The 115,343-nt window shown below is 68.8% G+C and carries 86 protein-coding genes, 1 pseudogene and 1 riboswitch (1 of these 88 running past the window's edge); of the genes and pseudogenes, 50 read left to right on the top strand and 37 right to left on the bottom strand.

The window, feature by feature from the left end; genetic code table 11:
* Both AC5Y5V_RS20490 and AC5Y5V_RS20485 read right to left on the bottom strand, forming a co-directional pair.
* Positions 1–591, bottom strand: partial view of a glycosyltransferase gene (locus AC5Y5V_RS20490; protein WP_499939160.1) — the 5' portion only. 648 nt of this gene lie to the left of the window's left edge; the window shows 591 of its 1,239 coding nt (coding positions 1–591); it begins with the start codon at positions 589–591; its stop codon lies beyond the left edge, outside the window.
* 60 nt (positions 592–651) lie between these two features.
* Positions 652–2,391, bottom strand: coding sequence for an AMP-binding protein (locus tag AC5Y5V_RS20485; protein ID WP_499939157.1), 1,740 nt, complete (start codon positions 2,389–2,391; stop codon positions 652–654).
* A 621-nt stretch (positions 2,392–3,012) separates the two neighbouring features.
* Here AC5Y5V_RS20485 and AC5Y5V_RS20480 point away from each other — a divergent pair.
* Positions 3,013–3,870, top strand: coding sequence for a glycosyltransferase family 2 protein (locus AC5Y5V_RS20480; protein ID WP_499939153.1), 858 nt, complete (start codon positions 3,013–3,015; stop codon positions 3,868–3,870).
* A 192-nt stretch (positions 3,871–4,062) separates the two neighbouring features.
* On the opposite strand, the gene AC5Y5V_RS20475 is transcribed toward AC5Y5V_RS20480, so the two are convergent.
* From AC5Y5V_RS20475 to pks2 (AC5Y5V_RS20450), 6 genes are all read right to left on the bottom strand, one after another.
* Entirely contained in the window at positions 4,063–5,415 is a 1,353-nt protein-coding gene (locus tag AC5Y5V_RS20475; RefSeq protein WP_499939149.1) for a WS/DGAT/MGAT family O-acyltransferase, read from the bottom strand.
* Between the two features lie 12 nt (positions 5,416–5,427).
* Positions 5,428–6,930 (bottom strand): condensation domain-containing protein, encoded by a 1,503-nt coding sequence (locus AC5Y5V_RS20470; protein ID WP_499939145.1) that lies wholly within the window; start codon positions 6,928–6,930, stop codon positions 5,428–5,430.
* Between the two features lie 130 nt (positions 6,931–7,060).
* The gene (locus AC5Y5V_RS20465; RefSeq protein ID WP_499939140.1) at positions 7,061–8,506 is read right to left on the bottom strand and encodes a condensation domain-containing protein; all 1,446 of its coding nucleotides are present in this window, start codon (positions 8,504–8,506) and stop codon (positions 7,061–7,063) included.
* Between the two features lie 63 nt (positions 8,507–8,569).
* Positions 8,570–14,941: a sulfolipid-1 biosynthesis phthioceranic/hydroxyphthioceranic acid synthase gene (gene pks2 / locus AC5Y5V_RS20460; protein ID WP_499939196.1), complete on the bottom strand. Its 6,372-nt coding sequence runs from the start codon at positions 14,939–14,941 to the stop codon at positions 8,570–8,572.
* A gap of 733 nt (positions 14,942–15,674) precedes the next feature.
* On the bottom strand, positions 15,675–17,126 hold the full coding sequence (locus AC5Y5V_RS20455) for a condensation domain-containing protein (RefSeq protein ID WP_499939136.1): 1,452 nt from the start codon (positions 17,124–17,126) through the stop codon (positions 15,675–15,677).
* A gap of 58 nt (positions 17,127–17,184) precedes the next feature.
* Positions 17,185–23,472, bottom strand: coding sequence for a sulfolipid-1 biosynthesis phthioceranic/hydroxyphthioceranic acid synthase (pks2, locus tag AC5Y5V_RS20450; RefSeq protein WP_499939133.1), 6,288 nt, complete (start codon positions 23,470–23,472; stop codon positions 17,185–17,187).
* A gap of 193 nt (positions 23,473–23,665) precedes the next feature.
* Here pks2 (AC5Y5V_RS20450) and AC5Y5V_RS20445 point away from each other — a divergent pair, with 193 nt between their 5' ends.
* The 6 genes from AC5Y5V_RS20445 (at position 23,666) to AC5Y5V_RS20420 (ending at position 33,208) form a co-directional block, all read left to right on the top strand.
* Complete coding sequence (locus tag AC5Y5V_RS20445; RefSeq protein ID WP_499939129.1) at positions 23,666–24,229, top strand: carboxymuconolactone decarboxylase family protein; 564 nt, start codon at positions 23,666–23,668, stop codon at positions 24,227–24,229.
* Positions 24,230–24,312: 83 nt separating this feature from the next.
* A complete protein-coding gene (locus AC5Y5V_RS20440; protein ID WP_499939127.1) occupies positions 24,313–25,440 on the top strand; it encodes an NAD(P)H-dependent flavin oxidoreductase in 1,128 nt (375 codons plus the stop codon).
* Positions 25,441–25,560: 120 nt separating this feature from the next.
* A riboswitch (M-box (ykoK) riboswitch) is annotated at positions 25,561–25,730 on the top strand.
* A 291-nt stretch (positions 25,731–26,021) separates the two neighbouring features.
* A complete protein-coding gene (locus AC5Y5V_RS20435) occupies positions 26,022–26,249 on the top strand; it encodes an Rv1535 family protein (protein ID WP_499939123.1) in 228 nt (75 codons plus the stop codon).
* Positions 26,250–26,561: 312 nt separating this feature from the next.
* Positions 26,562–29,693, top strand: coding sequence for an isoleucine--tRNA ligase (gene ileS / locus AC5Y5V_RS20430; protein WP_499939121.1), 3,132 nt, complete (start codon positions 26,562–26,564; stop codon positions 29,691–29,693).
* A gap of 558 nt (positions 29,694–30,251) precedes the next feature.
* The gene (locus tag AC5Y5V_RS20425) at positions 30,252–31,763 is read left to right on the top strand and encodes an RNA polymerase sigma factor (RefSeq protein WP_499939119.1); all 1,512 of its coding nucleotides are present in this window, start codon (positions 30,252–30,254) and stop codon (positions 31,761–31,763) included.
* Between the two features lie 62 nt (positions 31,764–31,825).
* A complete protein-coding gene (locus AC5Y5V_RS20420) occupies positions 31,826–33,208 on the top strand; it encodes a DNA polymerase IV (protein ID WP_499939194.1) in 1,383 nt (460 codons plus the stop codon).
* Here AC5Y5V_RS20420 and AC5Y5V_RS20415 read toward each other — a convergent pair.
* Positions 33,173–34,090, bottom strand: a complete 918-nt coding sequence (locus tag AC5Y5V_RS20415; RefSeq protein ID WP_499939192.1) for an asparaginase — start codon at positions 34,088–34,090, stop codon at positions 33,173–33,175. The two genes, AC5Y5V_RS20420 and AC5Y5V_RS20415, sit on opposite strands and share 36 nt — an antisense overlap.
* Before the next feature lie 75 nt (positions 34,091–34,165).
* On the opposite strand from AC5Y5V_RS20415, the gene lspA reads away from it, so the two are divergent.
* Positions 34,166–34,747: a signal peptidase II gene (gene lspA, locus AC5Y5V_RS20410; protein WP_499939117.1), complete on the top strand. Its 582-nt coding sequence runs from the start codon at positions 34,166–34,168 to the stop codon at positions 34,745–34,747.
* Positions 34,744–35,667 carry an RluA family pseudouridine synthase gene (locus tag AC5Y5V_RS20405; protein ID WP_499939115.1) on the top strand — a complete coding sequence of 308 codons (924 nt, stop codon included), beginning with the start codon at positions 34,744–34,746 and terminating at the stop codon, positions 35,665–35,667. The genes lspA and AC5Y5V_RS20405 overlap by 4 nt, the downstream gene beginning before the upstream one ends.
* A gap of 79 nt (positions 35,668–35,746) precedes the next feature.
* Here AC5Y5V_RS20405 and AC5Y5V_RS20400 read toward each other — a convergent pair whose 3' ends face one another.
* The 3 genes from AC5Y5V_RS20400 to AC5Y5V_RS20390 form a co-directional block, all read right to left on the bottom strand.
* Positions 35,747–36,514 (bottom strand): class I SAM-dependent methyltransferase, encoded by a 768-nt coding sequence (locus AC5Y5V_RS20400; RefSeq protein ID WP_499939113.1) that lies wholly within the window; start codon positions 36,512–36,514, stop codon positions 35,747–35,749.
* 38 nt (positions 36,515–36,552) lie between these two features.
* A complete protein-coding gene (locus AC5Y5V_RS20395; protein WP_499939111.1) occupies positions 36,553–37,413 on the bottom strand; it encodes an Ldh family oxidoreductase in 861 nt (286 codons plus the stop codon).
* A gap of 79 nt (positions 37,414–37,492) precedes the next feature.
* On the bottom strand, positions 37,493–37,897 hold the full coding sequence (locus AC5Y5V_RS20390) for a group I truncated hemoglobin (protein ID WP_499939107.1): 405 nt from the start codon (positions 37,895–37,897) through the stop codon (positions 37,493–37,495).
* Between the two features lie 211 nt (positions 37,898–38,108).
* On the opposite strand from AC5Y5V_RS20390, the gene AC5Y5V_RS20385 reads away from it, so the two are divergent.
* Positions 38,109–39,125, top strand: coding sequence for an SDR family NAD(P)-dependent oxidoreductase (locus AC5Y5V_RS20385; protein WP_499939104.1), 1,017 nt, complete (start codon positions 38,109–38,111; stop codon positions 39,123–39,125).
* Between the two features lie 4 nt (positions 39,126–39,129).
* On the top strand, positions 39,130–39,933 hold the full coding sequence (locus AC5Y5V_RS20380; RefSeq protein ID WP_499939102.1) for an SDR family NAD(P)-dependent oxidoreductase: 804 nt from the start codon (positions 39,130–39,132) through the stop codon (positions 39,931–39,933).
* 18 nt (positions 39,934–39,951) lie between these two features.
* Here AC5Y5V_RS20380 and AC5Y5V_RS20375 read toward each other — a convergent pair whose 3' ends face one another.
* From AC5Y5V_RS20375 to AC5Y5V_RS20365, 3 genes are read right to left on the bottom strand one after another with little or no spacing between them, the layout of a single operon-like run.
* Positions 39,952–41,658: a protein kinase domain-containing protein gene (locus AC5Y5V_RS20375; protein ID WP_499939097.1), complete on the bottom strand. Its 1,707-nt coding sequence runs from the start codon at positions 41,656–41,658 to the stop codon at positions 39,952–39,954.
* Complete coding sequence (locus AC5Y5V_RS20370) at positions 41,655–43,559, bottom strand: serine/threonine-protein kinase (protein ID WP_499939093.1); 1,905 nt, start codon at positions 43,557–43,559, stop codon at positions 41,655–41,657. Before AC5Y5V_RS20370 ends, AC5Y5V_RS20375 begins: the two co-directional genes overlap by 4 nt.
* A complete protein-coding gene (locus tag AC5Y5V_RS20365; RefSeq protein WP_499939089.1) occupies positions 43,556–45,409 on the bottom strand; it encodes a serine/threonine-protein kinase in 1,854 nt (617 codons plus the stop codon). The genes AC5Y5V_RS20370 and AC5Y5V_RS20365 overlap by 4 nt, the downstream gene beginning before the upstream one ends.
* Positions 45,410–45,492: 83 nt before the next feature.
* Here AC5Y5V_RS20365 and AC5Y5V_RS20360 point away from each other — a divergent pair, with 83 nt between their 5' ends.
* Positions 45,493–45,924: a type II toxin-antitoxin system Rv0910 family toxin gene (locus tag AC5Y5V_RS20360; RefSeq protein ID WP_499939085.1), complete on the top strand. Its 432-nt coding sequence runs from the start codon at positions 45,493–45,495 to the stop codon at positions 45,922–45,924.
* A gap of 79 nt (positions 45,925–46,003) precedes the next feature.
* A complete protein-coding gene (gene dnaE, locus AC5Y5V_RS20355; RefSeq protein ID WP_499939082.1) occupies positions 46,004–49,549 on the top strand; it encodes a DNA polymerase III subunit alpha in 3,546 nt (1,181 codons plus the stop codon).
* Positions 49,550–49,556: 7 nt separating this feature from the next.
* Here dnaE and AC5Y5V_RS20350 read toward each other — a convergent pair whose 3' ends face one another.
* A complete protein-coding gene (locus AC5Y5V_RS20350; RefSeq protein ID WP_499939078.1) occupies positions 49,557–49,997 on the bottom strand; it encodes a PPOX class F420-dependent oxidoreductase in 441 nt (146 codons plus the stop codon).
* Positions 49,998–50,050: 53 nt separating this feature from the next.
* On the opposite strand from AC5Y5V_RS20350, the gene AC5Y5V_RS20345 reads away from it, so the two are divergent.
* The 7 genes from AC5Y5V_RS20345 (at position 50,051) to ilvA (ending at position 59,566) form a co-directional block, all read left to right on the top strand.
* Positions 50,051–50,425: a MerR family transcriptional regulator gene (locus AC5Y5V_RS20345; protein ID WP_499939074.1), complete on the top strand. Its 375-nt coding sequence runs from the start codon at positions 50,051–50,053 to the stop codon at positions 50,423–50,425.
* Between the two features lie 142 nt (positions 50,426–50,567).
* Positions 50,568–53,729 carry an ATP-binding protein gene (locus AC5Y5V_RS20340; RefSeq protein WP_499939070.1) on the top strand — a complete coding sequence of 1,054 codons (3,162 nt, stop codon included), beginning with the start codon at positions 50,568–50,570 and terminating at the stop codon, positions 53,727–53,729.
* Between the two features lie 45 nt (positions 53,730–53,774).
* Positions 53,775–55,598: a fatty acid--CoA ligase FadD11 gene (gene fadD11, locus AC5Y5V_RS20335; protein ID WP_499939066.1), complete on the top strand. Its 1,824-nt coding sequence runs from the start codon at positions 53,775–53,777 to the stop codon at positions 55,596–55,598.
* Positions 55,595–57,454: a lysophospholipid acyltransferase gene (locus AC5Y5V_RS20330; protein WP_499939063.1), complete on the top strand. Its 1,860-nt coding sequence runs from the start codon at positions 55,595–55,597 to the stop codon at positions 57,452–57,454. The genes fadD11 and AC5Y5V_RS20330 overlap by 4 nt, the downstream gene beginning before the upstream one ends.
* A gap of 90 nt (positions 57,455–57,544) precedes the next feature.
* Entirely contained in the window at positions 57,545–57,778 is a 234-nt protein-coding gene (locus AC5Y5V_RS20325; protein ID WP_499939059.1) for a hypothetical protein, read from the top strand.
* Between the two features lie 24 nt (positions 57,779–57,802).
* Positions 57,803–58,240: a nitroreductase family deazaflavin-dependent oxidoreductase gene (locus tag AC5Y5V_RS20320; RefSeq protein WP_499939055.1), complete on the top strand. Its 438-nt coding sequence runs from the start codon at positions 57,803–57,805 to the stop codon at positions 58,238–58,240.
* A gap of 33 nt (positions 58,241–58,273) precedes the next feature.
* Positions 58,274–59,566, top strand: a complete 1,293-nt coding sequence (gene ilvA, locus AC5Y5V_RS20315; RefSeq protein WP_499939050.1) for a threonine ammonia-lyase — start codon at positions 58,274–58,276, stop codon at positions 59,564–59,566.
* Positions 59,567–59,654: 88 nt separating this feature from the next.
* Here ilvA and AC5Y5V_RS20310 read toward each other — a convergent pair whose 3' ends face one another.
* Entirely contained in the window at positions 59,655–60,299 is a 645-nt protein-coding gene (locus AC5Y5V_RS20310) for a pyridoxamine 5'-phosphate oxidase family protein (protein WP_499939047.1), read from the bottom strand.
* Between the two features lie 40 nt (positions 60,300–60,339).
* On the opposite strand from AC5Y5V_RS20310, the gene AC5Y5V_RS20305 reads away from it, so the two are divergent.
* A complete protein-coding gene (locus AC5Y5V_RS20305; protein WP_499939045.1) occupies positions 60,340–61,665 on the top strand; it encodes an aminotransferase class I/II-fold pyridoxal phosphate-dependent enzyme in 1,326 nt (441 codons plus the stop codon).
* Positions 61,666–61,747: 82 nt separating this feature from the next.
* Complete coding sequence (locus AC5Y5V_RS20300) at positions 61,748–62,800, top strand: DUF6670 family protein (protein ID WP_499939042.1); 1,053 nt, start codon at positions 61,748–61,750, stop codon at positions 62,798–62,800.
* Here AC5Y5V_RS20300 and AC5Y5V_RS20295 read toward each other — a convergent pair.
* The 7 genes from AC5Y5V_RS20295 to AC5Y5V_RS20265 all read right to left on the bottom strand — a co-directional run bounded on the left by AC5Y5V_RS20295 (position 62,770) and on the right by AC5Y5V_RS20265 (position 73,326).
* Positions 62,770–63,237, bottom strand: a complete 468-nt coding sequence (locus AC5Y5V_RS20295; protein WP_499939039.1) for a hypothetical protein — start codon at positions 63,235–63,237, stop codon at positions 62,770–62,772. The two genes, AC5Y5V_RS20300 and AC5Y5V_RS20295, sit on opposite strands and share 31 nt — an antisense overlap.
* Before the next feature lie 56 nt (positions 63,238–63,293).
* Positions 63,294–65,024: a malto-oligosyltrehalose trehalohydrolase gene (gene treZ, locus AC5Y5V_RS20290; RefSeq protein ID WP_499939037.1), complete on the bottom strand. Its 1,731-nt coding sequence runs from the start codon at positions 65,022–65,024 to the stop codon at positions 63,294–63,296.
* On the bottom strand, positions 65,017–67,317 hold the full coding sequence (gene treY, locus AC5Y5V_RS20285) for a malto-oligosyltrehalose synthase (protein ID WP_499939034.1): 2,301 nt from the start codon (positions 67,315–67,317) through the stop codon (positions 65,017–65,019). The genes treZ and treY overlap by 8 nt, the downstream gene beginning before the upstream one ends.
* Before the next feature lie 3 nt (positions 67,318–67,320).
* Positions 67,321–69,510 (bottom strand): glycogen debranching protein GlgX, encoded by a 2,190-nt coding sequence (glgX, locus tag AC5Y5V_RS20280; protein ID WP_499939032.1) that lies wholly within the window; start codon positions 69,508–69,510, stop codon positions 67,321–67,323.
* A 41-nt stretch (positions 69,511–69,551) separates the two neighbouring features.
* A complete protein-coding gene (gene sucT / locus AC5Y5V_RS20275; protein WP_499939029.1) occupies positions 69,552–71,717 on the bottom strand; it encodes an acetyltransferase SucT in 2,166 nt (721 codons plus the stop codon).
* A 108-nt stretch (positions 71,718–71,825) separates the two neighbouring features.
* Positions 71,826–72,590: an NlpC/P60 family peptidoglycan-binding protein RipD gene (gene ripD, locus AC5Y5V_RS20270; protein WP_499939026.1), complete on the bottom strand. Its 765-nt coding sequence runs from the start codon at positions 72,588–72,590 to the stop codon at positions 71,826–71,828.
* Between the two features lie 289 nt (positions 72,591–72,879).
* Positions 72,880–73,326: a hypothetical protein gene (locus tag AC5Y5V_RS20265; RefSeq protein ID WP_499939022.1), complete on the bottom strand. Its 447-nt coding sequence runs from the start codon at positions 73,324–73,326 to the stop codon at positions 72,880–72,882.
* A 254-nt stretch (positions 73,327–73,580) separates the two neighbouring features.
* On the opposite strand from AC5Y5V_RS20265, the gene AC5Y5V_RS20260 reads away from it, so the two are divergent.
* The 4 genes from AC5Y5V_RS20260 to AC5Y5V_RS20245 are packed head-to-tail and all read left to right on the top strand — an operon-like array spanning position 73,581 to position 77,208.
* On the top strand, positions 73,581–74,885 hold the full coding sequence (locus tag AC5Y5V_RS20260; RefSeq protein ID WP_499939020.1) for an adenosylmethionine--8-amino-7-oxononanoate transaminase: 1,305 nt from the start codon (positions 73,581–73,583) through the stop codon (positions 74,883–74,885).
* Between the two features lie 6 nt (positions 74,886–74,891).
* On the top strand, positions 74,892–76,025 hold the full coding sequence (locus tag AC5Y5V_RS20255; RefSeq protein WP_499939017.1) for an 8-amino-7-oxononanoate synthase: 1,134 nt from the start codon (positions 74,892–74,894) through the stop codon (positions 76,023–76,025).
* Complete coding sequence (gene bioD, locus AC5Y5V_RS20250; protein WP_499939015.1) at positions 76,022–76,696, top strand: dethiobiotin synthase; 675 nt, start codon at positions 76,022–76,024, stop codon at positions 76,694–76,696. The genes AC5Y5V_RS20255 and bioD overlap by 4 nt, the downstream gene beginning before the upstream one ends.
* Positions 76,696–77,208 (top strand): 2'-5' RNA ligase family protein, encoded by a 513-nt coding sequence (locus tag AC5Y5V_RS20245; protein ID WP_499939013.1) that lies wholly within the window; start codon positions 76,696–76,698, stop codon positions 77,206–77,208. The genes bioD and AC5Y5V_RS20245 overlap by 1 nt, the downstream gene beginning before the upstream one ends.
* A 253-nt stretch (positions 77,209–77,461) precedes the next feature.
* Here the strand turns inward: AC5Y5V_RS20245 and AC5Y5V_RS20240 are convergent, their stop codons facing one another.
* From AC5Y5V_RS20240 to AC5Y5V_RS20215, 6 genes are all read right to left on the bottom strand, one after another.
* Positions 77,462–78,847 carry a mechanosensitive ion channel domain-containing protein gene (locus AC5Y5V_RS20240; RefSeq protein WP_499939011.1) on the bottom strand — a complete coding sequence of 462 codons (1,386 nt, stop codon included), beginning with the start codon at positions 78,845–78,847 and terminating at the stop codon, positions 77,462–77,464.
* On the bottom strand, positions 78,844–80,997 hold the full coding sequence (locus tag AC5Y5V_RS20235) for an adenylate/guanylate cyclase domain-containing protein (RefSeq protein WP_499939190.1): 2,154 nt from the start codon (positions 80,995–80,997) through the stop codon (positions 78,844–78,846). The genes AC5Y5V_RS20240 and AC5Y5V_RS20235 overlap by 4 nt, the downstream gene beginning before the upstream one ends.
* Before the next feature lie 70 nt (positions 80,998–81,067).
* Positions 81,068–82,438, bottom strand: a complete 1,371-nt coding sequence (locus AC5Y5V_RS20230; RefSeq protein WP_499939009.1) for a hypothetical protein — start codon at positions 82,436–82,438, stop codon at positions 81,068–81,070.
* A complete protein-coding gene (locus tag AC5Y5V_RS20225; protein WP_499939007.1) occupies positions 82,435–82,794 on the bottom strand; it encodes a hypothetical protein in 360 nt (119 codons plus the stop codon). Before AC5Y5V_RS20225 ends, AC5Y5V_RS20230 begins: the two co-directional genes overlap by 4 nt.
* Positions 82,794–84,620 carry a hypothetical protein gene (locus tag AC5Y5V_RS20220; RefSeq protein WP_499939005.1) on the bottom strand — a complete coding sequence of 609 codons (1,827 nt, stop codon included), beginning with the start codon at positions 84,618–84,620 and terminating at the stop codon, positions 82,794–82,796. The genes AC5Y5V_RS20225 and AC5Y5V_RS20220 overlap by 1 nt, the downstream gene beginning before the upstream one ends.
* Before the next feature lie 93 nt (positions 84,621–84,713).
* Positions 84,714–84,881: a hypothetical protein gene (locus AC5Y5V_RS20215; protein ID WP_499939003.1), complete on the bottom strand. Its 168-nt coding sequence runs from the start codon at positions 84,879–84,881 to the stop codon at positions 84,714–84,716.
* 179 nt (positions 84,882–85,060) lie between these two features.
* Here AC5Y5V_RS20215 and bioB point away from each other — a divergent pair, with 179 nt between their 5' ends.
* The 3 genes from bioB to AC5Y5V_RS20200 all read left to right on the top strand — a co-directional run bounded on the left by bioB (position 85,061) and on the right by AC5Y5V_RS20200 (position 87,063).
* Positions 85,061–86,110 carry a biotin synthase BioB gene (gene bioB, locus AC5Y5V_RS20210; RefSeq protein ID WP_499939001.1) on the top strand — a complete coding sequence of 350 codons (1,050 nt, stop codon included), beginning with the start codon at positions 85,061–85,063 and terminating at the stop codon, positions 86,108–86,110.
* Positions 86,111–86,125: 15 nt separating this feature from the next.
* The gene (bsaP, locus tag AC5Y5V_RS20205) at positions 86,126–86,353 is read left to right on the top strand and encodes a biotin synthase auxiliary protein BsaP (protein WP_499938999.1); all 228 of its coding nucleotides are present in this window, start codon (positions 86,126–86,128) and stop codon (positions 86,351–86,353) included.
* A 110-nt stretch (positions 86,354–86,463) separates the two neighbouring features.
* Positions 86,464–87,063: a DUF2567 domain-containing protein gene (locus AC5Y5V_RS20200; RefSeq protein ID WP_499939188.1), complete on the top strand. Its 600-nt coding sequence runs from the start codon at positions 86,464–86,466 to the stop codon at positions 87,061–87,063.
* On the opposite strand, the gene AC5Y5V_RS20195 is transcribed toward AC5Y5V_RS20200, so the two are convergent.
* Together AC5Y5V_RS20195 and AC5Y5V_RS20190 are read right to left on the bottom strand one after the other, a co-directional pair.
* Positions 87,058–88,398, bottom strand: coding sequence for a lipase family protein (locus AC5Y5V_RS20195; protein WP_499938997.1), 1,341 nt, complete (start codon positions 88,396–88,398; stop codon positions 87,058–87,060). The two genes, AC5Y5V_RS20200 and AC5Y5V_RS20195, sit on opposite strands and share 6 nt — an antisense overlap.
* Positions 88,399–88,719: 321 nt before the next feature.
* Positions 88,720–89,424 carry an NUDIX hydrolase gene (locus tag AC5Y5V_RS20190; RefSeq protein WP_499938994.1) on the bottom strand — a complete coding sequence of 235 codons (705 nt, stop codon included), beginning with the start codon at positions 89,422–89,424 and terminating at the stop codon, positions 88,720–88,722.
* A gap of 48 nt (positions 89,425–89,472) precedes the next feature.
* Between AC5Y5V_RS20190 and nadA the strand changes: the two genes are divergently transcribed.
* Genes nadA through nadC form a run of 3 tightly spaced genes read left to right on the top strand, consistent with a single transcriptional unit; the run spans position 89,473 to position 92,944 of the window.
* The gene (gene nadA, locus AC5Y5V_RS20185; RefSeq protein ID WP_499938990.1) at positions 89,473–90,522 is read left to right on the top strand and encodes a quinolinate synthase NadA; all 1,050 of its coding nucleotides are present in this window, start codon (positions 89,473–89,475) and stop codon (positions 90,520–90,522) included.
* Positions 90,522–92,087, top strand: coding sequence for an L-aspartate oxidase (locus AC5Y5V_RS20180; protein WP_499939186.1), 1,566 nt, complete (start codon positions 90,522–90,524; stop codon positions 92,085–92,087). The genes nadA and AC5Y5V_RS20180 overlap by 1 nt, the downstream gene beginning before the upstream one ends.
* Positions 92,087–92,944 carry a carboxylating nicotinate-nucleotide diphosphorylase gene (gene nadC, locus AC5Y5V_RS20175; RefSeq protein ID WP_499938987.1) on the top strand — a complete coding sequence of 286 codons (858 nt, stop codon included), beginning with the start codon at positions 92,087–92,089 and terminating at the stop codon, positions 92,942–92,944. The genes AC5Y5V_RS20180 and nadC overlap by 1 nt, the downstream gene beginning before the upstream one ends.
* 118 nt (positions 92,945–93,062) lie before the next feature.
* Here the strand turns inward: nadC and AC5Y5V_RS20170 are convergent, their stop codons facing one another.
* Positions 93,063–93,644, bottom strand: coding sequence for a TetR/AcrR family transcriptional regulator (locus tag AC5Y5V_RS20170; RefSeq protein ID WP_499938985.1), 582 nt, complete (start codon positions 93,642–93,644; stop codon positions 93,063–93,065).
* A 40-nt stretch (positions 93,645–93,684) separates the two neighbouring features.
* On the opposite strand from AC5Y5V_RS20170, the gene AC5Y5V_RS20165 reads away from it, so the two are divergent.
* Complete coding sequence (locus AC5Y5V_RS20165) at positions 93,685–94,713, top strand: alcohol dehydrogenase catalytic domain-containing protein (protein ID WP_499938981.1); 1,029 nt, start codon at positions 93,685–93,687, stop codon at positions 94,711–94,713.
* Positions 94,714–94,721: 8 nt separating this feature from the next.
* On the opposite strand, the gene AC5Y5V_RS20160 is transcribed toward AC5Y5V_RS20165, so the two are convergent.
* Positions 94,722–96,074, bottom strand: a complete 1,353-nt coding sequence (locus tag AC5Y5V_RS20160; RefSeq protein WP_499938978.1) for a DUF7373 family lipoprotein — start codon at positions 96,072–96,074, stop codon at positions 94,722–94,724.
* Positions 96,075–96,361: 287 nt separating this feature from the next.
* Positions 96,362–96,775, bottom strand: a complete 414-nt coding sequence (locus AC5Y5V_RS20155; RefSeq protein WP_499938975.1) for a nitroreductase family deazaflavin-dependent oxidoreductase — start codon at positions 96,773–96,775, stop codon at positions 96,362–96,364.
* Between the two features lie 89 nt (positions 96,776–96,864).
* Between AC5Y5V_RS20155 and hisD the strand changes: the two genes are divergently transcribed.
* The 10 genes and pseudogenes from hisD (at position 96,865) to AC5Y5V_RS20105 (ending at position 105,345) form a co-directional block, all read left to right on the top strand.
* Positions 96,865–98,181: a histidinol dehydrogenase gene (hisD, locus tag AC5Y5V_RS20150; RefSeq protein WP_499939184.1), complete on the top strand. Its 1,317-nt coding sequence runs from the start codon at positions 96,865–96,867 to the stop codon at positions 98,179–98,181.
* Positions 98,178–99,290, top strand: a pseudogene (locus AC5Y5V_RS20145) (histidinol-phosphate transaminase); the annotation flags it as partial. The gene hisD and the pseudogene AC5Y5V_RS20145, both read left to right, overlap by 4 nt.
* Before the next feature lie 212 nt (positions 99,291–99,502).
* A complete protein-coding gene (hisB, locus tag AC5Y5V_RS20140) occupies positions 99,503–100,129 on the top strand; it encodes an imidazoleglycerol-phosphate dehydratase HisB (protein WP_499939181.1) in 627 nt (208 codons plus the stop codon).
* On the top strand, positions 100,126–100,746 hold the full coding sequence (hisH, locus tag AC5Y5V_RS20135) for an imidazole glycerol phosphate synthase subunit HisH (RefSeq protein WP_499938971.1): 621 nt from the start codon (positions 100,126–100,128) through the stop codon (positions 100,744–100,746). The genes hisB and hisH overlap by 4 nt, the downstream gene beginning before the upstream one ends.
* A gap of 4 nt (positions 100,747–100,750) precedes the next feature.
* Entirely contained in the window at positions 100,751–101,485 is a 735-nt protein-coding gene (priA, locus tag AC5Y5V_RS20130; protein ID WP_499938969.1) for a bifunctional 1-(5-phosphoribosyl)-5-((5-phosphoribosylamino)methylideneamino)imidazole-4-carboxamide isomerase/phosphoribosylanthranilate isomerase PriA, read from the top strand.
* 6 nt (positions 101,486–101,491) lie between these two features.
* Complete coding sequence (locus tag AC5Y5V_RS20125) at positions 101,492–102,292, top strand: inositol monophosphatase family protein (protein WP_499938968.1); 801 nt, start codon at positions 101,492–101,494, stop codon at positions 102,290–102,292.
* On the top strand, positions 102,292–103,077 hold the full coding sequence (gene hisF / locus AC5Y5V_RS20120; protein ID WP_499938963.1) for an imidazole glycerol phosphate synthase subunit HisF: 786 nt from the start codon (positions 102,292–102,294) through the stop codon (positions 103,075–103,077). Before AC5Y5V_RS20125 ends, hisF begins: the two co-directional genes overlap by 1 nt.
* Positions 103,074–103,430, top strand: a complete 357-nt coding sequence (gene hisI / locus AC5Y5V_RS20115; RefSeq protein ID WP_499938959.1) for a phosphoribosyl-AMP cyclohydrolase — start codon at positions 103,074–103,076, stop codon at positions 103,428–103,430. The genes hisF and hisI overlap by 4 nt, the downstream gene beginning before the upstream one ends.
* Before the next feature lie 236 nt (positions 103,431–103,666).
* On the top strand, positions 103,667–103,978 hold the full coding sequence (locus AC5Y5V_RS20110) for a hypothetical protein (RefSeq protein ID WP_499938955.1): 312 nt from the start codon (positions 103,667–103,669) through the stop codon (positions 103,976–103,978).
* Positions 103,979–104,199: 221 nt separating this feature from the next.
* Positions 104,200–105,345: a PPE family protein gene (locus tag AC5Y5V_RS20105; protein WP_499938949.1), complete on the top strand. Its 1,146-nt coding sequence runs from the start codon at positions 104,200–104,202 to the stop codon at positions 105,343–105,345.
* A 9-nt stretch (positions 105,346–105,354) separates the two neighbouring features.
* On the opposite strand, the gene AC5Y5V_RS20100 is transcribed toward AC5Y5V_RS20105, so the two are convergent.
* Positions 105,355–106,860 carry a serine/threonine-protein kinase gene (locus AC5Y5V_RS20100; protein WP_499938946.1) on the bottom strand — a complete coding sequence of 502 codons (1,506 nt, stop codon included), beginning with the start codon at positions 106,858–106,860 and terminating at the stop codon, positions 105,355–105,357.
* A gap of 111 nt (positions 106,861–106,971) precedes the next feature.
* Between AC5Y5V_RS20100 and AC5Y5V_RS20095 the strand changes: the two genes are divergently transcribed.
* Positions 106,972–108,063, top strand: coding sequence for a calcium:cation antiporter (locus AC5Y5V_RS20095; RefSeq protein ID WP_499938944.1), 1,092 nt, complete (start codon positions 106,972–106,974; stop codon positions 108,061–108,063).
* Between the two features lie 21 nt (positions 108,064–108,084).
* On the opposite strand, the gene AC5Y5V_RS20090 is transcribed toward AC5Y5V_RS20095, so the two are convergent.
* Positions 108,085–108,540: a peroxiredoxin gene (locus AC5Y5V_RS20090; protein ID WP_499938942.1), complete on the bottom strand. Its 456-nt coding sequence runs from the start codon at positions 108,538–108,540 to the stop codon at positions 108,085–108,087.
* A 62-nt stretch (positions 108,541–108,602) separates the two neighbouring features.
* Here AC5Y5V_RS20090 and AC5Y5V_RS20085 point away from each other — a divergent pair, with 62 nt between their 5' ends.
* The 6 genes from AC5Y5V_RS20085 to AC5Y5V_RS20060 all read left to right on the top strand — a co-directional run.
* Positions 108,603–110,147: an anthranilate synthase component I gene (locus AC5Y5V_RS20085; RefSeq protein WP_499938940.1), complete on the top strand. Its 1,545-nt coding sequence runs from the start codon at positions 108,603–108,605 to the stop codon at positions 110,145–110,147.
* Complete coding sequence (locus AC5Y5V_RS20080; protein ID WP_499938937.1) at positions 110,140–110,802, top strand: TIGR02234 family membrane protein; 663 nt, start codon at positions 110,140–110,142, stop codon at positions 110,800–110,802. Before AC5Y5V_RS20085 ends, AC5Y5V_RS20080 begins: the two co-directional genes overlap by 8 nt.
* Before the next feature lie 98 nt (positions 110,803–110,900).
* Positions 110,901–111,719 (top strand): indole-3-glycerol phosphate synthase TrpC, encoded by an 819-nt coding sequence (gene trpC / locus AC5Y5V_RS20075; RefSeq protein ID WP_499938934.1) that lies wholly within the window; start codon positions 110,901–110,903, stop codon positions 111,717–111,719.
* 33 nt (positions 111,720–111,752) lie between these two features.
* On the top strand, positions 111,753–113,024 hold the full coding sequence (gene trpB, locus AC5Y5V_RS20070; RefSeq protein ID WP_499938931.1) for a tryptophan synthase subunit beta: 1,272 nt from the start codon (positions 111,753–111,755) through the stop codon (positions 113,022–113,024).
* Complete coding sequence (gene trpA, locus AC5Y5V_RS20065) at positions 113,021–113,821, top strand: tryptophan synthase subunit alpha (protein WP_499938927.1); 801 nt, start codon at positions 113,021–113,023, stop codon at positions 113,819–113,821. Before trpB ends, trpA begins: the two co-directional genes overlap by 4 nt.
* Positions 113,818–115,343, top strand: a 1,526-nt coding sequence (locus AC5Y5V_RS20060) for a prolipoprotein diacylglyceryl transferase (protein WP_499938924.1), incomplete at its 3' end; no start/stop codon positions are given. The genes trpA and AC5Y5V_RS20060, both read left to right, overlap by 4 nt.

Raw genomic sequence — 115,343 nt, 5'->3', positions numbered from 1 at the left:
GATCTCGAGTGCCTCGCGTTCGAGGGTGCGTCGGCTCGACGATGTCGCTTTCGACAAGCCCAGTTCACGGCGTTGCGTGTCCGCGGCCACCTTCGTGACGCGTTCGTACACCCGCCAAGACACCGCCGTCAGGGAAAGGAGTATTTGCGATGGCGGGATCGGAATGGCCTGGGCCCGTAGCGGGGTGGGATATAGCGCCGCCAATGCAATGTTGTGATATTCCGCGACGTTGGCGGCGAGCTGCTGGTGCGCCGCGCCAGTCAGGATGAGATCGGCCCCGTCCGCCAGCGATGTGAGGGTCCTGCTCATCTCCGCCCAGCCGCGGATCATGAACTCTCTGCCTTCGCGAACCGACTTGACCGGATTGTTGCGATAGAAGTTCCAGAGGTTGCGGACGGGAGCCTCGTCCAGCTGCTTGCGTGAGTCCGGTCCGTAGGGAACCGCCGCAAGCCCGGCGGACTCGACAAAGCCAACGAGGTTGGGGGGAGCCGCGATATGTACGTCGTGCCCTCGGCGCTGCAACTCCAAACCGACTGCGGCGCAGGGCTCGACATCACCGCGGGTGCCAAAAACTGCCAACGCGAATTTCATCGGCTCAACAACCTCTCACTTCCCCTGGGCCGGCCAAGTCCGGGGCAGGCCGGTGGAACGCTAAGCGTCTAAGCGGGTGAACTGATTGTCTCGGTACAGCCGTACGCATTCCGCTCGTCTGACCTTGCCGCTCGTGGTGATGGGAATCGAACCGGGCGTCACCAGTACGAGATCTCCAACGCTCAGGCCGTGCGAACTCGAAATCGCCGACGTGACCTCGCGCTTCACCGTGCCGAGCCGGTCGCCGGCATCCTCGTCGGAGTCGCCGCGCTTCTTGAGCTCGATGATGGTGACCAGCTTTTCGGCGCCGCTGTCCGGAACCGCGATCGCCACGCACCGGCCCCGGGTGACCTCCTGGATCGTCGCTTCGATGTCGTCGGGAGAATGGTTGCGCCCGTACACGATCAGCAGATCTTTGATGCGGCCAATGATGAACAGCTCACCGTCGGAGAAGAAGCCCAGGTCACCAGTTCTCAGCCACGGGCCATCCGGCGTGCCCGGCGAAGGATCGAGAAGTGTTGCGCCGAAGGTGCGCTCACTATCCTCGGGTTTGCGCCAGTACCCTGTCGCGACATTGCGCCCGTGCAACCAAATCTCGCCGACGGTCCCCGCCGAGCACTCGGTTGCGGTCTCGGTGTCCACGACGCGTATGGTCGGGGACACCGGGGCGCCGTAGCTGACCAGTGGTGTGCCGTCCTCGCCTGCGCAGCGCCTCGCATGGCCGGCTGACAATTTGTCGGTTTCGAAATAGGCGACTTCCGGTGGGGCGCCGCCTTCGCGGGTCGCGGCGTACACCGTCGCTTCCGCCAATCCATATGCGGGCCGTAGCGACTTGGCCGGAAGATTAAAGCGGGCGAAGCGGTCGGAGAACCGCTGCAGTGTGGCGGGTTGGACCCGCTCACTACCGCTGAGGATGTTGACCACGCCCCCGAGGTCAAGCCCGGCCAGGTCCTCGTCCGATGTTTTGCGAATCGTCAGATCGAAAGCGAAGTTCGGTCCTGCTGATATCGCACGACTATTGCCCGCCATCAGCTGCACCCACCGGGCTGGTCGCTGCAGGAACGCCGCCGGGCTGGTCAGCACGGCGCGCACTCCCGCCAGGACCGGAAAGGCGATTCCGACTACCAGGCCCATGTCGTGGTAGAAGGGCAGCCACGACACGATGGTCGAGTCCGGCGGCACCACTTTGCCGGAATGGGAGAAGAAGTCGGACACCAACTGCTCGAAGTTGGCCAGCAGATTTTGATGCGTGATCATGACTCCGGCCGGGATTCGGGTTGACCCCGACGTGTACTGCAGATATGCGATGTCCGACAAATTATCGCGCCGACTACCCCCGCCCGTGCGGGAGTCCAGGTCCAACAGATCGACCTCGATGATCGTCGGTGCCGTTTCGCCCGCCCGCGGCTGTGCGTGTGCGCGAACATTGTCGACCACAGCGGACGTCGTGAGAATGACCGTGGGCGCCGCGTCGCGCATCACCGAACTCACGCGCTCGTCGCTGACCCCGCCCATCGGAACCGAAAGCGGGACCGCGATGAGTCCAGCCTGTATAGCGCCGAGAAAGGAAACGATGTAGTCGAGCCCCTGCGGCTCCAAGATGACCACGCGGTCACCGGTCGAGCCGGAAAACCGGAGTTGTCGGGCAAGGTTGAGGGTTCGCCGATACAGCTGCGACCACGTCAGGCTTTCCGGAATGCCGTCCCAATCGTCTTCGAAATCAACATAAGTGAACGCGATGTCGTTGGGCTGCAAACTGGCTCGCTCTCGCAGCACAGCAGGGATCGAAAACGTCACCATGGATCTACAGAATACCTTCGGTCGGGGCCGTTCACTCGATGGAGCAGCGGCTTCTTCGGAAAGAGGGCATACCGTAGCTTTTCATAAATCGTCCTCGCGCACGGCGAAACGGCCACCCGGCTTTGAGTCGTTTCGGGGCTCGCGGCGCACGCCCAGGATGCCGAGATGCGCTGCCGGGTAAGCCAGCTGGCTGATATTGCGGCGGCCCCGCGTACGTTGGACCAGGCCACGCGCGATTTCATGGGAACTCGGCGTTCCTGGTCGTATTTGCTGCTCACATCCGCCTCAGTAGCGGCCGGCAGCGACATCTCGCACCCCCGAGGCCGCCTGCCTCGGCGCACCGAACCGGGGCGGGGCTGCTACCCGGCTGTAGCCTAATCCCGCTCGGTGCTGAGGTTTTCGCAGGTGAGCGCCTCGGCGTCGGGACATATGCGAATGCACGTCTGGGCAAGCCGGATTTCTGCGATCGATATCGGCGTACCCCAGCGGAAACCGACGGGAACCGGTAGCGTCGCAGTCAATTCGCGTTCGTGGCTGCGTCCGGGCGGGCGGGTCTGCCGTTCATGTCTTGCCCACCGCTGTTGCGCAGACTCCCGACTACTGCAACGGACAATCGGCATCATGGCTAGAGAACAACCGGTGGTCGCAGCCATCCCCAACTTCAATATGGCCGATAGCCTTCGGAGGCTCATCCCGCAAGTATTGGCGCAGCGCTACGACCGCGTGTTCGTGCTCGACGACGCCTCCACGGACCACACCGCCGACGTGGTCCGCGAATTCGGAGACGACGTGCAGTTGGTGCGCAGTCAGGAAAACAGAGGTGCGGGCGCTAACCGCAATCAGATCATCCCTCATGTCGACGACGCAGCGCTGCTGCACTTCATCGATGCCGACATGGATTTGGAGACAAGCGAGATCCCTTCGGTGGCGCGAGAACTCTTTGCGCGTTACTCCGCGGGGGGAGTCGGTGTGATTGGCGGGTTGGTGAACCGTGCAGACGGTACCCAAGAGCCAATCAACTACGGGGCGGTCTACTCCGTCCTGGGGATTTTGTCCGGATGCCCTGCGTTGTTGGTCGATCGTTATCGGGATCGACCGCGACTCGCCGGCGCTCTACAACGACTGGCACCACCGATCTCCCGGGAATGCCCTATGTTGCTGACTCCGCCCGCCCCGGCGCCCACGTACTGGGTTCACGAAGGAAACATGCTGGTTCATGCCAGAGTATTTCGGTCGGTCGGTGGCTACGATCCCGCGTTGCGGGCGCACGAAATACAGGATTTGGCAATCCGTCTGGCGAAGATCGGCGTAAAGCGGCAGTTCGATCCGAGCATCAGTGTGATTCACCACCACGTCGACGTCAGGGGCAAGAACCGTCGCAAGTGGGAAAAGAGTGCGATCGTCTATCTGCTACGCAAGCACGGAGTTGGCCGGTTCCTGACCGAGCTCCCTCGGGAGCGCGAACAGGTATTGGCCTGACGGTGGTGCGGCGCAATGCTTCCGGCAGCGGTGGCATCGGAGCTAGTACGTACCAACCACTTCGACACGCAACGGCACCCGGCCGTGCGGGCTGCCCCCTTGAGTGTCTGGGTTATGGACAGTATTCGTCCGGGCGTACGCATCCCCCACACTCGGCGCGCCGGGGGAGTGGGCTGCGGCAACGGAACACGACTATGGATGCGTCGGTTCGCGGGATGGCCAGCCGATGGTCGCGGGCAGCGAGAACTCGTCCAGTGTCTGCGCGAGGATGAGCCGCAGCTGGTCGTTCGAGGTGAGTCGGCCCGGCTGATAGGCGATGACCGAGATGATGATCTTCTGGTTTACCCGCACCGAGAGCAACGCCAGTATTCCGCCCGCGCGGTGGGCCGTCGCCCTGGTCATGCCCGGGTAAAGCGACTGCGCGGTCTGGTAATCGGCGTCTGTGCCATCGGGCTGGTTGGCGATCGAGGGGACCGTGCCGATGTTGGATACCCCGACAGTGGCCGTCGCGCCGGCGACCACGTTCAGCCAGCGCCTGATGAGCCGCTTAGGCAACAGGGGAACGAGCGGCAGTAGTGCCCACCGCTCGTCGGGTACCTCGTGACGACGGCTGAGTCCCTGCTTGATTGCGGCGCGGATCTCGCGCAGGTCCGTCGCCGCGGATGCCGGATCGACCGTAACGTCAACGTTCGCAACTGCGTTGGAGCGCAGGTCCTCGTCGGTGCGCTCGCTCACTGGTATCGACAACGTGACCAAGCCGTCAGCGTTTACCCGTCCCACGCGCTGGCCCATCCGCGCCCCCACTCCGGCGAGCAGCGCGGTGTTCGTTCCCCCCAGCGAATTGACTCGCGAGTCCCATTCGTCCGCATCGATAAACACTGTCGCCCTTGGGATCGTGATGCGTTCGTCCGCTCCCACCAGCGGCGGCGCCGAGCGTGGGGCGGCGGGCCCGACTTCCGCGCGGTTCTTCCGAAGGAACCGTGCTGCGAGCACTACGGCGCGGCCGATCTGCGGGACGTCGCGCGCCGTCTGGCGGGCGTCCTCACGCACCGCCTGCCATCGCCGGCGTGAGGCGGCAGCGGGCCAGTCGGTCGGGGTGTCGTTGCCGCACGCCGCGTCCACTATTGCCAGGGCGCCGCCCATTCCGTCGGCCAGGCAATGGGAGACGATCAGGCTGACGCCCGCACCGCCGTCGGTAAACGGCAGCACCGCAAGGTGCCACCCGGGTCCGTGCTCGGCATCTATCGGGGTGTCGGCCTGTTCGCCGAGCCAGGCGTCGAATTCCTCACGCGGCCTGGGCGTCCCGACGATTTCGAGTTCGGACTGATCTCTAGGGGAGACCCAGCGATGACGGCCAAAGGGCAGAGGCGAGCATTCGATGCGCCGGGCCAACCGTCCACGCTGAAGATGGCGATGAAATTTCCGCACACCGTCGAGGTCGATTTCCTTGTCGTACAACCAAACACACTGGAAAAGGGCGGTGGCACCGGTTGCCCGCTCGAAGCCGAACACGATCTGATCGACTGGATCAAGGATATTGTCCAATTTTCTTAATTCCTAGTCCTTGAGAAGTGCTCGGGGTGTCCGTGTCGTGCCGAATTGGGACTCCCCGCCGCTGCATTCGACCCGGCCGGTCAGGCCGAACTCTGCCAGCGTGTTCTCGGCCAACTCCCGCAGGTGGGACTTGGTGTTCGGTCCGCCGGACTGGTAGCCGACGACGGAAATCGACATCTTGCCGCAGATGCGTCCGCCCGTGACTCCGAGTAGGCCGGATTTCTGCTCCAGCGACTGACGCGTGTTGCGTCGGTCCATCCCTCGCAGCATCACGAAGTCGGCGTCGGTGCCGTCAGCCCGGCTGATCTCCGCGGGCAGGTCACCGAGATTCGAACAGGACACGGGAAGGTCTGCGCCGGTGCGGTATACCGCCTCGGTCAATCCCTTCACCGCCCGCTGGGGTATGAACGGCGCCAGCGGCAACAGTTGAAACGCCTCCTCCGGTACCTCACGAGCCAACTTCAGGCCCTGGCGCAGCGCCACCCGGATGCCGGACAAATCCGTGGCCGCCTGCGTCGGGTCGACGCTGACATTCGCAAAACTTACGGCGTTCGCGCGAGTATCGTCCGGGGTCCGTTCGCTGAGCGGGATCATCAGGGTGACGGCGCCGTCCTGCGCGCGGCGCCGTCCCATGCACTCGCCCAGTCTGGCGGCGATCCCGGCCATCAGCGAGTAGCTGTTTCCACCTAGGGCATTCGCGCGCGAATCCCACTGGTCGAGATCGATGCTGATCGTGACATTCGGCAATGCGACGAAGCTGTCGCCTCCGTTTTCGAGGCTAGGGGTGGGTTGGGATGCCCTCGCCTGCGCCAGATCATGCCGGCGCCGAAACGCCAGCTTTACCGCCGCGGCCAACGCCCGGGCCGTCTCCGGTGCGCCGCGCAGCGTATCGCGTGCATCGGAAGCCATTGCGCGCCAACGCGGACGCGAACCCGCGGTTGGGTAGCGAAGATCGCGCACGTTGCCTTGCACGGCCTCGATAATCGCCAGCATCCCCCCGAGCCCGTCCGTCAAGGCGTGCGGAACCACCAGACTGACGGCAGTCGAACCGTCCGTGAGCGGAAGTACTCCTAGATGGAAGCCGGGTCCCCGTTCCGGATCGATGGGCAGTCGGGTGCGCTCATCCGCCCAGTCGCCGAGCTCGGTGAACGGACGAGGATCTTCGGCGATGTCGATGTCCGACAGCGGAGGCCCGGCCGTGATCCACCGATGGCGGCCGAACGGCAGCGGCGAACGCTCGATCAGCCGTCCCAGCAAGCCGTAGTGCAGATTGCGATAGAAACGCCTTAGTCCCTCGAGGTCGATTGGGCGCTCATAAATCCACACGGCCTGCGTGACCACTTCTTGATCGGTGGCAAGCCACGCGAGAAACATGAACTGATCGATGAACGCGAGCCGGTTGTCCATGCGATCGGCATCGGTTGATGCCGACTTGACTAGCCGCAGACGGGTATGTTCCCGCAGCGCACTGGGAATGGAAGACGAAATCGCTTTGACGCTACCCATTGCACGCAGACCTACGTCATTTCGGAAGCCGGCAGACGGCAACCGGCCTACCAAGTGACTCAGCCATGGTCTTTACCTCTTCTTACACATCTTGAAATCGGCGACACGCACCAAATCTGGGGCCGACCGATCACGCCGGTTTCAGGTCAAGTTGGCCGATGCTGGCAAACGGCATCGGCGCGAAGCTGCCCTCGGCGATGCGAACATAGGCCGATTTCATCGCATCCATGTACCGCACAATGGATTCCCGCGCGACGGGATTGTTCGGGAACGCAACGGTCACGGTGGTGCCGCGCTCGGTGCGATTCACCCACATGCCGATTTGATCCGCGGCCCTGTCATCGGTGTAGAGCCTGCCATTCATCTCCTCGTACTGAGCGACGATGGCGGGAGAGAGCGGCGGCACGCCGGTATCGATGTAGGAAATCATCGGAACGCCTCGCTTGGCTTCTTGGAGCCCAAGCTCGGGAGGCGCCATCTCCAATACGCACTCGAAAGGCACATTGGCCAGATCTGCGCCCGAGTCGAAAGATTCCTGTGCGGCGCACACAATTTCGCCGAATGACGCCGCGACGGGGACTGTAATCGGAACCAGACCGGTAAACCAGCCCGTCGTTGCGAAATCGGCTGGGCTGCGACGTGTCGTGATCGGAGTGACGACGTAATAGGTGTCTGCACCGGTCAACTCACGCTCCGCGATGGCGGCGCAGGCGAAGACGCCACCACTGAAACGGGCGCCCGCCTCGACACACGCGGATTCGAACTGCTCCGTCTGCTTGTCATCCAAAAGGCGCACGGTAAGCATGTCACCGGTTGCGGCCACGGTGGGCGTGCCAAGTGGCAGGGGGAAGCGCGGAAGTGAGCCGCCGTTGTTCTTGGCGAACTTGATCCACGCCTGCACTTCCGGTGATTCCAAGGTCAGCTCGGACGTCAATTGGCGCTGCCGAATGCAGTAGTCGTCATAGCTGCCAGCATCCGGCAGCTGGATCGGCGCAGCTCCTCCTACCAGTCTCTGGTACATCATGTGGATCTCCACCAAGACCAGACCCAGCAGCACAGCGTCGGTGTGGACATGGTCGTCGGTGATGAAAACCGTGAAGTGGTCCGGGCGTTGAATGATCCCGAAACGGAAGCAATCCCAGCGCAGCGGGTCCGGCGTGGCCAACGCGAAGTCTCGCCAACCCGGGCCCGTGATCTCGCCGTGCTTGGTCGGAACTAGCCGAATGTCCTTGGGGTTGCTGATCGTCCGCCGAACGATGTTCTCTGGGTCCCTGCAGTCGAACCAGCTGTGATACGCGTCGTGCCGACGGAGATAGGTGTTGATGACGTGCGTCATGGCGCGAATATCACACCGGCCTGCGATGTCCCACGCCAAAATGAACAGCCGCGCCATCTCACTGCCTCGGGCCGCGTAGTCGGTGTAGCCGCGAAGGTGTTGAGCCTGCTGGTAACTGGCCGGCACGGTGCTGACGGGGGCTTCCCGGATTTTTCGGAGCACCTCGGGCGGTGCGTTCCACGTGACGAGCTGCCCGGGTTGGGGAAGTCCCCAATCGTGAATTCCGTTGATCGGAATCATGCGTTGCTGCCTCCCCTCGACCAATGATGTTGATCTTGCTCGGTTGGTTGATTAGCTACTTGATCACGCATGTGCGGCGGCCTCTGGTGCTGTCAGTTTCTCGCACAGGAGTCCGGCCAAACCCTGAATCGTGGTGATGTCATTCGAGGTCAAACGAATCCCTGTTTCCGCCTTGATGTGGGTGCGCAGTTCGAGGTTGCCGAGCGAGTCAAGGCCGTACTCGGAAAGCGGGCGGTCCGGGTCGATTGTGCGGCGCAGGGTCATCCTTACCTGGTCAGAGATCATTTGACGCAATCGGGTAGGCCACTCTTCGGCCGGCAGTGTCGCCAGCTCGTCACGCAGTTTGCCTGCGTCGGAGGAGTTTTGGTTAATCGAAGGGAACAGTTCCGCGAATCGGCTGCGCTGTGCGAACGCGGTCGCCCACGGCGTGCCCGTCATCTGCGCGTAGCCGGAGTATCCGCGATCGTGGCGCAGCAATGCCTCCCACGCGCGGGCGCCCTCGTCGGCGGTGATGGCGGTGCTGCGCCAGTGGTCGGCGACGCTGCTGCCACTGGTCCCTTCGGCGCCGGCCTCGTTGGCCTCGGCCAGGACCGCGGCGGCGGCGCCCACCTCGGCCCACAACGCCCACCCGATCGATGTGGCCGGCAGACCCTGCGCTCGGCGCCAGTGCGCGAACGCATCCAGCCAGCTGTTCGCCGCGGCGTATGGGCCCTGCCCGGCTGAACCGACCAGTGCGACCGCCGACGAGAACAGGCAGAACCAATCCAGCGGCTGCGCGGTCGTCGCCGCGTGCAAGTTCCACGCGCCGTGGACTTTTGCGTTCCAGTTGCGGTCGATCAGCTCGTCGCTGATGTTGGGCAGGGTGGCGTTTTCGAACACCGCGGCGGCGTGCAGCACGCCGCGCAACGGCAGCCCGGTCGCGGTCGCCACCGAAACCAAACCCTCCGCGGAACCGGCGTCGGCGATATCGGCACATTCCACGACGATGTCGCTACCCATGGCGCGGATGAGTTCGATCGTCTCCATCGCCTTGGCGTCGGGCGCAGACCGCGAGGTCAGGATGATGCGCCCACACCCGGCCGCGGCCATCTTCTCGGCGAAGAACAGGCCGAGGCCGCCCAGCCCGCCGGTGACGATGTAGGAGCCATCGGGCCGGAACACCTGCGCCTGCTCGGGCGGCACCACGACGCTGCTGCTCCCGACGCGGGGCATGTCCAGCACCAGCTTGCCGGTGTGCTCTGCCGCAGCCATCACACGGATGGCGGACGCCGCATCGCGCAGTGGGTAACGGGTGGTTTCCGGGGCCGGCAATTCACCCGTCGCGACGCGCTCGTAGACCGTGCGCAGCAGGGCGCTGACCCGGCGCGGGCTGCTTTCGGCAAGCAGTGCCAGGTCGACGTAGTGGAAGGTGAGGTTGCGGCGGAACGGGAACAGCTCGAGCCGGGTGTTCGCGTAGACGTCGCGCTTGCCGATCTCGACGAATCGACCGCCGACGGCCAGCAGTTCCAAGCCGGCCCGCTGCGCGGCTCCGCTGAGCGAGTTGAGCACGATGTCGACGCCGTATCCGTCGGTGTCGTGACGAATCTGCTCGGCGAAATCGGTACTGCGCGAATCGTATACGTGGGCGATGCCCATGTCGCGCAACAACTGCCGACGCTGCTCGCTGCCGGCGGTGGCGAAGATTTCGGCACCCGCGGCGCGGGCGATCGCGATCGCCGCTTGGCCCACGCCGCCGGTGGCGGAGTGGATCAGCACCCGGTCGTCGGCGCCGATCCTCGCCTGGTCGTGCAGCGCGTACCAGGCCGTGGCGTGAGCGGTGGTCACCGCGGCCGCCACCTCATCGGTGAGGCCGGGCGGAAGCGTGACCGCGGCACGAGCGTCACAGGTGACGTATGTGGCCCAGCAACCGCTCTCGGCCAGTCCGGCGACATGGTCGCCCACCCGGTGGCTGTCGACATCGGGTCCGACCGCGGTGACCACGCCGGCGAAATCCCGCCCGAGTTGCGGCGTAACCCCGGCCTCGGTGGGGTACCGGTCGGAGGCGATCAGTACATCGGCGAAGTTGATGCCGGACGCGGTCACCGCGACCTCGATCTGTCCCGGGCCCGGCGGAACGCGGTCGATCGCCGTCAGCTCGATCGTCTCCGGATCACCGGGCGTGCGAATCTGCAGGCGCATACCTTCATCCGCATGGGCGACGACGGTGGCACGCCGCTCCTCGGGGCGCAGGGGAGCCGGGCTGAGGCGCGCCGTGTACCACTGCCCGTGCCGCCAAGCCGTCTCGTCCTCTTCCGACCCGCCGAGCAGCTGCTGTGCCAGCAGTTCGGCATCCGGATCCGCGTCCATGTCGATCTGGCTGGCCCGTAGCTGCGGGTACTCGGCGCCGATCACTCGCACCAGGCCGCGAATCCCGGCCTGCTCGAGGTTTGCCACGTCGCCGGTCAAAACCGTTTGGGCATTTCGCGTTACGACGTAGAGCGCCGGCGCTTCGCCCTGTACTTCGGCGACCTTGCGGGCGATGCGCACCAGGTGCTGGACGTAGTTGCCGCCGCGGTGCGCGCACTGTTCGTCCGGGTTGCCGTTCTTGGGCCCGGTCAGGATGACCACGCCGCGGATGGTGTTGGAGCCCAGGTGCGAGGCGAGTATCTCGGCGTTGGCCTGGTGATCGGACTGCTTCGGCCAGGTCATGCTCGTGCACTCCGCTCCCGCGGATTTCAGCGCATCGGTCAGGCTTGTCGCCACCAGGTCGGCGGTCGTGGATGTGCTTATCAGCAGCCACGATCCGGTACCGACCCGCTCGATTTCGGGCAGCGTGCGCTCCTGCCACTCGATGGTCAGCAGGCGTTCGCTCAGCCTGCGATCGGCCTCGCTGTGCGCGTTGGCCGCGGTCCCCATCTGCAGGCCCTGCACGGCCAGCAGCACGGTCCCGTTCTCGTCCAGGACGTCGAGGTCGGCTTCCAGACCGGCGGCCTCGACGTTCGTGATCCGGGTGAAGCAGTAGCGGGCGTTGCGGCTGGAACCGTAAACCCGGAGCCTGCCGACGCCGAGCGGCATCAGCAGGCCGGGGGTCGTCTGTCCATGGTCGTCGGCGTAAGCGGCCGCGACCGACTGGAAACACACATCCAGCAGGGCGGGGTGGATCTCGTAGCCCTTCTGCTGTGAGCGGAGCGCAACGGGCAGCGCGATCTCGGCCAGCAGAGTGTCGAAATTACCCTCGGCCCGGTGCGCGGCGGCCAGCCCTTCGAAGGACGGACCGTACTGGAAGCCCTTGCTGCCGAACCACTTCCGCAGTTTGGAGCCCTCCAGTTGGCTGGGGTGAGCCGCCAGCAGGGCCAGCACGTCGTGTGCGGCCGGGGTGTCGTCGTCCTCGTGCGCCGACAACGCCGACAAGACCGCCGTGGCGAACTCGTCGCGGTAACCGTCGGTGTAGGTCTCCACCGCGAAAGTGGCGGTGCCGGGCGTCTTCACCGAGGCGACGGCGCCCACCGAGTTCTCTTCGTCGAGCAACAGCATCTGCTCGAAGCGGACGTCGCGGACCTCCGAGGCCTCACCGAAGACCGTCTGTGCCGCGCTCAACGCCATGTCACACCAGACCGCCGCCGGAAGCACGGCCGCACCGTGAATCTCGTGCTCGGCCAGCCAAGGCTGCGCCGCGGTGCCGACCTCGCCCTGCCAGACGTGGCGCTGCGGCTCCTCCTGCAACAGCACGTGCGCGCCCATCAAGGGATGCACCGCAACCGTGCACTCGCCGCGCGCCCGCGAATCGTGACCGGCCGGCGTCAACAGAAGGGGACGGTTGCTCCAGGTCGGTAGCGGAGCATCGACCAGTCGGCCCTGGGGATGGATCTTCGAGAAGTCGATCGCGGCACCGGCGCTGTAGAGATCTGTCAGGAAATCGAGCAGCCCGTGCGGCAGCTCCTGTTCGCGGCGCATGGCGGCGAGAGCGGCCAGCGGCATGCCGAGGCTGCGCGCCGTCTGCTCGACGGCATGGGTGAGCAGCGGGTGCGGGGCCAACTCCCCGAATACGCGGTAACCGTCTTCCAGCGCGGCCTGCACGGATGCGGCGAACCGCACCGTGTGCCGGAGATTGTCGGCCCAGTACCAGGCGTCGCACTCGGCTTCGTCGCGCGGGTCGAACATGGTCGACGAGTAGAAGGGAACTTCCGGTGTCCTGGGGTCGAGGTCGGCCAGCACGTCGGTGAGTTCGTCCAGGATCGAGTCGACTTGCGGCGAGTGCGATGCGACGTCGACAGCGACCTCGCGGGCCAGCACGTCCCGCCGCTCCCATTCGGCGACCAGCGAACGCACCGTCTCGGTAGCGCCACCGATCACCGTGGACTCCGGCGATGCCACCACGGCCACCACGGCGTCCTCGATGCCACGGGCCATCAGTTCCGAGAGCACCTGCTGGGCAGGCAGTTCCACCGAGGCCATGGCGCCCGACCCGGAGATGGTCAGCATCAGCTTGGAGCGGCGGCAGATCACCTTCACGCCGTCGTCGAGCGACAACGCGCCCGCGACGACCGCCGCCGCGGCCTCGCCCATCGAGTGGCCGATCACCGCGCCCGGCGCGACGCCGTAGGACCTCATCGTGGCGGCCAGCGCGACCTGCATGCTGAACAGCGCCGGCTGGATCCGGTCGATGCCGGTCACGGTCTCGGGTGCCGAGAGGACCTCGGTGACCGAGAAGCCGGACTCACGGGCGATCAGCGGCTCAAGTTCCGCGATGGTCGCGGCGAAGGCCGGTTCGGTCGCGAGCAGCTGGGCACCCATCGACGCCCACTGTGAACCCTGCCCGGAGAACACCCAGACCGGTCCGCGGTCGTCCTGCCCGACCGCAGCCGGATACGGGAAGTCGCCGTCGGCGACCTCGCGCAGCGCCCCGGCCAGCCGCTCGACGCTGTCGGCGATGACCGCGGTGCGCACCGATCGGTGCTCACGTCGGCGGCTGAGCGTGTAGGCCAGATCCGTTGCCGTCAGGTCCGACGCGTGCGCGTCGACCCAGTCGGCGATGCGTGCCGCGGTGTGCCGCAACCCATCCGGGGAGGTAGCCGACACCGGGACCAGCAACGCGTCGCCGCCAGCTTCGGGTCGCGTGTCCTGCGGCGCAACCGTTTCCGGCGCCTGCTCGAGGATCGCGTGCACGTTGGTTCCGGAAAACCCGTACGACGACACCGCTGCCCTGCGGGGCGCTTCGTCGGCGGTGGCCGGCCACGGCGTGATCTCCTGCGGAACAAACAGATTGGTCTTGATGTCGGCGAACTCGTCGGGCAGGGCGGTGAAGTGCAGGTTGCGCGGAACCACGCCGTGTTGCAGCGCGAGAACCGCCTTCATCAGGCCCAGCGCGCCGGCGGCCGACTGCGTGTGCCCGAAGTTGGTCTTCACCGAGGCCAGCGCGCACGGTCCGTCGATGCCGTACACCTGTGCGAGGCTGGCGTACTCGATGGGGTCGCCGACGGGGGTGCCGGGCCCGTGCGCCTCGACCATCCCGATGGTGCTGGCGTCGACGTCCGCGACCGCGAGCGCGGTCCGATACGCCTCGACCTGTGCGGGCCCGGACGGCGTCACGATGTTCACCGTGCGGCCGTCCTGGTTGGCGGCCGTGCCGCGGATCACCGCCAGGATCCGGTCGCCGTCGGCCACTGCGTCCGGCAGCCGCTTGAGCAGCACCACCACGCAGCCCTCGCCGGCCACGAACCCGTCGGCGTTGACGTCGAACGCGTGGCAGCGGCCGGTGGGGGACAGCATTCCGATCGCGGAACCCGAAGCGGCCTTGCGGGGTTCGAACATCACCGAAGCGCCGCCGGCCAGCGCCACGTCGCTTTCGCCGTCGTGCAGGCTGCGGCAAGCCAGGTGGATCGCGGACAAACCGGACGAGCACGCGGTATCCACCGTCATCGCGGGCCCGTGCAGCCCCAGCGCGTAGGCGATGCGCCCGGAGCCCATGGCGAAGCTGTTGCCCATGTACCCGTACGGCCCCTCCAGGGCGTGGGCGTCGGCGTGCACGAACTGGTAGTCGTCGTGCATCAGCCCCACGAACACGCCGGTCCGCAGGGCGGCGAGCCTGTCGCGGGTGAGCCCGCCGTGCTCCATGGCCTCCCACGAGGTTTCCAGCAGCAGACGGTGCTGCGGGTCCATCGCGGTCGCTTCTTTTTCGTTGATGCCGAAGAACTCGGGGTCGAAGTCGGCGACGTCGTTCAGGAACGCGCCCCACTTGCACACGGAACGACCGGGCACGCCCGGCTCCGGGTCGTAGTAGTCGTCGAGATCCCAGCGGTCGGCGGGAACCTCGGTGACGAAGTCGTCGCCGCGCAGCAGGGCAGCCCAAAGCAGCTCTGGGGAATCAATGGATCCCGGCAGCCGGCAGGCCATCCCGATGACAGCAACCGGTGTGACTTGCGTCTCATTCACCGTCTCTACCCTCTTCTTACTAATGTCAAGTTCTTATCACTGCGCCGAGCGCTTATTCAGAGGTTCGATGGAATCGCCAAAAATTCGTTACACGCGCGGAACAAAGCGCGCGCTGATAGACACAGACATCCCACAGACCCCCCACCTGGAGCCGACCGTCACGACGTGGCTGCACAGCACTTTAGCGGCTTACCTCGACATATGTGCAAGAATCGGGCCAACGTACCAAAAATTAGCTGTCGCTGCGGGGTTGCGGTCTGGCTCCAGCCCTGCCCCGCGGGCCGTCGCGAGGCGGTGCGGTCAGCCGGCCAGCGTCGGCATCCAAGAACCGGTGCCGACGCGGTGGGCACAGCCGACGGTAAAAGAGCACTTCATGGGACTTTATGGACCGATCGTAGCGACGCGCCGAGGCCGCGGGTGCCCGGTATGCCGAGCCAGGTGTAGTTCTGCGATAAGCCTCCCAGCCGCGGGCGCGGCGGCCTGTCGGTCGTGAAAGAAGTTTGCTGGCAGCCGGTATCCGGCATCCCGATGTCGCTGGGATGCGGGGGTGAGCCATGACGGCCGTGGATCGCGCCCGCGGCCGAACAAGTGGCGTAAACGGCGCAGAGGCGATAAGAAGAATTGTCAAAAAACCGGCGAAAGGTACGTAAAATATGCGAAATACCTCATGTTCGCTTGTGGCGGTTATCTTACGACAATGTTTCACTTGAAACCGCGGAATCAATAAATAAGCCGTGGCGATTTTGTGTGAATTCCTTCAGGACCGTTGACTGGTGAGGCGGCCGCTGCAGGTCGCGAGCATTCTGTCGTCGCGGCCCTCGGCGACGCGCAGGTAGACGGACTTCATCGTCGCCAGGTAGCGCACCACCGAGTCGTAGGCGATGGGATTGTTCGGGAAGGACGCCGTCACGGTCGTCTCTTCGTGGAACTTATTGACCCACATGCATACCCGGGCGGCTACCTTGCCGTCGGTGAAGACCCTGGTATTGGCCCGGCCCAGCTGGGACGCGACGACGGCGGACAGCGGCGGCACGCCCGCGTCGAGAAACGACAGCATGGGAAATCCGTTGCGCGGTGGGGGCCTCTTCAGCCAGGGCGCCAACTCCAGCACCCGCTCGAACGGGACCCGGGCGAGATCGGTGCTGGAATCGAATGCGTCCTGCGCGCAGCGCGCGGTGTCCCCGAACGAGGCGCCGACGGGAACCACGAGCGGAATGTGTCCGATGAACCAGCCGCTGGTCACGAATTCCGCTGGCGTGCTGCGGGTGCCGCTGGGCGTCACCGAGTAGTAGGTGTGGGCGCCGGTGAGTTCGTACTCGGTCAGGGCGGCGCACGCGAATACCCCGCCGCTGAACCGGGCGCCGGCGCGTGTGCACTCACCTTCGAATCGTGCGGTCTGTTCGGCATCCATCAGTCGCAGCGACAGCACGTCACCGGCACCGGGCAGCGACGTGTCACCCAGCGGCAACGGGAAGGACGGCAGAGCGCCGCCGTTGCTCTCGAAGAACTCGACCCAGCGGCGCACGGGCGGCGACTGCAGGGTCAGCGCCGAGTTGTAGGCGCGCTCCCGCCGGCAGTAGTCGTCGTAGCTGCCGACGGCCGGCAGCCGCAGCGGTTCGCCGTCCATCAGTGCGTTATACATCGCCCGGAGCTCCAAGAATATGATCCCGAGAAACGTTGCATCGAAATGCAGGTGGTCAATGCTGACGCAGAATGTGAAGTGGTCGTCGCGCTGAATAATCGCGAACCTGAAGCAGTCCCAATCCAATGGACTGGGCGTGTCCAAAATGTAATCCTGCCATTGCCTCGTCGTCATCTTGCCGTGCTCTACCGGTATGAACTCGATATCGGCGGGATTGTCGATGGTGTGCCGGACAATCCGCTGGTCATCGATGAATTCAAACCAGCTGCGGTAGGTGTCGTGCCGGCGGAGATGTGAATTGATGACGTACGTCATGGTCCGGATATCGCACTGACCGGCGATGTCCACGGCCGTCACCAGCAAACGTGACATCTGCTGGCCCCTGGCGGTTTGCTCGCGCAAGGCGCGCAGGTGGCGTGTCTGAATATAGCTGGGCGGCACCGCACTTACCGGCGCGCACCGGGCTTTCTCGAGTGAGCGCGGCGATGCGTGCCACTGCCAGACCGAACCAGCAGAGGGAGCCCAGTTAACGACGGTCTCCAGACCCAGATTGCCCAGGACAACCAACGTGACTCCTTTGGTTCGGCGTCTCGGGCTTAGAGTATTGGATGTGAGCTACTTGTCCTCATGTCGTGACCGGATCGTTTTCTATTAGTGCCAGCTTTCGACACAATTGGTCTGCGAAATCCCGCACTGTTGTGATGTCGGTGGAGCTCGACCGAATGCCGGTTTCGGTTTCGACGCGGGTGCGCAGCTCGAGATTTCCGAGCGAATCGAGGCCGTATTCGGAAAGCGGTCGATCCGGGTCGACACTGCGTCGCAAAATGAGGCCGACCTGCTCGGAAATCAGGCGGCGCAGCCGGCCGGGCCATTCTTCGGCGGGGAGTTCGGCGAGTTCGGCACGGAATCTGCCGCTGTCGGACCGGTCGGTGCGGGCGGCGCGGAATGCCTCGGCGAAGCGGCTGCGCCGCGCCAGCGACGTCAGCCAGGGCGTTCCGGCGGTCGGGACGTAGCCGCTGTAGGCGCGGTCGTGCCGCAACAGCGCCTCGAACGCGTAACCGCCCTCCTCGGGGGTGATCATCGCGGTGTCGCCGTCCGCCGCGAGGTGCGCGCCGCGGCCGATGTCGGCCCAGGCGCCCCAGGCGATCGCGGTGGCCGGCAGCCCCTGGGCCCGTCGCCAGTGGGTGAACGCGTCCAGCCAGCTGTTGGCCGCGGCGTAGGCGCCTTGGCCCGGCGAGCCCAGCAAGGCGGCCGCCGAGGAGAACGAGCAGAACCAGTCCAGGTCCGCCCCGGCTTGCTGCACGGCCTGGTGCAGATGCCACGCGCCGTGAACCTTTGGCGCCCAGTCGCGCTCGATCAGGTCGCCGGTGATGTTGGTCAGCGTGGCATCCTCGACGACCGCCGCGGCGTGCAGCACGCCGCGCAGCGGCAGCCCGGTCGCGGTGGCCGTCGCCACCAACCGCCGCGCGGTGTCGGGTCGCGCGATGTCGCCACATTCCACCACGACGTCGGATCCGGTGGCGCGGACGAGTTCGATTGTCTCCAGCACCTTCTGGCTGGGCGCCGACCGGGACGAGAGCACGATGCGCCCGGCGCCGGCGGCGGCCATGTTCTCGGCCAGGAACAGCCCGAGGCCGCCGAGGCCGCCGGTGATCAGGTAGGAGCCGTCGCGACGGAACACCCGCGCCTGCTCGGGCGGCACCACCACGCTGCGGCATCCGCTGCGCGGAAGGTCGAGGACCAGCTTTCCGGTGTGTTCGGCGCCGCTCATCATCCGGATCGCGGTGGCCGCCTCGGCGAGCGGGAAGCGGGTCATCTCGGGCACCGGCAGGGCGGCCTCCGCGGTCAGCCGGTACACGCTGGTCAACAGCTCGCGGATGTATGCGGGATGGCTCACCGCCATCAGCCCCAGGTCGACGGCGTAGAACGCCAGGTTGCGCCGGAACGGGAACAGGCGCAGCCGGGAGTCGCCGTAGATGTCGCGCTTGCCGATCTCGACGAAGCGACCGCCGAAGGACAGCAGCGCGATGCCCGCGCGCTGTGCCGCGCCGGCCAGCGAGTTGAGCACGATGTCGACGCCGTATCCGTCGGTGTCGCGGCGGATCTGCTCGGCGAACCCGACGCTGCGTGAGTCGTAGACGTGCGTGATTCCCATGTCGCGCAGGAGTTCTCGGCGCTGGGGGCTGCCGGCGGTGGCGTAGATCTCGGCGCCCGCGGCGCGTGCGATCGCGACGGCGGCCTGCCCCACCCCGCCGGTCGCGGAGTGGATCAGCACCTTGTCGCCGGCCTTGATGCGGGCCAACTCCTGCAGGCCGTACCAGGCGGTGGCGTGTGCGGTGGTCACCGCGGCGGCCTGGGCCTCGGTCAGGGCGGGCGGGATCGCAGCGGCCAGGCGGGCGTCGCAGGTGACGAACGAGCTCCAGCAGCCGCTGGGGGAGATGCCGCCGACCCGGTCACCGACATGGTGATCAGCGACGCCGGGCCCGACGGCGGTCACCACGCCGGCGAAGTCGGTGCCGAGCTGCGGCACCAGCCCGTCGAACGCGGGATAGCGGCCGAACGCCACGAGGACGTCGGCGAAGTTGATGCTCGACGCGCCGATGGCAACCTCGATCTGTCCGGGTCCCGGCGGCACCCGGTCGACGCTGGCCAGCTCCATGGTCTGCAGGTCGCCGGGCGTGCGGATGCGCAGCCGGACCCCGTCACGCTCGTGGTCCACGTCGGTCGTGTGCCGCTCCTCGGGGCGCAACGGGGCCGGGCACAGCCGTGCGACGTACCACTCGCCGTCGCGCCAGGCCGTCTCGTCTTCCTCGGCGCCGCAGAGCAATTGGTCGGCCAGCCAGCCGGCGTCGGTGCTCTCGTCGACGTCGATGTGGGTGGCGCGCAGGTGCGGGTGCTCCGCGCCGATCACCCGCAGCAGGCCCCGCAGGCCGCCGTGTTCGAGGTTGACGCCATTGACGCAATCCTGGCGCAGCACCGGCTGTGCGTCCCTGGTGACCAGGTAGAGCCGCGTGTCGCCGGAGGCCCCCGGCAGCTCGCGGGCGACCCTGACGAACTGCCGCACGTGCTCGCTGTCGGGCAGGTTCGCGCCGCGGGACAACGGCGCCAGGACGACCACGCCGGTGTAGCCGCCCGAATCCAGCTGCTCGCGCAGCTGCTCCGCGTCCCCGCGCCCCGGCCAGCACACCGTCACGCATTGCGCTCCGCGTCGCCCGAGCGCGTCGCGCAGTTCGGCAGCCACGGCGTGCGCGTCCCCGGAAAGGCCGACCAGTAGCCAGTTTCGGCCATCGATGCCGGGGTCGCCGGCCTCGCCGGCGTCGACGGCGCGGTCGGGTAAAGACCGCCGCTGCCACTCGATGGTCAGCAGGCGGTCGCCGAGCAGGCGATCGCGGTCGGCGGTCTCGGAGACGCCCGTGCCCATCAGCAGGCCGCGGACGACCAGTACCACGTTCCCGTGTTCGTCCATCAGGTCGATGTCGGCCTCGACGTTGCTGCCGCACGCCGTCACCCTGGTCAGGCAGTAGCGGGTAGAGCGGGCCGCGGCGTACGCGCGCAGCCGTCGTACACCCAGCGGCAGCAGCAGGCCGCCCTGGACTCGGGCCACCGCGGGGTGCGCCGCGACGGATTGGAAGCACGCATCCAGCAGCGCTGGATGCACGCCGTAGCTGACCTGTTGGGTGCGGATCGGCCCGGGCAGGCCGACCTCGGCCAGCACGGCGCCCCCCTCTCGCACATGCGCCGCGGCCAGGCCGGTGAATGCGGGACCGAACTGGACACCGCGCTCGTCGAACCAGGCGCGCAGTTCGTCGCCGCCGACGCGCGAAGGATAAGCCGACATCAGGGCGGCGACGTCATGGGCGGGCGGCGTGGTCTCGTCGGGACCGGCGTGCAGCGTCGCGGTCGCCCGTCGTACCGTGTCACCGTCGCGGTCGGTTTGGACCAGGAAACTCGCCACACCGGGTGCCTCCACGGACGCGACGGTGCCCACGGCCGTGTCGTCGTCGAGCAGCAGCATCTCCTCGAAGCGGATGTCGCGCACTTCGGAGCCCTCGCCCAGCACCCGGTGGGCCGCCGCCAGCGCCATCTCGCAGTACGCGGCTCCCGGCAGCGCGGCCACGTTGTGGATCTGGTGGTCGCGCAGCCACGGCAGCGTGGCCGTGCCGATGACGCCGTGCCAGGCGTGCCGTTCCGGCTCCTCCATCAGGCGCACGTGCGGGCCCAACAGTGGGTGCGCGGCAACGGAGTTGGCGACATGGGCGGTGCGGTTTTCCGGTGCGAGCAGCAGGGGCCGGTTCGCCCACACGGGAAGGGGCGTGTCCACCAGGCGCCCGTGCGGGAACAGCGTCGAGAAGTCCACCGCCGCGCCGGCGCTGTGTAGCTCGGACACCAGTGCGCGCAGCCCGTGCGGCAGCGGTTGCTCGCGCCGCAGGGCGGCCACCGCCGCTACCGGGATGTCGAGCTCGGCGGCGGTCTGCTGGACCGCGCGCGTGAGCAGCGGGTGGGGCGACAGCTCGCCGAACACGCGGTGCCCGTCCTCGAGGGCCGCCCGCACCGCCGCGCAGAACCGCACCATGTGGCGCAGGTTGTCCGACCAGTAGCCGGCGTCGAACATCGGGGGGTCCCGCGGCTCGAACAGGGTCGCGGAGTAATAGGGGACCCGGGGCGACGCCGGCGTGATGCCGGCCAGCACCTGATGCAGCTCACCGAGGATGGGATCGACCTGCGGCGTGTGGGAGGCGACGTCGACGGCCACCTCGCGGGCCAGCACGTCGCGCGCCTCCCAGCCGGCGATCAGGTCGCGCACCGCTTGCGCGTCGCCGCCGATCACGGTGGACTGCGGCGACGCCACCACCGCGACCACGACGTCCTTGATGCCGCGGCTCGCCAGCTCCTCGCGCACCTGCGCGGCGGGCAGCTCGACCGACGCCATCGCGCCGATGCCCGCGATGCGGGCGCACAGCCGCGACCGGCGGCAGATCACCCGGACGCCGTCCTCGAGGGACAGCGCCCCCGCGACGACGGCCGCGGCCACCTCGCCGAGGGAGTGCCCGATCACCGCGCCCGGGCGGACGCCGTGGGCCTGCATCGCGGCCGCCAGCGCGACCTGCATGGCGAACAGCGTCGGCTGCACCCGGTCGATCCCCGTCACGGTGCGCTGCGCGGTCATCGCCTCGGTCACCGAGAAGCCGCACTCCGCGGCGATCAGCGGCTCGACCGTGGCCACCGTCGCGGCGAATACGGGCTCGCCGGCGAGCAGGGCCGCGCCCATCCCCGCCCACTGTGAGCCCTGCCCGGAGAAGACCCATACCGGTCCGCGGTCGTCCTGGCCGACGGCGGGCTGATGCGGCGCCTCTCCGGCGGCGACCTCCCGCAGGGCCTGGGCCAGCTCAGCGTGGCTGGCGGCGACGACGGCCGTGCGCACCGGCCGGTGCCCGCGCCGGCGAGCCAGCGTGTAGGCCAGGTCCGCCAGCGGCGCGTCGCCGGCGTGTTCGTCCAGCCACTCCGCGATCCGCCGGGACGTCTGGCGCAGCGCCGCGGCCGAGGTGGCCGACAGCGGGAACAGGAACTCGTCGGCGGGCGGGCGGGCGCCCTCGGTGTGGACCGGCGCTGGTGAGGGGGCTTGTTCCAACACGGCGTGCACGTTGCTGCCCGACATGCCGTACGACGACACCGCGGCGCGCCGGGGCGCGTCCGCAGGGCCGGGCCACAGCGTGATTGTTTGCGGCACAAAGAGCTTGGTGTCGGTCTGGGCCAGCTCGTCGGGCAGCCGGGTGAAGTGCACCATCGGCGGCACCACGCCGTGCTGCAGCGACAGGACCGTCTTGACCAGGCCCACGATGCCCGCGGCGGCCTCGGGATGCCCCAGATTGCTCTTCGCCGACGTCAGCGCGCAGGGCCGGTCGATACCGTAAACCCTTGCCAGGCTGGTGAATTCGATGGGATCGCCGACGGGTGTGCCGGTGCCGTGCGCCTCGACCATGCCGATGGTGGCGGCGTCTCGCAAATCCAGGCCGGCCGCGGTTAACGCCGCGCGATAGGCCACCACCTGCGCATCCGCCGATGGGGTGGAGATGTTCTCGGTGCGACCGTCCTGGTTGGTCGCCGTGCCGCGTAGCACGGCGCGAATGGGGTCGCCGTCGCGCAGCGCGTCGGGCAGCCGCTTGAGCAGCACCACCGCGCAACCCTCGGAGCGGACGAAACCGTCGGCGGCCGCGTCGAACGCGCGGCAACGGCCCGTCGGGGACAGCATGCCCAGCGCCGACGCCGACGCGTACAGCTGCGGCTCCAGCATGACCATGCAGCCACCCGCCAGGGCCAGGTCGCTCTCGCCGTCGTGCAGGCTGCGGCACGCCATGTGCACCGCGAGCAGGCTCGACGAGCAGGCGGTGTCGACGGTCATCGCGGGGCCCTGGAGTCCCATCGCATACGAGATGCGGCCCGAGCCCATGCTGAACGGCAGCCCGGTGAACCCGTACGGATCTTCCAGCGCGTCGGCCTGTCCGGTGACGAACGAGTAGTCGCTGTGGGCCAGGCCGACGAACACCCCGGTCAGCGAGCCGTGCAGCGCCGTCGGCGCCACGCCGCCGTGTTCCACGGCCTCCCACGCGGTCTGCAGCAGCAGGCGGTGCTGCGGGTCCATCGCGGTCGCTTCGCGCTCGCCGATGCCGAAGAACTCCGGGTCGAAACCCGCGATGTCGTCGAGGAATCCGCCCCAGCGCGACACCGACCGGCCGGGCACGCCGGGTTCGGGGTCGTAGTAGTCGTCGGCGTTCCAGCGTTCGGCGGGGACCTCGGTGATCAGGTCGTCGCCGCGCAGCAGTGCTTCCCACAACTTGTCGGGGGAGTCGATGCCGCCGGGCAGCCGACAGGCCATGCCGATGACGGCGACCGGCGTGACACGCGCCTTAGCCACAGTCGCCCAACCACGCCGTGCTCACCATTGCAGCCGATCTCCAAAACCTCGAGTGAACAGCAGGGTAACCGCTCGGGGCCCGTTCCCGAGACAGCCACGCCGCGCGCGGCTCGACGGCGCGGAGTATTTGCTGGCCGGTGCGGTTTACCATGGCCAAAGAGGGTGTCCCGCCAGCGCACGGAGGGCTCAGACCATGACAACATCCCGGGTTCCGCTGTTGCCGGGCGACGAGGCCAAGGCCGCCGCGGACCAAGCGGGTGTGCCCGACTACATGGCCGAGCTCAGCATCTTTCAGGTGCTGCTGAACCACCCCAACCTCGCGCGGACGTTCAACGACATGCTGGCCAACCTGCTGTGGCACGGCGCCCTGGACCCCAGGCTGCGCGAATTGGTGATCATGCGGATCGGCTGGCTCACCGGGTGCGACTACGAGTGGACCCAGCACTGGCGCGTCGCGTCGCGGCTGGGGGTGCCCGCCGACGACTTGCTCGGGGTGCGGGATTGGCACGGCTACGACGGGTTCGGCCCCTCCGAGCGGGCGGTGTTGGCCGCGACCGACGACGTGGTGGGTCAAGGCTTCGTCAGCGCCGCGAGCTGGGCCGCGTGTGAGCGTGAATTACAGGGTGACACAAAGGTTCTCATCGAGCTCGTCACCGCGATCGGCGCGTGGCGGATGGTCGCTTCGCTGCTGCAGAGCCTGCAGGTGCCGCTGGAAGAGGGCGTGGCGAGTTGGCCGCCCGACGGGCGGTCGCCGTAAGCGGGTGTCGGGTTGTGTCACGCCTGATGCGGCGATGCGTGACATAAGCCAACATTCGGGCACCGGTGAGATAGCGTCGAGAAATGCGCACCCGAGTCGCCGAGATGCTCGGCGTTGAGTTTCCGATCTGCGCCTTCAGCCACTGTCGCGATGTCGTGGCCGCCGTGACCAACGCCGGCGGCTTCGGGGTCCTCGGGGCTGTCGCGCACAGCCCCGACCGGCTGGACAGCGAGCTGACCTGGATCGAGGAGCAGACGGGAGGCAAACCCTACGGGGTGGACCTGCTGTTGCCGCCCAAGTACGTCGGCGCGGAGCAGGGCGGCATCGACGCGAAGGGGGTCGCCGACCTGTTGCCGGGTGAACACCGAGCGTTCCTGGACGACCTGCTGCTGCGCTACGGCATCGCGGCTCCGGAGGGCGAGCGGCGGCAGCCGTCGGGGCGTGGGCTCAACGTGTCGCCGAAGGGCTACGAGCCGTTGCTCGAGGTGGCGTTTGCCCACGATATCCGGCTGATCGCGAGCGCGCTGGGCTCGCCGCCCGCGGATCTGGTGCGACGGGCCCACGACCACGACGTGCTGGTGGCCGCGCTGGCCGGCACCACGAAACACGCGCGCGGGCACGCCGCGGCGGGCGTGGACCTGATCGTCGCGCAGGGCACCGAGGCCGGCGGCCACACCGGCGAGGTGGCGACCATGGTGCTGGTGCCCGAGGTGGTGGATGCGGTCGATCCGGTTCCCGTGCTGGCCGCGGGCGGGATCGCCCGCGGCCGTCAGATCGCCGCGAGCCTGGCCCTGGGCGCCGAGGGGGTGTGGTGCGGGTCGGTGTGGCTGACCACCGAGGAGGCCGAGACGCCGCCGGTGGTCAAGGACAAGTTCCTGGCCGCCAGTTCTTCGGACACCGTCCGGTCGCGGTCGATGACCGGCAAGCCGGCCCGGATGCTGCGTACGGCCTGGACCGAGGAGTGGGAGCGGCCCGACACCCCCGATCCACTCGGCATGCCGCTGCAGACCGCGCTGGTCAGCGAGCCGCAGGTGCGCATCAACCAGGCCGCCGGCCACGCCGGCGCCAAGGCGCGCGAACTGGCAACGTACTTCGTCGGGCAGGTGGTCGGATCGCTCGATCGGGTCCGGCCGACGCGGGCTGTGGTGCTGGACATGGTCGAGGAGTTCATCGAGACGATCGGCCGACTCGAGGGCCTGGTCGACGAATGAGTCGGCTATTCGCCGGTTCTCACAAAAGTGTTCGTCTTGCCTTAAAAATTCGTAAATATTCGGGAACGAGTCGCCGAAAGGTTTGACCGCGCCGCGTCGGGTGGGGCATCATCTCTCGGGTAAGCACCTCGTTAGGTGAGGCGGCTACACGAACACAGGCCACTGACCCCGAACGTCCAAAGACGCCCCGGGTCAGGACAGCTCCTCCCGGATTAAGGGTTGAGCCCAGGTGGCTTCCGGTTTGCCGGACACGTCGTGTAGTGCCGAAGCTCTGACGAGAGGGGTGCGAGTTTCCGACAGTCGTCGGCATCTCTGTACTCCTGCGTGTGACCAGATTGTGCGGGCAACCGCGCGTCGTGACCGTCGAGGAGGTGAGGGACGCATGAGTTCCAGTGGTAGTCCGGGTCGATATCCGGACTGTATGTCGTCCCAATCCGACCTCCGGCGCAGCGTTTTCAGCGTTCTTAGCTGAGTCGCCACCGGGTCCGCCTGCCCGGATCGGAACCGGAACGGGACGAACTGCGTCAGTTCAATTCAGTTCCAGTGCTTTTCCCGATCCTTGATGCTCCGAGGAGGCGATCATGACCGTTGCCCTGTACGACGAAGTAGGCACCCGCACCACCGCACCCCAGCTGCACGTGGTGCGCGACGAGACCCCGGTCGAGATGCCGGCGCCCATGATGGTGCTGCGCCGCGAGTACCGCTACGGCGACCCGCTGGTCGACGGTGCCGCCAAGCTGATCAGCGTCCCGCTGCGGCACGTGTACGCGGCGTTGTTGCGCGTCGGTGTGCTTGAAGTCCAGGGGTAGCCCATGGAGCAGTCGCGAGCATGGCGGCTCCGAGGGGTCACCCGACCGCAGAAGTAGCAGAAGAAGCAGAAGTAGCTCTGCGATTCGGCGACCCCTCGGAGCCCAGTAGAATCACCGCAACGGCACCGATCCGGCTATCACCGGGGAGCCTTCGGAAGAACGGCGTTGCAGCCCAGTAGAACCGAACGGGTGGGCCCGTCACAGCCTGCAACGAGCGGTCGCGCGTAAGCGCGGCAAGCGGGGTGGTACCGCGGCGCTCGCGCGTCCAGCGCGTCGTCGTCCCCGTGCCTGCACCGATGGCACAGGAGACCGATGACCGACAGCGCCTACCCCCTCACCGACCTGGGCGCCGACCCGCGGGCCGGGTCCCCGAATTTCCCCGCGCTGGAAGCCCAGGTCCTGCACTACTGGTTCCACGACGACACCTTCCGGGCCAGCATCGCGCGTCGCGACGGCGCCCCCGAGTACGTGTTCTACGACGGGCCTCCGTTCGCCAACGGCCTGCCGCACTACGGTCACCTGCTCACCGGCTACGTCAAGGACATCGTGCCGCGGTACCGCACCATGCGCGGGTACAAGGTGGAGCGTCGATTCGGCTGGGACACCCACGGGCTGCCCGCCGAACTCGAGGCCGAACGCCAGCTGGGCATCACCGACAAATCCCAGATCGACACGATGGGCATCGCCGCCTTCAACGACGCCTGCCGGACATCGGTGCTGCGCTACACCGACGAGTGGCAGGAGTATGTGACCCGCCAGGCGCGCTGGGTCGACTTCGACCACGACTACAAGACGCTGGATCTCGGTTACATGGAGTCGGTGATCTGGGCGTTCAAACGCCTGTGGGACAAGGGGCTTGCGTACGAGGGCTACCGCGTGCTGCCCTACTGCTGGCGCGACGAGACCCCGCTGTCCAACCACGAACTGCGGATGGACGACGACGTCTACCAGAGCCGCCAGGACCCCGCCCTGACGGTCGGGTTCACGGTGGCCGGCGGCCCGCTCGACGGTGCCTACCTCCTGATCTGGACGACGACGCCGTGGACCCTGCCGTCGAACCTGGCGGTGGCCGTCAACCCGGACGTGAATTACCTGCAGGTCCGGGTGGGCGACAGGCGGTACGTGCTGGCCGAGGCGCGGCTCGGGGCCTACGCGCGCGAACTGGGGGAAGAACCCGAGGTGCTCGGCACGTATCGCGGCGCCGACCTGTTGGGCGTGCGCTATCTGCCGCCCTTCCCGTATTTCATGGACACGGCCAACGCATTTCAGGTACTGGCGGGCGACTTCGTCACCACCGAGGACGGCACCGGCATCGTGCACATGGCGCCGGCCTACGGCGAGGACGACATGGTCGTCGGCGAGGCCGCGGGGATCGCGCCGGCCACCCCCGTCGACGCGAAGGGCCGCTTCGACTCGACTGTCCCGGATTACCAGGGGCAGCACGTATTCGACGCCAACACCCAGATCATCCGCGACCTGAAGAGCCAGAGCGGTCCCGCCGCGGCCAACGGCGCGGTGCTGCTGCGCCACGAAACCTACGAACACCCGTACCCGCACTGCTGGCGTTGCCGCAACCCCTTGATCTACCGGGCGGTGTCGTCGTGGTTCGTCGCCGTGACGCAATTCCGTGATCGCATGGTGGAACTGAACCAGCAGATCACCTGGTATCCCGAACACGTCAAGGACGGCCAGTTCGGCAAGTGGCTGCAGGGTGCCCGCGACTGGTCGATCTCGCGAAACCGCTACTGGGGCACGCCGATTCCGGTGTGGAAATCCGACGATCCGGCCTATCCGCGCGTCGATGTCTACGGCAGTCTCGACGAGTTGGAGCGCGACTTCGGGGTGCGGCCGTCGAACCTGCATCGGCCGTTCATCGACGAGCTCACCCGGCCCAACCCCGACGATCCGACCGGCGCTGCCACCATGCGCCGCATCCCCGACGTGCTCGACGTGTGGTTCGACTCGGGGTCCATGCCGTACGCGCAGGTGCACTATCCGTTCGAGAATTCCGACTGGTTCGACAGTCACTATCCCGGGGACTTCATCGTGGAGTACATCGGGCAGACCCGCGGCTGGTTCTACACCCTGCACGTGCTGGCGACCGCGCTGTTCGACCGGCCGTCGTTCAAAACCTGCGTGGCGCATGGGATCGTGCTTGGCTCCGACGGGCAGAAGATGAGCAAGTCGCTGCGCAACTACCCGGACGTCTACGAGGTGTACGACCGCGACGGCGCCGACGCCATGCGGTGGTTCCTGATGGCGTCGCCGATCCTGCGCGGCGGCAACCTGGTGGTCACCGAGCAGGGCATCCGCGAAGGGGTGCGCCAGGTGCTGCTGCCGCTGTGGAACGCCTACAGCTTCCTGTGCCTGTATGCACCGAAAGTCGGTGTCTGGCGGTCGGATTCGACGCATGTGCTGGACCGCTACATCCTGGCCAAGCTGGCGGTGTTGCGCGACGACCTCACGGACGCGATGGAGGTTTGCGACATCTCCGGAGCCTGCGAACAGCTGCGCCAGTTCACCGAGGCGTTGACGAATTGGTATGTGCGACGGTCGCGTTCCCGGTTCTGGGAAGAGGACGCCGACGCCATCGACACCCTGCACACCGTGCTCGAGGTGACGGCGCGGCTGGCCGCGCCGCTGCTCCCGATGGCCACCGAGGTCATCTGGCGTGGCCTCACCGGTGAGCGGTCGGTGCATCTGACGGACTGGCCTTCGTCCGACGTGCTGCCCGCGGACCCGGGCCTGGTGGCCGCGATGGACCAGGTGCGTGAAGTGTGCTCGGCCGCGTCTTCGCTGCGCAAGGCCAAGAAGCTGCGGGTGCGGCTGCCGCTGTCGAAACTCACTGTGGCGGTAGAGGATCCGGCTCGGCTGGAACCGTTCGTCGACCTGATCGGTGACGAGCTCAACGTGAAGCGGGTCGAGCTGACCGACGCGATCGACACCTACGGCAGGTTCGAGCTTGCGGTCAACGCCCGGGTGGCCGGGCCGCGGCTGGGCAAGGACGTGCAGGCGGCGATCAAGGCGGTCAAGGCCGGCGAGGGCGTCGTCAACCCCGACGGCACGTTGACCGCCGGTCCCGCGGTGTTGCAACCCTCGGAGTACACGTCGCGGCTGGTGGCCGCCGACCCCGAGTTCACGGCGGCGCTGCCCGGCGGCGCGGGACTGGTCGTGTTGGACGGCACGGTGACGCCCGAGCTGGAGGCCGAGGGTTGGGCCAAGGACCGGATCCGGGAGCTGCAGGAGCTGCGCAAGTCGACGGGCCTGGACGTCTCCGATCGGATCAGCGTGCGGATGTGGGTTCCCGCGGTGCGCGCGGACTGGGCACAGACGCACCGCGACCTCATCGCCGGCGAGGTGCTGGCCACCAGCTTCGAGTTCGGCGAGCCAACCGATGGCGTGGAAATCGGCGACGGCGTGCGGGTGTCGATTTCGCGCGCCTGAGTGGTGCGAGACGCCTGCAGTCAGTCACACGCGCCACAGAAGCCTCTGGTCGGAGCGAGTGCCGGTTTGCCCACCTTCGCGCGACAAGTTGTTGCTGTCGGGGCTGGAGTGATAGGCCTCGCGACGGCCTGCGGTGAGGGCATATAGCTATACGCGCTGACGCCCAACGAGGGGCCTCAAATTTGCGGCTGCACGGTGATAATTCCGCGAATATGGGGACGCTGGCGGGGCTCCGAGGTGAAATGCCTCCCTGTACGCGCGCGGCTACGTGTCGCTGTGTGCCTGTGCACGGACGTCCGGCAAGGGGGCGAGGTGCTGGCAACCGGCTTTGAGTTCGCTGGGCCGGTCGGCGCGGTGGAGATCGGCGACGTGTGCGCGCGGAGATCGCCAAGGTTTAGCGGCGTGCGCGGGGCTTCGGAAGGTCCGCGCACGCTCCACGACCGGATGTGCCCGCAGTCTTATCAGCGAATCTGGAGACAGACGCCGACGGAACGCGCAGACTGAACGACAAGCGTCGGTCGCTGCGCATCCCGGCGCGTGTGGGCGGGAGCAACGTCGATGACGACAGCATTACCTGATTGGGACCTGGCCAGCGACGCGCAGTTGGCCGTTTCTGCCGCGAGCGGCGATCAGGCGGCCTTCGGCAGCATCTACGACCGCTACGCCGATCGCCTGCACGATTTCTGCGTCGGGATGGTCGACGAACGGGAAGCTGCCACCGAACTTGTGCAGGAAGTATTCTGCACGGCTGCGGCGCAGCTGTCGGACCTGGGAGAACCCGGCAAGCTGCGCCCGTGGTTATACGCCATCGCTCGCAACGAGGCCCAGAGTTTCCTGCGTCAGCGCCGTCGAGAAGACGTCCCCGACGACAAGTCGTCCGGTGCGGGCACGCCTACCCTGATGGGTCGCACCGAATTGGCCAGACTGGTCTCGGAAGCCGCCCGCGGGCTGACGCCGCAGGACTGTGAGGTGCTGGAACTGACCTACCGGCACGGCCTCGACGGAACGGAATTGGCCGAGGCGCTGGATGTCACCGCCGCCACCGCCGCCAAGACGGAGTCAAGGGTGCGTGACACTGTCGAACACGCCCTGGGCACACTGCTGGTGGCGCGCCGCGTTCAGCGAAACCCGCGGGCATGCCGCGAACTCGGTGCCATCGTGGCCGACTGGAACGGCGACTTCAACGTCCTGATGCGCAAACGAGTCGCCCGGCACATCGACGCGTGTGCCAGCTGCGAGCGGAGTCGTCACGACCTGACCGACCGGAATGCGATGCTGAGTCGGGCGCCCATAGCGACGGCGCCCTGGTGGCTGCGCGGACAGACGCTGGCCATGGTCCAGCTGGCATCCAACGACGCCTCCGTGAACGCCTGGTCCGCCGAGGAGACCAGGTACGGGGCGCCGACCGAAACACTCGATCGGCAGCCCGCTGACAGGCTCGGCAGTCGCGATATCGACCTCCAGCAGGAAACCGCGGAAGAACCCGACGCCGAGGAGAGGCCACGCCACGACTTGCGCGCCGGCGAACTCGAGCGCAAGCGATGGATCTGGCCCATCGTGATCTTCGTCAGTGTCTTGCTCGTCACTGCGGCGGGAGCGGCATACCTCTGGCTGCACCACCACAGGCCTGCCGGCCCGGAGCAAATCATCAGAACCAAAGACTCGCTGCCGCCCAGTCCGACGAGCGCCCCGACGCCTGCCAAGACGGAACCGAGCAGCCCGCCGCCCGCGGAGCCGCCGCCTCCTGCTCAGCCGCCGCCCCCCAGTCAGACGGTGGCACCCACTTACGAGCCAACTCGCGCCCCGAGCTACACCCCGAAGCCGTCGGCTGTCCCCACCCAGCAGCGCCCAGCCCTTACTTCAGCGCCGGTGGCGCCGCCACCCCCCACGGCGTCGCCTTCCGCCCCGCCGTCGGCCCCACCGGGTTGGCCCCCGGGCCTGCCCCCGCCGGCGCCCTGGACTCCACCCACGTGGACACCGCCCACCTGGACGCTGCCCACGTGGACGCCGCCGCAGTTGCCCAACAACGGCCCTCCGCCCGCTTCGCCCAACGGCAACGCTGGGCACTAGGGCGGCGCAAGCACTAAATAGCATTACCCGTCGTGGAGTCCCGTTGGGTGCTGCACCTGGATATGGATGCGTTCTTCGCATCCGTCGAGCAACTCACCCGGCCTACCCTGCGGGGGCGACCGGTGCTGGTGGGCGGCCTGGGCGGCCGCGGCGTGGTGGCCGGGGCGAGCTACGAGGCGCGGGTGTTCGGCGCGCGCTCGGCGATGCCGATGCATCAGGCCCGTCGGCTGATCGGCGTGACCGCGGTGGTGTTGCCGCCGCGTGGCGTGGTGTACGGGGTGGCCAGCCGGCGCGTGTTCGACACGGTCCGCGCCGTGGTGCCGGTCGTCGAGCAGCTGTCCTTCGACGAGGCCTTCGGGGAACCGTCGCAACTGGCCGGCGCCTCGGCCGAGGACGTCGAGGCGTTCTGCGAACAGCTGCGACGACGGGTGCGCGACGAGACCGGCCTGATCGCGTCGGTGGGTGCGGGCTCGGGCAAGCAGATCGCCAAGATCGCGTCGGGACTGGCCAAGCCCGACGGCATCCGGGTGGTCCGCCGCGCGGAAGAAACGCTGCTGCTCGGCGGGCTGCCGGTGCGCCGGCTGTGGGGGATCGGCCCGGTAGCCGAGGAGAAGCTGCATCGACTCGGCATCGAGACCATCGGCCAACTCGCGGCGCTGACCGACGCCGAGGTGGCCAACATCCTCGGCGCGACGATCGGCCCCGCGCTGCACCGCCTGGCCCGCGGCATCGACGACCGTCCCGTCGCCGAACGCGCGGAGGCCAAGCAGATCAGCGCCGAGTCGACCTTTGCCGTCGACCTGACCACCCTCGATCAGTTGCGCGACGCCATCGAGCCGATCGCCGAGCATGCGCACCGGCGCCTGCTCAAGGATGGCCGTGGCGCCCGCACCGTCACCGTGAAGCTGAAGAAGTCCGACATGAGCACGCTCACCCGGTCGGCGACCATGCCCTACGCCACCACCGAGGCGGGTGCATTGACGGCGGTGGCGCGCAGATTGCTCCTGGACCCACTGCAGATCGGCCCGATACGCCTTCTCGGCGTTGGCTTTTCGGGCCTCAGCGATGTGCGTCAGGAGTCGCTGTTTCCGGACCTGGATCTGGAACCGCAGACGGCGGAAGAGGCCCATGAAGACTTCGAGACGCTGAGGGCGACCCTGCTGACCGGCCAGGCCGGCGGACAATGGCGGATCGGCGACGACGTCGTACATCGCGGGTATGGGCACGGCTGGGTGCAGGGGGCGGGCCACGGCGTGGTCACGGTGCGGTTCGAGACCCGCGCCTCGGGACCGGGCCCGGCCCGCACGTTCGCCGTCGACGACGGTGACATCGGCGCGGCCAACCCGGTGGACAGCCTGGACTGGCGGGAGTATGTCGGCGCGCTACGCGACGACGAGCCGGCTGAGGGCTCAGCCCCAGCGCCCGATCACGTCGACGACGTCTAGCCCAGCGGCCAGCGCGGCCATCACCAGCACCCGCGCCTGCGACGGCGCCAGCCGCGGCACCATCACCGCGCCGGCCTGTACCAGGTCATGGCCGGGGCCGTAGCCCGCGCTGACCCGCCCGCTGGCGACCCGGGTGGACACCGCGACCACCACGCCGTCGCGGCAGTGCCGGCGCACCCCGTCGACCACCGCGGCCCCGGCGTTACCGGAGCCCAGCGCCTCGAGCACCACGCCGCGCGCGCCGGCGGCCACACAGGCGTCCAGTGCCACCGAATCGCTGCCCAGGTACGCCGCGACGATGTCGACCCGCGGCGTGTCGGTGCTGCGAAGGTCTCCGAGATACGGGCGCGCTTTGGGCTCGGTGATGCCGTCCGGGGTGCCTACCAGCTCGCCGACGAAGCCGCTCAGGTCCTGGGTGGCCGCCTTGCGCATGCCCAATGGCTGCCACACCCGGCCCGCGAAACAGACCAGCACGCCGTGGTCGCGGGCGCTCGCGGCGGCCGCCAAAGACAGGGCGTCGCGCAGGTTGGCCGGGCCGTCGGCGTCGGGGGCATCGGCGCTGCGCATTGCGCCCGTCAGCACGACGGGCGCGCTGCCCGAGTACGTGAGGTCGAGCCACAGCGCGCTCTCCTCCATCGTGTCGGTGCCGTGCAGCAGGACGACGCCGTCCGCGCCACCGTCGACGGCCGCGTGCACCGCGTCGCGGAACCGGTCCCAGTCGGCCGTCGTCAGCTCGGAGCTGTCGACCGCCATCAGGTCGACCACGTCGACGTCGAGGCCCGCGGTCAGATCCGCGCCGCTGTGGGCGGGCCGGCGCACGCCGTCGGGGCCGGTGCTGGTCGAGATCGTCCCTCCGGTGCTGATGACGGTGAGGCGGGCCATCCGGGAATCATCCCGCATCGCCCCTTGGACCAGCCGATTGCGTGGTTCACACCGGGGCTGGGGGATGATGGGGGGGTGCCAGACGAACCGACCGGGTCGGCCAAGCCGGTGACCGAGACCCCGGAAGCCCCGGTGACCGCACAGCCTGCGCAGACGTCGCCGAGACGGCTTCGCCTGCTGTTGTCGGTCGCCGCGGTGGTGCTGACGCTGGACGTCGTCACCAAAGTGATCGCCGTCCGGCTGCTGCCGCCCGGTCAGCCGGTATCGATCATCGGCGACACCGTGACCTGGACTTTGGTGCGCAATTCGGGGGCGGCGTTCTCGATGGCGACCGGGTACACCTGGGTGCTGACGTTGATCGCGACCGGTGTGGTGGGCGGCATTTTCTGGATGGGCCGCCGACTGGTGTCGCCCTGGTGGGCGCTGGGGCTCGGAATGATCCTCGGCGGCGCGATGGGCAACCTGGTCGACCGCTTCTTCCGGGCGCCCGGGCCGCTGCGCGGACACGTCGTGGACTTTCTGTCGGTCGGCTGGTGGCCGGTGTTCAACGTCGCCGACCCGTCGGTCGTCGGCGGGGCGATCCTGCTGGTGGTGCTGTCGGTCTTCGGGTTCGACTTCGACACCGTGGGCCGGCGCAGCGCCGACGAGCGCCAATGACGGACCGCTCGATGCTGGTCCCCGAGGGCCTGGCGGGCATGCGCGTGGACGCGGGGCTGGCGCGACTGCTCGGGCTGTCCCGCAGCGCGGTGGCGGCCATCGCCGAGGACGGCGGCGTCGAACTCGACGGCGTGCAGGCCGGCAAGTCCGACCGCCTCACGTCGGGCGCCTTCCTGCAGGTGCGGCTGCCCGAGCCGGCCGCCCCGCTGCAGAACACGCCGGTCGACATCGAGGGCATGACGATCCTGTACGCCGACGACGACATCGTGGCCGTCGACAAGCCGGCCGCGGTGGCCGCGCACGCGTCGCTGGGCTGGACGGGCCCCACGGTGCTCGGCGGCCTGGCCGCCGCCGGTTACCGCATCACCACGTCGGGCGTGCAGGAGCGGCAGGGCATTGTGCAGCGCCTCGACGTCGGGACCTCGGGCGTGATGGTGGTGGCGCGGTCCGAGCGCGCCTACACCGTGCTGAAGCGGGCGTTCAAGCAACGCACCGTCGAGAAGCGCTATCACGCGCTGGTGCAGGGGCACCCGGATCCGTCCAGCGGGACGATCGACGCTCCCATCGGGCGGCATCGCGGCCACGAGTGGAAGTTCGCGATCCGCAAGGACGGTCGGCACAGCATCACCCATTACGACACGGTGGAAGCGTTCGTCGCGGCCAGCCTGGTCGACGTGCATCTGGAAACCGGTCGCACACACCAGATCCGCGTGCACTTCGCCGCGCTGCACCACCCGTGCTGCGGCGACCTCGTCTACGGGGCCGACCCGACGCTGGCGAAAAAGCTTGGCCTGGAACGACAATGGCTGCACGCACGGTCGCTGGCGTTCGCCCACCCGGCCGATGGCCGGCGCATCGAGATCGTCAGCCCGTACCCGGCAGACCTGCAGCACGCGCTGGATGTCCTGCGCGCGGATTAGCCGGGTTTGCGGGCTTTTGCTGTGTTGAGTCTGCGTGTACTGCGCAGAAGTTCGAGTGGCGTGCGTGTTGAGTGCAGACTCAACGCGGCGGGCCGGGCTTCTGCGCGTCGATCAGCACGCGGGTGGAGTAGGTGACGAAGGGGCCGTCGGCCTCGATGCGCTCGTGCAGTTCCCGCAGCCGCTGCTCATATCGCGCCACCGTGAAGTCCGGCACGGCCCAAATCACCTTGCGCAGGAAGTAGACAACGGCGCCTATGTCGAAGAACTCCGACCGCAGCCGCTCCATGCGGGCGTCGACGACCTGTAAGCCGGCGGCACGCGCCTGCTCGGCCTGGGCGTCCGGGTAGCGGGCCGGCCACGTCTGTCGCCGCGGTTCGGTGAAGTACTCGATCAGCTCGGCAATCGAAGCCGGGCCGATGTGCTGCGCCAGGTAGCTGCCGCCGGGGCGCAGGACCCGCGAAATCTCGCTCCACCACACGTCATTGGGGTGCCGGCTGGTCACCAGGTCGAAGGACTCGTCGGCGAAGGGCAGCGGCGGCTCGTCGCGGATCGCCACGACGACGACGCCGCGGGGGTGCAGCAGGCGGGTCGCCAGCGTCGCGTTCGGCGGCCAGGCCTCGACGGCGGCCATGGTGGGCGGAAACTTCTCGGCTCCGGCCAGCACCTCGCCGCCGCCGGTCTGCAGGTCCAACGCGGCCGACACGTCGGCCAACCGCCGGCTCATCAGCCGCTGATAGCCCCAGGACGGTCGTTCCTCGGTGGCGCGGCCGTCGAGCCAGGAAAAATCCCAGCCGTCCACGGACGCGGCCTCGGCCTCGGCCACCAACTCCTCGAACGTGCGACGCATGAACGCATTGTCTACCGAGGGTCGTGCGCCGACGACACCTACCGGGGCCCGGGGACTCCGACCTCCGCGGCCAGCGAAGTCAGGATCTCGGCGGTCCGCGCGTCCAACTCGATCGTCGCGGGTGTACGCGAATGGGCGTCGTACGCGTGACCGTCGCCCAGCAGGCCGGCAAGGCCGGCGCCGAAGTGGGCCTGCCCGCCGAAGGCGGTGGGATCCAGCGCGATGAGCAAGTGGCCCCCATCCAGTGGGGTCCCGGTCAGCACGCCGCCCAGCAGGCTCGCCGCCATGGCCAACTCGCGCACCTTGTGCTGGTCGGCGCCGTCGGTGCCGAACAGCGTCTCGACGGCGCCATCGGACGGGATCGTCACGCCGACCAGCCCCTCGCGGGCGAGCTGGCGCGTGTAGACCGATGCGGAGCCCAGGTCGTGGGAAGTGCGGACCGCGACGGCGGCGACGCCGAACTTCGCGGCGCGCTTGGCCGCCAGGTGAGCGGCGGTCAGGCCGGCGATAACCCCGAGCGTTCCATCGGCATCCAGCAGCAGTCCCGCGCCGCGGTCGGAGAGCACCCTGATGGTGCCCGTCGGGTCGACGACTCCGCCGGCGAGGTCGTCCAGGTACTGCGGGAGCAGCCCCAGGCCATGACGGTCCATCCCGCGCAGCGAGGTGTCCACGAGCGCGTCGGCAACCTGCTGGGCGTCGGAAGCGCACAGGCCGGCGTCGGCGAGAGCCGCGCGGGTCAGCAGGCGGGCCTCGTCCTCCCCGATGACCTGCACGTCGCGCGGCGGCGCCGTGGGTTTGGGGGGATTCGGCTCGACGCGCGAACCGGGTCCGACGTACGGGCGGTCACTGGTGCAATACGCCCGCAGCGGTGGACGGGCCAAAATGTCGGCTTCTGGCATGGCATGACCCTGCCGCCCGCCACTTGGCGGATCCTTGGTGGATTCTTGGTGAATCCTTGAAACCGCAGCTCCGCGAGCCTCAGACCAGGCTCGTCTCCCCGGAGGCGATGTCGGCGGCCAGCGGAGCGACGGCGCCCAGGATCTCGGTGACCGTCTCGGCGGGCACCCCGGCCGCGGCCAGCGCGTCGCCCAGGTGCCCGGCCACCAGGGTGAAGTGCGCCATGGTGATCCCGCGGCCCTGATGCACCTGCTTCATCGGTGCGCCCGTGTAGGGCTCCGGCCCGCCGAGGGCGGCGGCGAAGAACTCCGCCTGCCTGCCCTTGAGCCGGCTCATGTTCGTGCCGGTGAAAAAGCCCGCGAGCTCGTCGTCGGCCAGAACCCGAACGTAGAAGTCCTCGACGACCACTTCGATCGCTTCGTGACCGCCGATCCTGTCGTAGATGCTGACGGGCTGCGTCTTGCGCAAGCGTGCGACTAATCCCATCGTCTCAGGGGATCATCGCGGCGTTGCCTTGCAGTTAGTCCGCCGTCACACCCGGATTACTCGCTGTAACAAGGTGGTCGCCGGGACGCGGCGGCGATTGTGACCGCAATGTGCATCCGTCGGTTGACGGATGTCCTAGGTTTGGCACTATGACCGGTGTCACACCACCCACACCAGCCCCGCGGGGCAACACCCTCAGGAGTCACAGCCGATGAATCTCGGTGATCTGGCGAACTTCGTCGAGAAGCCGTTCGCGGCGATGTCCAACATCGTCAACACCCCGAACTCGGCGGGGCGATATCGGCCCTTCTATCTGAGGAACCTGCTCGACGCGGTGCAGGGTCGCACCCTCAGCGACGCGGTCGACGGCAAGACCGTGCTCATCACGGGCGGGTCCTCGGGTATCGGCGAGGCGGCGGCGAAGAAGATCGCGGAGGCCGGCGGGACGGTGGTGCTGGTGGCGCGCACCCTGGAGAACCTGGAGAAGGTCGCGGCCGATATCCGCGGCGACGGCGGCGAGGCCCACGTCTACTCGTGCGACCTGTCCGACATGGACGCGATCGCGGCCATGGCCGACAAGGTGCTTGCCGACCTGGGCGGCGTCGACATCCTGATCAACAATGCGGGGCGTTCGATCCGGCGGTCACTGGCGCTGTCCTACGACCGGATTCACGACTACCAGCGGACGATTCAGCTCAACTACCTCGGGGCGGTTCAGCTGATTCTGAAGTTCATCCCCGGCATGCGGGAACGCGGCTTCGGCCACATCGTCAACGTGTCCTCGGTGGGCGTGCAGACCCGCGCGCCGCGCTTCGGCGCCTACATTGCCAGCAAGTCCGCACTGGACAGCCTGTGCGACTCGTTGCAGGCCGAAACCGTTAACGACAACGTCAAGTTCACCACCGTGCACATGGCGCTGGTGCGGACGCCGATGATCAGCCCGACCACGATGTACGACAAGTTCCCGACGCTCACGCCGGACCAGGCCGCCGGCGTGATCACCGACGCGATCGTGCACCGGCCGCGCCGGGCCAGCTCCCCGTTCGGGCAATTCGCGGCAGTGGCCGACGCCGTCAACCCGGCGGTGATGGACCGGGTGCGAAACCGCGCGTTCACCATGTTCGGCGACTCGGCGGCGGCCAAGGGCGGCGAAAACGCCACCGACACATCAGATCTCGACAAGCGCAGCGAGACGTTCTTGCAGGCGACGCGCGGGATACATTGGTGAAATCATGAGCCTCCCCAAACCGAACAGTCAGACAACCGTCGTCATCACCGGGGCGTCGTCGGGCATCGGCACCGAACTGGCTCGAGGGCTGGCCCGCCGCGGTTTTCCGCTGCTGCTGGTTGCGCGGCGCCGGGAGCGCCTCGACGAGATCGCCAACGAGGTGGGCCAGGAGTATTCCATTGGCGTCGAGGTGATGCCGCTGGACCTCAGCGATCCGAAAGGCCGCGGGAAGTTGGCGGACCGCCTGCGCAACGAGCCGATCGCCGGCTTGTGCAACAGCGCGGGCTTCGGCACCAGCGGGGTCTTCCATGAGTTGCCGGTCGAGCGCGAGAGCGAGGAGGTCACCCTCAACGCGCTGGTGCTGATGGAGCTGACGCACGCGGCCCTGCCGGGCATGGTCGAACGGGGTGCCGGCGCGGTGATGAACATCGCGTCGATCGCCGGATTCCAGCCGATTCCCTTCATGGCGGTGTACTCGGCGACCAAGGCGTTCGTGCAGACGTTTTCGGAGGCCATTCACGAGGAGTTGCACGGGACCGGCGTATCGGTCACGTCGCTGTGCCCGGGACCGGTGCCGACCGAGTGGGCCGAGATCGCCAACGCGGAGCGATTCAGCATCCCGCTGGCCCAGGTCTCGCCGCGCGACGTCGCGGAGGCCGCGATCGGGGGGATGCTCGCGGGCAGGCGCAGCGTGGTGCCCGGTGTGGTACCGAAGTTCGTCAGCACCAGCGGCCGGTACGCGCCGCGCAGCCTTCTGCTGCCGGCGATCCGCATAGGCAACCGGTTACGGGGCTCGCAGGGGCGGTAGCCCAGGCGCTCGCGGGGTTTACCGGTTGGGGGTCAGCTTGAGCACGCGACCGGGTTTGACGAGCCGGTCGGATTTGTCCTTGGTCGATATCTCGGTCACGTAGAGATTGCCCGCCGAGTCGACGGCGACGGCCGTGACCTTCGCCTTGGTGAGCAACTTCAGTGGTTTGGTCTCGCCGGCCGGCAACTCGAACAGGCAACCGGCGGAGAGGTCGGCGATGAACAGATTTCCGGCCGCGTCGACGGCCAGCCCGTCAGGCTCTTTGAGCCCGTCGATCGGAATCTCGGTCGGCGTGGCGGCGTTGTTGGCGAGCTTGAACACCCGGCCCTTGCCTGTCTTCGTGCCGCGATCGCCGATGTACACGTTGCCAGCCTTATCGGCGGCGATGGACGACGGCTGGTAGAGGCCGCGGAAGGGTAGGTCGGCGGGCCTGCTGTCGCCCGGGATCAGCTTCTTCGCGCCGTATGTCACCTGGTCTGAGCCGGTCAAGGAACCGGTGGCGTAGCCATTGCCAGTGGCGTCCACCGCAATGGCGGAAATTGTCAAGAATCCACGAAAGGGCAGCCGAATCGGGTCGGTCGAGCCAGCCGGTAATTCCCACATGGCGGTCGAAATGGAGGCGTCGCCGAGGTAGAGATTGTTGGCCGCGTCGGCCACCAGGCTGTTGATGGAGTCCATGGGTAATCCGGCGACATCCATCGTCGTCGGGCCCGCGGCGCCCGGCGGCAGCTTCAGCAGATGCCGCGGGAGGCCGCCGAGCGCGTTTCTGGGAGGTTCCCCGACCACATCGGTCAGCAGGTAGACGTTGCCGGCCTTGTCGACTGCCACGCTGCGTGGATATTCCAGCACGGGGAACGGCAGCACCGTGGGCTCCGAATAGTAGGTGTACCGGGTTGGGGCGGACGCGGGTGCGCCGCCACTGCCGACAAAATGCGGCACGACGACGGCAGCGCCGCCGACGACGGCGACGACGGCGACGACGGCGAGCGCGATGGCCACGCGCCGCCTGCGTCGTCGAGGCGGGGGGAAGCCTCGCGGCGGGAGAGGCGGTCCGGTCGGCGCGGGCAGGGAGTGCGGATAACTCACCATGGGCGGGGGGCCGACACCGGGCGGAGGGCCGACACCGGGCGGGGGGCCGACACCGGGCGGGGGGCCACCAGGCGCCGATGGGGGGAGAGCCGGCGCGGGCGCCGTCTCCGGGCGGGTCGGGCGACTGCTGGGCGTAACCTGCAGCCCGGTGGCCAAAGCGCCTTCGGCCGAAGCCGTCAGCTCGGCGATGCTGCGGTAACGGTCGGCGGGCTTCCTGGCCAGGCCGCGCGCGATCACCTCGTCGAAATCGGGTGGGATTCCCGCTCGCTCCTGGCTGGGACGCGGAGTCGGCGCGTTCGGCTGCGAGGGGTCGAAAGGTAGGCGCCCGGTGAGGCATTCGTACAGCACCGCGGTCACCGCGTAGATGTCCGCGCGGTAGGTCAACTCGCTGTTGGCGGCCAGTTCGGGCGCCGGGTAATTCGGTGGCGCCGAGCCGAGTTCGACCAGCTGGATCCGCTCGTCGGGTTCGTCGCCGGACACCAGGACGGTGGCGGATGTGATCGCGCGGTGGATCGTCTCGTTGGCATGCGCGTGGTCCACGGCGACGCCGAGTTGGCGGACCAGGTTGACCGCGCGCGCCGGCGACAGTGGCCCGCCCTGCGCCAGGATGGCCCGTAAATCCCTTTGCTGCATCATTCGGCCACCTTCAGCAGCCGCTTGAACTCGGTCAGGTAGACGTTGCCGGTCGGATCGGCTGCCACGCCATTAAATTGCTGCGTTTCCGACGTGCCCAGCTCGGTGGGCGTGTCCGCGCCGGCCGCCAGTTTGATGACCCGGCCACGGTTGTCGGTGTTGTCGATGACGTAAACGGTCCCGTGCGAGTCCACGGCCACGCCCTTTGCGTTGCCGAGCTGGCCGAAGGGCAGCACCGTCGGGCTGGGGGAACCGGCAACCAGCTTGAGTACCCGTCCTGGCTCGGTCACGTAGACGTTGCCGGCGCCGTCGACCGCTACGCCGTTGGCCAGTTGGGTGTCGATCGGAAGCAGGGCGGGTTGTGTGGCGCCGACGGCGAGTTCGAGGACATTGTCGGCGGCGACGAAGACGTTGCCGGCCGCGTCGGTGGCAACGCCTTTGGGCAGGATCCGGCCGAAGGGAAGATCGACGGTCGTGGTGGTGCCGGCGGCCAGTTTCACCACCCGGCCCCCGCCGGTGCCGCGGGCCCAGTCGATGACGTACAGGTTCTCGGCTCCGTCGACCGCGACCGCCTTCGGCCAGCCGAGCCCGGGGAAGGGCACCTCGGTAGCCGCCGAGCCACCGGCCGGCAGCTTCAATACCTTCTTAGAGCCGTCGTCGACGACGTAGACGTCGCCCGCGCGGTTGACCGCGACACCTTCGAGGCCGGATCCGACCACCGGTAACTGCGTGGCCTTCATGGGCGGCAGGGTCGTGCTGGACGACGGGGCGACGGACGGTGCGGTCGTCGGTCGCCCGTCGGCGTGGTCGCGCAGCCCGATGACGGCGACCACTGCTGCGACAGCGGCGACGCTGAGGATGGCGACGGCCGTGATGACTTTGCGGCGTCCCCGCTGACGCGGCTGCGGCATCGCGATGCGTGGCGGCATCGGGGGTCGGGACGACATGCCCGGCGGCGGCCCTGGCGGGGGTGGAGCGTGAGGCGGGCCCTGAGACCAGGGCCGTGTCACCGGCGGCGGCTGGGGTGGCCAGGCCGGATGCGGCGCGACACTGCTCAGCGCGCGCTGCGCGGCGGCGGCCAATTCGCCGGCCGTGTGGTACCGCTCGTCGGGTTCCTTGGCCATGCCCCGCGCGATCACCTCGTCGAAGCCGGCCGGGATTCCCGGCCGCAGCTGGCTGGGACGCGGTGGCGGCAGGGTGAGATGGGCGGCGATCAGCGCGGGAATCTCCCCGCGTCCCGGAAACGGCGTGGATCCGGTCAGGCATTCGTGCAGCACGCAGGCCAGCGCGTAGACGTCGGCGGCGGGTGTGGCCCGTCCACTGGCCAGCCGCTCGGGCGCCAGGTAGGCGAACGAGCCGATGGTGGTGCCCTCGCTCGTGAGCCGGGTGTCGGTGGCGGCGTTCGCCAGCCCGAAGTCGACCAGGCAGGCGAAGTCGTCGGCGCCGAGCAGGATGTTGGCGGGTTTGACGTCGCGGTGAATCACCTGCTCGGCGTGGGCGGCGTCGAGGGCGTCGGCGATCTGGCGCACGATGGCGACCGCGCGGGCCGGGGCCAGCGGGCCGCCGCGGTCGAGGACCCTCTGCAGGTCGGTGCCGTCGATGAGCCGCATGTCGATGTAGAGCTGGCCGTCTATCTCCCCGCAGCCGTGGATGGGCACCACATGCGGGTCGTGCAGCCGTCCCGCGGTGCGGGCCTCGCGGAACAGCCGCTCCCGGAAAGCCGGGTTGTGAGAGTAGTTGCGGGACAACAGCTTCAATGCCACGACGCGGTGCATCGTGGTGTCCTCGGCCTCGTAGACCTCGCCGAAGCCGCCGCTGCCCAGCAGCCGTCTGAGGAGATAAGGCCCGAACCGCGACCCCACCCGCGGGCTTGGCGAACCCTCGACGGTCGGTTCGTCGGTCATGCCGCCCCTCCGCCGAGCTCCAGTACCCGGCCCGACTCGCAGTGGTCCCCGGTATCGCAGTCGACGACATAGATGTCGCCGTCCTTATTGGTCGCGATGCCGAAGGGATAGTGGAGGCCGCGGAAGGGGAACTCGGTCGAGGCCGTCGCGCCCGGTGCCAGCTTCAGCACCCGTTTCCTCCCGGGGTCGGAGACGTAGACGTTGCCGACCTTGTCGACCGCCACACCGAAGGGGTGTTCGAGGCCGACGAAGGGCAGCTCGGTCGGAGTGGCGGCACCGGGCGGCAGCTTCAGCACGTGCCGTGTTTCGTTGTCGACGACGTAGAGGTTGCCGTCTTTGTCGACCGCCACGCCCAAGGGGTTGGCCAGCAGGGTGGTCGGCATGAGCGTGGTGGGGGCGGAGGCTCCGCGAGGCAGCTTGAGCACTCGTTTCAGGAATGCCTCGACGACGTAGACGCTGCCGTCTTTGTCCACTGCTATGCCGTCAGGGTCCACCAAGCGCCCGAACGGCAGGCGGGTGGGGCCGGGCGCGCCCGGCGCCAACTTCCACACGGACTTGCCGTGAATGTCGGCGGCGTAGACGTTGCCGTCCTGATCAACGGCTATGGCCTGGGTCAGAATCTCGCCGAATGGCAGCTCGTTGGGAGCGCTTTGACCCGAGGCCAGCTTCAGAATCCCGCCGTTGGTGTCCCTGCCCAGCTGGGCCGCATAGACGTTGCCCTGCTGATCCACGACCACGTCGCGGGCCATGAGCAGCGGCGGAAACGGCAGCGTGGTCGGCACGGTCGACGAGGGCCGAGCGGCGCGCTCGGCGGGGGCGGACCGGTGCAGGACGCTGACGACGGCGCCGACGACCGCGACGATGGAAGCGACCGTAACGGCGGTGGCGACGATCCAGAAGCGGCGCCGGGGCTTTCGGTGCCGCTGCACCTCGAGCAGGGCCACCGCCATCTCGCTGGGCGGACGCGGCGCCGGCGTCTGTTGGGGGGCGGCCTCCTGCGTCCAGGGGCGGGTCACCCCGGCCGGCTGCAGCGCGCGTTCGGCCGCCGCGGCCAGCGCGCTGGCGCTCGGATAGCGCTCGTCGGGATTCTTGGCCAGGCCGCGGGCGATCACCTCGTCGAACCCCGGAGGCAGCCCGGGCCGCTGCTCGCTGGGCCGCGGGATCGGCGCGGTCAGATGCGCGGTCATCAGTGCCGGCAGTTCCTCGAATCCCGCGTAAGGCGGTGCGCCGATGAGCAGTTCGTACAGCACGCAGGCCAGCGCATACACGTCGCACCGGTGGTCGACGGCGCCGTTGGACAGACGTTCCGGGGCGACGTAGTCGAAGGTCCCGACGGCCTTGCCGGGCTTGGTGAGCTTGGCGTCGCCGGCGGCGGTGGCAAGCCCGAAGTCGACCAGGCTGGCGAAGTCGCCGGCCAGCAGGATGTTGGCGGGCTTGACGTCGCGGTGAATCACCTGCTCCGCATGGGCGGCGTCCAGCGCGGCGGCGACCTGGCGCAGGATCGCCACCGCCCGGGCCGGGTCGAGCGTTCCCTCTTGCCGCAGCACGGTTTCCAGGTCCACGCCGCGCACCAGGCGCATGTCGATAAAGACCTGACCGTCGATCTCGCCGCAGCTGTGAATCGGCAGCACGTGCGGCTCGCGCAGCCGCCCGGCGGTGCGGGCCTCGCGGAACAGCCGCTCCCGGAACACAGGATTCTGCGAGTAGGTGCTGCCGAGCAGTTTCAGTGCGACCACGCGGTGCATGGCGGTGTCCTCGGCCTCGTAGACCTCGCCGAAACCGCCGCTGCCCAGCAGTCGTTTGAGCAGATACGGCCCGAACATCGACCCCACCCGCGTATCCACAGCCACCTGCCTAATCGTGTTTGCCGCCCGAGCGTAACGCCACAGTCAAAATTGACCGCGGAGGTCGCAGTGGGGTTACGCTCGCGCGCATGGCCTCCGTTGAGCTGACCTCCGACGTCCCGATGAGCCCGCAGGAAATGTGGGAGCACGTCTCGGACCTGTCCGAACTGGGTGAATGGCTCGTCATGCACGAAGCGTGGCGCAGCGACGTGCCCGACGAGATCGGCGAGGGCACCGAGATCATCGGCGTGGCCCGGTCCAAGGGGTTGCGCAACCGGGTGACGTGGACGGTGACGAAGTGGGATCCGCCACACGCGGTCGCCATGTCGGGGGCCGGCAAGGGCGGCGCGAAGTACGGCGTGACGGTGACGGTGACGCCGAACAGGGACGGATCCACCATGGGTCTGCGCCTGGAACTGGGCGGCCGCGCGCTGTTCGGCCCGGTGGGGTCCGCCGCGGCCCGGGCGGTCAAAGGCGACGTGGAGAAGTCGCTGAGGAATTTCGTCGAGCGCTACGCGTAACGGCGCCCGAAATTCGGGGCAGACACGTTCCGCGACACGCCCGAAACGTGTCGGCCGCCCGTCCTAGACTGGCGACCCTATGAACCACCCGTCGTTCGTGCACCTGCACAACCACACCGAGTACTCGATGCTGGACGGTGCCGCGAAGATCACCCCGATGCTGGCCGAGGCGCAACGGCTGGAGATGCCCGCGATCGGCATGACCGACCACGGAAACATGTTCGGCGCCAGCGAGTTCTACAACTCGGCCACCAAGGTCGGGATCAAGCCGATCATCGGCGTCGAGGCCTACATCGCCCCGGGGTCCAGGTTCGACACCCGCCGGATCACCTGGGGTGATCCCAGCCAGAAGTCCGACGACGTCTCGGGCAGCGGCTCGTACACGCACATGACGATGATGGCCGAGACCGCCACCGGCCTGCGCAACCTGTTCAAGCTGTCCTCACTGGCCTCCTTCGAGGGCCAGCTCGGCAAGTGGTCCCGGATGGACGCCGAACTCATCGCCGAACACGCCGAAGGCATCATCGCCACCACCGGCTGCCCGTCCGGCGAGGTGCAGACCAGGCTGCGGCTGGGCCATGAGCGCGAGGCGCTGGAGTCCGCCGCGAAGTGGCGCGAGATCTTCGGGCCCCAGAACTTCTTCCTCGAGCTGATGGACCACGGGCTGTCCATCGAGACGCGGGTCCGCGAGGGCCTGCTCGAGATCGGCCGCAAGCTCGGCATTCCGCCGCTGGCCACCAACGACTGCCACTACGTCACCCGCGACGCCTCGCACAACCACGAGGCCCTGCTGTGCGTGCAGACCGGCAAGACGCTGTCGGATCCCAACCGGTTCAAGTTCGACGGCGACGGTTACTACCTCAAGTCCGCGGCAGAGATGCGCAAGCTCTGGGACGACGAGGTGCCCGGCGCGTGCGATTCCACCCTGCTGATCGCCGAGCGCGTGCAGCCCTACGCCGACGTGTGGACGCCGCGCGACCGGATGCCGGTCTTCCCTGTGCCCGAAGGGCATGACCAGGGGTCGTGGCTGCGGCACGAGGTCATGGCCGGGCTGCAGCGGCGCTTTCCGTCCGGGGTCGGCCAGGACTACATCGACCGGGCCGAGTACGAGATCAAAGTCATCTGCGACAAGGGTTTCCCGGCCTACTTCCTGATCGTCGCCGACCTGATCAACTACGCCCGCTCGGTCGACATCCGGGTCGGGCCGGGCCGCGGTTCGGCCGCGGGGTCGCTGGTGGCCTACGCGATGGGCATCACCAACATCGACCCGATCCCGCACGGCCTGCTGTTCGAACGCTTCCTCAACCCGGAACGCCCGTCGGCGCCCGACATCGACATCGACTTCGACGACCGGCGGCGCGGTGAGATGGTGCGCTACGCCGCCGACAAGTGGGGCTCCGACCGCGTCGCCCAGGTCATCACCTTCGGCACCATCAAAACGAAAGCGGCCCTCAAGGATTCCGCTCGGATCCACTACGGGCAGCCCGGGTTCGCGATCGCGGACCGGATCACCAAGGCGCTGCCGCCGCCGATCATGGCCAAGGACATTCCGCTGTCGGGCATCACCGACCCGGCGCATGAGCGCTACAAGGAGGCCGCGGAGGTCCGCAGCCTGATCGAAACCGACCCCGACGTCCGCACCATCTACCAGACGGCACGCGGTCTCGAGGGGCTGATCCGCAACGCCGGGGTGCACGCGTGTGCGGTGATCATGAGCAGCGAGCCGCTGACGGAGGCCATCCCGCTGTGGAAGCGGCCGCAGGACGGCGCCGTCATCACCGGCTGGGACTACCCGTCGTGCGAGGCCATCGGCCTGCTGAAGATGGACTTCCTGGGCCTGCGGAACCTGACGATCATCGGCGACGCGATCGAGAACATCAAGGCCAACCGGGGAATCGACCTCGACCTGGAATCCGTGCCGCTGGACGACAAGCCCACCTATGAGTTGCTGGGCCGCGGCGACACCCTGGGGGTGTTCCAGCTCGACGGCGGGCCGATGCGCGACCTGCTGCGCCGCATGCAGCCCACCGAATTCAACGACATCGTCGCCGTGCTGGCGCTGTACCGGCCCGGCCCGATGGGCATGAACGCCCACAACGACTACGCCGACCGGAAGAACAACCGCCAGCCGATCAAGCCGATCCACCCCGAGCTGGAGGAGCCGCTGCGCGAGATCCTCTCCGAGACCTACGGCCTGATCGTCTACCAAGAGCAGATCATGTTCATCGCCCAGAAGGTCGCCTCGTACACGATGGGTAAGGCCGACGCGCTGCGCAAGGCGATGGGCAAAAAGAAGCTCGAGGTGCTCGAGGCGGAGTACAAGGGCTTCTACGACGGCATGACCGCCAACGGGTTCTCCGAAAAAGCGGTGAAAGCGTTGTGGGACACCATTCTTCCGTTCGCCGGCTATGCGTTCAACAAGTCGCACGCGGCGGGCTACGGGCTGGTCTCCTACTGGACCGCCTACCTGAAGGCCAACTACCCGGCCGAGTACATGGCCGGGCTGCTCACCTCCGTCGGCGACGACAAGGACAAGGCCGCCGTCTACCTGGCCGACTGCCGCAAGCTGGGCATCACGGTGCTGCCGCCCGACGTCAACGAGTCGCTGGTGAACTTCGCGTCGGTGGGCAAGGACATCCGCTTCGGCCTGGGCGCGGTGCGCAACGTCGGCGCCAACGTGGTCGGCTCGCTGATCGGCACCCGCAGCAGCAAGGGCAAGTTCACCGACTTCTCCGACTACCTGAACAAGATCGACATCTCGGCCTGCAACAAGAAGGTCACCGAGTCGCTGATCAAGGCGGGCGCCTTCGATTCGCTCGGGCATGCCCGCAAGGGTCTTTTCCTGGTGCACACCGACGCCGTCGACTCGGTGCTGGGCACCAAGAAGGCCGAGGCGATGGGGCAGTTCGACCTGTTCGGGGGCTGGGATGACGGCGCGGACGGCGCCGCCGACGCGGTGTTCACCATCAAGGTGCCCGAGGACGAGTGGGAGGACAAGCACAAGCTCGCCCTGGAGCGCGAGATGCTGGGCCTCTACGTCTCCGGGCACCCGCTCAACAAGGTCGCGCACCTGCTCGCGGCCCAGGTCGACACCGCGATCCCGGCCATCCTGGACGGCGACATCGCCAACGACACCCAGGTCCGGGTGGGCGGCATCCTGGCCTCGGTCAACCGGCGGGTCAACAAGAACGGAATGCCCTGGGCGTCAGCGCAGTTGGAAGACCTCACCGGCGGCATCGAGGTGATGTTCTTTCCGCACACGTACTCCAACTACGGCGCCGAGATCGCCGACGACGCGGTGGTGCTGGTCAACGCCAAGGTGGCGATCCGCGACGACCGCATCAGCCTGATCGCCAATGAGCTGGTGGTGCCCGACTTCTCCAGCGCGCAGGCGGACCGGCCGCTGTCGGTCAGCCTGCCCACGCGGCAGTGCACCCACGACAAGGTGAGCGCGCTCAAGCAGGTGCTGACCCGCCACCCTGGGACGTCGCAAGTGCACCTGCGGCTGATCAGCGGGGAGCGGATCACCACGCTGGAGCTGGATCAGTCTTTGCGCGTCACGCCCTCGCCGGCGCTGATGGGCGACCTCAAGGCGCTGCTCGGCCCGGGTTGCCTGGGCGGCTAGCGGCTGCTCAGGCGACGTCCACCCGGACAATCGCGCTGTCCGCCCACACTCCGCGGTCGCGTGCGCGCCGCAGCTTCTCGCGCAGCGGCAGATCGCGATGCACGTTGGTCACACCCGGAATCCTGAGCAGCGGGACGATGTTCCACTGCCAGCCATACCGCTTGTGCAGCAAGCGATTGGCCCGTTGGGCGTCGTCGCCGGACAGGATCGTGGCGCGGCCCCCAACGCTCGTCGCGCCAGGCGCGACCCGGCCGCGGTAGTCGCAGGCGACGAGTTCGACGTCCGGTCGCGCGGTCAGCCGTCGAGTCTTGGGCCCGACCTTGGTGCGGAACAGCAGCGCGTCGCCGTCGAGCGCGAACCAGATCGGGGTGTCGACGGGGGATCCGTCGCGGCGGAACGACCGAAGCTGCGCGTACCGGCCGGCCGTGAGTTCGTGGAGTGTGTGCATGCCCCACAGTCAATGACTTAGAGTTGGCTCGAAGTCAAGCCTGGGAGGCCCCGATGCGCCTGACCATCGGCGAAGTGGCCCGCGAATCCGGCGTCGCGGCAACCACATTGCGCTACTACGAGCAGATCGGCCTGGTGGCGGCGCCGGCGCGCCAGGCCGGTCAGCGCCGCTACGAGCGCTCGGTGCTGGCCCGCCTCGAGGTGATCCGCCTGTGCAAGTCCGCCGGATTCGCGCTGGAGGAGATCCAGCTGCTGTTCGCCGACGACGAGCCCGGCCGTCCGGCGAGCCGCGCGCTGGCCGAGGCCAAACTCGCCGAGATCGATGCCCAGCTGGAGTCGTTGGTGCGGGCCCGGGCGGTCATCGAGTGGGGAATGCGCTGCACGTGCCCGTCGATCGACGCCTGCTCGTGTGGCATTCACGGCGCCTAGCCGGCCGAGTCGGGCGGTTGGCCCCCGAGTGTGACGCTGGCCGGGCGGGCGGGCGGCGGGCGTGCGGCGGGCCGCACACTCGGCGGCCGGGCGCGGCCTATTGTTGGCGCATCGGGTGGGCACGCGAAACCGAGAGGCCCGGATGACTGTGGAGTCCACATGCACCGCGTGTGGAACTGAACTGCGGGCGAATGCGCGGTTCTGCGATGGCTGCGGAGCGCCTGTGACGCCGCAGAAGTCGGCCGAATACAAGCAGGTGACCGTGCTCTTCGCCGACGTGGTGCACTCGATGGGCATCGCCGCGGAGGTCGGCGCGGAACGCCTGCGCGAGATCATGACCGAGCTGTTCGACCGGTGCGCGGCGATCGTCAACCGCTACCGCGGCACCGTGGACAAGTTCACCGGCGACGGCATCATGGCGATCTTCGGCGCGCCGATCGCGCTGGAGGATCACGCGCTGCGCGCCTGCCTGACCGCCCTGGACATTCAGGATGCGATGACGGCGCTCGCCGCGGAGGTGCAGGCCAGGGACGGCATCGGTGTGCAACTGCGCGTCGGGCTGAACTCCGGCGAGGTGATCGCGGGCGACATCGGTTCGAGGTCATGGAGCTACACCGCGGTGGGTCATCAGGTCGGTATGGCGCAGCGGATGGAGTCGGCGGCGCCGCCCGGTGGGGTGATGCTCAGCGAGTCGACCGCCCGCCTGGTCGCGGACGCCGCCATCCTCGGCGAACAGGAAAGGGTCGACATCAAGGGCTCCGGCGAGCCGGTGATCGCCCGACGGCTGCTGGGCATCCGGACCGGGCGCCGGCCCGAGGGGCGACGGGTGTCCGCGCTGGTGGGGCGCAAGTGGGAGCTGGCGGTGCTGACCGCGATGCTCGATCAGTCGATCGAGGGCCGCGGTTGCGTGGTGCGGATCATCGGTCCGGCCGGCATCGGCAAGAGCCGGATCGTCGCCGAGACGGCGGCGATCGCGGCGGCCCGCGGTTTCGCGGTGTTCGCGACCTACTGCGAGTCGCACACCAGCGAGGTCCCGTTCCTGGTGCTGGAGCGGCTGATGCGCGCGGCGTTCGGGGTCGACGGCCTCGAGGCCGCGCATGCCCGCGCGGTCCTGCGGGACCGGGTGCCCGGCGCCGACGCCGACGACCGGGTGATCCTCGAAGACTCGCTCGGCATCCGCGACCCCGCCGACGAGCTACCCGACATCGCCCCCGACGCCCGTCGACGGCGGCTGATAGCCCTGGTGAACGCGGCCGTGCTGGCCCGGACGACGCCGTGCGTCTACGTCATCGAGGACGTGAACTGGATCGACCCGATCAGCGACAGCCTGCTGGCCGACTTCCTGGCGGTCGTCCCGCAGACCCCGTCGCTGGTGCTGATCACCTATCGCCCCGAGTACCGCGGCGAGTTGAGTCATACTGCCGGTGCCCAGACGATTTCGCTTGCGCCGCTTGACGATGCAGAATCCGCGGACCTGGTCGCGCAGCTGCTGGGTAGCGACCCTTCGATTGCCGGGCTGGCCGCGAGAATCGGCGAACGGGCCGCGGGCAACCCGTTCTTCGTCGAGGAGATCGTGCGTGACCTCTGCGACCGGGGCGTGCTGGAGGGTGCGCGCGGTCAGCACGTCAACGCCGGCGGTGTCACCGACGTTTCGGTGCCGGCGACTCTGCAGGCCGCGATAGCCGCCCGCATCGACCGCCTCGACCCGGCGGCGAAGCAGACGTTGTACGCCGCGTCGGTGATCGGCTTCCGTTTCCGCGAGGACCTGCTGGCGAAGTTGGCGGATCGCACGACCCTGGCCCGCCTGATGCATGCCGAACTCGTCGAACAGATCAGCTTCACGCCGGTCGCCGAGTACGCCTTCCACCAGCCGCTGATCCAGGCGGTGGCCTACCAGTCGCAGCTGAAGGCGGGCCGCGTCGCGCTGCACCGGCGAGTGGCGGCGGCGATCGCGGAGCGCGACCCGGCTTCCGCCGAGGAAAACGCCGCCCTGATCGCCGAGCACCTGGAGCTGGCCGGCGACCTGCAGGAGGCGTTCGGCTGGCACATGCGGGCCGCGAACTGGATGACCCGCCGCGACGTCGGCGCCGCGCGCATGTCCTGGCAGCGCGCACGGCACGTGGCGGACCGGTTGCCCGCCGAAGCGCGCGGGCGGGCGGCGATGCGGATCGCCCCGCGCGCGCTGCTGTGTGTCAGCGTCTGGCGGGTCGGCGGCAGCATCGAGGACACCGGCTTCGAGGAACTGCAGGAGTTGGCGACCGCCGCGGGGGACAAGGCGTCGCTGGCGATCGGCATGGCCGGACAGGTGTTTGCGCTCGCGGTCTACGGACGCTACCGGGAGGCGTCCAAACGGGTGCCCGAACTGCTCAATGTCGGTGACTCCATCCGCAATTCGACGTTGACGGTGGCGCTCCTGATCGCGGCCCTGATCGCGAAGTTCGGCACCGGCGAACTCACCGAGGTGCGGCGCCTGGCGCAGCGGATCGTCGATGACACCGACGGGGATCCGCAGGCGGGCAATGTCCTGATCGATTCGCCGATGACGGTCGCGGTCACCCTGCGCGCCGCCGCGGCGATGTGCGAGGGCGCGCCGGCGTGGAAGGACGGCGTCGACCAGGCGGTGCCCCTGTGCGCGGAGTTCGAACCCGGGGTACGCGCCGTCCTGTTGCTGTACGTCTACGGAATCGGGGTGGCCAACGGACTGCTGGTGCCCGACGAGGAGATGCTGCGCGAGTCGGAGGAGACCCTGCGCGTCGCCGATGAGCGCGGCGACGAGTTCGCGCTCGCGTCGGCCCGATTCCTGCGCGGCCTCATATTGGCGCAATACGACGGCCCACGACGCGCCGACGGACTCGAACTGCTCGAGCAGTCCCGCGAGACCGCCCTGCGCGACCGCGCGAATCAGGCGGCGCTGCAACAGCTCAAGATCGAACGAGCCAAGGAGGAAGCGCGCCGTGGCGATCTCGACAATGCGGTGACGCTGCTGCGCGCGGTTGTCGAGGACCAGTTCCGGACCGATTCGATGATGTTTCTCGGTGCCGGCGTCACGGCGTTGGTGGAATCACTGCTGGGCCGCGGCGCACCGGCGGACGTGCGGGAGGCGGCCGCGGCCATCGATCAGCTCGCCGCGGTGCCGACCGAAGAGCAGTTCGTGTTGTTCGACGTCACGCTGCTGCGGCTGCGCGCGTTGCTGGCGCGCGCCCGCGGCGACGACGCCGCCTACCGCGATTTCGCCGAACGGTATACGAGCGCCGCCGCGGTACACGGCTTCGAAGGCCATCAGGCGTTGGCCCGGCTTCTGTAGCGGACGTACGCTCACCGATATGCGGGCAAATTTAGGAGAACGGATATGACCACTACCGAACGTCCCGCCACCATGTGCGAAGCGTTCCAGCGCACCGCGGCGATCGACCCGGACGCCGTGGCACTTCGCACACCCGGTGACGCCCAGACGCTCACCTGGCGCGAGTACGCCGAGCAGGTGCGCAAGGTCGCGGGCGGGCTCACCGGCCTGGGCGTCCGGCGTGGCGACACGGTCTCGCTCATGATGGGCAACCGGGTCGAGTTCTATCCCCTCGAGGTGGGCGCCCAACACGTCGGCGCCACATCGTTTTCCGTGTACAACACGCTGCCCGCCGAGCAACTGACCTACGTCTTCGACAACGCCGGCACCAAGGTCGCGATCTGCGAGGAGCAGTACGTCGACCGCATCCGGGCCAGCGGCGCACCCATCGAGCACATCGTCTGCATCGACGGCAAGCCCGACGGCACGCTGTCGGTGGACGACCTGTATGCGGCCGCACCCGACGACTTCGACTTCGAGTCGACCTGGCGCGCGGTGCAACCCGACGACATCGTCACGCTCATCTACACCTCCGGCACCACGGGCAACCCCAAGGGCGTCGAAATGACGCACACCAGCCTGCTGTTCGAGGGTTACGGACTCGACGGGGTGCTCGGCGTCGAATTCGGTGACCGGATCACGTCGTTCCTGCCCTCGGCACACATCGCCGACCGGATGTGCTGCCTGTACATGCAGGAGATTTTCGGCACCCAGATCACCACGGTGTCCGACGCGCGCGCGATCGTGGCGGCCCTGCCCGACGTCCGGCCAACCGTATGGGGCGCGGTCCCCCGAGTATGGGAAAAGCTCAAGGCCGGAATCGAATTCATGGTCAGCCACGAGACCGACGACACCAAGCGGCAGGCGCTGGACTGGGCCATGGCGGTGGCCGCCAAACGCGCTGAGGCGCTGCTGGCCGGCGAGCCGATGTCGGACGAGTTGGCCGCCGAATGGGCGCAGGCCGACGACTTGGTGCTGTCCAAGCTGCGCGAGAAGCTCGGTTTCGGCGAACTTCGATGGGCGGTTTCGGGAGCGGCGCCGATCCCGCGGGAGACCCTCGCGTTCTTCAGCAGCATCGGCATGCCGATCGCCGAGCTCTGGGGCATGTCCGAGCTGAGCTGTGCTGCGACCGTGTGCCATCCGCGCGAGGCGCGGTTGGGCACCGTCGGCAAGCTCCTGCCCGGGCTCGAGGGCAGGGTCGCCGACGACGGCGAGTACCTGGTGCGCGGTCCGCTGGTGATGAAGGGCTACCGCAAGGAACCCGCCAAGACCGCCGAGGCGATCGACGCCGACGGGTGGCTGCACACCGGCGACGTCTTCGAGGTCGACGACGACGGCTATCTGCGGATCGTCGACCGCAAGAAGGAACTGATCATCAACGCGGCCGGAAAGAACATGTCGCCGGCCAACATCGAGAACACCATCGTGGCGGCGTGCCCGATGGTCGGCGTGATGATCACGATCGGTGACGGGCAGCCGTACAACACCGCGCTGATGGTGTTCGACGGCGACTCCGTCGGACCACTCGCGGCGCGGCACGGGCTCGACGCCTCTCCCGCGGCCCTGGCGGCCCACCCGGAGGTGATCGCTCAGATCGCCGCCGGCGTGGCCGCCGGCAACGCCAAACTGGCGCGCGTCGAGCAGATCAAGCGCTTCCGCATCCTGCCCACGTTGTGGGAGCCGGGCGGCGACGAGATCACGCTCACCATGAAGCTCAAGCGCCGCCCCATCATGACGAAATACGCCGCCGAGATCGAGCAACTCTACGTGCGTGAGCGGCATCCGGACGTCCACGAGCCGGCCGACGCGACGACGGTGCAACCGGCGTGAACGCCAGACCCACCTCGACGGTGCGAAAGCTGCTGCAGCGCACCGGGCTTGTCGATGAATCGGTGACGGCGCTGGCCTCCGACCCGCCGGAGGTGGCCCAGGTGCTGGGCGCCGCGTGGTACGGGGAGCGGCTGCAGAAGCTGGCGGCCGAGCTCGGCCGTGACCCCGAGGAGGTGCGCGTCGAGGCCGCGGGCTATCTGCGCGAGGTGGCGGCCACCCGCGACGAGCGCGCGGTGGAGGCGTGGCGCGGGTTCAGCCGCTGGCTGATGCGGGCCTACGACGTGCTGGTCGACGAGGACCAAATCGCGCAGCTGCGCAAGCTGGACCGCAAAGCGACGCTGGCGTTCGCGTTCTCGCACCGGTCCTACCTGGATGGCATGCTGTTGCCGGAGGTGATCCAGGCCAACCGGCTCTCGCCGGCATCGACCTTCGGCGGGGCGAACCTCAACTTCTTCCCCATGGGCGGCATCGCCAAGCGCACCGGGACGATCTTCATCCGTCGTCAGACCAAAGACATTCCGGTGTACCGGTTCGTGTTACGCGCCTATACCGCGCAGCTGGTGCAGAACCACGTCAACCTGACCTGGTCGATCGAGGGCGGCCGGACCCGGACCGGCAAGCTGCGCCCGCCGGTGTTCGGCATCCTGCGCTACATCACCGACGCCGTCGACGAAATCGACGGCCCCGAAGTGTATTTGGTGCCGACCTCGATCGTCTACGACCAGCTGCACGAGGTCGAGGCGATGACCACCGAGGCCTACGGCGCGACGAAGCGGCCGGAGGACTTCCGCTTCCTGGTCCGGCTCGCCCGCCAGCAGGGGGAGCGGCTGGGCCGTGCCTACCTCGACTTCGGTGAACCGCTGCCCCTGCGCAAGCGGCTGGAGGAGCTGCGCGGCGAGGATTCCGGCACCGGGACCGAAATCGAGCGCATCGCACTGGATGTGGAACACCGGATCAACCGCGCGACACCGGTCACGCCCACCGCGGTGGTCAGCCTCGCGCTGCTGGGCGCGGACCGCTCGCTGTCCATCAGCCAGGTGCTGGCGACGGTGCAGCCGCTGGCCAGCTACATCGCGGCGCGGAACTGGTCGGTGGCCGGCGCCGCCGATCTGACGAACCGTTCGACGATCCGCTGGACGCTGCACCAGCTCGTCGCCTCCGGCGTGGTCAGCGTCTACGACGCCGGAACCGAGGCGGTGTGGGGCATCGGCGAGCACCAACATCTGGTCGCCGCGTTCTACCGCAACACCGCGATCCACATCCTGGTCGACCGCGCGATCGCCGAGACCGCGTTGCTGGCGGCGTCGGAGTATTCGGCCAACGGCTCGGTGCTGCCGGTGACCGTGCGCGACGAGGCGCTGCGACTGCGCGAGCTGCTCAAGTTCGAGTTCCTGTTCTCCGCCCGCGCGCAGTTCGAGAAGGATCTGGCCGACGAGGTGCGCCTGATCGGGCCGGTGGAGGACACCAGCAAGCCCGTCGCCGCCGCCGAGGTGCGCCGGCTGCTGGAATCGGCGGACCTGCTGCTCGCGCACTTGGTGTTGCGGCCGTTCCTGGACGCCTACCACATCGTCGCCGACCGGCTGGCCGCCTACGAGGACGAGTCGTTCGACGAGGACAGCTTTCTCGCGGAATGCCTTCAGGTGGGCCAGCAGTGGGAGCTGCAACGCCGGATCGCCAGCGCCGAGTCGCGGTCGATGGAGCTGTTCAAGACCGCGCTGCGGCTGGCCCGGCACCGCGAGCTGATCGACAGCCCCGATCCGGGCGGCATCGCGCAGCGCCGGCGCGAGTTCGCCGACGAGATCGCCACCGCGATCCGTCGGGTCAACGTGATCGCCGAGCTGGCCCGCGCTCGATAGGTCGCCGGCTTCGTCAAAACGAGTACGCGTGAGCCCCCGTCGGCTTAAGCTGTGATCTCGGTCACACGCCTATCGGAGGGAGGCGGGGTGATGAGTGTATTGACCACGCATTTCCCCAAGCAGAAGGCGCCGTGCGGGCGCCACGCACACGGCGATCACCATGTCGAGGGCGACGAAGAGGGCTTGTCATACGACGACCTCAGATATGCCTGCGGCTGCCGCGAGATCCGGCACGTCTACCACGACGGGTCGATCCGCATCCGGACGGTTCGGCACAACGGGAAAGTGCTGCGCGACGAGCGCTCCGGCGATCACGAGGCCTGAGTCCGACCGCCTACAGTGGTTGGCATGCCCCTGTCAGGTGAATACGCCCCGAGCCCGCTCGACTGGTCCCGCGAACAAGCCGATAAGTACACCGAATCCGGTGGAACCGAAGGCGTGGATCTCAAGGGCATGCCGGTCATCCTGCTGACCACGGTCGGCGCCAAGACCGGCAAGCTCCGCAAGACGCCGCTGATGCGCGTCGAACACAACGGTGAGTACGCGATCGTCGCGTCGCTCGGCGGCGCGCCGAAGAATCCCGTCTGGTACTACAACGTCGCCAAGAACCCGCGGGTGGAGTTGCAGGACGGCACCGTCACCGGCGACTACGACGCCCGCGAGGTGTTCGGCGACGAGAAGGCGACCTGGTGGGAGCGCGCGGTGGCGGCGTACCCGGACTACGCGGACTACCAGAAACGGACCGACCGGCAGATCCCGGTGTTCGTGCTGACCCCGGTGAGCTGACCTGCCCGTCGGGCGGCATGGCACCATTGACCGGTGTCCGCTGAACTGAGCCAGAGCGCGAGTAGGTCGCCGCTTCCCCTGCTCTCTGGGGCGGACATCGACGGAGCGGCGAAGCGGATCGCTCCCGTCGTCGCGCCCACCCCGCTGCAGCTCAGCGAGCGATTGTCGGACATCACCGGCGCGACCGTCTACCTCAAGCGCGAGGACCTGCAGGTCGTGCGCTCCTACAAGCTGCGCGGCGCCTACAACCTGCTGGTTCAGCTGACCGATGAGGAACTGGCCGCCGGAGTGGTCTGCTCGTCGGCGGGCAACCACGCCCAGGGTTTCGCGTATGCGTGCCGGTCGCTGGGTGTGCACGGCCGCGTCTATGTGCCGGCCAAGACGCCCAAGCAGAAGCGGGACCGCATTCGCTACCACGGTCGGGAGTTCATCGAGCTGATCGTCGGGGGGTCTACCTACGACCTGGCCGCCGAGGCGGCCCGCGCCGACGTCGGACGCACCGGCGCCACGCTGGTCCCGCCGTACGACGACCTGCGCACCATGGCCGGTCAGGGCACCATCGCCGTCGAGGTGCTGGCGGAGCTGGCTGACGAGCCGGACCTGGTGGTGGTCCCGGTCGGCGGCGGGGGTTGCATCGCCGGCGTCACCACCTACCTCGCCGAGCGGACCACAAACACCGCGGTGCTGGGGATCGAACCGGCCGGGGCCGCCGCCATGATGGCCGCGCTGGCCGCGGGGGAGCCGGTGACGCTGGACCACGTCGATCAATTCGTCGACGGTGCCGCGGTCAACCGCGCCGGCGCGCTGCCGTATGCCGCGCTGGCCGCGGCCGGGGACATGGTGTCGATCACCACCGTCGACGAGGGTGCGGTGTGCACCGCGATGCTGGACCTGTATCAGAACGAGGGGATCATCGCCGAGCCGGCGGGTGCGCTGTCCGTCGCGGGCCTGCTGGAAGCCGACATCGAGCCCGGATCCACCGTGGTTTGCCTGATTTCGGGCGGCAACAACGACGTGTCGCGCTACGGCGAGGTGCTGGAGCGCTCGCTGGTGCACCTCGGTCTGAAGCACTACTTCCTGGTCGACTTCCCGCAGGAGCCGGGCGCGTTGCGGCGGTTCCTCGACGAGGTGCTCGGGCCCAACGACGACATCACGCTGTTCGAGTACGTCAAGCGCAACAACCGCGAGACCGGTGAGGCGCTGGTCGGGGTTCAGCTGGGGTCGGCCGCCGACCTGGAAGGTCTACTGGCCCGGATGCGCGCGACCGAGATGCACGTCGAATCCCTGCAACCGGGTTCGCCGGCGTACCGTTACCTGCTGCTCTGACTCTTTCGCCTTTCGCCCTCGCCCGCGAGGACGCAGATGTGCGGGGCCTGCGGCGTGTCGGCGGGCATCTCCGCACGCTCGCTCGGCGTCAGCGCAGGTACGGCGGCAGCGGGGTAGCGGGGTCGAGGCCGCCGTCGGGCACGGGCGTCCCGGCGGCCAGGCGCAGCGGCACCAACCCGGCCCAGTGCGGCAGCGCCAGGTCGTCGGCGTCGTCGACGACGCCGCCGTCGCGCACCTTGGCCGAGACTTCGACGAGGTCCAGGGCGAGCACCGAGGTGGCGGCGAGTTCGCGGGCGCTCGGGGGCCGGCAATCGGCGGCGCGGCCGGGCCGGACGTGGTCGATCAGCGCGTGCAGCGCCCGCCTCTTCTGCGACTCGTCGTCGACGATGTGCGCGTTGCCCACCACGACGACCGAGCGGTAGTTGAGCGAATGGTGCATCGCCGAGCGTGCCAGCACCAGCGCGTCGATCAGGGTCGCGGTGACGCAGATCGTCACGCCGGACAGCCTCGCCGCGAGCATCGGGCCGCTGCCTGAGGAGCCGTGGATATAGAGCGTCTCGCCAACGCGGGCGTGGGTGGTCGGCAGGACCACCGGTGTCCCGTCGTTGACGTAGCCCAAGTGGCAGATCAGGGCCTCGTCGAGGATGCGATGGACGGTGTCGCGGTCGTAGCGCGCGCGTTCCCGGTACCGGGTTGGCGTCGTTCGCGGGGTCGGGGGGTACGCGGTCTCCATCACATTGCCCTTTAGATTGTTCTAGTACATACTCGATAACATGCCAGTACAACACAGCATAACCGGGACCGGCGCTGAGGCGATAGCGGCCAGCGTCGAAGAGGGCATTTCCGAGGGTGCCCTGGCGCCCGGGGACACGCTGCCGCCGATCCGGGAGGTCGCGAGCGAACTCGGGGTGAACCCGAACACGGTGGCCGCCGCGTACCGCCTGCTGCGCGATCGGGGGGCGGTCGAAACGGCGGGGCGGCGCGGCACCCGGGTGCGGGACCGGCCGGCGACCACGCCGCGGTCGTTGCTCACCCTCGACGTCCCCGACGGTGCGCGCGATCTGTCCACCGGCAACCCGGACCCCGCGCGGTTGCCGATCGCCAACGCGCAACTCGACCTGCCGGCGGGCAAGCCCCTGTTGTACGGGCAATCGGCGATTTCGACCGAGTTGCTCGAGCACGCCCGCGACACCCTGACCGAAGATGCCGTGCCGGCGGAGCATCTCGCGGTGACCAGCGGCGCGCTGGACGGGATCGAGCGGGTCCTCGCCGCCCACCTGCGGCCGGGTGACCGGGTCGCCGTCGAGGATCCGGGCTGGGCGAATCTGCTGGATTTGCTTGCCGCGCTGGGGCTTTCCGCCGAGCCGGTAGAGGTCGACGACAACGGTCCGGTGATCCTCAGCATGGCCCGCGCGCTGCGCCGCGGTGTGCAGGCCGTCATCGTCACCACCCGGGCGCAGAACCCGACGGGCGCGGCGCTGTCCGCGGGCCGCGCCGCCACGCTGCGGGGCCTGTTGGCCGGCAAGACCAGAGACGTGCTCGTGATCGAGGACGACCACTGCGCCGGCATCTCCGGGGTGCGACTGCACACGTTGGCCGGGTCGACGCGCCGCTGGGCGTTCGTGCGGTCGGCGTCGAAGGCCTACGGACCCGACCTGCGCCTCGCCGTCGTCGCCGGGGACCGGCGCACCATCGAGCGGGTGCACGGACGGCTGCGGCTCGGGCCGGGCTGGGTGAGCCACCTGCTGCAGGACCTCGCCGTCCGCCTGTGGTCGGACGACGCGGCGACCGGCCTCGTCGAGGAAGCGCAGGAGCGATACGCCAACAACCGCAATCGGTTACGGTCCGCGCTGGCCGAGCGGGATGTGGCCGCGCACGGCCGGTCCGGTCTCAACGTCTGGGTGCCGGTTCCCGACGAGACGACGGCGATCACCCGGTTGCTCAATGCGGGCTGGGCGGCGGCGCCGGGCACCCGGTTCCGCATCGAGTCGGCCCCCGGCATGCGGATCACGGTCGCGGACCTGTCCTACGGGGAGATCGAGCCGCTGGCGGATGCGATCGCCGAGGCGGTGCACGGCACCGGCCGATCCAGCGTCTAACTTGCGCGAGCAGACGCAAAAGTCCCCGAAAACCTTGAAATTTGGGTGCTTTTGCGTCTGCTCGTGCAGGATGAGGACCGCCATGCGCAACGCGATCAACACCGCCGCCGCCTTTCTCGAACCGCGTATCAACCGGGTCAAGGCGATGAGCCAACGTCCTTACGACCCACGGCTGTCGCCCGCGCCGCCCAGCGGGCGCTGGGCGATCGTGCACTACGGCGTGATGATCCCCGGCGTCGCCGAGCCGTTCCGCTTCCTGACCAACATCGTGATCCTCGGCACCGCTCGTCGGGTTCCGGCGTGGAACAACGCGCCGCTACTCGACGGAGCGCCCGCCTCCGACAGCGCCTGGGTTCTGACCGGGTCGGCCATCCAGTCCGACGCGTTCCACCGGTACAGCATCGAACGCGACTGCGATCTGGCGCCGGACGGCTCGCGACTGCGGTTCGGTGACCAACTGTCGATCGTCGGCCGCCCCGACGGCCGATCTGGCGCCGCCGCGGAGCCCGTGCGGCTGGCGATCCGCGAGGGTGATCTCGTCGCGGACGTCGAATTGCGTCCGACGAACCTGATCACGCATTTCGTTCATCTGCCCGGCGCCTACGAGCACTGGGGTGTGCTGTGCCACGTCGATGCCGCGATCTCGTCCGCGGCCGATCCGTCGGTTTCGGTGCACCATTGCGGGCTGGGCAGCTATGAATACGCGCGCGGGATGAACCTGCCCCTGCCGATCAAGTTCTTCACCTACCAGATCGTCAACGTCGACGCGCGCACACAGGTCCTGTTCTCCGACGTCGGGGGACCGCGGGGCTTTCCGCTGCTGCGAAAGGTCAACGTGCGCAGCACCGACGGCGAGAACTCAGCCTTCACCCGCGGCGTCGTCCACGAGATCCACACGCGGCTGACACCCCAACTCACCCCCGCGGGTGACCGCATGCGGCTTCCGGAGACGTTCACCTGGTCGGTGGCCGACGACGATGGCTCGGAGCTGGTCACCATCCACGGCCGCAGCAACGACGATTTCAGCTTCGGGCTCGGCGCCGGCTTCGCGGGCAGCTACAGCTACACGGGAGCCTTCCGGGGCGCCCCGATCGAGGGCACCGGCTACATCGAATGGTGTGACGACAAAGTGTGATCCCCGCTGGCGCATTCGACGAGCAGCAGCGACTCGTCGTTGGCCCGAAAGATCGGTTCGAGCGGAATCCCGAGTCGCTCGGCCATCTCGGACAACAACTTGGCCCACAACCGCTCGGCGGAGGAGACCGGCCCTTGGCCGGGACCGGTCAGCAGAAGCGCCACGGTGGTGCCCGGCGCCATGTCGTCCAGCAGCGTGCGCAGCGCCGACATGAGATTGCGGGGGATTCGGGCACGCGGTCGCGGGGTGATCGGGAGCTGGATGAGCTGTTTGACCAGACGACGGTCCGGCCCGACAAAGGCCGTCCACAGCAGCCTTTCGCCAAACCCCAACGGCCCCATCAGGGCGCGCCAGCGTTCGCAGAGATCGGCGGTCGAGTACGCGGGATCGGTCGCGGTTTCGGTGGGCGGGATGGGGAGCAGCTCGTGATGACTCATGCGCGCATCCTGCGCGGTGGCCCCGCCGCCGGTATTCACCTATCCACAGCCTCGCGCTAGGAACGCAGGATCGCGAACGAGTGGGCGGGCAGCTCGGTGGCGTCGGCGCCGACGGTCGGCGGTTCCCAGGCCAGCACCGGCTCGCCGCTGACCGGCACGGCCACCGGCTCGGCGGCCAGGTTGCAGGCGATCGACAGCCGGTTGCGGCGCAACACTATCCAGCGCTCGGCTTCGTCGTAGTCGACGGTAAACCTCCCCAGCCAGGGGTCGGCGAGGTCGGGCTCGGTGCGGCGCAGGGCGATCAGATCGCGGTAGGCGCCAAGCAGCCGTTCGTGGTCGCCGGTGCGGACCTCGTCCCAGTCCAGCTTGGAGCGCTGGAAGGTCTGCGGGTCCTGCGGATCGGGAATCTCGTCGGCGTCCCAGCCGTGTTCGGCGAACTCGGCTTTGCGGCCCTCGGCGGTGGCGCGGGCCAACTCGGGCTCGGGATGCGAGCTGAAGAACTGGAACGGCGTCGACGCTCCCCATTCCTCGCCCATGAAAAGCATTGCGGTGTAGGGGGATCCGAGCACCAGTGCGGCCTTGACGGCCAGCTGCCCGACGGTCAGGTTCTGCGACGGACGATCGCCCAGGGCGCGGTTGCCGACCTGGTCGTGGGTGCAGGTGTAGGCGAGCAGCCGCGTGGCCGGGATCCCGGATCCCTCAGTGACATCCAGCGGACGGCCGTGCCGGCGCCGCCGAAACGACGAGTAGGTGCCGGCGTGGAAGAAGCCGTGCCGCAGCGTCTGCACCAGCGTCGCCAGCGAACCGAAATCCGCGTAGTAGCCCTGACGTTCGCCGGACACGGCGGTGTGGATGGCGTGGTGAATGTCGTCGGCCCACTGCGCCGTGACGCCGTAGCCGCCGCGGTCGCGGGCGGTGATCAGCCGCGGGTCGTTCATGTCACTCTCGGCAACCAGCGACAGCGGGCGGCCCAACTGCTTTGACAGCCAGTCGGTCTCGGTCGCCAGCTCCTCGAGGATGTGCACGGCGGTGGTGTCCACCAGGGCGTGCACGGCGTCCAGGCGCAGCCCGTCGGCGTGGAAATCGCGCATCCAGCGCAGCGCGCACCCGATGATGTAGCGCCGCACCTCGTCGGAGTCGGCGTCGGCGATGTTGATGCCCTCGCCCCACGGGTTGCTGCCCGACGACAGGTACGGACCGAACCGCGGCAGATAATTGCCCGACGGGCCGAGGTGGTTGAACACCGCGTCGATCAGCACGCCCAGGCCCCGGGCGTGGCAGGCGTCGACCAATCGGACCAGGCCGTCCGGCCCGCCGTAGGGCTCATGCACGCTGTACCACAGCACCCCGTCGTAGCCCCAACCATGCACGCCGGCAAAGGAATTGACCGGCATCAGCTCGACGAAGTCGACGCCCAATGCCACCAGGTAGTCCAGCTTCTCGATCGCGGCGTCGAAGGTCCCGGCGGCCGTGAACGTGCCGACATGCAGTTCGTAGATCACCGCGCCCTCGACCGACCGCCCCGCCCAATCGCCGTCGGTCCAGTTGGCCGCCCGGGGATCCCACAGCTGCGAGCGCTCGTGCACCCCGTCGGGCTGACGCGCCGAGCGCGGGTCAGGCAGCACCTTGGGGTCGTCGTCGAGCAGGAACCCGTAGCGGGCGTCCGGCGGCGCGTCGACGTCCGCGTGCCACCAGCCGTCGTCGGAGCGGGTCATGGCATGCACCGAACCGTCCACGTCGAGGCGCACCCGCTCCGGCCGCGGCGCCCACACCCGGAATTCAGGCATTATCGCGCTCCAACAGCACCACCGGCAGCGCCGCGAACAGTTCGGCGGCCGACGTCGGTCCGCTGGCCATGGCGCCGGTGAGCCGGTCCGTCCAGGAACCGGGCGGCAGCGGCAGCACGGTGTTGCCCCAGCCGGTGTCGGCCAGCCGGACCGTCCAGCGTGTGACCGCGACCAGGATGTCGTCGCCGCGCAGGAACGCCACCACGTGATCGGCGGCCTCGCCGTCAGCCAGCACGGGAAGGTATCCGCCGTGCAGGAAAGTGTCCGGGCGGGCGCGCCGCATCCGCAGGGCGGTGGTGACGACCCGAATCTTGGGATGCTCCAACTCCTGCAGGGCTGCGCGTCGCGCGGCGTAGTCGACCTCGCGCCGGTTGTCGGGGTCGACGAGGCTGTCGTCCCATAGCTCGGTGCCTTGGTAGACGTCGGGGATGCCCGGGACGGTCAGCGACAGCAGCTTCTGGCCCAACGCGTCGCTCGCGGCGTGTGGGTTGAGCCGCGCCACCAGCTCGGTCAACTGGGACGCCACGGGCCCGTCCAGCACCGTGTCCAGCCAGGCGTGCACGGCGTCCTCGAAGGCACTGTCCGGGTCGTTCCAGGTGGTGTGCCAGGCCGCCTCGCGGATGGCCTTCTCGGCGTAGCCGTGCAACCGGTCGCGCAGTTCGCGGGTCACCTCGCCGCTCACCGGCCACACCCCGAAGATGTTCTGCCACAGAAACTGTCCGGTCGCCGGATCGGGGGAGGGCGCGGCGATCTCCCAGCGCGCGACGAACTCCGTCCACAGCGACGGCACCTGCGACAGCACGCCGATGCGGGCGCGGACGTCCTCGCCGCGCTTGGTGTCGTGGGTGGTCAGCGTGCACATGGTCTGCGGCCACAGCCGGGCGCGGGTCGCGGCGCTGTGGTGAAACTCCGCGGCGCCCACCCCGAACCGATGCGGTTCGCCGCCCACCTCGTTCAGCGAGACCAGCCGCGCATCGCGGTAGAACAGGCAGTCCTCGACGGCCTTGGCGGTGACCGCGCCGCAGAGCTGCTGCAGGCGGGTGGCGGGCTCGCCGCCGCGGGCCAGGGCGGCGGCCACCACCTGCAGCGCCGGACCCAGTTGCGGCTGCGCAGACTGGGTTTCGGCCAACGCGGTGGGCAGGATCGCGGCCAGGCCGCGGTAGTCGCTGCGGTAGACGTCGACATGGGTCAGCAGCGCGGCCACCGCGTCGGGCAGCAACGGATCGTCGGCCCCGGCAGCGGACACGATGCTGCGGTGCAGCCGGCGCAACTCGCTGGCCAGAGTGTCCGTCGCGGCGCGGATCTTGAGCTCGCTCAACAGCTGCGGCATCGCGCCATAGTCCAGGCCGGCCGATTCGACCAGCGCGGTCAGCGCCGCTTCACCGTCGGGATCGACGAAGATGCCGCCGACCTCGCGCAGCACGTCGTAGCCGGTGGTGCCCGCCACCGGCAGCGTCGGCTCGAGCGCCTCGTCGACGGCCAGGATCTTCTCGATCACGATCCAGGGCTGCGGCCCCAACAACTCGCGAAGCCACGTCAAATAGCCTGCGGGATCCGACAACCCGTCGGGATGGTCGATCCGCACGCCGTCGACGAGACCCTCGCTGACCCACCGGGCCACCTCGGCGTGACTGGCGTCGAACACCGCCCGGTCCTCTTGGCGCAGCCCCGCCAGCGAAGTGATAGAGAAAAACCGGCGATAGCCCACGGTTCCGTTGCGCCAGCCCACCAGCCGGTAGTGCTGGCGGTCGTGCACCTCGGGACCGCTGCCGTCAGCGGTGCCCGGCGCGATCGGTAGCGCCAGGCCGCCCAGGCGCAGCAGGTCACCGTCCACCGTCAGGTCGTCCGCGTCGTCGTCGGAGCCCAGCACCGGCAACACGATCCGGCCGGAATCGTCCAACTCCCAGTCGATGTCGAAGAACGACGCGTACTGCGACGACCGGCCGTTGCGCAACACGTCCCACCACCACGGGTTCTGTTCGGGCTGGTCGATGCCGACGTGGTTGGGCACGATGTCGACGACCAGCCCGATGCCGCGGGCCTTTGCCGCCGCCGACAGCCGGGCCAGGCCGTCGGCTCCGCCGAGCTCGGGGGACACCGTCGTCGGGTCCGTGACGTCGTAGCCGTGCGTAGACCCGCCGACCGCGGTCAGGATCGGGGACAGGTACAGATGCGACACCCCGAGCTCCTCGAGGTAGTCCAGCAGTTTTTCGGCGTCGGCGAAGGTGAACGCGAACCCGCTGTCGGCGCCGCGCAGCTGCACCCGATAGGTAGAGAGCACCGGAAAAGTCATGTGTCAGGCGGTCTTACGGAGCACGAGCAGGGAACGTCCGGGCAGCGAGATCTTCTCGTCCGCGGCCATCACGCGCGCGGTGTCGCAGTCGACGTCGTTGGTGTCGAGTTCCACGGTCCACTGCGCGGCGTAGTCGTGGGAAGGGATGACGAAGCCGACCGCGCCCTGATGGGAGTTGAAGCACAACAAAAACGAATCGTCCACCACCCGCTGGCCGCGCGAGTCGGGGGCGTCGAGGGCATCGCCGTTGAGGAACACCCCGATGCACTTGTGGCCGCTGGTGTTCCACTCCTCGGGGGTCATCTCCGTGCCGTACGGCGTGAACCAGGCGATGTCGCGGACCTCGTCGCCGGTTCGGATCGGCTTGCCCTCGAAGAAGCGGCGCCGGCGAAACACCGGATGGTTGCGACGCAGGCTGCTCGCCTTGCGGGCGAACGCGAACAGGTCGGAGTTCTTGTCCACCAACGACCAGTCCATCCAGGCCACCTCGGAGTCCTGGCAGTAGACGTTGTTGTTGCCCAGTTGGGTGCGGCCGATCTCGTCGCCGTGGGCGATCATCGGCGTTCCCTGGCTGATCATCAGGGTGGCCCAGAAGTTGCGCATCTGACGGCAGCGCAAATCCACGATGTCGGGGTCGTCGGTGGGGCCCTCGACGCCGCAGTTCCACGACCGGTTGTGGCTTTCGCCGTCGCGGTTGTCCTCGCCGTTGGCCTCGTTGTGCTTCTCGTTGTAGGAGACGAGGTCGTGCAGGGTGAATCCGTCGTGGGCGGTGACGAAGTTGATGCTCGCGCTGGGACGCCGGCCGGTCACCTCGTAGAGGTCCGACGAGCCGGTAAGGCGGGAGGCGAACTCCCCGAGGGTCGCGGGCTCACCCCGCCAGTAGTCACGCACAGTATCGCGATACTTCCCGTTCCACTCGGTCCACAAACCCGGAAAGTTTCCGACCTGGTAGCCGCCCTCGCCGACGTCCCATGGTTCGGCGATCAATTTGACCTGGCTGACCACGGGATCCTGCTGCACGAGATCGAAAAACGCGGACAGCCGGTCCACGTCGTAGAACTCGCGGGCCAGCGTGGACGCCAGGTCGAACCGGAACCCATCGACGTGCATTTCCAGCACCCAGTACCTCAGCGAGTCCATGATCAGCTGCAGGGTGTGCGGATGACGCGCGTTGAGGCTGTTGCCGGTGCCGGTGAAGTCCTTGTACAGCCGCAGGTCGCCGTCGACGAGCCGGTAGTACGCCTTGTTGTCGATGCCGCGGAAGTTGATGGTCGGGCCCAGGTGGTTGCCTTCGGCGGTGTGGTTGTAGACCACGTCGAGGATGACCTCGATGCCCGCCTGGTGCAGGCTGCGGACCATCATCTTGAACTCAGCCACCGCGCTGCCGGCCTGCCGCGACGACGCGTACTGGTAGTGCGGTGCGAAGAACCCGAATGTGTTGTAGCCCCAGTAGTTTCGCAGGCCGAGTTCCAGCAGGCGCTGATCGTGCAGGAACTGGTGTACCGGCATCAGCTCGAGCGCGGTGACGTTCAGCGACTTGAGGTGGTCGATGATCGCCGGGTGGGCCAGGCCGGCGTAGGTGCCGCGCAGTTCGTCGGGGACGCCGGGGTGGGTCTGCGTCATGCCCTTGACGTGCGCCTCGTAGATCACCGTCTCGTGGTACGGGGTGAGTGGCGCCCGGTCGAAGCCCCAGTCGAAGAAGGGATTGATCACCACGCTGGTCATGGTGTGGCCGAGCGAGTCGACCATGGGCGGAGTGCCGGTCTCCGTCGAGTTCCCCTCGGGGCCAACGGCGTTGAGGTCGTAGGAGAACAGCGCCTGGCCAAACGTGAAGTCGCCGTCGAACGCCTTGCCGTAGGGGTCGAGCAGCAGCTTGCTCGGGTCGCACCGATGACCGGCCGCGGGGTCGAACGGACCGTGCACCCGGAAGCCGTAGCGCTGGCCCGGGGTGATGTTGGGTACGTACGCGTGCCAGACGTAGCCGTCGACCTCGTCGAGGGGGATCCGCGTCTCTTGGCCGCTCTCGGCGATCAGGCACAGATCCACCTGACTGGCGATCTCGGAGAACAGCGAAAAGTTGGTGCCGGCACCGTCATAGGTGGCCCCGAGCGGGTAGGCGGTACCCGGCCACACCCTGGGCAGCGTCGGTTCGGTGCCTCCAGAGCCTTCGGAGCCGTTCGAGCCGTTCGACATCACTAAGACCTTATCGGGGTCTCCTCAGCGCGGCAGGTTGGTTACCACCAACCGGTGGCCGCGGCGATCTGTCGGCCCAGTTCGGGTGCCAGGGTGCGGACGTAGGTGGGGGACAGGTGGTGCGCGCCGTGGTAGATGAGCACGTTTCCCTCGACGGGACGGCAGACGTCGGGCCGGCAGATCGCGTCGGACATGTCCAGCGGCTTGAGCAGCGGGAACCGCTCGACGAAGTCGAGGGTGGGATTGCGGTCGACGAGCAGGTCAGAACGTTTGATCGAACACGACTCCGCGTCGCCCTTCTTGGCCAGACAGTCCGCGGGATCGAACGGCTTGCCGTCCTTGACCAGCCACGGCGTGTCACGCATGGCGAGGACCGGAATGTGGTTGTCGGACAACGTCTGCCAGATTCCAATGTACGTGGCAGGCATCACATCGCCTTTTTTGATGTTCCACGGGCGTGTCGAGGTGGTGAAGACGTAGTCGGGGCGGTCGGTGACCAGCTTGCTCATCACCGTCTGCACCCACTCGCGGCACTGCGGGTAGGTGGCGTTGTTGCCCATGATCAGCGGGACTTCCTCGGTGGACAGCGGGCAACCCATCTTCAGGTAAGTGACCACCTTGAAGTGGTGGTTGCGCCCGAGCAGGTCCAGCGCGGTCAGCCAGTGTTCCGCGTGGGATCCGCCGGCCAGCGCGATGGTCCGCGTGGCGTCCACGTCGCCGTAGGTGCAGTTGACCACCGCCGGGTTGACGAAGTCGCTGATGCAGCCGTCCCTGGTGGTGGCCGGCAGGTCCTCCTTGATCTCCAGGACCGTGGGCCGCATCTTCAGCTCGGGCACCCGCACGTGCGCGGTGAGCGCGAGGGCGCCCGGATAGTCGTGGGGGTTGAGGCCCGTCAGCTCCTTGCCGGAGGCGCGTTCCTCGCTGAGGTGCTCACGCCAGGTGAACGACGTCGCGGTCAGGGTGACGCCCAGCAGTACGACCGCGGAGCCCAGCGCCATCGTCGGGCGGCGCATCCGCACCCGCCAGGGGATCGGCGCGGCGGTCTCGATCGGTGCGGCCGCCGCGGAGCTCGCGGGCTTCCGGACTCGCAGCGGGTCTTCGACCAGCCGAGTGGTCAGGTAGGCCAGGACGCCGGACACCAGCAGCACCGCCGTGCCCTCGAGGAAGTTGGCGTGCGGGTGGCCGGTGTAGGAGAGCCAGAAGATCAGCAGCGGCCAGTGCCACAGGTACAGCGAGTACGCCATCGCACCCAGCGTCACCAGGGGCCCGGCCGCCAGGAGCCGATTCGGCAGGGGCTGCCGCTCGCCGTCCCCGAGGTTGGCCCCGGCCAGGATCATCAGCATCGTGGCCCCGACGGGCACCAGGGCCCACGGGCCCGGGAATTCCTTGACGCCGTCGATCAGGGCACCGCAGGACAGGATCGCCGCCAGCCCGACCGTCGCCAGGACGGTGCGCAACCACATCGGCCAGCGGACCTGGGTGACCAGCGCCCCGACCAGCGCACCCAGCAGCAGTTCCCACGCCCGCGCGAAGCTGTTGTAGTACGCGTTCGCCTGGTTGGCGTTGTGAGCGATGATCGCGTAGACGAACGACGCCACCGTCAGCGCACTGAGCAACACCACGAACAGGGTCCGCAGGTGCCGGCCGAGCAGACCGCGAAACAGGTAGGCGCAGCCGGCGATCAGCAGCAGGAACGCGATGTAGAACTGCCCCTGCACCGACATGGACCAAATGTGCTGCAAGGGGCTGACGGCCTCGCCCGCGCGCAGGTAGTCCGACGCCGAGTTGGCCAGCTCCCAGTTCTGGTAGTAGCCCAGGCTGGCCAGGCTCTGGTTGGCGAACGTCTCCCACCGGGTCTCCGGCTGCACGTACACGGTCAGCAGCGCGCACCCGGCCAGCACCACGACCAGGGCCGGAACCAGCCGTCGAACCAGCCGCGCCACCTCCGCGGGCGGATTCAGCGAGACCACCGGGTTGAGGGCGGCGCGCAGCAGCTTGCCGCCGAAGAAGAACCCGGACAGCGCCAGGAACACGTCGACGCCACCTGACACCCGGCCGAACCAGACGTGGAACATCGCGACCAGAGCGATCGCGATGCCGCGCAAGCCGTCGAGGTCATGGCGGTAAAAGCCGGCCGACCCCGCGGTTGCCTGAGCGGCCGGCTTCGCGACGGCAGCCGGCGGGCGGGGCGGGGACAGGTTGAGCATCAAGGGACTAATTTACCCAAAACCCGCCACTCGCTCCCTCGCTGAGCAGCAGCGAGTCGTTTTGAGCAAGTGGCGGGCTAGTCCACCAGTGCCGAGGAGTGATGGAAATTACCGTGTCGTGGGGATGATGGCGGGCTGCAGCGGCGCCGCCGGCTGGGCCGGTACCAGCTGCAACGGGCCCGACGGCTGCGCCGGAACCAGCTGCAGAGGAGCGGTCTGAGTCGGCGGGACCTGCTGCAGGGGTGCCTGTGGGGCGGGCGTCTGCAGGGGTGCCTGCTGGGCGGGTACCTGCTGCAGCGGTGCCTGCTGTGCGGGAGCCTGTTGCTGCAGCGGCGCCTGCGCCTGGGGCAGCGGAGTCGTCGGGACTCCGAGCACCCGGACCAGGTAGGGCGTCATGCCGCTGGTCCGCACCGGCGAGACCTGGACGACGTCGCCCACCTCCAGCATCTGGTTGTTGCCGAGGTACATCGCGACGCTCTGGGTGCCTTCGGGGCCGTAGAAGATCAGGTCGCCCTTGCGGGCCTGCTGCGGCAGCACCTTCTGACCGACCCGGTACATCTGGCCGGAGGAACGCGGCAGCTTGAGGCCCGCTCCGGCGTAGGCGTACTGCATCAGGCCGGAGGCGTCGAAGCCGACGGTCATGGCGCCCGTGCCGGTGCCGCGGCTGGGGCCGTTGACCCCGCCGCCGGCCCAGGAGAACGGCACGCCGCGCTGCGACAGGCCGCGCGCGACCACGACGTCGGTGACCTGTTGGTAGTCCATCGGCCGGGCACCCGGGTCGGCGGCCGCGAGAGCGGGTCCGACAACTATCGGGGCCGCCATCGGGGCCACCGTCATCGCCAGGCCGATTGCGAAGGCGTAGATGCGTTTCATTCTGTTTCACCCTCTCTTGGGGTCTCGTGCCTCGGCGCTGTGACTGCGCGTCGGTCGCCGTTGCATGACTTGCGCGACGACCGCCTCATCGGGGCCCGGCGGGGGTTAACCCGTCGTAGTCACACCAGTCACTACAGACACTTTGACAACATGCGCAAGAGAGGGCCAGAGCTGCGCGGGATTATTTGTACGAATGAGATCGGACGGTGACTGCCTAAACGAAACTTGGTTGCGCAGTTGTGATTTCGGTCTCAACCGAGTGTGCGTTAGGGCCTGCGTCACAGCGGCGTCAGTGCCAATATCGTTCGCTGAATGTTGTCAGAGCGTAGCCAGCCAACGAGCTGACCATGAGGACTCCGGCGGAGATGATCGGCCAGAAATACATGTGCCAGCCGCGGACGAGCGACACGATCGGCCCGATCGCGGCCGCGGTGACCGCCGCACCGATACCGCCCCACATCACCGGAAAGATGTATTGATCCGCGCCGAACGGCACCAGCCCGCAGGTGCCGTCGGTGCAGGCGTCGGCGGCGAAGCCGAACATCCGCGACGGCAGGGTGGTCGTCGTCGCGACGACGACTAGCAGCGAGAGCAGCGCACACGTGCAGGCCACGTCCCAGGCGTCGATTCGCAGGTAGATGGTCCGCGGCTCGCGCTCGTCGGTGTGCGGGGGCTCGTCGGGCACCGGCGGGTCACCGGTGTCGGGGGACTCGTCGGACTGCTGCGGCGAAGCCATGCCGGTAGATGCTTCCCGATGGCCGGGATTTGCGCGACCCGTATCGGTGATCGCCGGTGTGATTCCGCCCAGAGCACCTGCGCGCCCGGCCGCTCCTTCTCGAGACATAAACCACGCACATCCCAGGCGGCGTGTCGTGTGCGTGGTTTAAGTGTCGCGGTATCCGCGGCGGCAAGCGCGAGCCGCCCGTGCGGGGCGGAGTCTGACCGCTACGAGTCCCGGCCGGCCTGGGCGCTGCTCTACCCTCGTCTCCTATGTCCGCGGCGACACCCGGGTTGACGCCCGAGCAGATCAGCGCGATCGACGCCGCCCACCTGTGGCACCCCTACAGCACGATCGGGTCCGAAGCCGTGGCGCCCGTCGTCGCCGTCGCCGCCCGTGGCGCGTGGCTGACGCTGATCCGCGACGGCTCACCGGTCGAGGTGCTCGACGGCATGAGCTCCTGGTGGACCGCGATCCACGGGCACGGCCACCCGGTGCTGGACGCGGCGCTGACCCGCCAGCTCGGCGTCATGAACCACGTCATGTTCGGCGGTCTCACCCACGAGCCGGCGGCGCGGTTGGCGCAGCTGCTGGTCGACATCACCCCGACAGGTCTCGAGACCGTCTTCTTCAGCGACTCCGGCTCGGTGTCGGTCGAGGTCGCCGTCAAGATGGCGCTGCAGTACTGGCGCGGCCGCGGCGCGCCCGGCAAGCACCGGCTGATGACCTGGCGCGGCGGCTACCACGGCGACACCTTCACGCCGATGAGCGTCTGCGACCCCGACGGCGGGATGCACTCGCTGTGGACCGACATCCTGGCCGCCCAGGTGTTCGCCCCGCAGGTACCCCGCGACTACGACCCCGGCTATAGCGCGGCGTTCGAGGCGCAACTGGCCCGGCACGCGGACGAGCTGGCGGCCGTCGTCGTCGAACCCGTCGTACAGGGTGCCGGTGGGATGCGCTTCCACGACCCGCGCTACCTGACCGACCTGCGCGAGGCATGCCGCCGGCACGACGTGCTGTTGGTGTTCGACGAGATCGCCACCGGGTTCGGGCGTACGGGCGAGCTGTTCGCCGCCGACCACGCCGGGGTGAGCCCGGACATCATGTGCGTCGGCAAGGCGCTGACCGGCGGATACCTCAGCCTGGCCGCCACGCTGTGCAGCACCGACGTCGCGCACACGATCAGCACCGGCGAGGCCGGCGCGCTGATGCACGGGCCCACGTTCATGGCCAATCCGCTGGCCTGTGCGGTATCGGTGGCCAGCGTCGAACTGCTGCTCGCTCAGGACTGGCGCGCGCGGGTGGCCGAGATCGCCGCCGGGCTGACGGCCGGCCTGGAACCCGCGCGGGGCCTGCCCGCGGTCACCGACGTCCGGGTCTGCGGCGCCATCGGCGTCATCGAATGCGACCGGGCCGTCGACCTGGCCGTCGCCACCCCGGCGGCGCTGGACCGCGGCGTCTGGTTGCGGCCGTTTCGCAACCTGATCTACGCGATGCCGCCCTACATCTGCGCGCCCGACGAGATCGCCCGGATCACCTCCGCGATGGTAGAGGTCGCGCGACTCGTAGGCTGAGCGTCGATGAAGACGCAGATCGACTCGCCGCTGGCCTGGCTGGCGGAGGTGGAGCAGCAACGCCGCGCGGCCGGGTTGCGCCGCTCGCTGCGGCCCCGGCCGCCCGTCGCGACCGAGCTTGATCTGGCGTCCAACGACTACCTCGGCCTGTCCCAGCACCCCGAAGTCATCGACGGCGGCGTCGCGGCGCTGCGTACCTGGGGCGCCGGCTCCACCGGATCGCGCCTGGTCACCGGCGACACCGAGCTGCACCAGGAGTTCGAAGCCGAGCTCGCCGACTACGTCGGCGCGTCGACCGGACTGCTGTTCTCCTCGGGGTACACGGCCAATCTGGGTGCCGTCGTCGCGCTGTCGGGCCCCGGCTCGCTGCTGGTGTCCGATGCCTATTCGCACGCGTCGCTGGTGGATGCCTGCCGGCTGTCCCGGGCGCGGGTGGTCGTGACGCCGCACCGCGACGTCGACGCCGTCGACGCGGCCCTGGACTCACGCGACGAGGAACGCGCCGTCGTCGTCACCGACTCGGTGTTCAGCGCCGACGGCACGCTGGCCCCGGTCCGCGAGCTGCACGACATGTGCCGCCGGCACCGCGCGCTGCTCATGGTCGACGAGGCGCACGGCCTCGGGGTGCGCGGCGGCGGGCGGGGCCTGGTCCACGAGCTGGGTCTGGCCGGGGCGCCCGACCTGGTGCTCACCACGACGATGTCCAAGGCGCTGGGCAGCCAGGGCGGCGTCGTGCTGGGGCCACAGGCGGTCCGCGACCACCTGATCGACGCGGCCCGACCATTCATCTTCGACACCGGGCTGGCCCCCGCCGCCGTCGGCGCGGCCCAGGCCGCGCTGCGCGTCCTCAAGGCCGAGCCTTGGCGGCCCGACGCCGTGCTGTCCCACGCTGCCCGGCTGGCCCGGGCGTGCGACGTGCCCGACGTGCCCGCGTCGGCGGTGGTGTCGGTGATCCTGGGCGATCCGGACGTGGCACTGGCCGCCGCGACGGCCTGCCTGGACGCTGGCGTGCGGGTGGGCTGCTTTCGGCCCCCGACGGTGCCGGCCGGCACGTCGCGGCTGCGGCTGTCCGCGCGCGCGTCCCTGGACGCCGCCGAGCTGGAACTGGCCGAACGCGTGCTTGCCGGGGTGCGCCGTTGACGGTCCTGGTCATCACCGGGACCGACACGGGGGTCGGCAAGACGATCGCCACCGCCGCATTGGCGTCGGCCGCCCGTCAGGCCGGCATCGACGTCGCGGTGTGCAAGCCCGCGCAGACCGGCACCGCGGACGGTGACGACGACCTCGCCGAAGTCGGCCGACTGTCCGGAGTGACCCAGCTCGTCGGGCTGGCCCGCTACCCGCTGCCGATGGCGCCCGCCGCGGCGGCCGAGCGCGCCGGAGCGACATTGCCGACCCGCGACGAGCTGGTGAGCCTCGTCCGTGGGCTGGATAGTCCCGGGAGGCTGACGTTGGTGGAAGGAGCCGGCGGCCTGCTGGTGGAAATCGGCGACGGCGGTGTCACCCTGCGTGATCTCGCCGCCGACCTCGGCGCCGCGGCGCTGGTCGTGGTCGCCGCGGGCCTGGGCACCCTCAACCACACCGCGCTCACGCTGGAAGCGCTTGCCGCCCGGGCGATTCCGTGTAGCGGGCTGGTGATCGGCAGCTGGCCTTCGCGGCCGGGCGTGGTGGAGACCTCCAATCGCGCCGCGCTTCAGCGGCTGGTTCCGGTGCGGGCCGCGCTGCCTGCCGGTGCCAGTCGCAGCACGGACTTCGCGGGCCTGAGCGCGGCCTCGTTCGAGCGCGACTGGGTGACGGCGCTGGTGCGTTGATGGTGCATTCGATCGAGCTGGTCTTCGACCGCGACACCGAGGCCGCGATCCGCCGCATCTGGGAGGAGCTGGCCGGCGCCGGGATCCCCAGCCAGGCCCCGGCCAGCCGGCCCCACGTGACGCTGGCCGTCGCCGAGCGCATCGACCCCGCCGTCGACCAGCTGCTGCGGCCCGTCGCGGCCGGATTGCCGCTGCGGGCGACGGTCGGGGCGCCCGTGCTGTTCGGCCGCGCCAACGTCGTCTTCGCCCGCCTGATCGTGCCGACGAGCGAGCTGCTGGCCCTGCACGCCGAGGTGCATCGGCTCTGCCGGCCGCACCTGTCGCCCGCGCCGATGGCCAACAGCCTGCCCGGGCAGTGGACCGGGCACACGACACTCGCGAGGCGGATCGGCGGACCCCAGCTGGGCCGGGCGCTGCGCATTGCGGGCCGGCCGACCCAGCTCGACGGCCGCTTCGCCGGCCTGCGCCGCTGGGAGGGCAACAAACGCGCCGAGCACCCGATCACGGGGTAGGCCGCCAGCGCAGGCTCGATGTATACGCCGGCGGCTAGAGTGTCCGCGCGACAAGCTGTCGCTCGAAGGCGGGCAAGACGCCAGAAACCGGCCCAGCGCCGGCGCGAGAGTCCCCAAAATCCACGCCCCAACGGCAATTTCACACAAATTTGAGCGCCCTCGCGGACAGGCGCCGGGCCGGGACAGGCGCCGGCCCGGATAGGCGCCGCGCCGTCGCGAGTGTGCACACGCCGAGGCCGGCTCGAGGGCCGGCTTAAGCCGGCTGTGTCACCTGGTGCACCCGGGCACGTCGGTCGTCGATCGCGCGGCCCAGATCCTGCAATAGCAACGGCTTGCTCGTCACCAGGTCGACGACGTGTTCGCGGGCGACTTCCAGCGCGGTCACCTCGTCGATGGCCCGCGCGTCGGCCAGGTTGGGCTGCCGGGTCAGCGCGGTCGCGCCCAGGAACGAGCCTTCATCCAGCGTGCCGACCACGGCAACCGAGCCGTCCTCGCAGACGGCGGTCAGTCGCACGCTGCCGGCGATCAGGAACGTCATCTTGTCGGGCACCCGATCGGCGCGCTCGACCAACTCGTTCGTTCCGTAGCGAACGATTCGCGCGTGGGACCCCACGATCCGCTGATCCGCCTGGCTCAGCCGCAGTGCCGGCGCCACCACCGTCCGCAACGCCTTCTCGACGTTCTCGGGCGTCGAGACGTCGTCGTCGGCGCCGTCGAGGTGCAGGCCGGCGCGGCGGGCCGCGTACCAGAGCCACCGCAGAAAAGTGGCCTGCGCGGCCGAGTCGTCGGCCGGCGACGTCAACCCGATCGTGACGCGGTACTCGGCGCCGCCGGCGGGCGTCGACGCCGCCGCGACGTCCGGCTTGCGCTGCGGCAGCGCGTCGGCGACCTGCGATAGCAGCGCGCACACCCGGTCGGGCGGGTCAGCCTCCGAAAAGGTGGTCGTGATTGTCAGCTGATGCCCGCCGGGCGGGCGGCTGAGGTTGGTGAACGACGTGGTGGCGAGCACTGAGTTCGGGGTGATCTGCAGCCCGCGCCCAGTTTGAATGTGGACCGAACGCCAGTTCGCCTCCACGATCCGGCCCTTGGCGGCGGGGGTATCCAGCCAGTCGCCGATCCGGAACGGCTGCTCGAACAACATGAACAGGCCCGAGACGATCTGGCCGACGGAGTTCTGCAGCATCAGACCGATGACCACCGACGTCACGCCCAGCGCGGTGAACAGGCCGGCGACGCGCACGCCCCAGACATAGGACAGGACGACCGCCAGACCGGCGCCGATCAGCAGGAACCGGGTGACGTCGAGGAAGATGCCCGGGACCCGCTGCCGCCAGGACCCCTGCGGCGCGTCCTCGAACACCGTCGCGTTCAGCCCGGACAGCAACAACACCAGCACCACGAAGCCGAACACCGTCGCCAGCACCCGCACCGAGGTGAAGTTGGAGGGCGTGCCCGCCACCCGCACGAGCAGCACCAACAGCGCCCCGAGCGGAACCACGAAATTGCGCAGCAGCAGAACCGGCCGCGCGAGCGGGCTGTCGTTGCGGGCCAGGCTGTGTTGCCACTCGGTGAACGCGATCAACAGCAGCGGCAGGCCCACCACCACGCCGGTGGCCCACCAGAAGGCAGACGGACTCATTGCACCTCCGAGAGTCGCCAGATTTGCACTTCCGTACCGCCGACGGTGATGGTGCCCGCGGACGTGAACTGCCGGATATCGCGCATCACCTCGTACACCTGCGACGTCACGTAGATTCCAGATTCGTTTGTGCTGCCCCGCATCTGGTGGGCCAGGTTGACCGAGGCGCCCCACATGTCGTAGACGATGCTGCTGCGCCCGACGAGTCCGCTGATCACGTTGCCCGTGTTGATGCCGGCGCGCAGTCCCAGGTGGTAGCCCGTCTTGCTGTTGAAGCGCTCGATGATGGCCTGCATCTCCCCGGCGAATTCGACGGTGCGGTGCACGCTGTCCAGCCGCGGGAAGTTCAGGCCGCAGCTGGCCAGGTAGCCGTTGTGCAGGGTGCGAATCGGTTCGACGCCAAGCGCTTCCGCGGCGGCGTCGAGCTCCCGGATCAGGTCGTCGACGATGCCTACCAATTCGTTGCCGCCGAGCCGGCTGGAGATCTCGTCGAGGCCCACGAAGTCGGCGAAGATGACGGTGACGTCCTGGTGCTCCTGGGCGATCGTCTGTTCGCCCTCGCGATAGCGTTGCGCCACCGGCTCGGGCATCAACGACGCGAGCAGTCGGTCGTTCTCCTTGCGCTGTTCGGTCAGCAGATCCTCCTTGATCTGCAGGCTGCGGCTCATGTCGTTGAAAGCGTCGGTGAGTTCGCCGATTTCGTCGCGCGACGTCACCGGGATCGCGACGTTGTAGTCGCCGGCGCTGATCTTCTGGGTCCCGGCCTGTAGCCGCCGAATGGGCCGCACAAAGACCTGCGCGGCCAGCAGTGCTCCCACGCAGATCACGAAAACCATTGCCCCCGTGGCTATGACCAGTTGCTGGCTGAGCGAGGAAAAACGCGCGTTGGCTTCGTTCGTTTCTCTGGACGCCAGGATCGCCCAGTGCAGGTTGGAATTCGGCAGCGTCAACGGGGCGTAGGCCACCAATTCCCGACGGCCGAGGTAATCGATGTCGATCATGACGCCGGTCTCGCCGCGTTGCGCGGCGTGGGCGGCGGTCGACGCGACCGGCTGCACGAGCGTGGTTCCGCGCCATCGGATCGCCTGGTCGACGATGTCGGCGCGGGTGCCCGCCGCGATCGCGTCGGCGCGGTACTTCTTCGGGTCTTCGAGAAAGACTCGCGAATCGGAGCGCATCAAGTTGTCCGGACCGGCGAGAATCGTCTCGCCCGTCTCGCCCATGCCGACGTCTTTCCAATGCTGGTCGGCGGTCATGATGCGGTTGATCTTGGAGATCGGCAGGGGCAGCGCAATTACCCCGGCCGCTCTGCCCGGCGCGCCGATCGGTGCCACCAGCCACGCGATTGGTGCGCCGAGTTGCGGCTGGTAGGGCGCGAAGTCGGTCATCCAGACGAAATTCGTGGTGTTGGCCGCCATCGCCCGCTCGAAGGCGCCCTTGAGGTTGGACTGCCGGAACGGGCCGGTGAGGATGTTGGTGCCGAGCGTGACGCCTTTGCGCACGTTGTACACGACGTTGCCGCGGGGATCGAGCAGCAACGCGTCGCGGTATTCGAACCGGGTCGCCACTTCGCGGAAATAGCCGTTGAACCGGGCGTTGGCGGCCGACCAGGCGCTTCCGTCGAGGGCATCGCCGATCTCGGCGGGGTTCGGCGCCACCGTGTAGTGCGCCTGCAGATATCGCTGCGCGTTGCCGCTCGGGAGCACGGCGCCTAGATCCAGTTTCGTGCCCGTGCTGTTCTCGAAGGGCTTGATCATCCTGTCGTTGTAGAAGTTGACCAGAGCCTGTTGCTTCGCCTCGTCGATGGGCGCGTTCGCCAGCTGCTCAAAACCCGCGCTGAACGCCTGCACCGCGTCCAGCGTGGTCGACCCGCGGCTGTAGAGGATCAGCGAGTCCGCGAGATCGGAGAACAGCGTCTCCACGGCCCGCTTCTGCGATTCACGCAGCTGGGTCACCTGCTCGAAGGCCGACGGCAGCAGCGCTTTGCGTGCGGCGCTGTAGCCGACCGCCCCGATCACGCCCAACGACAGCAGGCTGGACACCAACAGCATCGCCATGACCTTGGACTGAATGCTCAGCCGAGAGAAGCCGGGCGGACGGCGCCAGCGTTTGCGGGCCGGAACTTTGTCCTCCGGGATTTCCTCCCGCATCAGCGGACCGGTCGACCGACGCGACGTCAATGGGCTTCCTCTCGTCAGCGGCTTGTCAGCGTCCAGCCTTTCAGCCGCCGAACAGCAAATACAACCCGGTGAAGGTGTAGCCGACCATGACCAGCATCATCGTCAGCTGACCTGTCAGCTGATGCCCGTCGGGCAGCAGCCGCAGCGCCTTGTCGTGCGCCGCGACCACCGCCACGATGTGCCCGATGACCACGCAGGAGACCTTGATGGTGGCCAGCACCGGCGGATGCATGGACAGCACGTAGGCGACGTGACAGTGGGCCAACCCGAGTAGGTTCCACCCGCGACCGAACGGGTCGGCCAGCGCGAACACCGTCTGCTGCCCGCGCTCCACCAGGTAGGTCAGGTAGTGCGCGAAGATGTAGCCCACCACGATCGGGATCAGCGAGTGCGCCATCTGGCCCGGCAAAGCCCGCCGCTGCTCGCGGTCCATGCCGCCCGTCGCCCGCGCGGCCAGCGAAAAGCTCACCGCGACCACCGAGATGAAGACGAGCAGGCCGACGGTGCGCAGCGCCGACGACGACACCGCCACCGGTACGCCGTGGGCCGCGCGGGCCATCCGGTCGGCGAGGCTGCGCCACGTCGGCGACGACGAGAAGCTGTCGAACGCCGTCGACCCCAGCAGCACCGCCAACACGGCGACGACGCCCGGCCGCACCGGCAGCGACGGCAGGTGGTCCAGCGGGTTGCCGACGACGATCCTGCCCGTCTCCGGGTCGCGGCGGAACGGGCACAGGCGGGACACCGCCATGCTGTACACGCCGAACGGGTCGGCGCGGGCCAGCCAGCGCTGGCCGCACAGCCAGGCGCCGATCAGCATCGCCGCGGCGTAGATCGCCAGCCACGCCTGCACCCACGGCAGCGACGCCGAATCCGGGCTGGCCAGCTCCATCCAGACGAACGCGAACAGACCCACCGCCGCGGGCCGGTAGCCCCAGCCCTGCGGATAGGTCAGCCGCGGCGCACCGCGGCGGGGCACGAACCGTCGCAGCAGCACGTACACCGTGCGCATCGGCGAGATCACCCGCCACACCGGCCCGAAGCACAGCGAAGCCGCCACCAGGCCGACCCACAGCAGCACGTAGAACACCCCGAGCAGGGCGTTCGACTGAGCCTGCGGGCCGTGCGGCCCCCAGATCCCGGCCGCGACCGCCCACAGTGCGAACACCAGCGCCACGCCGGCCGCCGCCCAGCGGGTGCCGCGGGCGTCGACGAAGGTGGTCAGCGCCGCCGGCAACGGGCGGCCGGGCTTGTCCGGATCGAACCGCGGCCGCTTCCATGCGAACGCCACCAGGGCAAACGTGAACGTCAGCGCCCACGCCGCGCCGACCATCGCAAAGGCGTAGGGGACCGGCAGATCGCCCGACCCGCCGAGACCGTGCGCCAGCACCACCGTGCCAGCGCGGGTCACGGGCGGACTTGAATGGTGGCGATCGTGTTCTTCAGGTGGTGCAGCTCGACTTCGACGTTGCCCGGCACGTCGACGCTGAACTGGAACGTCTGACCGGGTGCGGCCGCGACCGGGAACTTGTGGTCGGGCACCGAGTGCACGTGCAGCTCGTCGACGGCGTCGCTGCTGACCTTCAGCGTGATCTGCTCCTTCACCTTGGCCTGCAGCGTGGCGTTGGTGGGCTTGACCTGCCCGTTGGCGATGGTGATGTCGACGACCAAGCCGCCGGCGGGTGCCGGGCCGGACGACCCGCCGCACCCGGCCAGCGCCAAGGCCAGCACCCCCGTCACCGCCGCGAGGAAAACGCGCCGGGCCATCACGCCGCCCGCGGAGGGGCTTGCTCCTCCTCGACCGGCTCGGGCTCGATGACGGCGCCGTTGATGCGGCCCGCGCCCCACGTCAGCCCGGCGATCACCATCAGCGTGAAGATCAGCACCAGTATCGACCCCGCGACGTACAGCCAGCCCGGGGCGTTCGGGTCGCGTTCGCGCTGCAGGATGGTGATCTCCTGGACGAACGGCCGGGTGGTGTTCGCGAGCGCGGGCACCTCCGCGGCGGGAATGGCCTCGTCGGCGGGTTCGAAGATCGGCACCGCGGTCATGGTGTAGCCGTCCTGCAGCCGCAGCAGGGTCTTCCACGAGCCCCACACCGGAACGGGCTGGGTGGAGCGGTAGTGTCCCGGCCCGACCCGCTCGAGCCGATCGATCACCAGGCCCCGGTGGTTTTCCATCCGCCCCTGCCAGGACAGGATCGACAACCACTCCGGATGCTCGCTGACCAGATCCGGCGGGTTGATCTGGACGTCAGCCGACACCATGCGCCTGCCCGGCTCACTGGGCAGTTCGGTCAACGTGATGGTGGCGGTGTCCTTGCTCGGGACGACGATGTGCAGTCCGTTGGCCACGGCGCCGCCGATCACCAGCACAGTCGCCGCGACCACCGAGATGCCGATCGCGCGGCGGGGCAGCGGCTGGCCCGTGAGCACCATGCCCATCATTGCCCCGCACAGTCCCGCGAGAACGGCTACCGGCACCGCCATCAACAGCGCCTCGCCCCACATGTTCGTCGGCCACGGGTAGTGGTACACGGCGCCGATCCACAGCGACTCCAGCCACAGGCCCACGGTGCTCACACCCAGACCCGCGACCGCCCCGAACACCAGCGGGCGCTTGAACAGGGGAGTCAACGCCAGGAGTTCGACCACGATGGCGGGGCCGAGGTACAGCGGGAACCAGTTGATCGGCGCTGCCAAGACCGGCCCAACCAGGAACGCGACTCCACCGCGCAGGGCGATCGCGAACAGGGCCGCTATCACGGCCGCGCCGCGCCCCATAGTGATGCGAGGCACGACGAGTCCCACCGCCGCGACGAAGGCGATCATCATCGGCTGCAACACCAGCCGGAACTGCTCGACACCGAAGTCGTACTCGATCTGATAGACCGACAGACCGATCAGCAGGCCGCCGCACGACAAGTAGCGCAGGAATTTGACGAAGGGACGTTCTGCGATCTCTTCCTGCATCGCCCGGCTGCCCTCGTACTCGAGCATCAGCACCGCGAACAGCGAAAATCCCGCACCACCGATCATCATCAGGTGCGTCGGTCCCCACAGCGTGACGTCTTGCCCGAAGATGCGATGCCAGACGTCGTCGAGCGGGAAGCCGATCATCGCGTACAGCCCGCACCCGGCCATGAGCACACCCCCAACGGGTGCGTGCCAATTCTTGGTGATGCGCACCGGCGCCGGACCGGGACGGTCGAACGGCAGCACTATCGCGATCATGCCGGCCACGAAGACGCCGAACAGGCCGATGATGATGAAGTAGTGCGCGGGGTTGGCCAGCGGGCCGGGGTCCCGGCCGTTGCCGATGTGCCAGCTGACATCCCAGATGAATCCGAACAGCGCGCAGATGATCGACGTGGTGTACACGAGCACCGGCAGCGCCACCCAGGACGGGCGCTTGAACTTGACGCCCAGCCAGTCAGCGAATGTGGTTAGCCACGTCAGTCGATGGGTGCGATGCGCATGCCCAACCCAGAGCATGACCAGCGCTATCACCACCGCGGCGACCGACAACCCGATCACCTGGTCGAGTCCCGCGCCGCGTGCCGGCGGCGCTTCCGCAAGAACTGCAATCTCCATGGTTATCGCCTCTCAACCTGCCCGGAAACTGGTCGGCAACTCTCAACTTACTGTGAGGTAAGCATTGCTGGGTATGCCCCGCTCGGGTGGGCGTCAATCGTGCGATTTGTCGGCCGATTTGTCGTCAGTTCCGCCGCCGCGCCGGTCTTTGAGGGCGACGTACAGGATGACGCCGACGACGACTACTGCGGGCAGAAACGCCGGCAGCGCGAGCAGCAGCATGTGGTGCGCGAGGTATTGGACGTGCGGCTCAGTCACCATGGTCGTATACCCAGTGGCCTGCACGATTCTCCCGTCCGATCGGCCCACATTCCGTCTGCGTACGCGCGCACCGTTACCCTACTTTGAACACCGTTTAGTTCAGGCTGCCGACGATCGTGGGGCCGGCCGTGCGCCGATGCCGATGCTCGGCCACAGACAACGAAGCAGGGGAGAACCTGGTGACGCAAGCGCCGACGCGACCGATAACCGACGCCGGCCCGGATGGCATGCAAGATTCAGACATTCTGGCGGTGGCCCGCCGACAGGTGCTGGAACGCGGCGAGGGTCTGAGCAAGGACCAGGTCCTCGAAATACTGCGCTTGCCCGACGACCGGCTCGAGGACTTGCTGGCACTGGCCCACGACGTGCGGATGCGGCACTGCGGTCCCGAGGTCGAGGTTGAAGGCATCATCAGCCTGAAAACCGGGGGCTGCCCGGAGGACTGCCATTTCTGCTCGCAGTCGGGGCTCTTCAAGTCGCCGGTGCGCAGCGCCTGGCTGGACATCCCGAGCCTCGTCGAGGCGGCCAAGCAGACCGCCAAATCCGGTGCCACGGAGTTCTGCATCGTGGCGGCGGTGCGCGGCCCCGACGAGCGGCTGCTGGCCCAGGTCGCCGCCGGCATCGAAGCCATCCGCGACGAGGTCGACATCCAGATCGCGTGTTCGCTGGGCATGCTCAGCGCCGACCAGGTGGACCGGCTCGCGGAGATGGGCGTGCACCGCTACAACCACAACCTCGAGACGGCGCGCTCGTTCTTCACCAACGTTGTCACCACCCACACCTGGGAAGAGCGCTGGCAGACCCTGTCGATGGTGCGCGAGGCGGGCATGGAGGTGTGCTGCGGCGGCATCCTCGGCATGGGCGAGACGCTGGAGCAGCGCGCGGAGTTCGCCGCGGAGCTCGCCGAACTGGACCCCGACGAGGTGCCGCTGAACTTCCTCAATCCGCGGCCCGGAACCCCGTTCGGCGACCTCGAGGTGATGCCGGCCAGCGAAGCCCTCAAAGCGGTGGCCGCCTTCCGGCTCGCGTTGCCGCGCACCATGCTGCGCTTCGCCGGTGGCCGCGAGATCACCCTGGGTGACCTCGGCGCCAAGCAGGGCATCCTGGGGGGCATCAACGCCGTGATCGTCGGCAACTACCTGACCACCCTCGGCCGCCCGGCTGAGGCCGATCTCGAGTTGCTCGACGACCTGCAGATGCCGATCAAGGCGCTCAACGCCAGCCTGTAAGCGACAGTGGAAATCATGGTTCGCGAGCTGGGCGCTCCGGTCAGCGCCGGCGTCTACAACGTCTACACGGGCGAATTGGCCGGCAGCGCCAGCCCGACGGCCGCCCGGCTGGGCCTCGAGCCGCCCCGGTTCTGCGCGCAGTGCGGACGCCGCATGGTCGTGCAGGTGCGTCCCGACGGCTGGCACGCGCGCTGCTCGCGGCACGGTGAGGTGGACTCGGCGGACGCGGAGGCGCGGCGGTGACCGACCATTCCGGGCAGCAGCCCACGGCGCCCTGGACTTCCGCGGCGCCCTCGAATCCCGCGGCACCCTGGGGTCCTGCGGCGCCCGCCGTCGCTCCCCGCACGTCGCGATTGCGTGCGGCCACGATCGTCGTGGGGGGCCTCGCGCTCGCCGGGGCGTTGGTAGGCGCGCTATGGGCGTGGATCGTCCCGCCGATCCACGCGGTGGTGGCGCTCACGCGCGCGGGGGACCGCGTGCACGACTACCTGGGGACCGAATCCCAGCACTTCTTCGTCACGCCGACCCTGTTGATCGGCCTGCTCTGCGTGATCGCGGTCGTGGCCCCGGTGCTGCTGTGGCAGTGGCGGCAGCAGCGCGGGCCGGGGATCGTCGTCGCGCTTTTCGTCGGCCTGGTGGCCGCGGCCGCCCTCGCGGCGACCGTGGGCGCGGTGCTGGTCCGGATGCGCTACGGGGAACTGAACTTCGACGCCGTCTCGATTAGCCCGGAGCACCGGATTGCGTACGTCATCGAGGCGCCACCGGTGTTCTACGCCCAGAAGCCGCTGCAGGTCGCGGCGACGCTGCTGTGGCCCGCCAGCACCGCCTGCCTGGTCTACGCCGTGTTCGCGGCTGCGAGTGCGCGAGACGACCTGGGCGGCCTGCGTCCTGTGGCCGCTCAGCCGGTGGCATACGCCGCGCCGGCGCCGCCGCAGGCGGGCGCCGCGTCATAGCGGCTGGCGCTCGACCTTCCTACCGGTGATGACCTTGGCCGCAATCTTGGCCAGCCGCACCATGCCGGCGTAGGTCATCGGGTTGAACGCCGTGGGCCACGTGGTCCGGATGAGGTGGTCGGTCAGTGGCCGGCGGGCGAACCGGTCGGTGAGCCAGCGCAGCGTCATCGGGGCGGACAGCGGGTGCAGGAACATGTGCTCGTTGAACGCGTCGCGGTGGTAGGTGACGTCCGCGCCGCCGGCCGAATAGGCCTCGGCCAGGGTGTCGATGTCGTTCACGTCGATGACGTAGTCGTGCACGGCCTGCACGATCAAGACCGGCGGCGTCGGCACCGCGTGGCCGAGCCTGATGCGTTCGAAGACCTGCGCAATCTCCGGTCGCGACAGGGTGGCCTCCAGCGGCTCGTCGAGGTAGTCGCCCATGTTCTTGCCGGCCATCCTGACGACCGCGGCCGCCGTCGTCATCTTCTCCAGCGACTCGAGCAGGGTGCGGCCCTCTTCGTTGGTGTGCTCCTTGATGACCCGGTCCAGGTCCGGGTAGGCGTGCTGCAGTGCGGCAACCACCAACGCCGGCAATCCGGCCAGCAGACCGCCGTTGAGCCGACGGAAGGTGTTGCCCAGGTCGCCGACCGGCGAACCCAGCACCGCGCCGACGATGTCCAGTTCGGGCGCGTACTCGCCGCATACTTCTGCGGCCCACGCGCTGGCCAGCCCACCGCCCGAGTAACCCCACAGCCCGATCGGCGCCTCCGGGGTCAGCCCCGTGCGCTCCGAGTTCAGCGCCGCGCGGATACCGTCGAGGACCCGGTAGCCCGGCTCGAACGGCACGCCCCACATCCCGTGCAGACCCTCATGGTCGGGTACCGAGACCGCCCAGCCCTCGGCGACGGCGGCGGTCATCAGGAACAGCTCCAGCTGGCTGATCGAACCCAGGGCCTTCGCCCGCCGCCGCAGCGCGTACGAGGGAAAGCAGCGCGAGGACACCGCGTCGATCGCGCACTGATAGGACAGCAGGGGCATGACCTTGCCGGGAGCGCGCTCGGCCGGTGTGAGGACCGTGGTAGCCGATGCCTCCGGCTGGCCGTTGAGGTCCATCGTGCGGTACAGCAGCTGCGTGGCGGTGATGCGCTGCGGGATCAGACCCAGGAAGGCCAGTTCGACGTCACGCGAGCGCAGCACGGTGCCCGGCGCGGCGTGCTGGTAGCCCGGCGGTGGCTGGTAGAACGGGTCGTCGCAGGGGAGGAGCGGCCGTACTTTGCGCTGCAACTCTTCGTGTGGGGGGCGGCCGATCCACTCTGCGCCGGTCGCACCTGCCAGATTGCCGAGCTCAACCATTGAGACTCCCTTCTTGGCCATTCGGCATTCTCGCGGATGAACGGCCAGCGACCAAACCGCCACGGCGACGCGGCTTCGCCACTCACGATTAAGCGCCGGCACCCCGCCGGCGCGCATTTCTTAACGATTTCTTACCAATCTACCGTGACTGATGCCAGGCCCCGTGCGCAAATCGCGTGTCGCCCGTCACAAGGGGATAGATCGGTGCCGCCCCGGTTCGCTTTAGTGTCGGGTTAATGCACGGTTGACGCGGGTTTTCGTGCCTTGAGTCGACGCTGGGCGAGTCGAGGCGTCGGCCCGGTTAACCCAGAAACGCGGTTATCAGCCGGGCGGCCTCAGGGCGGCGAATTCGTCGGTGACCCGCAGTTGAGAGTCGGTGAATCGGTAGAGCGCCGCGGGACGGCCGCCGCTGCGGCCGGACTGGGCGATGGTCCCGGTCTGGGTGATCACCCCGCGGCGGGCCAACACCCGCTGCAGGTTGGTCGCGTCGACCTGATAGCCGAGCGCCGCGCCATAGATGTCGCGCAGCGCGGAGAGCGCGAATTCTCTGGGCGCCAGGGCGAATCCGATGTTGGTGTAGGACATCTTGGCGACCAGCCGGGTGCGGGCGTGCGCCACCATCGTCCCGTGGTCGAACGCCATCGGCGGCAGCGCGCTGACGGGATGCCAGCGGGTGTCGGGCGGTAGTTCGGGGGTTGCGGGGGAGGGCACCAGCCCTAAGAACGTCGACGCGATCATCCGCGTGCCCGGCACCCGGGATGGGTCGGAGAACACGGCGAGCTGTTCGAGGTGGGCGAGCTCTCGCAGGTCAACCTTCTCGGCGAGTTGGCGGCGGACCGAAGTGGTCATGTCCTCGTCGTTGCGCAGCCGCCCGCCGGGCAGCGACCAGGCGCCCCGCTGCGGATCGCGGGCGCGCTGCCATAACAGCACGTTCAACTGCGGTTTCTCCCCCGGAGGGGCTGCCGTAACCGGGCGAACCTGGAACACGACCGCAAGCACTTCGTGCGAGGTGCTACCATTGGGCATGTTTTCGATTGTAAGTCGAAAACCTCCTGGTGCGAAAGGAGCGGGCCAATGACGGTCCTGAACGGCACGGACACGCTCGCGGACGTACTTGCGGCCGGCATTACAAACTCGCCGACCGGCTACGCCGGGGTCGACGGTGACGAGCAATGGGCCGCCGAGATCCGACGCCTGGCGCGGGCCCGCAATGCGACGGTGCTCGCCCACAACTACCAGCTGCCCGCGATCCAGGACGTCGCCGACCACGTCGGGGACTCGCTGGCCCTGTCGCGGATCGCCGCCGAGGCGCCCGAGGACACCATCGTGTTCTGCGGGGTGCACTTCATGGCCGAGACCGCCAAAATCCTCAGCCCCGACAAGACCGTGCTCATCCCGGACCAGCGCGCAGGCTGCTCGCTGGCCGACTCGATCACCCCCGACGAGCTGCGCGCGTGGAAGGACGAGCACCCCGACGCGGTCGTCGTCTCCTACGTCAACACCACGGCGGCGGTCAAAGCCTTGACGGACATCTGCTGCACGTCGTCCAACGCCGTCGACGTCGTCGCGTCCATCGACCCCGACCGCGAGGTGCTGTTCTGCCCCGACCAGTTCCTCGGCGCCCACGTCCGCCGGGTGACCGGCCGGACGAACATGCACGTGTGGGCCGGCGAATGCCACGTGCACGCCGGCATCAACGGCGACGAGCTCGCCGAGCAGGCCCGCGCCAACCCCGACGCAGAACTGTTCGTGCACCCCGAATGTGGCTGCGCCACTTCGGCTCTGTACCTGGCAGGCGAGGGCGCGTTCCCGTCGGACCGGGTCAAGATTCTGTCCACCGGCGGCATGCTCGACGCGGCGCATGCGACCCACGCCCGCAAGGTCCTGGTCGCCACCGAGGTCGGCATGCTGCACCAACTGCGCCGGGCCGCACCGCAAGTCGACTTCCGCGCTGTCAACGACCGCGCCTCGTGCCGGTACATGAAGATGATCACCCCGGCGGCCCTGCTGCGCTGCCTGGTCGACGGCGCGGATGAAGTCCACGTCGACCCGGCGATGGCCGCGGCCGGCCGGCGCAGCGTGCAGCGCATGATCGAAATCGGGCAGCCGGGGGGCGGCGAATGATGGGCGACCTCGCCTGGCGGGACCGCGCCGACGTCGTCGTCATCGGCACCGGGGTGGCCGGTCTCGCCGCCGCGCTGGCTGCCCACCGCGCCGGTCGCCGCGTCGTCGTCCTGAGCAAAGCGAACGGCGTGACGGCGACCCGCTACGCCCAGGGCGGCATCGCGGTTGTCCTGCCCGGCAATGACGACTCCGTCGACGCCCACGTGGCCGACACCCTGGCGGCAGGCGCGGGCATGTGCGATCCCGACGCGGTCTACTCGATAGTCGCCGACGGCTATCGGGCCGTCACCGAATTGGTCTGTGACGGAGCGCGATTCGACGAGTCAGTGCCCGGGCAGTGGGCGCTGACCCGAGAGGGTGGGCACTCGCGCCGGCGGATCGTGCACGCCGGCGGGGACGCCACCGGTGCCGAGGTCCAGCGCGCGCTCGACCACGCGGCCGGCCGGCTGGACATCCGCAGCGGCCACGTCGGCTTGCGAGTGCTGCACGACGACAACGCGGTCACCGGTGTGCAGGTGCTCAACGCCGACGGCGTCGGCATCATCAGCGCCCCGTCGGTGATCCTGGCCAGCGGCGGGCTCGGACACCTGTACCGCGCGACCACCAACCCCGACGGGTCCACCGGCGACGGCGTCGCGTTGGCGCTGTGGGCCGGCGTCGCGGTGAGCGATCTCGAGTTCATCCAGTTCCACCCGACGATGCTGTACGGAGGCGGAACGGGTGGCCGGCGGCCACTGGTCACCGAGGCCATCCGCGGCGAGGGTGCGATACTGATTGACCGCCAAGGCGATTCGATCATGGCCGGCGTCCACCCGATGGCTGACCTGGCGCCGCGCGACGTGGTCGCGGCGGCCATCGACGCGCGCCTGCGGGCCACCGGCGACCCCTGCGCCTACCTCGACGCGCGCGCCATCGACGGCTTCGAGGCACGGTTCCCGACCGTCACCGCCGCGTGCCGGGCGGCCGGCATCGACCCCGTCCGGCAGCCCATTCCGGTCGTTCCCGGCGCGCACTACAGCTGTGGCGGCGTGGTCACCGACGTCTACGGCCAGACCGGGCTGCCGGGGCTGTTCGCCGCGGGCGAGGTGGCCCGCACCGGGATGCACGGCGCCAACCGGTTGGCGTCCAACAGCCTGCTGGAAGGCTTGGTGGTCGGTGGCCGCGCCGGCACGGCGGCCGCGGCCCACGCTGCGGCGGCCGGCGGTTCGCACGCGACCCCGCCCGAGCCCGTCGACCGCACCGCGCTGGAACGGGCCGACCTGCAGCGGATGATGAGCAGGGACGCCTCGGTAGTGCGCAATGCCGTTGGTTTGCAACGGCTTTCCGGCAGACTGGCGGCGGCGCCGCAGCGCGACGTGGCCAGCCGGCGCGACTTCGAGGACGTGGCGTTGACGCTGGCCGCACGCGTGATCGCCGCGGCGGCCCTGGCCCGCAACGAAAGCCGCGGCTGCCACCACCGCGCCGAATACGACTGCGCCGCACCCGAACAGGCGCGCAGCATCGTCGTCCGACTGGCCGAGGACCGGAACGCGGTCAGCGCGGAGGCTCTGGCGGCGGTGGGCTGATGAAGCCGTCCGACTGCGAACTGTCGGCCGCTGCGGAAACGATTCGACGCGGACTCAAAGAGGACCTGCGCTACGGCCCCGACATCACGACCCTGGCGACGGTGCCCGTCGGGGCGGTGGTCACCGCGTCGATGGTGCCGCGGGATCCCGGGGTGATCGCCGGGGTGGACGTCGCGCTGCTGGTCCTCGACGAGGTGATCGGGACTGGCGGCTACGAGGTGCTCGGCCGGGTCGACGACGGCGCCCGGTTACAGCCGGGCGAGCCGCTGCTGACGGTCCAGGCCGACGCCCGCGGCCTGTTGACTGCCGAGCGGACCATGCTGAACCTGATCTGCCATCTGTCCGGGATCGCCACCGTGACGGCGGCCTGGGTCGACGCGGTGGATGGCACCAAGGCCAGGATCCGCGACACCCGCAAGACCCTGCCGGGGCTGCGGGCCCTGCAGAAATACGCGGTGCGGGTGGGCGGCGGCGTCAACCACCGGCTGGGTCTGGGCGACGCCGCGTTGATCAAGGACAACCATGTGGCCGCCGCGGGGTCGGTCGTCGACGCGTTGCGGGCGGTCCGGGCGGCCGCCCCCGACCTGCCGTGCGAGGTGGAAGTCGACTCGCTGGAGCAGCTCGACGAGGTGCTGGTCGAAAAGCCCGAGCTGATCCTGCTGGACAACTTTCCGGTATGGCAGACGCAGATCGCCGTGCAGCGCAGGGATTCTCGCGCGCCGGAGGTGCTCCTCGAGTCGTCGGGCGGGCTCAGCCTGGAAACCGCGGCGACCTATGCCGCGACCGGCGTTGACTACCTCGCGGTGGGCGCGCTCACGCACTCGGTGCGCGTGCTCGATATCGGCCTGGATATGTAGCGCCAGTAGCCCTTTCGCGTAGAGCCCTTTCGCCTCTCGCCCTCTCGCCGAGCGTGAAGCCACTGCTAAAAGAGCGGCCGGAAGTCGCAGTGGGTTCACTCTCGGCGAGGGGCGTGGGCTAGCGGCTGCGGCCCGTGGCGTCGAGCAGCGCGCGGGCCGCGACCTTGGCGGCTTCCAGCGCCGCGCTGTCACCGGCTGTTCGGGACAGGATCAGCGCCCCTTCGATCAACGAGATCACCGCCAGGGCAACGTTTTCCGCGTCGGCGGTGGCCCAGCCGTCGGCCCGCAGCCGTTCCTCAATTGCCGTGCACCAACCGCTGAAGACGCGCGCCGCGGCCGCGCGGACGTCCTGACTGGCGTGCACCGCCTCGGTGGCGATCGGTTCGATGGGACAGCCATCGCGCTGGTCACCGGCCAAGCCGGCGGCCAGCACGTCGATCCAGCGATCGATGATGTCGGCGACCGGGCGGCCGCTGGCCAGGAGCCTGCGCAGCAGTTGCTCTATGCCCGTGCCGGCGGTGTCGACGACCGCGGCGGCCAGCTGCTGCTTGCCCTGCGGGAAGTGGTGGTACAGCGAGCCGGGCTTGGCGCCGGCTGCTTCGAGGATCTGGCTCAGTCCGGTCGCCGCGTAGCCCTGGCGGCGGAACAAGGTGGCAGCCGTCTCGATGAGGGCGGCGCGGCTGCGATCGGGTCTCGGCATGGTCTTGACAATACTTGATTGATCACTCAAGAATGCTCACATGAGGCAGCTGACATTCGAGGAGCCCGGGCGGTACGACTGGCACGAGGTTGCGGATCCGCAGATCACCGGGCCTGGGCAGGCGCTGGTTCGGCCGCTGGCGGTGGCCTGCTGCGACCTGGACGTCGCGGTGTGCGAGGGTCGGCTGCCGATGCCGTCAGGGCACGCGGTGGGCCACGAGGGCCTGGCCGAGGTCGTCGCGGTGGGCGACGAGGTGAGCGGCGTCCGGGTGGGGGACCGCGTCGTGGTGCCGTTTCAGATCAGCTGCGGAACGTGTCGCGAATGCCGCCGCGGGCTCACGGGTTCGTGCAGCTCATTGCCCCTGATGGCGACCTACGGCATGGCTCCGATCTCCGGTCTGGACGGCGGCGGCTTCATGTCGGATCTGGTGCTCGTGCCGTACGCCGACGCGATGCTGATCCCGGTTCCCGACGGCGTGGACCCCGCGGCCGTGGCATCGCTATCCGACAACATTCCCGACGGCTGGCGCGCGGTCGCGCCGTTTGCCGGCGAGCTGGCCGAGCTGGACGAGGTCGACCGGCGCGTCCTGGTGGTCGGCCGGTTGTCGATCGGGTTGTACGCGACCGCCTTCGCGGCGGCCCTGGGAGCCCACGTCGACTACGTCGACACCGACACCCAGCGTTTGGCGGCCGCCGAGAAGCTCGGGGCGGTGGTTCACGACGTCAGCAAGCCCGACAAGCGCTGGAACCCGTACCCCGTCACCGTCCACACCGCCGGCGACCCGGCCCTGCTGGCCGCGACGTTGCGCGCGACCTGGCCCGACGGCGTGTGCACCGACACCGGGATCTTCTTCGAGCCGAGAACCGAGATGCCGCTGCTGTCCATGTACACCCGCGGCGTGCGGTTCGTGACCGGTCGGGTGAATGCGCGCGCGGTCATCCCGCAGGTGCTCGACGTCCTGGCTGGCGGCTTGGACCTGTCGCCCGCCGTCGACCGCGTCGTGGCTTGGGACGACGCTGTCTCCGGCTGGCCCGCGATGGTCGGCAAGACCGTCTTCACCAGGGCGTAGGCGCGCCGCTATTCGCCCGCCAGGATCCGGTACTGCGCCGAGATCTGTCGTTTGGCGTCTGGTTCGTCTGCGGCGAAGGCGGTGAACGCGTAACGGCCGGCCTGGGCGATGCATTTGAAGTGCCACCACACGTGCTGGTTCGCGACGATCAGCGCTTGCGTCATCTGCCGCCAGTTCGTGCGGGTGAAACATCTGGCGGCGGGAAAGCCGGGCACGCCGGCCCCGGTGCGCTCGACGTCGGGCGACGCCGCGGTGTCGGAGGTGAATTGGTCGACAAGACGGGCCGCGCCGGTGGCGTCGCGGGCCTGGTACACAGTGGTCAGCCGCTGTGACACCCAATCCACACCCGTGCTGTTGAGCAGTGCCGCCGTCTTGATCGGGTCGTCGTCGGTGAAGTGCAGCCAGGCGTCCGGCGGCCAGACGCCGGCGATCCACGGCAGTCGGGTCGGGGCCGGTTCCCACAGGGTGCGTGCCCACAGGTAGCCGGACGGATCCAGGGGCAGGTCCGGAAGTTTCGCGGGATCGGTGGGGACGAACCGGTCGATGGCGCCTACCTGGGAGCTCAGTGTCTGCAGGACAGTTCCGCACGCTTCGACGCGTCGGCCGATTACCAATTGGTACAGCACGTATGGACCGTGGGCAGTGAAGGCGCGCAGGACCACCCGGTCGCCGAAGTCGGCCGACGCGGCGAAGTCGGGGTGCACCGACGTCGAGGCGTAGTCCGCACAGGCTGCGGGTTGCCACGGTGAACCCAGCGGGATCGAGGTACTGCTCGGTTCAGGCGTCACCGACACCGCTTCGATATTGCCGACGGGGATGACCGCAGCCATCTCGGCGGCCGCGGCCGCCGCGGAGTTCGGGTCCGGGAACCGCAGCACCGCATTATGCAGCCGCGACGTACTACCCCCACCGGTCCGCCCAGTGATCATCCCTGCGATGAATCCGTGGGCCCCGGCGGAGTTGGTGATCGGTTGCGGCCAATCCGGTCCTCCCCCAAACGGATAACTCAAACCCGCCGCCACGTTGAATGGTTCTGACATCTTGGCGCTGGCCAGAAAATCCTGGTTGATCAGCGCGGTGTCGACCTGCCATGGGCCGATCACGGAGGAGGCCATCCGCTCGATTTCCGCGCGGGCCTGGTCCGCCCGGTCCGTTCCCGCATAGCCCGGTAGCGGTCCCACCGTCGTCGGGTAGGTGCCCGTGTCCATCAGCGCCACGGCCGCGCGGTCGCGGTCTGCGGAGGCCTGTCTCGCCGTACCATCCACCGTCACCGTGCAACCGCTGAGGATGACGGCCAGGGCTGCCGCGGTCCCGCCGAACAGCGTTCCCGCCGTCGCCGGTCTGCCCCTGCACCATCTCATTGCGTCGTCCTCAACGTGTGTCTGTCGCCGGGCGCCGAGCCTATCGGCTCTTCCTGGGGGCTCTGCTCAGCCCGCGGACGTTCTGCGCTCGAGCTCTTGGACGCTGACTCTGCGTCCAGTGCGCAAGAGTGCGAGAAGGCACCACACTCAGCGCAGACTCAACTCACGCTGGCCTGCCGTGCCCCGGCTCACCGCGTTGACCCTGCGTCCGGTGCGCCAGAGTGCGAGAAGCGACCGCGGTAATGCGGGCTGGCCCGACGGCGCCGTCAGAGCCCGAACGCGCGCCGTCAGGCGATATCGGCGAGAAAGACCGCCATCCGTCGCAGCTGCAGGCGCACGAGCCACGGCAGGTCGGAGCCGTCCGAAGACCCGGCGGGCAGGATCCGGGGATTGGTGATGTGCACGTCGCGGCGGGTGTAGTGCACGTCGGCCTCGCCCGCGGCCTGCACGTTCTTGACCCAGTCGGTCTTGCCATGCCCCAGCGCGATGGCGAGCACATTGCCCTTACGGTAGGTGGTCACGATGGTCTTGTACGGCTTGCCGGACTTGCGGCCACGGTGCTCGATGGTGGCGGTTCCGGGCAGGTAGCGCGCGATCGGCTTGAGCGCCGGGTTGATGTATTTGACCTGGATGTTCTCGAACCAGGGCGGATACACCATCGGGATGCCCGGGGCGTTGTTCGGGTGATCCTTCGCGGACATGGCGGCTCCCTTCGCGTTATCGGGCACTGTACCGGCCGAATATCCAGTTGAGCTGCTCTGGGACAATGGCGAACGTGACCGCGACACCCTTGATGGCCCGCATCGACCTGCGGGGCGCGCAGTTGACGGCGGCCCGGCTGCGGGCCGCCCTGCCGCGCGGTGGCGACGACGTGGAGAGCGTGCTGCCGAAGGTCCGGCCCATCGTGCAGGCCGTCGCTGAGCGGGGGGCCGAGGCGGCGCTGGAGTTCGGGGCGCAGTTCGACGGCGTGCGGCCGCAGGCCGTCCGGGTGCCCGATGCGGCGCTGGTCGCCGCGCTGGCCGGACTGGACGCCGATATCGTCGACGCGCTGCAGGTGATGATCGAGCGGACCCGCGCCGTGCACGCCGACCAGCGCCGCACCGACGTGACGACCACGCTGGCGCCCGGCGCGACCGTTACCGAGCGCTGGGTCCCCGTCGAGCGGGTGGGCCTCTATGTCCCGGGCGGCAACGCGGTGTACCCGTCCAGCGTGGTGATGAACGTCGTGCCGGCCCAGGCCGCCGGGGTGGCGTCGCTGGTGGTCGCCAGCCCGCCGCAGGCCCAGTTTGACGGCCTGCCACACCCCACCATCCTGGCCGCGGCCCGGCTCCTGGGCGTCGACGAGGTGTGGGCTGTCGGCGGCGCGCAGGCCGTCGCACTGTTGGCGTACGGCGGGACCGACACCGACGGAGCGGAACTGCGTCCGGTCGACATGGTCACCGGGCCCGGCAACATCTACGTCACCGCGGCCAAGCGGCTGTGCCGGTCGCAGGTCGGCATCGACGCCGAAGCGGGGCCCACCGAGATCGCCATCCTGGCCGACCACACCGCGGATCCTGCGCATGTGGCCGCCGACCTGATCAGTCAGGCCGAGCACGACGAGATGGCCTCCAGCGTGCTGGTGACCGCCGATCAGGACCTGGCCGACGCCACCGACAAGGAGCTGGCCGCCCAGTTGCAGACCACGGTGCACCGTGAACGGGTCGCCGCCGCGCTGAGCGGACGCCAGTCGGCGATCATCCTGGTGGACGACCTGGACGCCGGCATCACCGTCGTCAACGCGTACGCCGCGGAGCATCTGGAGATCCAGACCGCCGACGCGCCGCAGGTCGCCGGCCGGATCCGTGCGGCCGGCGCCATTTTCGTCGGCCCGTACGCGCCGGTCAGCCTCGGCGACTACTGCGCGGGGTCCAACCACGTGTTGCCGACCGTCGGCAGCGCCCGGCACTCCAGTGGGCTGTCGGTGCAGACCTTCCTGCGTGGCATCCACGTCGTCGACTACACCGAGGCGGCCCTCAAAGACGTCTCCGGACACGTGATCACGCTGGCCAAGGCCGAGGACCTGCCGTCGCACGGCGAGGCGGTCCGGCGGAGGTTCGAACGATGAGCGCCGGCGGGCCCACGCTCAACGACCTGCCCCTGCGCGACGACCTGCGCGGCAAGTCACCGTACGGCGCACCGCAATTGGCGGTGCCGGTGCGGCTGAACACCAACGAGAATCCGCACCCGCCCACACAAGCGCTCGTCGACGACGTCGTTGCCTCGGTGCGGGAGGCGGCGGTGGACCTGCACCGCTACCCGGATCGCGACGCGGTGGCGTTGCGGGCCGACCTGGCCGCCTACCTGACCGCGCAGACCGGCACGCCGCTCGGCGCCGAAAACCTCTGGGCGGCCAACGGTTCCAACGAAATCCTGCAGCAGCTGCTGCAGGCGTTCGGCGGACCGGGACGCACCGCGATAGGTTTCGTCCCGTCGTACTCGATGCACCCGATCATCTCCGACGGCACCCGCACCGAGTGGATCGAGACTCCGCGCGCCGACGACTTCAGCCTCGACATCGAGCGCGCCGTCGCCGCGGTGGTTGACCGCCGGCCCGACGTGGTGTTCATCGCCAGCCCGAACAATCCTTCGGGGCAGAGTATTTCGCTGCCGGACCTGCGCAGGCTGCTGGATGTGGTGCCCGGCATCGTGATCGTCGACGAGGCCTATGGCGAGTTCTCCTCGCAGCCCAGCGCGGTGACGCTGATCGCCGAATACCCGGCCCGGCTCATCGTCACCCGCACCATGAGCAAGGCGTTCGCGTTCGCCGGCGGGCGGCTGGGCTACCTGATCGCCACGCCGGCTGTGATCGACGCGATGCTGCTGGTACGCCTGCCGTATCACCTGTCGTCGGTCACCCAGGCCGCCGCGAGGGCCGCGCTGCGCCACGCCGACGACACGCTGGGCAGCGTCGCCGTCCTGATCGCCGAACGCGAACGCGTGTCGGCTGCGTTGTCCGGCATGGGTTTTCGGGTCATCCCGAGCGACGCCAACTTCGTGCTGTTCGGCGAATTCGCCGATGCGCCCACCGCGTGGCAGCGCTACCTGGATGACGGCGTGCTGATCCGCGACGTCGGCATCCCCGGCTACCTGCGTGCCACCACCGGACTGGCCGCCGAGAACGACGCGTTCCTGCGGGCGAGCGCGCAGATCGCGGCTACCGAACTCAGCCCCATCGAAGCGATCGCGAGCGCGGCGAAGCCGGGCGAAGCGGGTCGCGACCATCCATCCGAAGCGATCGCGAGCGCGGCGAAGCCGGGCGACGCGGGTCGCGACCATCCATCCGAAGCGATCGCGAGCGCGGCGAAGCCGGGCGACGCGGGTCGCGACCATCCATCCGAAGCGATCGCGAGCGCGGCGAAGCCGGGCGAAGCGGGTCGCGACCATCCATTAGGAGCAGCGTGACCGAACCACGGCGTGCGCGCATCGAACGCCGCACCAAGGAATCCGACATCGTCATCGAACTCGACCTCGACGGCACCGGCCAGGTCGACATCGACACCGGCGTCCCGTTCTACGACCACATGCTGCACGCGCTCGGTAGCCACGCCAGCTTCGACCTGACGGTGCGGACCAAGGGCGACGTGGAGATCGAGGGGCACCACACCATCGAAGACACCGCGATCGCGTTGGGTCAGGCCCTCGGGCAGGCGCTCGGCGACAAGAAGGGCATTCGCCGTTTCGGGGACGCCTTCATCCCGATGGACGAGACGCTGGCACACGCGGCCGTGGACGTGTCCGGGCGGCCCTACTGTGTGCACACGGGCGAACCGGATCATTTGCAGCACAACACGATCGCAGGCAGTTCGGTGCCCTATCACACCGTCATCAACCGGCATGTCTTCGAATCGCTGGCCATGAACGCGCGGATCGCGCTGCACGTCCGCGTGCTGTACGGCCGCGACCCGCACCACATCACCGAGGCGCAGTACAAGGCCGTCGCCCGCGCGCTGCGTCAGGCGGTCGAGTCCGACCCCCGCGTGTCGGGCGTGCCGTCCACCAAAGGTGTTCTGTGAGCGCGAAATCGGTCGTGGTGTTGGACTACGGCTCGGGCAATCTGCGGTCGGCGCAGCGTGCGCTGCAGCGAGTCGGTGCGTCGGTCGAGGTCACGGCCGACGCGGCGGCGGCAGCAGCGGCCGACGGGTTGGTGGTGCCGGGGGTGGGCGCTTTCGAAGCGTGCATGACCGGGCTGCGCAAGATCGCGGGGGAGCGGATCATCGCCGACCGGGTGGCCGCCGGGCGCCCGGTGCTGGGGGTCTGCGTGGGCATGCAGATCATGTTCGCCCACGGCGTCGAATTCGGTGTGGACACAACGGGTTGCGGCCAGTGGCCGGGCGCGGTCACCCGGCTGGATGCCCCGGTGATCCCGCACATGGGTTGGAACGTGGTCAACGCGGCGGCCGGCAGCACGCTGTTCAAGGGGCTAGGCGCTGACGCCCGGTTCTACTTCGTGCATTCCTACGCCGCGCAGCGCTGGGAAGGCTCGCCCGATGCGCGGCTCACCTGGGCCACCCATCAGGTGCCGTTTCTGGCGGCGGTCGAGGACGGGCCGTTGGCGGCCACGCAGTTTCATCCCGAGAAGAGTGGGGACGCCGGGGCCGCCGTGCTGAGCAACTGGGTCGAGGGATTGTAGGGAAATGGCACTGATACTTTTGCCCGCCGTCGATGTGGTCGAGGGCCGCGCCGTGCGCCTGGTCCAGGGCAAGGCCGGCAGCGAAACCGAGTACGGCTCGGCGCTGGACGCCGCCCTGACCTGGCAGCGCGACGGCGCCGAGTGGATCCACCTGGTGGACCTGGACGCCGCGTTCGGCCGCGGCTCCAACCGCGAACTGCTGGCCGAGGTGGTGGGCAAGCTCGACGTGAAAGTCGAACTGTCCGGCGGTATCCGCGACGACGACTCCCTGAGCGCCGCGCTGGCGACCGGTTGCGCGCGGGTCAACCTGGGCACGGCGGCGCTGGAGAACCCGCGGTGGTGCGCGCAGGCGATCGCGGCGCACGGTGACAAGGTGGCCGTCGGCCTGGACGTCCAGATCGAGCGGGGCGAGCACCGGCTGCGCGGGCGCGGCTGGGAAACCGACGGCGGCGACCTATGGGAGGTGCTGGAACGCCTTGACGGCGAAGGCTGTTCGCGGTTCGTCGTCACCGACGTCACCAAGGACGGCACCCTCGGCGGCCCCAATCTGGAACTGCTGGCGGGCGTCGCACAGCGCACCGCCGCGCCGGTGATTGCCTCCGGCGGTGTGTCGAGCCTCGACGACTTGCGCGCGATCGCCACCTTGACCGACCGCGGTGTCGAGGGCGCCATCGTGGGCAAGGCTCTCTACGCCGGCCGGTTCACCCTGCCGCAGGCGCTGGACGCGGTGCGGGAGTAGCCCGCAATGGATTTGAACGCTTTGGTCGAGCAGGCCTCGGTGATCCTGGATGCGGCGGTGCCGCGGTTCGTGGGCGGCCACCGCGCCGACTCGGCGGTGCGCAAGAAGGGCAACGACTTCGCCACCGAGGTGGACCTCGCGATCGAGCGACAGGTGGTCGATGCGCTGACCGAGACGACCGGGATCGGCGTGCACGGCGAGGAGTTCGGCGGCTCGGCGGTCGATTCGGAATGGGTGTGGGTGCTAGACCCGGTCGACGGCACCTTCAACTACGCCGCCGGATCGACGATGGCCGCGATCCTGTTGGGCCTGCTGCACAACGGCGAACCCGTGGCAGGCCTGACCTGGCTGCCGTTCACGGGCGAGCGCTACACCGCGGTCACGGGTGGGCCGCTGATGAAAAACGGCGTGCCGCAGCCGAGTCTGGTACGAACAGACCTGTCCAACGCGCTCGTCGGCGTCGGCAGCTTCAGTGCCGACTCCCGCGGCCGCTTCCCGGGCAACTACCGGGTGGCGCTGCTGGAGAACCTCAGCCGGCTGTCGTCGCGGTTGCGCATGCACGGCTCCACGGGCATCGACCTGGTCTACGTCGCCGACGGAATCCTGGGTGGGGCGATCAGTTTCGGCAGCCACGTCTGGGACCACGCGGCCGGTGTGGCATTGGTGCGGGCCGCGGGCGGGGTGGTCACCGACCTGGCCGGCAAACCCTGGAGCCCCGAATCCCGCTCGGCGCTGGCCGCGGCGCCCGGCGCGCACGACGAGATCCTCGAAATCGTGCGCAGCACCGGCGAACCGGAGGACTACTGATGTATGCGGGTGACGGACTGGCCGTGCGGGTGATTCCCTGCCTGGACGTCGACGACGGCCGGGTGGTCAAGGGTGTCAACTTCGAAAACCTGCGCGACGCCGGTGATCCCGTGGAACTGGCCGCCGTGTATGACGCCGAGGGCGCCGACGAGCTGACCTTCCTGGACGTCACCGCGTCCTCGTCGGGCCGGGCGACCATGTTGGAGGTGGTGCGTCGCACCGCCGAGCAGGTATTCATTCCGCTGACCGTCGGCGGTGGGGTGCGCGCGGTGTCCGACGTCGACGTGCTGCTGCGCGCCGGGGCCGACAAGGTCTCGGTCAACACCGCCGCCATCGCCCGCCCGGACCTGTTGGCGGAGATGGCGAACCAGTTCGGCTCGCAATGCATCGTGTTGTCCGTCGACGCCCGTAAGGTGCCGGAGGGTTCCGCGCCGACGCGATCGGGCTGGGAGGTCACCACGCACGGCGGTCGGCGCGGCACCGGCATCGACGCGGTCGAATGGGCCGCCCGCGGCGCCGAACTCGGAGTCGGCGAGATCCTGCTGAACTCGATGGACGCCGACGGCACCAAGGCCGGCTTCGACCTGGCGATGTTGCGGGCCGTGCGGGAAGCGGTCTCGGTTCCGGTGATCGCCAGCGGCGGCGCCGGGGCGGTGGACCACTTCGCCCCCGCGGTCTCCGCCGGCGCCGATGCGGTCCTGGCCGCCAGCGTCTTTCACTTCGGCGAACTGACTATCGGGCAGGTGAAGGCGGCCATGGCCGCGGAGGGGATCACCGTGCGATGACGCTGGACGCCACGCTGGACCCCGATATCGCCGCCCGGCTGAAGCGCAACGCCGACGGGCTGTTCACCGCCGTCGTTCAGGAGCGCGGCAGCGGCGACGTGCTGATGGTCGCGTGGATGGACGACGCGGCGCTGGCCCGCACGCTGGCAACCCGCGAGGCCACCTACTTTTCGCGATCCCGCGGCGAGCAGTGGATCAAGGGCGCGACGTCCGGGCACACCCAGCACGTCCACTCGGTGCGGCTGGACTGCGACGGCGACACCGTGCTGCTGACCGTCGACCAGGTGGGCGGCGCGTGCCACACGGGCGACCACAGCTGCTTCGACGCGGACGTGCTGCTGGAAGACGACTAGCCGTCGCCGACTGTGGGGCTTATGTACGAATGCCATTCACTTTCCGTACATATGCCCCACACTCGGCGCGGCGAAGTGGTGGCCGCCACACCGAATTAACACGCAATTCTTTTAGCCCGTGATACATTGGCAGCACTGTGAGCCCCGCCGACCGACATAGGCCGATACGGCCGAGGTCTATTCTTGCCCTTCTGACAGCCCTTTGTGTGCTTACCGGCATCCTTGGATTCGGGCTCATGCGGGTCGAAGACACCGGGTCTGACACCGCTCCCGCCACGCTGGTGGCCCAGAGCGTCGACGACGTCGTACGAACGGGTCGCGTTGCCGAAGCCGCGCCCGCGGCCGCCCAGCAGCCCTCGAGCATTGCAACGGTGTTCCGGACCATCCCCCCGCATGTGCGCGTAATCCTTTTGCAACGCTGGCCGTTTGGGTTGCGCACCGCAGTCTCACCCTGGTCCTACCGCGTCGGCGCCGCCGCCGCCTGGGCGCCCCTCGCGCACGTCGGAAACCGTGATCTGCTGACCAAGTTGTGCGTCACCCGCGATTAATCGGTTAGCGCCACGCCGTTCTCTCGTTGTTTACGACGCAGGCCGGCGATGTGCGGAAACCGTCGCTTGAAAACCCGTTGTGAGGCACGCGCGTAATTGCGCCGTGCCGCGTTTAAGCCGGGTTAAAGCGACGCCGGGTGCCATTTCCATTCACAAATTCGGTCATTAGGAGTATTCATGTCTGCGTCGTTCGAAGTTCGTCGAAAATCAAGGTGCCGGTAATGATGGATTTTGGCGCCTTACCGCCCGAAGTCAATTCCACCCGCATCTACGCCGGCCCCGGATCGCTGCCGATGATGGCCGCGTCGGCCGCATGGGATGCCCTGGCCGCCGAACTGATCGCCACGGCGTCCGGCTATCAGTCGGTGACCATGCAGCTGGCCAGCGGGCCGTGGCTGGGTGCGGCGTCGGCGTCGATGCTGAGCGCGGCCGGCCTGTACGAGGCCTGGCTGCACGCCACCGCCACCCAGGCCGAGCAGACCGCGACGCAGGCGCGCGTCGCCGCGGGTGCGTACGAGTCGGCGCGTGCGGCGTCGGTGCCCCCGCCGCTGGTGTTCGCCAACCGCGCGCAGCTGATGATGCTGGTCGCGACCAACATCCTGGGGCAGAACACGCCGGCGATCGCGGCCACCGAGGCGCTCTACGGCGAGATGTGGGCCCAGGACGCCACCGCGATGTACGCATACGCCGCGGCTTCGGCGGCCGCCGCGGAGGTCACCCCGTTCGCGCCGCCGCCGGCCACCACCAACGAGGCCGGTTGGGCGGGCCAGGCGGCCGCGCTGGCCCGGGCCGCCGGCAGCTCGGCCGGTATCCGCGCCCAGGACATCGTGGCGAACGGCCAGCGGGTGATGTCGGCGCTGCCCCGCGCGTTGCAGGGCCTGTCGTCCCCGCGCGGCGCGTCGCGCCTGTCCGACCTGGAGTCGCTGACGGGCAATGCCAACGACATGGCGTCCACGGCGAGCGGTGCCCTCTCTGATGCGCTGGGCTTCTTGACCGGCGGCTCGGTCGACGCGGCGCCGGACGCGGGCGTCGAGGCGTTCGCGGTGTCCGCGCTGCCGTCGGCCGCCCCCACGGTCACGGCGCTGCCCGTAGCGGCGGCGACACCGTCGGGCGTCACGGCGGGCATGGGCCGCTCGGCGTCACTCGGTGCGTTGTCGGTGCCGCCGACCTGGGCGTCGTCGGCGACACCGAGCACGCCCGCAGGAGTGGCGCTGGCCGGTACCGACGCTGCCGGCGCGCCGCTCGGTGCGCCGACGGGCACGCCACTCATGCCGGTCCCGGGCGTGGCCGGTCGCGGTGCGGGCGCGGCGGATTCGTCCCGACTCACGCTGCGTCCCACTGTGATTCCGCGACCGCTGGTGGGCTGAGGCCGTGGATCAGCCGAGCGCGCGACTCAGCTCGTCCGCCGCGACGGTCGCCGCGTCGGTCCACTGGCGCGTTCTCACGAGCGGTTCGACGTCATTGCTGCGGATTCGCTCAACAGCGAGGGCCTTCCTGCGTTCCGCCGCGCCCTGTAAGCGCAGCCCGCAGGTCATGTCGTCGGTCGCGATGGCCAGGACGGCATGGTTGCCGCCAGGATGGTTCACGCGCAAGTAATCTTCGGCCCACACCTCCGGTCGCGTGCCGCCGAAGTTCCTCACATAAACGACCCACAGCTTGGTCCCACGCGCGATTTGCAGGCTGCCGAGGTGTTTGGCTATTTCTCTGCGCTGCGAGTCGCTCAAAACGTGTGAATCATCGGCGATTTGGGCTTCCAGCTTTATCGGCGTGGATGGGTTGGCGGTGCCACCGCTCGCCGTCGCCGCTGCTGTCGAGGTGCCCGTCTGTGCACCGTGGGCCTGCTCGTTGTCCCTTGAGCTCAGCGCCCGGACGCCGATAACCGCGGCCAGCGCGACCGCCGCCACAGCCGCCAGCGCGGCCAGCACCAGGACGGGTCCCAGGCGGCGCTGTTTCGAGGGCGCGGGTGCCGTCGGCGCCGCGATCGCTCGCGTCGGCCCTGTCGTCGGGACCGTCGTCGGGACGCCGCCCGGCGCGGCGACCGGATTGCCGGCCAGCGCCGACGTGAAGTCCGAGCACGTCGCATAGCGGGCGTCGGGGTCCTTGGCCATCCCTTTGGCGATGACGGCATCGAGCGCTGCCAGTTCGGGGTGACGTTCGCTGATCGGGGGCGGGGGAGCCGACAGGTGGTGGGTGATGACCACTGCCGGGTTGGAGTGCTGGAAGGGGGCGCGCCCGGACAGCAGGTGGAAGGCGGCGCAGGCCAGCGCGTACTGGTCGGCCCGTCCGTCGATGTCGGCGCCCCGCAGCTGCTCGGGCGCGCAGTACGCGGTAGTGCCCATCGTCATGTTGGTGGCGGTCAGGCCGCTGATCTCGCCCACCTCGCGGGCGATGCCGAAGTCCGCGAGCAGGATGCGTCGTCGCGGGGCGGCGTCACCGAGCAGGATGTTGGCCGGCTTGACGTCCCGGTGCAGCAGTCCGCGGGAGTGGGCGTGGTCGAGCGCCTCGGCGACGGCCGAAACGATCTCGACGACCTGCCCCCACGGCATCCCGGATGGGTACTGGTCGTTCAGCAACCGCGCGGCGTCGGTGCCCTCGACGTAGTCCATCGAAATCCACAGCTGCCCGTCGTATTCGCCACGGTCGTGGATACCGACGATGTGCTCGTGGTAAAGGGTTGCGGCCAGCTCGGCCTCGCGATTGAAGCGCTGGCGAAACTCAATATTGGCGCTGACCTCGCTGGGCAGGACTTTGATGGCGTCGCGGCGGGGCAGCCGCGGATGTTGAGCCAGGTAGACCTGTCCCATTCCGCCGGCTCCCAGCCGCCGGATGATGGTGTATCCGGCGAATACCTCGCCTTCGCTGAGGCCATCGCTTTGCGGCATGTGAGCATGCTACTGACGACCCGAGCGCGGCAACCTCGCAACCGACGAGAGCTGTTAGCGGCCATGTGCCGCCGCCTTCGGGGTTCGCGCCGTCGACCAGAATGGTTGGCGATGTTGAAACATGTGTCGTGGACCGTGGTGGTGCCCCTGCTCGCCCTCACCGTGCTGGCGGTGACCTGGGGTGAGCATCTGGGGCCCGCGGCGGCGATCGTCGCGGCCGTGCTGCTGGGCGGCGCGGTCCTGGCCGCGGTCAACCACGCCGAGGTGGTGGCGCACCGCGTCGGCGAGCCATTCGGGTCGCTGGTGCTCGCCGTCGCCGTGACCACCATCGAGGTGGCACTGATCGTCACGTTCATGGCCCAGGGCGGGAACGAGGCGGCGACGCTGGCCCGCGACACCGTCTTCGCCGCCGTGATGATCACGACGAACGGGATCGCCGGGTTGTCGCTGCTGCTCGGCTCCCGGCGCTACGGGGTGACGCTGTTCAACGAACACGGCAGCGGCGCCGCGCTGGCCACCGTCACGACGTTGGCGACGGTCAGCCTGGTGCTGCCGTCGTTCACCACGGGTCAGAGTGGCCCGGAGTTCTCGAAAGGCCAGCTCGCCTTCGCCGCGATCGCCTCGCTGGTGGTCTACCTGCTGTTCGTGTTCACCCAGACCGTGCGGCACCGCGATTTCTTTCTGCCGGTCACGCAGAAGGGCCAGAAGAGCTTCTTCGAGGACGAGAGCCACGCGGACCCGCCGAGCATCCCTCGGGCGCTGACGAGTCTGGCGCTGCTGCTGGTCTCGCTGGTGGCGGTGGTGGGATTGGCCGAACAGGAATCGCCGGCCATCTCGCATGCGGTGGCGGTGGCCGGGTTCCCGCAGTCCTTCGTGGGCGTGGTGATTGCCGCGCTGGTGCTGTTGCCCGAGACGCTGGCGGCGGCGCGCGCCGCTCGGCAGGGCCGCATCCAGCGCAGCCTCAACCTGGCCTACGGCTCGGCGATGGCCAGCATCGGGCTGACGATCCCGGTGATCGCGCTGGCGTCCACCTGGATCAAGGGACCGCTGTTGCTGGGCCTTGGCGCGATCCAGTTGGTGTTGCTGCTGGTCACCGTCGTGATCAGTGTGCTGACAGTGGTGCCCGGCCGGGCCACCCGGCTGCAGGGCGAATTGCATCTGGTGCTGCTGGCGGCCTACGTCTTCCTGGCGGCCAACCCCTAGGTGTGCCGAGCGGGGACTCGGTTACCTCGCGCGCAGCGTCTCCAGCGCCTTGTCGGCGTGGCTGTCCATGCTGATCTCGCTGGAGATCACGTCGAGCACGCGGCGATCCGTGTCGATGACGAATGTGGTCCGCTTGACCGGGAGCAGTTTGCCGAGCAGCCCGCGCTTGACGCCGAACTGCGCGGCCACCGCGCCGTCGCTGTCCGACAGCAGCGGGTAGTCGAAGTCCTGCGAGGCGGCGAACTTGGCCTGCTTCTGCACGGGATCGACGCTGATGCCGACCCTGCTGGCGCCGATCGCCGCGAATTCCGAAGCCAGGTCGCGGAAGTGGCAGGCTTCCTTGGTGCACCCCGGGGTCATCGCGGCCGGGTAGAAGAACAGCGCGATCGGCCCGTCGGAAAGCAGGGCGCTGAGCGTGCGTGGCGTTCCGGTCTGATCCGGAAGTTCGAAGTCGGCCACGATGTCACCAGTTTTCATGGCCGTCACGCTACGCCGGGCAGCCGGGCCGCCCCGCACCCCATATCTGCGAGGATGGTGCGGTGCACGCTCACCTCGCCGCCACCACCTCACGCGAGGACTTCCGCAACCTGGCGGCCGAACACCGCGTGGTTCCGGTGACTCGTAAGGTCTTGGCCGACAGCGAGACCCCGCTCTCCGCGTACCGCAAACTCGCCGCCAATCGTCCCGGCACATTTCTGCTGGAATCCGCCGAGAACGGCCGGTCCTGGTCGCGGTGGTCGTTTATCGGCGCGGGGGCGCCGTCGGCGCTGACGGTCCGCGACGGCCAAGCCGTGTGGCTGGGCACCGTCCCGCAGGACGCGCCCACCGGCGGCGATCCGCTGCAGGCGCTGGCGGCCACGCTCGAGCTGCTGTCCACCGCCGCGCCGACCCTTCCGCAGCTGCCACCGCTGTCGGGCGGCATGGTGGGCTTTTTCGCCTACGACCTGGTGCGCCGCCTGGAACGGCTGCCCGAACTGGCTGTCGACGACCTGCGACTGCCGGACATGCTGCTGCTCCTGGCCACCGACGTCGCCGCGGTCGACCACCACGAAGGCACCATCACCCTGATCGCCAATGCCGTGAACTGGAACGCCACCGACGAGCGGGTCGACTGGGCCTACGACGACGCCGTCGCGCGGCTGGACGTGATGACCGAGGCGCTCGGCCAGCCCCTGCCGTCGACCGTGGCCACCTTCAGCAAGCCCGAGCCGCGGCATCGGTCGCAGCGCACCGCGGAGGAATACACCAAGATCGTCGAGTACCTGGTGGAGCAGATCGCCGCCGGCGAGGCCTTCCAGGTCGTACCCTCTCAGCGCTTCGAGGTGGACACCGACGTCGATCCGATCGACGTGTACCGCATCCTGCGAGTCACCAACCCGAGTCCGTACATGTACCTGATGCAGGTGCCCAATGGTGATGGCGCAACGGACTTTTCGATCGTGGGCTCCAGCCCGGAGGCGCTGGTCACCGTCGCCGACGGCCGGGCCACGACCCATCCGATCGCCGGGACCCGCTGGCGCGGGCAGAGCGAGGAAGAAGACCAGCTGCTGGAAAAGGATCTGCTGCACGACGACAAGGAGCTGGCCGAGCACCTGATGCTGGTCGACCTCGGCCGCAACGACCTTGGCCGCGTCTGCACGCCCGGCACCGTGCGCGTGGAGGACTACAGCCACATCGAGCGCTACAGCCACGTGATGCACCTGGTGTCCACGGTGACCGGCATGCTGGCCGAGGGCCGCACCGCCCTGGACGCGGTGACCGCGTGCTTTCCGGCCGGCACCCTCTCGGGCGCGCCGAAGGTGCGTGCCATGGAGCTGATCGAAGAGGTGGAGAAGACGCGGCGTGGCCTGTACGGCGGCGTGGTCGGTTACCTCGACTTCGCGGGCAATGCCGATTTCGCGATCGCCATCCGCACCGCGCTCATGCGCGACGGCACCGCCTACGTGCAGGCCGGGGGCGGGGTGGTGGCCGACTCGAACGGGCCGTACGAATTCAACGAGGCGACGAACAAGGCCCGCGCGGTGCTCGCGGCGATCGCCGCCGCCGAGACGCTGAGCGCTCCGGAAGTGCGCGGCCGTGGGTGATACCCGGCCCGACCGTCCCCGCCGGTTGACCGGCCGGCTGAGGATCGGGATCGCGCAGCTGTCGCTGGTGGTCGCCGCCGGCCTGTTGTGGACGGCCTCGCGGGTGCCGTGGGTCGCTATCCGGTCCGCCGACGGGCTGGGCCAGCCCAAGGCGGTGACGCTGTCCGGCGCCGCATGGTCGACGGCGCTGATTCCGCTGGCGGTGTTGATGCTCGCGACCGCCGTCGCCGCGTTGGCGGTGCGCGGCTGGCCGATGCGGCTGCTGGCCGGGCTGCTCGCCGCGGCGAGTTTTGCGGTCGGCTATCTCGGCATCAGCCTGTGGGTGATCCCGGACGTCTCCGCGCGCGGCGCCGACCTCGCGCACATCCCGGTGGTGACGCTGGTGGGCAGCGAGCGGCACTACTTGGGAGCCGGCGCCGCGATCGCCGCGGCCGTGTGCACCGTGGTCGCCGCCGTCCTGTTGATCGGGTCAGCCGATCGCGCCGGTACCACGAAATATGCGGCGCCCGCGGCCCGTCGGGCCATTGCGCGCGGCGAGGACGACGGCGCGGACGCGTCCGACGGGGACATGTCCGAGCGGATGATCTGGGACGCGCTTGACGAGGGCCGCGACCCGACCGAACGACCCCGCGAGTCGGACACCGAGGGTCGGTGACGGGGCGTGCGCTGACTGCCGCTACCCTTCATGGACGTCGCGGAAATCGGCTGGGGGCCGCAGCGACGGCGCGATGACAGTGGAAGGAAACCGCAGGCATGAGTCCGGCAAGCGTCCTCGACTCCATTCTTGAGGGAGTCCGGGCCGATGTCGCCGCGCGTGAGGCGGCCGTGAGCCTGTCGGAAATCAAGGCTGTTGCCGCCGCCGCACCGCCGCCGCTCGACGTGATGGCCGCGCTGCGCGAACCAGGCATCGGCGTCATCGCCGAGGTGAAGCGGGCCAGCCCGTCGGCCGGCACGCTGGCTCCGATCGCCGACCCGGCAAAGCTGGCGCGGGCCTACGAGGACGGCGGCGCACGCATCATCAGCGTGCTGACCGAGGAGCGGCGCTTTCAGGGTTCGCTCGACGACCTCGACGCGGTGCGCGCCGCGGTGTCGATTCCGATCTTGCGCAAAGACTTTGTGGTGCAGCCCTATCAGATTCACGAGGCGCGGGCGCACGGCGCCGACATGTTGTTGCTCATCGTGGCGGCGTTGGACCAGTCCGCCCTGGTGTCGATGCTGGACCGCACCGAATCTCTCGGTATGACCGCGCTTGTCGAGGTGCACACCGAACAGGAAGCCGACCGGGCATTGAAGGCCGGAGCCAACGTGATTGGCGTCAACGCCCGCGATCTCACGACGCTGGACGTGGACCGCGACTGCTTCGCACGGATCGCGCCTGGCCTGCCCAGCAACGTGATCCGGATTGCCGAGTCGGGTGTGCGACACACGGGTGACCTATTGGCGTACGCGGGTGCGGGTGCCGACGCGGTGCTGGTCGGTGAGGGTCTGGTGAAAAGCGGTGACCCGCGTGCGGCGGTCGCGGATCTGGTCACCGCCGGTACCCACCCGTCCTGCCCGAAACCGGCCCGCTAGCCGCGTGAGCCGCGTGCGCCTCGAGCCTCGGTGATGTCAGACCTCTCCCGCCCGGATCTTCCGCGCACCAGCGCCGCAATCGTCGAACCTACTCGCCACGACCCGGATTCGGGCGGACACTTCGGTGTGTACGGGGGCCGCTACGTGGCGGAGGCGCTGATGGCGGTGATCGAGGAGGTCACCACCGCCTACGAGAAGGAACGCGTCGACCAGGACTTCCTGGACACCCTGGACAAGTTGCAGGCGAACTACGCCGGCCGGCCGTCGCCGCTGTACGAGGCCGCGCGGCTTAGCGAACACGCGGGTTCGGCGCGCATCTTCCTCAAGCGGGAAGACCTGAACCACACCGGTTCTCACAAGATCAACAATGTGCTCGGTCAGGCCCTGCTGGCGCGGCGGATGGGTAAACGCCGGGTGATCGCCGAAACGGGGGCCGGTCAGCACGGCGTCGCGACGGCCACCGCGTGCGCCCTGTTGGGCCTGGACTGCGTCATCTACATGGGCGCCGTCGACACCGCGCGGCAGGCGCTCAACGTGGCGCGGATGCGGTTGCTGGGTGCCGAGGTGGTTTCCGTCGAAACCGGCTCGCGGACGCTCAAAGACGCCATCAATGAGGCATTCCGCGATTGGGTTACCAACGCCGACAACACGTACTACTGCTTCGGCACGGCGGCCGGGCCGCATCCGTTCCCGACGATGGTGCGCGATTTCCAGCGCATTATCGGGATGGAGGCCCGGGCGCAGATTCAGGACCAGGCCGGCCGGCTGCCCGACGCGGTGACCGCCTGCGTCGGTGGAGGATCCAACGCCATCGGCATTTTTCACGCCTTTCTCGACGACCCCGACGTGCGGTTGGTCGGCTATGAGGCGGCGGGCGACGGAGTCGAGACCGGCAGGCACGCGGCGACATTCACCGGCGGGTCACCGGGTGCGTTCCAGGGGTCGTACTCCTACCTGCTACAGGACGAGGACGGCCAGACCATCGAATCCCATTCGATCTCAGCCGGTCTGGACTACCCGGGAGTGGGACCGGAACACGCCTGGCTGCGGGAAACCGGCCGCGCCGAATACCGGCCCATCACCGACGCCGAGGCGATGGACGCGTTCCGCCTGCTGTGCCGTGCCGAGGGGATCATCCCCGCCATCGAATCCGCACACGCGGTCGCCGGAGCACTGAAGCTGGGCACCGAATTGGGTTCCGGCGCGGTCATTGTGGTGAACCTGTCCGGTCGCGGCGACAAGGACGTCGAGACCGCCGCGAAGTGGTTCGGTCTGCTGGACAACCAATCGGATTCGAGCCGATGACCCTCGAAACAAGCAGGCTTGCGCCGGCTTTCGATGCCTGCCGCTCGGACGGCCGAGCGGCGCTCATCGGGTATCTGCCCACCGGCTTTCCCGACGTGCCGACGTCGCTGGAGGCGATGGCCGCTCTGGTCGAATCCGGTTGCGACATCGTCGAAGTCGGGGTGCCTTACTCCGACCCCGGGATGGACGGGCCCACAATCCAGCGGGCCACCGAGGCGGCGCTGAGCGGGGGAGTCCGGGTCCGGGACACGCTGTCCGCGGTCGAGGCCGTCGCTGATGCCGGTGGGCGGGCGGTGGTGATGACCTACTGGAATCCGGTGCTGCGCTACGGGGTTGACGCGTTCGCGCGCGATCTGGCGGCGGCGGGCGGGCACGGTCTGATCACCCCCGACCTCATTCCCGACGAGGCGCAAAACTGGATCGCGGCGTCCGACGAGCACCGGCTCGACCGGATTTTCCTGGTGGCGCCGTCGTCGACACCCGAACGGTTGGTGACCACCGTCGAGGCGTCGCGCGGATTCGTCTACGCGGCGTCGACCATGGGCGTGACCGGTGCCCGCGACGCGGTGTCGAACGCCGCACCCGAATTGGTGGGGAGGGTGAAGGCAGTGTCTGACATACCCGTTGGCGTCGGCCTCGGGGTGCGCTCGGGCGAGCAGGCCGCGCAGATCGGCGGCTACGCCGACGGCGTCATCGTCGGTTCCGCGTTGGTGTCGGCGTTGGCCGACGGCATGCCGAGACTGCGCGCGCTGACCGAGGAACTCGCGGCCGGGGTGCGGCAGAGGATGTCCGCATGACGACGACGTATCTGGCGTATATCCCCAGCCCGCCGCGCGGCGTGTGGCACCTTGGGCCGCTGCCCATTCGGGCATATGCCTTCTTCATCATCATCGGCATCATCGTCGCGCTGGCGATTGCCGACCGGCGCTGGGCGACCCGGGGCGGGCAGCGCGGGGTGATCTACGACGTCGCGCTATGGATGGTGCCGTTCGGGTTGATCGGGGGTCGCCTCTATCACCTCGCCACGGACTGGCGGACGTACTTCGCGCCCGGCGGCGCCGGATTCCTCGCGGCACTGCGCATCTGGGATGGCGGCCTGGGCATCTGGGGTGCGATCGCGCTGGGGGCCGTCGGCGCATGGATCGCCTGTCGGCGTCGGGGAATTCCGTTGCCGCCCATGCTCGATGCGCTCGCCCCGGGCGTCGTGCTGGCTCAGGCGATCGGGCGGCTCGGCAACTACTTCAACCAAGAGCTCTACGGCCGCGAAACCACGCTGCCGTGGGGATTGGAAATTTTCTATCGACGCGACCCCGCCGGGTTCGACGACGTGCATTCGCTCGACGGCGTCTCCACCGGGCAGTTGGCCTTTGTCGTGCAGCCGACGTTTCTGTACGAACTGATCTGGAACGTGTTGGTCTTCGTCGCACTGATCTACCTGGACCGACGGTTCACCCTCAGTCACGGCCGACTGTTCGCCGTGTATGTCGCCCTGTATTGCGCCGGCCGGTTCTGGGTTGAGCTGCTGCGCGATGATACGGCCACGCACATCGCTGGCATCCGGGTGAATTCCTTCACGTCGACGTTCGTGTTCATCGCGGCCGTGGTGTACCTGATTCTGGCGACAAAGGGCCGTGAGGATCCCGAAAGTTTGCGTGGCCCCGAGGTTGTCGACGAGGAGGAGCCGGCGCCTGAGCTGACGCCCGAGTTGGCGACGGTCGCGTCCGGCGCCACCGTGACTGCTGCCGCAGGCCCCGAGACCGACGCTGGTGAAGCCGATGTCGCCGGGGCTGAAACGGTCGAAGCCGCTGAGTCTGCGGAGGCTGACGTGGAGGCCGCGGAGGCCGACGTGGAGGCCGCTGACGCCGCGGAGGCCGAGGTCGCCGAGCCTGAAGTCGTGGTGGAGCCGGAAGTCGCCGAGCCGGAAGCCGTCGAGGCCTCGGCGGCCGAAGTCACGGAGCCGGAAGCCGTCGAGGTCTCGGAGGCCGAAGTCGCGGAGCCGGAAGCCGTCGAGGTCTCGGAGGCCGAAGTCGCGGAGCCGGAAGCCGCGGAGCCCGAGCCCGAGGTCGCCGAGCCTGAGGTTGCGGCTGCCGCGGTCGCAGCGCCCGAGGCAGGCGGCTGGCTGCGCAGACTGAGGTCACGCCGGCAGAAGGCGCCGAAGCCTGAGGTCGTGGAGGCAGCGGCCGCGGAACCAGCGGTCGCGGCGCCTGAAGCCGTCGAGCCTGAGACTGTGGAGCCCGAAGCTGTCGAGCTCGAGGTTGCGGAGCCGGAAGCCGTTGAGGACGAAGCCGCCGAACCTGAGGTTGCCGAGCCTGAGGCCGA

The sequence above is a fragment of the Mycobacterium sp. NGS68 genome, from assembly GCF_059812195.1.
The sequence above is the reverse complement of the archived record's forward strand: the minus strand, read 5'-3'. Positions and strand labels throughout refer to the sequence as shown.

What these genes read in the sequence shown, in the direction of transcription:
- AC5Y5V_RS20405 (WP_499939115.1), top strand. Translation starts at nt 34,744, where the DNA reads ATGACGGACCGCTCGATGCTGGTCCCCGAGGGCCTGGCGGGCATGCGC.
- AC5Y5V_RS20480 (WP_499939153.1), top strand. Translation starts at nt 3,013, where the DNA reads ATGGCTAGAGAACAACCGGTGGTCGCAGCCATCCCCAACTTCAATATG.
- AC5Y5V_RS20425 (WP_499939119.1), top strand. Translation starts at nt 30,252, where the DNA reads ATGACGACAGCATTACCTGATTGGGACCTGGCCAGCGACGCGCAGTTG.
- trpC (WP_499938934.1), top strand. Translation starts at nt 110,901, where the DNA reads ATGAGTCCGGCAAGCGTCCTCGACTCCATTCTTGAGGGAGTCCGGGCC.
- AC5Y5V_RS20240 (WP_499939011.1), bottom strand. Translation starts at nt 78,847, where the DNA reads ATGAGTCCGTCTGCCTTCTGGTGGGCCACCGGCGTGGTGGTGGGCCTG.
- AC5Y5V_RS20340 (WP_499939070.1), top strand. Translation starts at nt 50,568, where the DNA reads ATGACTGTGGAGTCCACATGCACCGCGTGTGGAACTGAACTGCGGGCG.
- AC5Y5V_RS20090 (WP_499938942.1), bottom strand. Translation starts at nt 108,540, where the DNA reads ATGAAAACTGGTGACATCGTGGCCGACTTCGAACTTCCGGATCAGACC.
- AC5Y5V_RS20380 (WP_499939102.1), top strand. Translation starts at nt 39,130, where the DNA reads ATGAGCCTCCCCAAACCGAACAGTCAGACAACCGTCGTCATCACCGGG.
- ripD (WP_499939026.1), bottom strand. Translation starts at nt 72,590, where the DNA reads ATGAAACGCATCTACGCCTTCGCAATCGGCCTGGCGATGACGGTGGCC.
- AC5Y5V_RS20485 (WP_499939157.1), bottom strand. Translation starts at nt 2,391, where the DNA reads ATGGTGACGTTTTCGATCCCTGCTGTGCTGCGAGAGCGAGCCAGTTTG.
- AC5Y5V_RS20375 (WP_499939097.1), bottom strand. Translation starts at nt 41,658, where the DNA reads ATGATGCAGCAAAGGGATTTACGGGCCATCCTGGCGCAGGGCGGGCCA.
- AC5Y5V_RS20165 (WP_499938981.1), top strand. Translation starts at nt 93,685, where the DNA reads ATGAGGCAGCTGACATTCGAGGAGCCCGGGCGGTACGACTGGCACGAG.
- fadD11 (WP_499939066.1), top strand. Translation starts at nt 53,775, where the DNA reads ATGACCACTACCGAACGTCCCGCCACCATGTGCGAAGCGTTCCAGCGC.
- bsaP (WP_499938999.1), top strand. Translation starts at nt 86,126, where the DNA reads ATGGTTCGCGAGCTGGGCGCTCCGGTCAGCGCCGGCGTCTACAACGTC.
- AC5Y5V_RS20295 (WP_499939039.1), bottom strand. Translation starts at nt 63,237, where the DNA reads ATGAGTCATCACGAGCTGCTCCCCATCCCGCCCACCGAAACCGCGACC.
- AC5Y5V_RS20160 (WP_499938978.1), bottom strand. Translation starts at nt 96,074, where the DNA reads ATGAGATGGTGCAGGGGCAGACCGGCGACGGCGGGAACGCTGTTCGGC.
- AC5Y5V_RS20325 (WP_499939059.1), top strand. Translation starts at nt 57,545, where the DNA reads ATGAGTGTATTGACCACGCATTTCCCCAAGCAGAAGGCGCCGTGCGGG.
- AC5Y5V_RS20440 (WP_499939127.1), top strand. Translation starts at nt 24,313, where the DNA reads ATGCGCACCCGAGTCGCCGAGATGCTCGGCGTTGAGTTTCCGATCTGC.
- AC5Y5V_RS20195 (WP_499938997.1), bottom strand. Translation starts at nt 88,398, where the DNA reads ATGGTTGAGCTCGGCAATCTGGCAGGTGCGACCGGCGCAGAGTGGATC.
- AC5Y5V_RS20225 (WP_499939007.1), bottom strand. Translation starts at nt 82,794, where the DNA reads ATGGCCCGGCGCGTTTTCCTCGCGGCGGTGACGGGGGTGCTGGCCTTG.
- AC5Y5V_RS20245 (WP_499939013.1), top strand. Translation starts at nt 76,696, where the DNA reads ATGGTGCATTCGATCGAGCTGGTCTTCGACCGCGACACCGAGGCCGCG.
- AC5Y5V_RS20190 (WP_499938994.1), bottom strand. Translation starts at nt 89,424, where the DNA reads ATGCCCAATGGTAGCACCTCGCACGAAGTGCTTGCGGTCGTGTTCCAG.
- AC5Y5V_RS20260 (WP_499939020.1), top strand. Translation starts at nt 73,581, where the DNA reads ATGTCCGCGGCGACACCCGGGTTGACGCCCGAGCAGATCAGCGCGATC.
- AC5Y5V_RS20470 (WP_499939145.1), bottom strand. Translation starts at nt 6,930, where the DNA reads ATGGGTAGCGTCAAAGCGATTTCGTCTTCCATTCCCAGTGCGCTGCGG.
- AC5Y5V_RS20125 (WP_499938968.1), top strand. Translation starts at nt 101,492, where the DNA reads ATGGATTTGAACGCTTTGGTCGAGCAGGCCTCGGTGATCCTGGATGCG.
- AC5Y5V_RS20465 (WP_499939140.1), bottom strand. Translation starts at nt 8,506, where the DNA reads ATGATTCCGATCAACGGAATTCACGATTGGGGACTTCCCCAACCCGGG.
- AC5Y5V_RS20385 (WP_499939104.1), top strand. Translation starts at nt 38,109, where the DNA reads ATGAATCTCGGTGATCTGGCGAACTTCGTCGAGAAGCCGTTCGCGGCG.
- AC5Y5V_RS20400 (WP_499939113.1), bottom strand. Translation starts at nt 36,514, where the DNA reads ATGCGTCGCACGTTCGAGGAGTTGGTGGCCGAGGCCGAGGCCGCGTCC.
- AC5Y5V_RS20395 (WP_499939111.1), bottom strand. Translation starts at nt 37,413, where the DNA reads ATGCCAGAAGCCGACATTTTGGCCCGTCCACCGCTGCGGGCGTATTGC.
- AC5Y5V_RS20300 (WP_499939042.1), top strand. Translation starts at nt 61,748, where the DNA reads ATGCGCAACGCGATCAACACCGCCGCCGCCTTTCTCGAACCGCGTATC.
- trpB (WP_499938931.1), top strand. Translation starts at nt 111,753, where the DNA reads ATGTCAGACCTCTCCCGCCCGGATCTTCCGCGCACCAGCGCCGCAATC.
- AC5Y5V_RS20305 (WP_499939045.1), top strand. Translation starts at nt 60,340, where the DNA reads ATGCCAGTACAACACAGCATAACCGGGACCGGCGCTGAGGCGATAGCG.
- priA (WP_499938969.1), top strand. Translation starts at nt 100,751, where the DNA reads ATGGCACTGATACTTTTGCCCGCCGTCGATGTGGTCGAGGGCCGCGCC.
- trpA (WP_499938927.1), top strand. Translation starts at nt 113,021, where the DNA reads ATGACCCTCGAAACAAGCAGGCTTGCGCCGGCTTTCGATGCCTGCCGC.
- glgX (WP_499939032.1), bottom strand. Translation starts at nt 69,510, where the DNA reads ATGTCGAACGGCTCGAACGGCTCCGAAGGCTCTGGAGGCACCGAACCG.
- AC5Y5V_RS20110 (WP_499938955.1), top strand. Translation starts at nt 103,667, where the DNA reads ATGCGGGTCGAAGACACCGGGTCTGACACCGCTCCCGCCACGCTGGTG.
- AC5Y5V_RS20170 (WP_499938985.1), bottom strand. Translation starts at nt 93,644, where the DNA reads ATGCCGAGACCCGATCGCAGCCGCGCCGCCCTCATCGAGACGGCTGCC.
- treZ (WP_499939037.1), bottom strand. Translation starts at nt 65,024, where the DNA reads ATGCCTGAATTCCGGGTGTGGGCGCCGCGGCCGGAGCGGGTGCGCCTC.
- sucT (WP_499939029.1), bottom strand. Translation starts at nt 71,717, where the DNA reads ATGCTCAACCTGTCCCCGCCCCGCCCGCCGGCTGCCGTCGCGAAGCCG.
- AC5Y5V_RS20180 (WP_499939186.1), top strand. Translation starts at nt 90,522, where the DNA reads ATGGGCGACCTCGCCTGGCGGGACCGCGCCGACGTCGTCGTCATCGGC.
- AC5Y5V_RS20350 (WP_499939078.1), bottom strand. Translation starts at nt 49,997, where the DNA reads ATGCACACACTCCACGAACTCACGGCCGGCCGGTACGCGCAGCTTCGG.
- AC5Y5V_RS20155 (WP_499938975.1), bottom strand. Translation starts at nt 96,775, where the DNA reads ATGTCCGCGAAGGATCACCCGAACAACGCCCCGGGCATCCCGATGGTG.
- AC5Y5V_RS20420 (WP_499939194.1), top strand. Translation starts at nt 31,826, where the DNA reads ATGGATGCGTTCTTCGCATCCGTCGAGCAACTCACCCGGCCTACCCTG.
- hisF (WP_499938963.1), top strand. Translation starts at nt 102,292, where the DNA reads ATGTATGCGGGTGACGGACTGGCCGTGCGGGTGATTCCCTGCCTGGAC.
- nadA (WP_499938990.1), top strand. Translation starts at nt 89,473, where the DNA reads ATGACGGTCCTGAACGGCACGGACACGCTCGCGGACGTACTTGCGGCC.
- AC5Y5V_RS20390 (WP_499939107.1), bottom strand. Translation starts at nt 37,897, where the DNA reads ATGGGATTAGTCGCACGCTTGCGCAAGACGCAGCCCGTCAGCATCTAC.
- AC5Y5V_RS20220 (WP_499939005.1), bottom strand. Translation starts at nt 84,620, where the DNA reads ATGGAGATTGCAGTTCTTGCGGAAGCGCCGCCGGCACGCGGCGCGGGA.
- AC5Y5V_RS20360 (WP_499939085.1), top strand. Translation starts at nt 45,493, where the DNA reads ATGGCCTCCGTTGAGCTGACCTCCGACGTCCCGATGAGCCCGCAGGAA.
- AC5Y5V_RS20105 (WP_499938949.1), top strand. Translation starts at nt 104,200, where the DNA reads ATGATGGATTTTGGCGCCTTACCGCCCGAAGTCAATTCCACCCGCATC.
- ileS (WP_499939121.1), top strand. Translation starts at nt 26,562, where the DNA reads ATGACCGACAGCGCCTACCCCCTCACCGACCTGGGCGCCGACCCGCGG.
- AC5Y5V_RS20310 (WP_499939047.1), bottom strand. Translation starts at nt 60,299, where the DNA reads ATGGAGACCGCGTACCCCCCGACCCCGCGAACGACGCCAACCCGGTAC.
- hisI (WP_499938959.1), top strand. Translation starts at nt 103,074, where the DNA reads ATGACGCTGGACGCCACGCTGGACCCCGATATCGCCGCCCGGCTGAAG.
- AC5Y5V_RS20445 (WP_499939129.1), top strand. Translation starts at nt 23,666, where the DNA reads ATGACAACATCCCGGGTTCCGCTGTTGCCGGGCGACGAGGCCAAGGCC.
- dnaE (WP_499939082.1), top strand. Translation starts at nt 46,004, where the DNA reads ATGAACCACCCGTCGTTCGTGCACCTGCACAACCACACCGAGTACTCG.
- AC5Y5V_RS20345 (WP_499939074.1), top strand. Translation starts at nt 50,051, where the DNA reads ATGCGCCTGACCATCGGCGAAGTGGCCCGCGAATCCGGCGTCGCGGCA.
- AC5Y5V_RS20435 (WP_499939123.1), top strand. Translation starts at nt 26,022, where the DNA reads ATGACCGTTGCCCTGTACGACGAAGTAGGCACCCGCACCACCGCACCC.
- nadC (WP_499938987.1), top strand. Translation starts at nt 92,087, where the DNA reads ATGAAGCCGTCCGACTGCGAACTGTCGGCCGCTGCGGAAACGATTCGA.
- AC5Y5V_RS20235 (WP_499939190.1), bottom strand. Translation starts at nt 80,997, where the DNA reads ATGCGGGAGGAAATCCCGGAGGACAAAGTTCCGGCCCGCAAACGCTGG.
- AC5Y5V_RS20255 (WP_499939017.1), top strand. Translation starts at nt 74,892, where the DNA reads ATGAAGACGCAGATCGACTCGCCGCTGGCCTGGCTGGCGGAGGTGGAG.
- AC5Y5V_RS20100 (WP_499938946.1), bottom strand. Translation starts at nt 106,860, where the DNA reads ATGCCGCAAAGCGATGGCCTCAGCGAAGGCGAGGTATTCGCCGGATAC.
- AC5Y5V_RS20095 (WP_499938944.1), top strand. Translation starts at nt 106,972, where the DNA reads ATGTTGAAACATGTGTCGTGGACCGTGGTGGTGCCCCTGCTCGCCCTC.
- AC5Y5V_RS20215 (WP_499939003.1), bottom strand. Translation starts at nt 84,881, where the DNA reads ATGGTGACTGAGCCGCACGTCCAATACCTCGCGCACCACATGCTGCTG.
- treY (WP_499939034.1), bottom strand. Translation starts at nt 67,317, where the DNA reads ATGACTTTTCCGGTGCTCTCTACCTATCGGGTGCAGCTGCGCGGCGCC.
- AC5Y5V_RS20370 (WP_499939093.1), bottom strand. Translation starts at nt 43,559, where the DNA reads ATGACCGACGAACCGACCGTCGAGGGTTCGCCAAGCCCGCGGGTGGGG.
- AC5Y5V_RS20320 (WP_499939055.1), top strand. Translation starts at nt 57,803, where the DNA reads ATGCCCCTGTCAGGTGAATACGCCCCGAGCCCGCTCGACTGGTCCCGC.
- AC5Y5V_RS20265 (WP_499939022.1), bottom strand. Translation starts at nt 73,326, where the DNA reads ATGGCTTCGCCGCAGCAGTCCGACGAGTCCCCCGACACCGGTGACCCG.
- AC5Y5V_RS20415 (WP_499939192.1), bottom strand. Translation starts at nt 34,090, where the DNA reads ATGGCCCGCCTCACCGTCATCAGCACCGGAGGGACGATCTCGACCAGC.